This window comes from Rhodanobacter panaciterrae, from assembly GCF_014651895.1.
In the GTDB taxonomy this organism is placed as follows: Bacteria; Pseudomonadota; Gammaproteobacteria; order Xanthomonadales; family Rhodanobacteraceae; genus Rhodanobacter; species Rhodanobacter panaciterrae.
Genome location: NZ_BMXT01000002.1, coordinates 519,045 through 634,387 on the forward strand (window position 1 = coordinate 519,045; position 115,343 = coordinate 634,387).

Below are 115,343 nucleotides of genomic sequence, written 5' to 3' on the forward strand. Positions count from 1 at the left end.
CGCCGAAGCATCCGGCGCAAGTGCGCATCGTCTACACCACCTCGCCCGACGCGTCCGGCCTGCAGTGGCTGACGCCGGCGCAGACGGCTGACAAGAAACTGCCGTTCATGTTCTCGCAGTCCGAGTCGATCCATGCGCGTTCGTGGGTGCCACTGCAGGATTCGCCGGCGATCCGTTTCACCTACGACGCGCACGTCAGCGCGCCGAAGGACGTGCGCGTGGTGATGAGTGCGATCAACGATGCGAAGCATCCGTTGAATGGCGACTTCACCTTCGATCAGCCACATCCGATTCCGTCCTACCTGCTGGCGATCGGCGCGGGCGACATCGCGGTGAAGGAAACCGGACCGCGTTCGGCCGTCTATGCGGAGCCGTCGATCGTCGACAAGGCCGCGCATGAATTCGAGGACACCGAGAAGCTGATCGCCACCACCGAACAGCTGTACGGCCCGTACGCGTGGGGCCGCTACGACATCCTGGTGCTGCCACCGTCGTTCCCGTACGGCGGCATGGAAAATCCGAACATGACGTTCGCCACGCCGACCGTGCTGGTGGGCGACAAGAGCCTGGTCTCGCTGGTCTCGCATGAACTGGCGCATTCGTGGTCGGGCAACCTAGTGACCAGCGCCGCATGGCGCGACATCTGGCTCAACGAGGGCTTCACCACCTACGTGCAGGGCCGCATCACCGAGGCGGTGTACGGCAAGTCGCTGGCCGACGAGGAAGCGTTGCTGTCGGCCCGCGCGCTGCAGAAGAGCATCGGCGCAATGCCGGTCAACTCGCAGAAGCTGGCGCCCGATCCGCGCGGCGTCGGTGCCGACGATTCGCTGTCCGACGTCGCCTACGACAAGGGTTCGTGGTTCCTGCGCACGCTGGAGCTGCGCTTCGGCCGCGAGGACTTCGACGCTTATCTGAAGGGCTACTTCGCCCACTTCGCCTGGCACAGCATCAGCACCGAGCAGATGCTCGACTACATGAAGCCGAACCTGATCGAAAAGTATCCCGGCAAGATGAGCTGGGATGAAGTGAAGGTTTGGGTCTACGGTGAAGGTATTCCGAAGGATGCGCCGCTGCCTGATTCGCCGCGCTTCAACACGATCGACCAGGAACGCACGGATTTCCTCGCCGGCAAACTCGACGCCGACAAGCTCGACGCGAAGGGCTGGAACACGCAGGAATGGATGTACTTCCTCGACCGCCTGCCCGACGTTGCGCCGCTGGACAAACTGCAGCAGCTCGACGCCGCCTGGCATCTGACCGGCACCCCGAACGCGGAGATCGGCATGCGCTGGTACAGCCATGCGATCGCTGGCGGCGACAAGGCCGTGTGGACGGCTGCCGCCGAGCACATGACGCGAATCGGCCGCTTGTATCTGACCGTGCCGCTGTACAAGGCCTTCGTGAAAACGCCGGACGGCCTGGCCTATGCCGAACAGGTTTACGCCAAGGCCAAGGCCGGCTATCACCCGCTGACCCAGCAAGTGGTGGAAGAACTCATCGACAAGGCGAAAAAAGCGAAGTAACCACCGCTCCTCCTCCTGCTCGCAGGGGGGAGGCTGGGAGGGGGTGACGCTCTTGATCTGCAAGCCTGGATCAAAAGCGAACCCCTCCCCAACCCTCCCCTGCGTTGCAGGGGAGGGAGCGATATCCGTCACGACTCCTCCAAGAAACCACCATGCCGTCATCAACAAAACCCACCACCACGCCACTGTGGAAACGCATGCTGTTCCGCCGGCTGAAATTCCTGGCGTGGCTGGTCGCCCTGCTGGTCATCGTGCTGGGCGGCAGTTACCTGTTCGCGCCGCAGTGGCTGCTGCAGGCGAACTTCAAGCGCGAGGCGATGGCGGCGCACTTGGACACGCATTCGGTACAGGCCGGCGATACGCGCTGGAGCTACTACGAGGGCGGTGACGGCCCGACCATCGTGATGCTGCACGGCTTTGCCGCGAACAAGGAAGTCTGGCTGGAAACGGCCAAGCTGCTCACGCCGCACTTCCACCTGATCATTCCCGATCTGCCCGGCTGGGGCGAATCCTCGCGCGTGGCGGACGCCAGCTACAACATCGACGCCCAGGCCGCGCGCCTCGATGGATTCGTGCAGACCTTGCGCCTGCAGCGCTTCGTGCTGGTCGGCCATTCGATGGGCGGTGCGATCGCCGGTGTCTATGCAGCCGAGCATCCCGAGCATGTGGCCGAACTGGCGCTGGTCGATGCGTTTGGCCTGCAGGCCACACCGAATGCGCTGGCGCGCGAGGTACTGGCTGGCAAGGATCCGTTCGTGTTCGACGACCGTGCCGGCTTCGCCCGCGCCACCGCGCTGGCCTTCGAAAAGCCGCCGGTCGTACCCGGCCGACTCATCGATGTCCTGGTCAAGCGCAACCAGCAGGACCACGCCTTCATCGAGCACACGCTCAACGAGCTGAAGCAGCCGTCGCAATATCTCGCCGTGCAGAACCGGCTCGGCCAGTTGAGCATGCCGGTGCTCGGTCTGTGGTGCCATGACGACAAGATCATCGACATCTCCGCGCTGGACAGCCTGCGCAACGGCCTGACCGCCGCCAGCGCGATCAGCGCCAGCACCATCAACGGCTGCAACCATATGCCGATGCTGGAAAGGCCTGAACAGACCGCGCAGATCCTCACTGGCTTCGCGCTGTCGCACTGAATCGGGCCCGCTGGATCGGCCTATCCGCGCCGATCCGGTCATCTGCGAGTCAGCCGCCCCAAGCACATCATTGTGAATTGATGGTGACAACATGGGAGAATGGCAGCTATCTCCCGCGCTTTGGTGTGCTTCCTTGCATGAAAACGGAACGATGCAGCAACCGATGAAGCAAAGCCTTATACGCTCAGGCGTGGATGCGATCGTGCGGATGTCGAGCACCCGCACCAACTACTGGGCCGAACTCGGCGTGGACACCGCGCTGGGCCTGCTGCTGCTCGTCGCCGGCTGGCGACTGCACGCCGGCAGCGCGCTGACCGCCTTGCTGGCCATCGGGCTGGGCTTGTTCGCCTTCAGCTTCATCGAGTACTTCTTCCACCGCTGGATGTTCCATACGCGAATCCCGCTGTTCAAGCAGGGTCACGATATGCACCACGAACGTCCGCTGGGCTACGACTCGCTGCCGTTCTTCCTGCCCGCGGTGGTGCTGCTGGCGCTGGCCGGCCTCTTCGCGCTGATCATGCCCACCGGTTTCGCGCTGCTGATGGCTGGTGCCATCACGTTCGGCTACATCGCCTACGGGCTGAGCCATTTCACCATCCATCACGTGCGCTTCAAGCGCCCGCTGCTGCGCCGCTGGGCCGGCGCCCATCACGTCCATCACTACCATCCGGGCAGCAACTTCGGCGTCACCACGCCGCTGTGGGATGTGTTGCTGGGCACGCGCTACGTGCGGCAGGCCCGCAAGCTCTGAATACGCCTCAGCCGATCCACGGGATCATCCGCGGTATGTGATCCATCCTGTCGGCGACGTCGCGATGATCAATCGGCGACGTCGTCGATCAGCCGATCGAGTTCCGATTTGAGGATCGCGCCGTGCTGGCGCAGCCAGTCACGCTGCTCGCGCCAGTCCGGAAACAGGTGTTCGACCTGCGTCCAGAACCGCGGCGAATGATTGCGGACCTTGAGGTGACACAGCTCGTGCACCAGCACGTAGCGCAGCGCCGCCGGTGGTGCCAGCGCCAGTGCCAGATCGAGGTTGATGCGGTCACGGGTGTCGAGGCTGCCCCACAGGCTTTTCATCGGACGAATCCGCAGCGACGTCGGCGCCAGCCCGAGCTGCGGCACGTAGCTGGCCAGCCAGCGCGAAACATCACGGCGGATCAGCGCTTCCAGATGTGAGGCGAGCAGGCCACGGGCGATCGGCAGCGCGCGCGTATGTGGCCGCGGGATCACCAGGGTCAGCCCGGTCTCATGCGGTTCGATCTTCGGATAGGCGCCTTCAGCCCAGTCCAGCTCGGCCAGCTCGCCGCGCAACGGGAACGTGCATGGATAGCCCACGCGCAACGGCGGCAGCGGCCTCACGATCAGGTTCAGCTCGTCGAGCTTCTGCTCCAGCCAGTCGGCATGGCTGCGCAGGAACGCGCTGACCTGGGCCGGGTGGGTGCCGTTCGGATAGGTCACCCGCGCGCCCTTGGCGGTGATCGTCAGACGCAGGCGGCGCGCGCGCGGATGGGCAGACTTCAGCACGCGGATGATGCTGCCGCCCACCGTCGCCAATTCCAGCCAGTCGCCTTCCAGATGCTGCGCCATGAGCCTGCCGTCGTACCTCGGCCAAGTGTTTTCTGCAATGGAATCCGCTGCGCCGGAAAGCGAGCGGATGACCAGTATGCCGTGCCCGGATGACTTGTGGTGTGGATTTTTTGTTCAGCTTTCCGCAGGCCGTGGCAGGCCAAACCACTCCTCCAGCTTGCCCAGCAACCGCTCCAATTCCAGCGTCAACAGGGCGAAACTGGCGTCCAGCTCGGCCTGGGCATCCTGCTGGCTGTCGCCCAGCTCGTCCATCACCACATCCAGGAATTTCAGCTTGCGGATGATCAGATCCTCGCCCAGCACGAAGCTGATGCGGTCGTCGAAGGTCAACCCGAGCAAAAACACCTGCTTGCCGTTACGCAGGTGCTCCTTGACCTCCTCGGCATCCAGATCCTGCCGGCGGCAGCGGGCGATCGCGCCAGTGGCGGTGGCTGGGTCGCGCAGTTCGCACTCGTCGCCCAGGGTCAGCCCGGCTGGCAGGTTGCCGTTGGCCAGCCAGTCGGTCATCAGCACGCGCGGGCCCTCCTCGGGTGCTAGCGGTACCGCCGGAAAGCTGCCCAGCGCCTCGCGGATCTGGGTCAGCGCGTTCTCGGCCGATTTGCGGCTGGAGGTATCCAATACCAGCCAGCCGTTTTTCTTGTCGACATAGGCGGACATGCGCGACTGCCGCACGAACGCGCGCGGCAGCAGCTCGGTCAGCAGGTCTTCCTTGATCCGCTTGCGCTCGCGACCGCCGACCTTGCGGCCTTCCTCCTCGGCAATCTTCTGCACCTTGCGATGCAGTTCGTCGTTGATCACCGCGGCCGGCAGCAGCTTGTCTTCGCCACCGACGGTCATCAGCGTGCACTGCTTCACCGTATGCGTGAGCGGCTCGCCTTCGCCGCGGCCAACCGGCGGCACGAAACCCTTGGTGAACATTTCCAGCGGCCCGCACGGACGCAGCCGGTGCTCGGCCAGCACTTCGTCGAGGCGGTTCAGATCGGTGGCAACAGCGGGGGAAAAACGGAACAGCGTGAGATTGCGAAAAAACATTCAAGATCCGGATGAGGTGCGGCCCGAGGGCGAGGTTTGCTTTACCGTCGTTCCGGCGCAGGCCGGAATGACGGTGCGATGTTTGGCAAAAAGAGGATCAGCCGCTGACTGCCGCCACGGCGGCAGCGACGGTGTCGAGATTGCTGCGGTTGAGTGCGGCCACGCAGATGCGGCCACTGTCGAGCGCGTAGATCGCGTACTCGTCGCGCAGCCGATGCACCTGCGCCTTGCTCAAGCCCGAATAGGAAAACATGCCGGCCTGCTTGTTGATGAAGCTGAAATCCGGCGCGCCGAGCACGGCCAGCTTGTCGACAAAACCTGCGCGCATCGCATGGATGCGTGAACGCATCTCGCCCAGCTCCTGTTCCCAGCGCGCGCGCAACTCGGTACTGCCGAGTACGCCGGCAACCAGGCTGGCACCGTGCGTGGACGGGCTGGAATAGTTCGCGCGAATGGTCTGCTTGATCTTCGACAGCAACCGCGCCGCCTCGTCGCGATCGGCACCGACCATCGACAGCGCACCGACCCGCTCGCCATACAGCGAGAACGACTTGGAGTACGAGTTGGCGACCACGAACGCCTCGATCCCGGACGCCTCCAGCAGGCGCACCGCGGTGGCGTCCTGCTCGGTACCCTTGTCGAAGCCCTGATAGGCCATGTCGATGAATGGCAACAGCTTGCGTTCCTGCAGCAGCGCGATCACCTGCTGCCATTGCGCCGCATCCAGGTCCACGCCGGTCGGGTTGTGGCAGCACGCGTGCAGCAGCACCACGGTACCCGGCTCCAGCTTGCCCAGATCCTCCAGCATGCCGGCGAAATCCAGGCCATGGCTGGCCGCATCGTAGTAGCGGTAGTCGAGCAGTTCGAAGCCGGCGGTGCGGAACACCACGTGATGATTGCCCCAGCTCGGATTGCTGATCGCAATCTTCGCGCCGGCGCCGGCCACCTGCTTGAGCAGATCAGCCGCCACGCGCAACGCCGCGCTGCCGCCGATGGTCTGTGCGGTCGCGACCCGCCCGGCTGCCAGCAGCGACGATTCGGTACCGAACAGCAATTGCTGGGTAACCCGGTTGTAGGCCGCCAGACCGTCGATCGGCAGGTAGCCGCGCGGCTTGCCAGCCGCGACCAGCGCCTGCTCCACTTCGTGCACCGTCGGCAACAGCGGGATGCGGCCCTGCTCGTCGATGTAGATGCCCACGCCCAGATTGATCTTGCCCGGACGCGGATCGGCCAGATAGGTCTCGGTCAGACCCAGGATCGGATCGCCCGGAGCCATTTCAACGGATGCAAAGAAAGACACGGTGATTACTCGGCAGGTGATGTGGAAAGGGAGGTATTCAAGCTTGCGCGGCCACGGTCTCATCCGCTGCGTCGGCCATCCATGTCGACGTTTCCGCCGGCGACGCGCCCAGGCTGAAATCGAACAAGCTGCGATCGGCCAGCTGCGAGGGTGACACATGGGCCAGCGCACGGAAGATATTCTCGCTGCGACCGGGCTGCACTTGCTCCCATTCGGCCAGCATGCGTTGCACCGCCTTGCGCTGCAGGTTGTCCTGCGAGCCGCACAGGTTGCACGGGATGATCGGGAACTGCTGCTGCGCCGCGTATTCGGCGATATCGCTTTCGCGGCAATACGCCAGCGGCCGGATCACCACGTGCCGGCCGTCGTCCGAGCGCAGCTTCGGCGGCATCGCCTTCAGCTGCGCCTGATAGAACATATTGAGGAAGAACGTGGCGAGGATGTCGTCGCGATGATGGCCCAAGGCAATCTTCGTGATGCCATTCGCAGCGGCCCACGAGTACAGCGCGCCACGGCGCAACCGCGAGCACAGGCTGCACATCGTCTTGCCGGCCGGGATCACCCGCGTCACCGTGCTGTAGGTGTCCTGCTCGATGATGTGGAACGGCACGCCGCGCGCGCTCAGATATTCCGGCAACACATGTTCGGGAAAGTCCGGCTGCTTCTGGTCCAGGTTCACCGCGATCAGCTCGAAGCGCACCGGCGCCTTCGCCTGCAACTGCAGCAGCAGGTCCAGCAAGGTGTAGGAATCCTTGCCGCCGGACAGGCACACCATCACCTTGTCGCCGGCCTCGATCATGCCGAAATCGCCGATCGCCTGACCCACCTGGCGACGCAGGCGCCGGGCCAGTCTGTCGGCCTCGGCGGCTGGCGTGCGGGTGAACTCGGGCGGGGCGGGCATCGGAACCAAAGCAAGCGGCCCATCGGACGGAAAGGACCCCCATTGTAGCGGTCTCGTCGCCCGGCTTCCGAACGGGCAAACGGCGTTAGACTAGGGGAACCGCCCCCCCAAGCCGCCGCGATTGCCATGCAGGTTCAGGATCACGCTGAAATCGTCCATCTGCTCGCCGAGCTGAAGATGGAACATCGCGACCTCGATGCCGCGATCGATCAGCTGGCCACTGCGATCGGTCGCGACGAATTGCAGCTGACCCGCCTGAAGAAACGCAAGCTGCTGCTGAAAGACAACATCGCCCGGCTCGAGAGCAAGCTGATCCCCGACCTCGACGCCTGAGCCCCGCCGCTGGAATCCCGATGAATCGTCTCGCCCCGACCCGCCTGCACGACGAGCACGTCGTGCTGGAACCGTTGAGCCTCGATCACGTGCCGGCGCTGGAAGCCGCCGCCGCCGACGGCGAGCTGTGGAACCTGTGGTTCACCAGCGCACCCGCACCGGGCCAGGCTCGTGGCTATGTCGAAAAAGCGCTGCAAGGCCAGGCCGATGGCCTGATGTTGCCGTTCGCCGTGCGCGAAACATCCAGCGGCGAGATCGTGGGAACCACCCGCTATTACGACTACGTGGCCGACTTGCCGCGCCTGGCGATCGGCTACACCTGGTACGCGAAACGCTGGCAGAAAAGCCATCTCAACACCGCTTGCAAGCGCCTGCTGTTGCAGCATGCGTTCGAGACGCTGGACTGCGTGGCAGTGGAGTTCCACACCGACCATCGCAACCTCGATTCGCAACGCGCGATCGAGCGTCTGGGCGCACAGCGCGAAGGCGTGCTGCGCGCGCACAAGCGACGCCCCGACGGCAGCCTGCGCGACACGGTCTGCTATTCCATCCTCGCTGGCGAATGGCCGGATGTGCAGCGCTGGCTGGGCTTGCGACTGCAGCGCCTGAGCCAGGCACCAGCGATCACAGCAGCCGATTGACCAGCCGGTCGAGCCGCGTTCGGTTCAGGCGCTTCAATTGCTTGCGCACCTCCGCCGGGTAATGCCGCGGGCTTTCCAGCGCGAGATGATCGGACAGCCGAGTGGCATGCCGCTTCAACGCCACCCATTCGGCCTGATGCCTGGCATGCAGCAATCGCGCGGGATCGCGCAGCAACAGACCATTTTCCAGATCCAGCGCCCAGGCGCGCGGGTTGAGGTTGTTGCCGGTGAGCACCGCCATGTCGTCATCGACGAACAGGCCTTTCAGGTGATAGCTGTTGTCGCCGTCACGCCAAAGATGGATGTTCAACTGGCCGCTGTCGATCTGCCGGCGATGCGCCCGCGCGAAGCGCCGCAGATTGTTCTCGTACAGGTACGGCAGCAGGCCGATCGTCTTGAACGGCTGCCCCGGCGGAATGTAGAAATCGTTGGAGGTCTTGTCGCCGACCATGATGTCGATCGTGCAGCCGCGCCGCAGTAGCTGGCCCAGCACGATGCGCACTGGCCTGGGCAGGTTGAAATACGGCGTCAGCAGGATCACCCGCTCGCGCGTACTGCGCAGCAAGGCGAGCAAGGTGTCGTTGAGTTGGTTGTCGCTGCGGCCGAAGCCGAGCAGTGGCGTTACCGTCACGTCGGCCGGCCCTGCAACATCACTCGCCACGTCATAACGGGCCTGCTGCAGGGCCTGTCGGAATTCGCGGATCGGTGCCTGCAGTGTCCGTGTGGCGGGAACGTCCGGCACATTCAACCGGCGCACGGCATCGCTCTCGACGAAGCTGCGCTGCACGAAGTCCGCCATCGCGTCGGCCAGCCCGCGATGCTGCAGCAGGTGGTAACGATCGAGCCGATAACGTCCGTGCCGTTCGAGATAGACATCATTGAGGCTGGCGCCGCTGTACAGCACGGCATCGTCGATGACGAAGCCTTTCAGGTGCAGCACACCAAACAACTCGCGGTTTTGCACCGGCACACCGTAGATCGCCACGCCCGGCCCGAGCCGCCTGGCGTACTCGCGATACATGCCGGCATTGCCTTCGCTCTTCTGCTTGCCGATCAAGCCGCGCTGGGCGCGATGCCAGTCCACGAAGACGGAAATCTGCAATGCCGGATGACGCGCCTTCGCGGCGTACAGCGCGTCCAGCACCTCGCGGCCACCCTCATCATCCTGCAGGTACAGCGTCACGATCACGATGCGGCGTGTGGCCTGCGCAATCTGCTGCAGCAGTGCCCGCCGGAACGCCGATGGATCGGGTAACACCTCGATGGCGGCAGCCGGCACCGCGAACGCCGGCAGCGCCTCCAGCCATGCGTCAGCCTTGGGCTTGCGCAGCGGTGAAAGGAGGCGCTGCGCCAGGCGGCGCGGGGAGGTCATCAGCTTGTTCATGGGTGATATGGCATCCGAAACAGCGCTCATCATCGCAAACTGCTGCGAATGCGCCTATCCGCTGCCATCCGAAGATCAAGTTAGTGCGGCTTCACCTCGATCGTGGCGGTCATGCCTGCGGCGAGTATCAGGTCGGCCGGCAGATGATCGCTGTCGATCGCGATGCGCACCGGCACGCGCTGGGCCAGCCGCACCCAGTTGAAGGTGGGATTGACGTTGGAGAGCAGATCCGTGCCGGTGGGATTGTCGCGATCGCCAATGCCGCGCGCGATGCCGGTGATCGTGCCCTTGAGGTGTACGCCACCGGCCATCAGGCGAATGTCCACCGGATCGCCAATACGCAGCTGCGGCAGCTTGGTTTCCTCGAAGTAGCCGTAGATGTAGTAGCTGTGGCTGTCGATCAAGGCCAGCCGCGGGCTGCCGACGACGGCGTAGTCGCCCACCCGGACCTCGAGGTTGGTGACGTAACCGTCCGCCGGTGCGCGCACTTCGGTACGGGCAAGGTTGAGCTTGGCGGTGTCCAGCGCGACCTGCGCCTGCTCCACGGCGGCCAGCGCCTGCTCGCGCGCGGCGCTGGCCTGGCTGCCGCTGGCCTGTGCCTGCTGCCAGCCGGCGCGGGCAGCCATGGCGGCAGAGGCCGCGTCGGTGCGCGTTTCCTTGGCGATCACGTCGCTGAGTTGCTGGCGTCGCGCGGCCTGTTCCTGGCGCATCTCGAACTCGGTCTTGCGCGCGGCGGCAGCGGCCTGCGCGGCATTGATGTTCGCTCCAGCGGCGCGCGAACTGGCTTCGGCGGCGGCAAGGTTCGCCGTGGCCTGCGCCACCGCGTACTTGTAGCGGTCCGGATCGATCGTGAACAACAAGTCGCCCTTGCGCACGGTCTGGTTGTCGACCACGGCCACCTGCGTCACCAGCCCGGATACATCCGGTGCGATGCGCACCACCTCGGCGCGCACGCGACCGTCGCGGGTCCACGGCGCATACAGATAGTGCCTCCACAGCGCGTGCCCGAGCAGCAGCGCGACGACGACGACGACGGCAGTGATCAGGAAGCGCAGCAATGACTGGGTTTTCATGGGATGACTCAGTGGATCAGCAACAGTCCGGCAACGCCGAACAGACAGACAAACAGGGCAAGCCGGAACAGCGAGGGATGCCACACCTGGCGATACAGGCCAAGGCGGCCGACCAGCATGTCGAGCAGCACCATCAGCAGCAGGCAAAGGATGAACACCGGCAGCAAGCTCGGCACCAGCACGCCATAGATGGCGATCTCATGCGGCATGAACGGACTCCGGCGAAGGTGGCGGGATATACGTGGCGAACGGCGATTCATCATCGCGCAATGCGCTGCGCAGCTGGTACAGAGGCAGGCGCAACGGCTGCTCGGCGGCAGTGGCGATCGCCGCATGCACCGCCGCGTCCGCTTTGCGCCAGCGCGCAGCATCCGGCGCCTGATACAGCCGCGCGATCGCATGCATCGCGGCAGTCGCTGTGTCACGCACGGCCGGCGCGATCTTGCTGTCGGCGGCCAACTGCTGACGCAACTCGATCATCGTGCGGCCGCTCTCCAGCACGGCGAGTGCCCACGCCAACATGCTGCGCGATTCGTCGCTGCCCGGCCGTGTATAGGTCACCACCTGCTGGAACAGATCGCGAACGAGGCTTTCGAAACGCCACGCCAGACCCTCCAGCGGCGCGGTCGCCGCCAACACGGCCTGCTCGCGCAAGCGGCGGAACTGGCGTGTGCGTTGCCAGCTGCTACCGATCACGCTCGGCAGCAGGATGAAGGCAGTGCCGGCCAGCGCGAGGCCGGCGACCTGCGCGACCCCGTCGTTGAGGAAATGCGCCGGGTCGTACACCATCGGATTCTTCAGCGCGAGGATGTTGACGAAACCCAACGTGTAACCGGGGCCGACGCCCGGCAAGGTATCGCGCGTGCTCAGGTATGGGCCGATCAGCATGAATCCCGCACTCGCGCCGATCAACCACGCAAAATCATTGCTGCCCGGCAGCAGCACATACACCACCAGGAATGCCCCCAGCATGCCGGCGACATAGCCAAGCAAGGTGTGCGTGGTGGCACTGAGCGGATTCGGCGAAGCGGCCAGCAGGCCGCTGAAGACCGTCGCCAGCAACATCGCGCCGGCGCCGAAAGGCCAGCCACTGGCCAGCCAGAAGGCGCTGAGCGCCCCCATCGTGAGGAAGGTGCGCAGCACGCTGACCAGCGCGCCAGGGATGTCGTTGCTGCGCTTGAAATGCACCTTCTCCACGCTGCCGCGCACCTGTGCCTCGCGCAGCGAACCTTCCAGCGTGGCGAAGTCACGCAACTCCATCACAAAACGCTGCAGCAGCGCGGCGCCGGTGTCGAATTCCAGCTGCGCCAGTGGCTCGGACAGCGGCGCACGCAGGGCCGCGACCTGCGCCGGCAGCTGCACCACGCATTCGTCCAGACGCGCTGCGAGTACGACAGACTGGTGCTGCTGCGCCAGCGCGGGCGAGAGTGCGTCGCCAAGCGGCCGGTACAGCGCGATCAAGGCGTCCGCGACACTCGGGCTGCCACCGCGCTGCAAGCGGTTGATCAGGTGATGCAACGACTGGAAGCTGGTCGCCGCGGCCATGTAGCGCTGGTTGAGCAAGCGCATGCGGGTGCTGCGCGCGTGCACTTCCGGATCCTCGAAGATCACCGAGGCACGCATGTCCTCCAATCGCACCGCGGCGCGCGCCAGTGCGAGATTCGCATGCTCCATCTGTTCGCGCGGCATGTTGCCGGCCGTGCTCTCACGCACGAAGTCGATGAACACGTTGAATTGCGCCTGCGCGTTCTGCCGCAACAGCAGGCGCAGACGTTCGGGCCAGACCAGATCGCTGACTACCGCGGCCACCAGGATGCCGAGCAAGACCTCGCTGACGCGCATCACCGCCGAATCGAACACGTCGAGCGGATTGTTGATCGCCGGCAAGGTGACGATCGCGGCGGTGTAGCCGGCCAGCACGAAACCATAGGACATGAAGTTGCGATACAGCGTCGCACCACCGGCGCACAAACCCACCCACAATGACAAGCTCAGCAGGAACAGTTCACGCTGCTGCGGAAACAGCGACATCAGCGCCAGTCCGAACAGACTGCCGGCCAGCGTGCCGATCGCACGATAAAAACTCTTTGCCAGCACCATGCCGCTGTGCGGATGCATCACGATCGACACCGTGATCATGGTGGTCGATGGCTGCTCCAGCTGCAGCCACATCGCCAGCCACGCCGCGAGGTAGATCGCCAGCAGCGACTTGCCCACGAAGATCCAGGCGCGCCACTCGCCGGCAAGAAACTCGGCCAGCCACGGCCAGCGCGATGAGGCCGGCACGGATTCGATGGCGGGAACAACAGACATCGCTCAACCCTGCTCCAGCTGCGCCGCCTCGCCAAGGAGGACAGAGGCAATCAGAGCGCCACATTACCAGCGCTGTCGATGTCCGTGGCGTGGACGCGTACGAAAAAGGCGCCGCGAGGCGCCTTTCGTTTCCAGATGGCCGCCGGATTCAGCCGCCGTGTACCGGGAAGGTCTGCGCGTTGCCGGATGCGCCATTCGGGTTGGTCGGGGCGCTCGGCGAGTGCGTCGATGGAGTCTGGTGCGCGCCGCACTGGTAGGCACCCCACGGCTGCGAGCCGTTGGACGGTTCGGCCAGCGGCTTGATCGTGTCGGCGTGCATCTGTGCCGCCTGGTTGCGCGCCAGTACTTCCAGTTCGTCGCGCACGGTGATCGTGTTGCGGTCGACCGGGCCGACATGATCCATCACCGACACGGTGACCTTGCCCAGTTCCTTGCACGAGGAGACATCGCCGCTCCACGCGGTACGCACGTTTTTCGCGGCGTCGTCCATGGTGATGCCCCAGCTGCAGGCGCTCAGCAACAAAACGGGGACGAGCAACAACAGGGTCTTGCGCATGGCTAGCTCCGCAACGGTGACAAGGTATGAAAACAGACAGACCGGGCCGTCGCCGACCCGGCCCCATCCTAACGCGAGGATGTCAGCACGTCCCCCAATGAATCCGGAACACCCGCACAGGTCGACTTACTTCACCGGCTTGCCGTCGGCATCGAGCACCTGCACCTCGCCCAGCTTCAGCGCGCGGATCGGCGCCTCGATCTTCTTCAGATCGCCGACGATCACCCAGGTCAGCTGGTCGGGATGGATCAGCTGTTTTGCTGCCGCTTCCACCGAAGCGTCGCTCTGTGCCTCGATGCGCGACTTCAAGGTCTGCACGTAATCATCCGGCCGGTTGTACTGCGCGATGCCCTGCAACGCGCCCATCACCGCCGAAGTGGTCTGGTAACCGCCCGGCATGCTGCGCACGTCGCCGACCTTGATCTTGCTGATCTCCTGCGCGGTCAGCGGCTTGTCGCCGATCACACCTCTCGCTTCCTTCAACATCTCGGCCACCGACGGCGCGGTCTTGTCGGTCTGCACCGGCGCGTACAGCAGGTACGGACGCTGACCCTTGGCATTGCTGAGGAAGCTGAAGGCACCGTAGGCCCAGTGCTTGTCCTCGCGCAGGTTCATGTTGAGACGCGAGGTGAAAGTGCCGCCGAAGGCACCGTTCATGGTCTGGATCTCCAGATTGTTCGGCGCTTCGGTGGACGGCGCCAGACTGCCGGCAAGAATCAGACTCTGCTGCGCACCCGGGCGATCGACCAGATACACGCGCACCTGTTTCGGCGCGGCGACCTCGCCGATGTTCTTCACCGGCAACTTGCTGGCCGGTGCCTTCCACTGGCCGAACGCCGCGTTCAACTGCGGGATGATCTTGTCCAGCGTGGTGTCGCCGGCGACCAGGATCTTCATGTTGTCCGGACGGATGAAGTCGGTCATGAACGTGCGCATGTCGTCAGCGGTCAGCGACTTGATCGACGCCTCCGTACCGGTGCCGGTGAACGGGATCGCATACGCGTGACCTTTGCCGTACAGCAGCGGCGGCAACGTGCGCAGCGCGATGCCGGTCGGCTGGCTTTTTTCCTGGGCGATGCCGGCCAGCCACTGACCGCGGATACGACTGATGTCGGTTTCACGGAAGGCCGGGTTGCGCACGATATCGGTGAACAGTTCGAGCGACGGCTTCAACTGGTCGTTCAGCGCGTTCAACGAGGCGTTGCAATAGTCCAGCCCGCAACCGGAACCAATGATCGCGCCGAGGCGCTGCTTGCGCTTGGCAATCTCGACCGAATCCAGCTCCTTGCTGCCCTCGTCGAGCATCGACATGGTGAAGCTGGAGGTGCCCAGCTTGCGACCCTGGTCGGCCGCGTAACCGGCATCGAACAGCAGCTGCAGTTGTACCGCCGGTACCGTGTGGCGTTCGGCCAGGATCACCTCGACACCGTTGTCGAGCTTGCCACGCTGCAGCGTGGGGAAGCTGAGATCAGGGAACGTGTTGACCTCGGGCACACCCTTGCTGCGGTCGACGTCACTCTTGACGACGCGATAATCACCCTTGGCCGACAGCACAGGCGCCGGTGCGCCGGGGGCCGCGGCACGGCCGCTGGCCGTCGCCATATCGGTGGCTTCGACCTTGCCCGGCACCACGGTCAAGGTGTAATCGCCCTTGGCGATCCACTGGTTCGCCACCGCGCTGACGCTGGCCGGCGTGGCCGCCATGAACTCATTGAAGTCCTTCAGGTATGCGCCCGGATCGCCCTGATAAAGCTGGCCCTCGGCCAGGATCGACGCCTGCGTGTTGACATTCTCCAGCCCGCGCACGAACGAGGCGCGAGTTTCGGTCTTGACTCGCGCCAGTTCATCCGCGCTGGGACCGTCTTTCAGGAATTTCTGCCACTCGTCAGCAATCGCAGCATCGACCTGCTTCGGGTCGACACCCTTTTTCACGTCGACCTGCAACTGGAACAGGCTGGCCAGTACGTGCTGCTGCACGTCAACGGAAACGTCATCGGCCAGCTTGTCCTGATAGACCAGCCGCTGATACAGCCGCGAGGTCTTGCTGCCGCCCAGCACGGCGGCGGCGATCTCCAGCAGATTCTCGTCGCTGGTGCCGCGGCCCGGCGCATTCCACTCGCGATAGATCCGCGTCTGCGCCACGTTGTCGGTCATCGTGCCGTGGGTCGACGTGTCGCGCGGCGCCACCCACGGCTGCGGCCGCGGCACCTGCGGACCGGCGGCAATGTCGCCGAAGTACTTCAGCATCTTTTCCTTCGCCACCGCCGGCGTGATGTCGCCGGACAGCACGACGACCGTATTGGCGGCGCCGTAGTAGTCGCGGAACCACTGCTTGACGTCGCCCAGCGAGGCCGCGTTCAAGTCGTCCATCGAGCCGATGGTGTCGTGGTGATATGGATGATTGGCCGGAAACGCCTCGGCCTGGATCATCTCGCCGGCGCGGCCGTACGGCTGGTTCTCATCCTGGCGCTTCTCGTTCTGCACCACGCCGCGCTGTTCGTCGAGCTGCGCCTGGCCGATCGCACCGAGCAGATGGCCCATGCGGTCGGACTCCATCCACAGCGCCATGTCCAGCGCGGTGGTCGGCACGGTCTCGAAATAGTTGGTGCGGTCCAGCCAAGTGGTGCCGTTCTGGTCGGTGGCACCGGCCAGCTCGAACGGCTTGAAGAATTCGTCCTTGTGGTTCTCCGAGCCCTGGAACATCAGGTGCTCGAACAGGTGCGCGAAACCGGTCTTGTGCGCCGGCTCGTACGAGGAGCCGACGTGATACCAGATGCTCACCGCCACCACCGGCGCCTTGTGATCCTCATGCACCACCACGGTCAGGCCGTTCGGCAGCACGAAGCGGTCGTAGGCCAGCTCGGGGATCTGTTGCGTGGTCGCGGTCGCTGCAATCGTCGCCGTCTCGGGAGAAGCCAGCGCCAGCGGCGCGCCAACGGTCAGGGTCAACAGGCCGGCGATGAGCAGGGCGAGCGGTTTCTTTGCCACGGTGAACCTCCTGTTTCACGAATGAGTCCACGCAGGCTAACGGCGCTATCGACCCGTCGCAAATGACTTGCGGCATGGGTGACCGCGCCACTCCGGTGAAGTGTCCGGCTGTCCGCTGCCGTGCGCCCTGCTGTCCGCGGACAGCTCACTCGCTTTCGCCATCATCGATTGTCTCAATGAAAATCAATCACTTGCGGCTAAGCCAAGGCTTGGCACAGAGCTTGCTCCATCTGGGCTACAGGGCTTCCACCTTTCATCGGAGACATGATCATGAAATTCGAGACATTGATGTTGCGCGGCCTGTTCATCGCCTGCCTCGCCGTGTGCGGTCTGATCTTTGGTGCGATGTTGACCACGACACCACCCGCCACCCAGTTCGCCGCCAGCAACCGCCTCGGCACCATCCTGCTGGCTGCGCCGAGCAGCTGCGCCTTGCCGCCGGATGGCGTGGTCTGCCCGCTGCCGCGCGGTTGAGTTTCGGCGAAACCTCGCCCGGACACGCGATAATGGCCGGATGCTGCATGTCATCCTGTTCCGACCCGAGATCCCGCCGAACACCGGCAACGTGATTCGCCTGTGCGCGAACACCGGCGCCGCGCTGCACCTGATCCGACCGCTCGGCTTCGAGCTTGACGATGCACGGTTGCGCCGCGCCGGACTGGACTACCACGAGTACGCCCGCGTCGCGGTGCATGACGACCTGGCCGGCTGCCTCGATGCGATCGGCGCACCACGCGTATTCGCCTTCACCACCCGCGGTCGAGTCGCCCACGTCGATGCAGGCTTTGCCGATGGCGACGCGCTACTGTTTGGTTGCGAGACCGCCGGCTTGCCGGTGGATGTGCTGGAAACGATCCCCGCCGAGCAGCGACTGCGCCTGCCGATGCGTCCGGACAGCCGCAGCCTGAATCTGTCGAACACGGTTGCCGTAGCGGTGTACGAAGCCTGGCGCCAGCTCGGCTTTGCCGGTGCCGCAGACGTCTAGCCGCAGCCGCCGGGCTACAATCGCCGGATGAATGCCGCCACTCCCAACTCCTGGTTGCCACAGCCGCTGCGCAAGCTTGCCGGCCGCGCGCTGGAAACCGCGCTGAATCACACCTTGTCGCTGGACCCGGACACGCAGCAGCGACTTGCTGCGCTGAACGGCCGCAGCGTGCAACTGCATCTGCGCGGACCGGAAATCGCCCTGGCGGTGACCGTCGAAGACGCACGTCTGAAAGTCGGACCCCCGCTAGACGACAGCCAGCTGCGCGTCGCCGCCACGCCGGGCAGTCTGCTGGCGATGATGTTCCGCCGTGACGACGACGGCATTGCGCCAGGCAAGGTGGAAATCGCCGGTGACGCCGAGCTGGCACGCCGGCTGGAGAAACTCGCCAGCAAGTTCGCCCCGGATTTCGAGGAAGCGTTCGCGCGCACCTTCGGTGACGTGCTCGGTGTGCCGCTGGCCAAGGCCGTGCGCAAAGGTTTGGCTCACGCCCGCGAAACCGCCACGCATCTCACCGAAGACAGCGCCGACTGGCTGCGCGACGAGGCACGTGTTGCCTTGGCGCCCGGTGAAGTCGAGGGTTTCCTCGATGGCGTGGACCACCTGCGCGAGCGCAGCGAGCGGCTGGAGTCGCGCGTGCAGCGATTGATGCAACGCCTGCAAGGCAACGCCGCGTGACGCCGCTGAAGGTGGTGCCGCGGCTGCTGCGGGTCGCTTCGGTCCTGCTGGCATACCGCCTCGACGAACTGGTCGATGCCGCGCATCTGTACCGTCCGCTGAAGCTGTTGCGCCCGCTGGTGGCACGGCCACGTATCGATATCCGCAACCTGTCGCGCGGCGAGCGCCTGCGCCACGCGCTGACCGATCTGGGACCGATCTTCGTCAAAGCCGGCCAGGTACTGTCGACCCGCCGCGATCTGGTACCGCTCGACATCGCCGACGAACTGGCCCTGCTGCAGGATCAGGTCGCGCCGTTCCCTGGCAGCGAGGCACGCGCGATCGTCGAGCGCGAACTGAAGTCGCCGATTGGACGTCTATACGCCCAGTTCGACGAAACCCCGCTGGCCTCGGCCTCGATCGCCCAGGTGCACGCGGCCACGCTGCACGACGGTCGCGAGGTCGTGGTGAAGGTGCTGCGCCCCGGCATCGATGCGCAGATCGCGCGCGATGTGAAACTGCTGCGCTCGCTTGGCGAGCTGGCCCAGCGCTGGCATCCGAACGCCGACAAGATCCGTCCGCTCGACGTGGTCGCCGAAGTCGAGAAGATGTTGGAGAACGAGCTGGACCTGCAGCGCGAAGGCGCCAGCGCCAGCCTGCTCAAGCGCAACTTCGACAGCGGTGTGGATCTGTACGTGCCGGCCGTGCACTGGGAACTGACCGCGCAGCGCGTGCTGACGCTGGAGCGCGTGCACGGCATCAGCAGCGACGACATCGCTGCGATCGACGCCGCCGGCCTCGACCGCAAGGCACTCGCCGCGAAAGGCGTGCGCGTGTTCTACGAGCAGGTGTTCCGCGACAACTTCTTCCACGCCGACGCCCACCCCGGCAATATCTGGGTCGATCCGACGCGCACCGGCGAGCCGCGCTTCATCGCGCTGGATTTCGGCATCATGGGTTCGCTGCCGGAGGCCGACCAGTACTGGCTGGCGCAAAACTTCATCGCCCTGTTCGAACGCGACTACGCGCGCATCGCGCAGTTGCATGTCGCCGCCGGCTGGATGCCGGCCGACGTGCGGCTGGATGAACTGGAAGCCGCGGTGCGCACGGTGTGCGAGCCGTACTTCACCCGCCCGCTGTCGCAGATCTCGCTAGCTGAACTGGTCGTCAAACTTTTTCAGACTGCGCGCCGCTTCGAGCTGACGTTGCAGCCGCAGCTGATCCTGCTGCAGAAGACCCTGCTCAATATCGAAGGCGTCGGCCGCATGCTCGATCCGGAGATCGACATCTGGGCGGTGGCACATCCGGTGCTCAAACGCATCCTGCGCGAGCGCTACAGCCCGCTACGCACCTTACGCGACGTGCGCAAGCGCCTGCCCGAGTGGCTGCACAGCGCGCCGCAGTTCCCCGAGCTGGTACGCGACGCGCTACGTCAGATCGGGCGCGGTGAACAACGCAGCGTGAGCGATCCGCAGGCACTCCAGTTGCTGCGCGAGAACGCCAAGCGCCTGCACCAGCTGCTTGCCTGCGGGTTGCTCGGTGCGGCGCTATTGATCGCGTCGACGCTGTTGTGGACGTTGACATCGCAGCAAGGCATCTGGCTGCCGCTGTGTGTGGGTATTGCCGGTGTGCTGGCCTTCGTGGTCGGCTGGCCGCGCCGCTGATCATGGCCATGTAGGAGCCCGCTGGCGGGCGATGCTCTTGCGTGATTCATCGCCCGCCAGCGGGCTCCTACACGAACAACCCACATGCTCGAGATTCTCTACCAGGACGACGCGCTGATCGCGGTGAACAAGCCGGCGAACCTCGCCGTGCATCGTTCGAAGATGGTCGGCAATGCCGAGGAATTCCTGATCGACCAGCTGCGCGAGCAGATCGGCGACAGCGTGTATCTGGCGCACCGGCTCGATCGTGCGACCAGCGGCGTACTGCTGGTCGCACGCAGCAAGGAAGTCGCTGCCGCGCTCGGCGAACAGTTCATGGGCCGCTCGGTGCGCAAGCAGTATCTGGTGGTGGTGCGCGGCTGGCCCGATCCGCTGGAAGACGTGATCGACTATCCGCTGCCCGGCTCACGCGAGACTGGCCCGCGCCGCGAGGCGCGCACGCAGTACCAGCGACTGGCCACGATCGAGGTACCGATCGAGCTTGGCCGCTATCCGCAGCAGCGTTACGCGCTGGTGCTGGCCGAGCCCGAGAGCGGTCGCTTCCGGCAGATCCGCAAGCATCTGGCGCACATCCATCATCCGGTGATCGGCGACTGCCAGCACGGCCGCGGCGATCACAACCGCCTGTACAAGCAGTACTTCGGTTGTCACCGGATGCTGCTGCACGCGTGGCGTCTGCGCTTTGCGCATTCGCTCAGCGGCAACCCGATGTTGATCGAGGCGCCACTCGATCAGGAGTACACCAGCCTGCTCGAGCGTTTCGACTGGCCGCGGCCACCGTTCGACGAAAGCACGCTCGCCTCCACCAGCCGCCCAGACGCCGGCTAAACTGCCGACATGTTGATCGTCAGCCCCAGCATCACCCTGCCCGAATCCGAACTGGTCGAACGCTTTCTGCGCGCCGACGGCCCCGGCGGGCAACATGTGAACCGCACCGAGAGTGCGGTGGAGCTGCGCTTCGATGTGATCAACTCGCCGTCGCTGCCGGAAGAAATCCGCGCGCGACTGCTGGCACGACGCGACCGCCGCATGACCAGCGAAAGCGTTCTGGTGATCCAGGGCCGTCGCTTCCGCGACCAGGCACGTAACCGCGACGACGTGCGCGAACGCCTGATCGAGATCATCCGCGGCGTCCTGGTTCCGCCGAAGAAACGCGTCGCCACCAAACCGACCCGTGCCTCGAAGGAACGCCGCCTGGTCGGCAAGCAGCAGCGCGGCAAGATCAAGCAGGCCCGTTCGCGTAAACCGGATCTCGAATGAAGGGATATCTTCTAGCACCGACGCAATTGCCACCGCGCATGCCGCATCTGCGCGACGGTTGGCGGCGCAAGACCTGCCGCGCCGTATTGCGGCTGTGCGGCTGGAGCCTGGTCGGCAAATTCCCCGATGTCCCCAGGGCGGTGCTGATCGCCGCACCGCATTCGTCATGGTGGGACGGCGTCTGGGGTCTGCTCATGAAGGTGGGCATCGGTGCCGATGTGCATTTCATGGGCAAGCAGGAGTTGTTTCGCGGGCCACTTGGCAGCCTGCTGCGCCGGCTGGGCGGGATGCCCATCGATCGTGGCGCCGCGAAAGGCGTGGTCGAACAGATGATCGACCAGTTCCGCCAGCGCGATGCGTTGTGGCTGGGCATCGCTCCAGAGGGCACACGCAAACCGGTGAAACGCTGGAAAAGCGGCTTCTGGCATATCGCCCACGACGCCGGCGTGCCGATCGTGATGGCCTGGTTCAACTATCCCGACAAGACCATCGGCATCGGCCCCTTGTTCGAGACCAGCGACGACATGGAGGCGGATCTCGCCCGCCTGCGCGCGTTCTATGCGCCGTTCAAGGGCAAGCATCGCAACGTTTGAGCCTGGAGTGCGGTGGGATAATTCGCGCCACGCCGACCGTTTCAGCTCATGGGACGGGTAACTCCGATAAAGAGCAGGCCTCGTCTGCCCGCGCCTGCCATAGGCCATAGGCATGTGCGACGGTATTTTCAGTCACTTCCTGACCCATTGCGGCGGTTGTCCAGCCCGTGCGGGCATGCGCCCAGGATCAACCACACCAGTTTTCCAGTCCTAGCATATTATTTTACGCTTTGGCATAGTGCATGCTTGTCTCACGAGCAAGCAAATGTGATTCGGTTCACATTTTTGATCGAAATTTTGATCACAGCTCGGAGCACACAGGGGAACTTCGACATGCACGTATTGATCACTGGTGGAGCCGGCTTCATCGGCTCCCATCTCGCAGCGCTGCATCTTGCCCGGGGCGACAAAGTCCATGTAGTGGATGATCTGTCGACCGGCTCGCGCGCCAATCTGGCCCCCTTCGAGTCGAAGCCGTCTTTCCGCTTCGACGAAGCAGATGTGCTGACCTGGCCGCTGCTGCAACAGGCTGCCGCCTGGGCGGACCGTATTTACCATCTGGCCGCCGTCGTCGGCGTGTATCGCGTGATCGCCGAGCCTACGCGGGTGCTGGCCACCAATATCGCGGCCTGTGAGCGACTGTTCCGCACTGTCGCTGCCGGCGGCTGGTTGCCGCAAGTGGTCGTCGCTTCCAGTTCCGAGGTCTACGGCCACCAGCACGAAGGTCTGCTGCACGAGAATATGGATCTGAGCGTATCCACCCGCGTCGGCACGCGCTGGAACTACTCGGTCAGCAAGATCGCGGACGAAGCACTGGCGCTGTCCTATTCGCAGAAATTCGGCATACCGGTGCTGGTCGCGCGCTTCTTCAACACCATCGGGCCGCGCCAGGTTGGCCGCTATGGCATGGTCGTGCCGCGCTTCGTGGATCAGGCTGTGCGCGGCGAACCGATCACGGTCTACGGTGACGGCGAACAAACCCGCTCGTTTTGCGATGTGCGCGACAACGTGGCCGCCATGGATTTGCTTGCCTCACGGGAAAGCCACGATGCGCTGGTCGCGAATATCGGCAACGACCGCGAAATCAGCATGAACGACCTGGCCAGGCTTATCTGTGAGCGCGCCGGCAGTGACTCGAAAATCTGCCATGTGCCTTACCTGAAGGCCTATGGTGAGGATTTCGAGGATATCCAGCGGCGGCGGCCTGCGCTGGATCGCCTGCGCACACTCACCGGCTTCGAGCATCGCTACACGCTGGAAGACACCCTCGACGAACTCATCCTTGAACGCCGAGCCGCCTTGGCAGGGACTGAACATGGCCACCGCCCCCTGGTTTGTCATCAGTCCTAACGCGCTGCTAAGCATTATCGGCTTGCTGCGCGGTCCGGACCGGACCGTACCCACACCTACCCACGACTGGCGCACGGCCGTGGTGGACGTGGTCATTCCGGCCTATCGCGAGGCGGAGAACATCACTCACTGCCTCGTCTCGGTGGCGCGGCAGACGCTCAAGCCACGCAACATCATCGTGGTCGACGACGGCAGCACGGACGCCACAGCCAGTTGCGCCGAACAGGCAGCGCAGCGACTGGGCCTCAACGTCCAGGTGATCCGGCGCCAGTCGTCGATCGGCAAGACGCCCACGATCAAACGGCAGGCGCGCGAGTTCGACTCGGACGTGGAGTTCATCCTCGACGGCGACACCTTCCTGGAATCGCCCGACTACATCGCCCGCTGTGTCGAGGAACTCTACAAGGGTGCCGGCATCGCCTCGGTCTGCGGCCGCGTGCTGCCGATGCGCCTGGTAGATCGCCGCAACCTGGCCGCAACGCCGGAATACGCTGCGGTGCTCGCCGGTGCGCCCTTCATCGACCCCAAGGCCGCGCGCAGCCGACTGCAGCTGATGTGGTGGGGGTTGACCAACATCTACCGCGATTGCCTGTACCGCTTCCTGCAGGGCTTCGTGTTTCACGGCCAGGCGGTCTTCTTCGGCGGCATCACCAACCCGGTGGGTTGCGCCGTGGCTTACCGCCGCGAATACGTCAAGGATCTGTTCGACCGCTATGAGCCGCAGTTCGGCGACAACCTGACCAATTCCGAAGACATTTTCATCGGCTTCGCCCTGATCAATCAGGGCTACCGCAACTCCCAGCTGCTGGACGTGACAGCACGCTCGGAGGAGCCGCTGGCCACCCAGCTGCCGCGCCAGATCTCGTTGTGGTCTTCTTCCTTCCTGCAGAGTTGCTACTACTTCGATCCGCTGGTCCGCAGCCCGTTCAAGGTGTTCGCACGCCTGCGCCGGCGCTGGGACGAGAAGCACGGCGAACACGGGCAACACATCCAGGAAATGCGCAAGATCCAGGAACCGTACCGGCAGGCGTTCGGCGAGCAAGTCACCAAGCGTTACGGTCGCCCGCTCGGCTGGATCATCTTCATGTCCGCGATCGAGAAGATCGGTTTTCCCACCGCGCTGATCGTGCTGGTCCTGCTGCGCTGGTGGGAACCGCTGCTGATCACCTTGCTGGCGGAATCGGTGCTGTCGCTGATGGTGCTGACCGTGATCTCTCGTGGTGAGCGCCTGAAGATGCTGGGCAAGGGACTGCTGGTGACGCCGTTGCGTTACGCCCTGGTACTGACCGAGATCCGCACGCTCGGCCAGTTCGCCATCGACCTGTGGATTACGGGGAACCGCAAATGGCGCAAATGACCTCCCGCCGTCGGACATCGACCCGCATTTCGGCGCTGGGCCGAGCCAGCCTGCTCGCCTGCGCGCTCGCTTGTACCTTGTCCCTGAAACCGGCTTTCGCGCAGAACGCAGTCGCCTACCAGCCGGCGCTGGACGCTGCCTGGGCCGCACACACCAGCGAAGCGCTGCACCTGATTGACGCCTATCTCGCCAAGCACCCGGACGACCATGCCGCGCGGCTCGATCGGGCGCGTTTCCTCGCCTGGCTCGGCGACTACGCGAAGGCGGACGACGCGCTGGCAGGGTTCGGCGCTGATGACCAAGAAGCCGCCGCGCTGCGTGCACGGGTGCTGGCCTGGGCCGAACGCCGCGATGCCGCGCTGGCGCTCAACACGCCGTTGTACGCGGCCGACCCGAGCGACTATGACAACGCCTGGACTCAGGCGCTGATCCTGCGACAGGGAGAATGGCCGTACCAGGCCTTGCCGGCGCTGGCCGCCGTGCAGGCGGTCAAGCCGGACGACAAGGACACCAACGACCTCGCCAAGGCGGTGCGCCTGCCGCTGTTCTCCTCGATCGGCCTGACGCCCTCGCTGTATAGCGATTCAGATCACATCGAAATCCGCAGCATCGGCGCCGATACCAACCTGTGGCTGTCGGATCGCTGGCGGCTGCTGGCCAGCGCCACGCGACGCGAGCACTCGGCCGCCTTCGGCGGGCCGTTCGCGCCGCTGCTCGGCGACAACCAGGTCGACGAGGATCGCATTGGCACAGGGCTGCGCTTCGCACCATCGCCCGACACCGCACTGGAGCTGTGGATGGGCAATTCGCGGATCGACAGCGGTGTCGGCAGCGACAACAAAACGATCGGCCACCTGCTGCTCTCGCAACGCGCCAGCGACGCCTTCCTCTATGCACTCACCTTCGACCGCGACCGCGTCGATCAATCGCCGCGCGCGCTGGCGGTGATGCGCCATGGCCTCACTGCCGACCTGCGCTGGACGCCGACGCTGCGTGACCGCTTCGATGCGCGCATCGCCAGCGACGATTTCGACGACGACAACCACCGCACTTCGGTGCTGGCCAACTATGCCCATGCCATGTACCGCGGCGGGCGAGTGACGTTCGACCTCGGTCTGCAGGCGGAGGGTCAGCACAACACCCGCAACACCGGCAATGGCTACTACAGCCCCGATCGCTACCGACGCTATGCTGCCGTGGCTTCCAGCTACATCTCGCTGGGCCAGGAAGCCGGGTTGTACCTGTCGGCCGCGCTCGGCCAGCAGAGGGACGAGACTTTCGACAACTGGAAACGCGCCACCGACGTCAACGCCGAGCTGACCGTCGGCATCTTCAGCCATTGGCAGTTGGTCGGCCATGTCGGGTACAGCCAGCGCCTAAACCAGTTCGGCCACTACGAGGGCACCACCGTCGGGCTGAACCTGCGTTACCGCTTCTGCGAGTTCCGCGCCAGCCGCTGCCCATCAGTGCGTTGAACGGCGTGATGGATCCCGTCCTGTTCGATTCGACCAAGGCGCTCACCGGTGTGTGACAGGTGCGTCCTTCCAGAAATCCTCTATCGCGATATCGCGGCGCTGCCGCTATTGGTCGCGGCACTAGTTCGTGCGCAGCTCCATTGCCGCGCATGGACTGGCTCAAGCACGCATCTGGCACCGTATCGGGGGAGAACATGAAGGGACCGCTGCACTTTGCCTGCATCGCGCTAATGTGCCTGTTGCCGGCTGCGCCCATGGCGGCGCAGACAGCAACCGCAACTGCATCCCTTGACCGGCGCATCGCGATCACCTTCGACGACCTGCCTTGGGCCAGCCTCGATCCGAACACGCCGCTGCCCGCTCAGGGCACGGTGCCGCCGCGCATCGCGGCCGAGTCTGCGCGCCTGGTGCAGGCAATCGAGGCCGCGGGGACGCCTGCCATCGGTTTCGTCAACTCCGCGCGCCTACTGGTCCGCGGCCAGCCGCAACCGGATCGCACGGCGATACTCGACGCCTGGCTCGATGCCGGACTGGAACTGGGCAACCACACCGCCACTCATGCTGACCTGCACGCCGTCGGCGTACAGGCCTACGAGGACGACATACTTGCCTGCGACCGTGTGCTGCGCCCACTGCTGGCCAAGCGCGACCATGAGCCGCAATGGTTCCGCCATCCTTACCTGCGCACCGGGCGCACGCTGGAAGACAAGGCGGCAATGGATGTCTTCCTCGCTGCGCACGGTTACCGCATCGCGCCGGTCACGATTACCGACTCCGACTGGATCTGGGCCGCTGCCTACGCCAAGGCTCTGGACGGCGGCGATGCCGCCACCCAGGCGAAGCTGCGCGCGCAATACGTGCCCTACCTGCTGCGCATGGTGAACTACTTCGAGCACCGCTCGATCAAGCTGCTTGGCTATGCGTTACCGCAGGTGATGCTGTTGCACGCCAATGCGCTCAATGCCGATACCTACCCCGATTTCGTCGCCGGGTTGCGTGCACGCGGCTACCGATTCGTCGGCATCGACGAGGCCATGCGCGATCCCGCCTATCGACGCGCGGACGAATTCACCAGCGCGCTCAGCACCAGTTGGATCCATCGCTGGGCGATAGCCGCAGGCAAGTCGTGGAAGTTCTACGGCGGCGAGCCGACTTCGCCGAAATGGGTGGTCGATCTGGCCGGCGTTCCCATTGGCCCGGAATAGCACCGGCTTGCAGGCGGTGGCGTGGTGCTGCAGTCGGCCGCGATGCGATGGCCCTGCGATGCTGCTCAGCGCTGCGAGTGCCCTGACTCGTCGTAGTCGCGATGGGTCAGCAGACCGGGACGAATCAGGTCGATGAAGGCACGCGCCTCGGCGCTGAGGAACTTGCCCTTGCGCATCACCACGCCGTAGCTGCGCTGCGGGAAGTACTGCTTCATGTTGCGCACGGCCAGACGTCCACGATCAGCCTCGGTGATGCAGATGCCGGTGACGATCGAGATGCCCATGCCCATCGCCACGTATTCCTTGATCACGTCCCAGCCACCGACTTCGATCGCGACGTGGTACGGCACTTGGCGCTGCTGGAACACCAGGTCGACCAGCCGGTAGGTGGACAGGCGCTGCGGCGGCAGGATCAAGCCGTACGGCGACAGATCCTCCAGCGTGATCTTCTCCTTCGCCGCCAGCGGATGATCCGGCGGCATGATCAGCATCGGATCGTAGTGATGCACTGGCGCCCAGGCGATGTCGTTCGGCACGTCGAGCATCGAGCCCACCGCGAAATCGGCATCGTCCGCGCGCAGCAGCGCCATGCCGTCCTTGCCGGTGACATTGGCCAGCTGCAGTTGCACGGCGGGAAAGCGTTCGCGAAAACGGCGCACCAGTTCGGGTAACAGGTATTGGATCGTCGAGGTGCCGGCCGCAATCGTCAGCCGGCCGCCCTGCAATCCCTGCACCCGGCTCTGAAAGTCGCGATCCAGCGTCTCCCAACCCTCGACCAGCGGTCGCGCCAGCTCGTACAGCACCTCGCCGGCATCGGTGAGGTTGATGCGGCGGCGCCGACGTTCGACCAGGCTCACGCCAAGTTCCCGCTCCAGCGCCTGCAACAGCAGGCTGACCGTGGGTTGCGACAGATACAGCGCCTCCGCGGCGCGGGTCAGCGTGCCCAGTTTCACCACGCTGACGAAGGCACGCAGCTGCTTGTGGCGGTTGCCCTTGTAGTAGTAACGGCCGCCGCTTTCCGCCGCCGGCTCAGCGTCGACACGCTTTTTTGTTGCGCTGCGGCGTATTTTTTTCGGCTTGTTCAGCGCGCCAACGGGCGTTTTCATGCTCTTCTTTCAATGTGTTGAAGCATGTATTGCTTATGCTCATATTAATGATTGAAACATTCACTTTGTCAAATATATGATTCCACCCTAGCTTCGAGTCATTCACGACACGGAGCGAACCCATGGCAGTACCGCAGGAACGACTCGATATCGGCGCCGTCGAGATCCATGCCGACCACACCGGTTACGAAAGCATCCTGACTCCCGCGGCGCTGGGTTTTCTGGCCCAGTTGCACCGCCGCTTTGACGCCACCCGGCAGCACTTGTTGCAGGCCCGGCGCGAACGTCAGGCGGGGTACGACGCTGGCGGTTTGCCGGATTTCCGCGCCGACACGCGGGCGATCCGCGAGTCCGACTGGACTGTGGCACCCATCCCGGCTGCACTGCAGGACAGACGCGTCGAGATCACCGGCCCGGTCGAACGCAAGATGATCATCAACGCGCTGAACTCCGGCGCGAAGGTGTTCATGGCCGACTTCGAGGATTCCTCGGCGCCCACCTTCGCCAACCAGCTCGACGGCCAGATCAACCTGCGCGATGCGGTGAACGGCACGATCGAGTTCAGCACGCCCGAGGGCAAGCACTACCGCGTCAATGAGAATCCGGCCGTGCTGGTGGTGCGTCCGCGTGGCTGGCACCTGCACGACAAGTTCTTCAGCGTGGACGGCGAGCCGATGGCCGGCGCGCTGGTCGACTTCGGCCTGTTCGTGTTCCACAACGCCCGTGCGCTGCACCGCCGCCAGCGCGGCCCGTATTTCTACCTGCCCAAGCTGGAGGCGATGGAAGAAGCCGCGCTATGGGACGAGGTGATGGCCGCCGCCGAAGACGAGCTGCAGCTGCCGGTCGGCACGATGAAGGCCACCGTGCTGATCGAGACGCTGCCGGCGGCATTCCAGATGCACGAGATCCTGCACGCGCTGCGACGCCGTGCGGTCGGTCTCAACTGCGGTCGCTGGGATTACATCTTCTCGTATCTGAAAACCCTGCGCGGTCATCGCGACCGCCTGCTACCGGAGCGTGGCCAGGTGCAGATGACCGCACCGTTCCTGAAGGCCTATTCCGAACTGTTGATCCAGACTTGCCATCGTCGCGGCGCGTTCGCGATGGGCGGCATGGCGGCACAGATTCCGATCAAGGGCGATGACGCCGCCAATGAGCTCGCGCTGGCCAAGGTACGCACCGACAAGCTGCGTGAAGTGCAGGCCGGCCACGATGGCACCTGGGTCGCACATCCCGCACTGGTGCCTGTCGCGCAGGAAATTTTCGACCGCTACATGCCGACACCGAACCAGCTCCGCGTGCTGCGCAAGGACGTTCAAGTAACCCGCGAGCAATTGCTCGCCGCGCCGAACGGCACGATCAGCCGCGCCGGTTTCGACAACAACGTCGAGGTCTGCCTGCGTTACACCGCCGCGTGGCTGGATGGTCTCGGCTGCGTGCCGATCCATCACCTGATGGAGGACGCCGCCACCGCCGAGATCGCCCGCGCGCAGCTGTGGCAATGGTTGCACCATGCCGACATTCCGGCCGGCGAAACGCCGACCGGGGGCGCGCTGGAATTCCCCGACCACGCGCCGATCGACTTCGCCCTGTTCGACCACGCCATGGCCGCGCACACCCATCGCCTGCGCGACAGCCAGCATCCCGGCGCCACCCGTGCCGATGCGGCCGCCGCCCTGCTTTCCGCCATGACCCACGCCGACCAGCTCGGCAACTTCCTGACTCTGCCCGCCTACGACCAGCTCGGCTGACGCCAGCTCGCCGAGCCTCACACCACCTTCGATTCCACGGAGCCACGCCATGAAAAACACCACGCTGCCCACCGCCGAACAGATCACCCTGGACTGGAACAACAACACCCGTTGGGCCGGCATCCAGCGCAACTACTCCGCTGAGGATGTGGTGCGTCTGCGCGGCACCGTCGCGGTCGAACACTCGCTGGCGCGACGTGGCGCCGAACGGCTGTGGAAGTCGCTGCACAAGGAGGACTTCGTCAACGCTCTCGGTGCGCTGACCGGCAACCAGGCGATGCAGCAGGTCAAGGCAGGTTTGCAGGCAATTTATTTGTCAGGCTGGCAGGTCGCCGCCGACGCCAACGTGGCCGGCGAAATGTATCCGGACCAGTCGCTGTATCCGGCCAACTCGGTGCCGCTGGTGGTCAAGCGCATCAACAACACCTTGCTGCGCGCCGACCAGCTGCACCATGCCGAAGGCAAGGACGATACCGACTGGCTGGTACCGATCGTGGCCGATGCCGAGGCTGGTTTCGGTGGCGTGCTGAACGCGTTCGAGCTGATGAAGGCGATGATCGAGGCCGGCGCCGCCGGCGTGCATTTCGAGGACCAGCTGGCCTCGGTGAAGAAGTGCGGCCACATGGGCGGCAAGGTGCTGGTGCCGACGCGCGAGGCGGTGGACAAGTTGAACGCCGCGCGCCTCGCCGCCGACGTCGCCGGCGTGCCGACCTTGCTGGTCGCGCGCACCGACGCCGATGCCGCCGACCTGCTCACTTCCGATATCGACGAGAACGACAAGGCCTTCGTCACCGGCGAGCGCACCGTGGAAGGTTTCTATCGCGTGCGTCCGGGCCTGGACCAGGCGATCAGCCGCGGCCTCGCCTACGCGCCGTACGCCGACCTGATCTGGTGCGAAACCAGCAAGCCGAACCTTGAAGATGCACGCAAGTTCGCCGAGGCGATCCACGCAAAATTCCCGTGCAAGATGCTGGCCTACAACTGCTCGCCCAGCTTCAACTGGAAGAAGAATCTGGACGACGCCACCATCGCGAAGTTCCAGAAGGAACTGGGCGCGATGGGCTACAAGTTCCAGTTCATCACCCTGGCCGGCTTCCACAGCCTCAACTACGGCATGTTCGATCTGGCGCATGGTTATGCGCGTCGCCAGATGAGCGCGTTCGTCGAACTGCAGGAAAAGGAATTCGCTGCCGCCGAGCGCGGCTTCACCGCGGTGAAGCATCAGCGTGAGGTCGGTACCGGCTACTTCGATGCGGTGACCCAGGCAATCCAGCAGGGTCAGTCCTCGACCACCGCGTTGACCGGTTCGACCGAGGAAGCGCAGTTCAAGCAGGCCTCAGCGGCGTAAAGACGCCATATTTGTAGGAGCGCACTTAAGGTGCGCTCCTACGATGCTGTCGGTGGCACCAGCGCAATCACCGTCCAGCCAGGCTTCGGCTCCAGCTCGCGTTTGGTCGAGGCCACCCGCAACGCGCCTTTCTCCTCCACGCCGAACATCAAGACGCTGTTCGAGCCGTACTGCTCGATGAAATGTGGCCAGTCGAAGGTAGTGCTCAGCTTGGTCGACTTGATCCGCCAGCCATGCTCGAGCATTTCGGCAAAGCGGCCGTGGGTCATCTCCTCGTCGAACAGCGGTGGCGCCAGCAGACTGCCGGACAGCGCCGCGCGATCGGTGTTTTCCTGCGGCGTCAGGTTGCGCAGCCGATAGACCTTGTCGCGACCGAACTCCTGCCGGTAATGCACGCAGGCCAGCGAATTGCGTTCGCGATGGGTGGACACTGCCAGCAGACGACCAATGCCGGTGAGATCGAGATAGCGCTCCGCATGCGGCGACGCCGGATTGCCAAAGAACGTGGCGAGCCCGTCCATGCGCGCGTGACGGATGCCGTCCCAATCGTCATCGGCGAGCATCACGTGGAAGCCAGCCTCGCTCAACACCTTGCCGATCGCCCGCGCCACTTCATCGGAGCCGAAGATCAGCAGTCCGCGTGGCTCCGGTTCGGCCACCTTCAGCCACAACGCCAAAGGCCGCGCCGTGGCACTCTGCAGTACCACCGTGCCGATAATCAGGATGAACACCAGCGGCACCAGCGCCCCGGCACCGGCCACGCCCAGCGCATCCAGCCGCAGTGCAAACAGCGCCGACACCGAAGCGGCCACGATGCCACGCGGCGCCACCCAGCCGATCAATGCCCGTTCGCGCCAGCTCAGTCCGCTGCCCAGACTCGACAGCAGCACGGTCAACGGTCGCACGACCAGTTGCGCAATCGCGAACAGCGCGATGCCCGCGCCGAGCATGCCATCCGGCAACGGCCAGTGCAGACGCGCCGCCAGCAGGATGAACAGCAGCGACACCAGCACCGTGGTGAGGCTTTCCTTGAAGTCGAGGATGTCGTCAATATGCACGCCGCGCATATTGCCCAGCGCGATGCCCATGATGGTCACCGCCAGCAATCCCGATTCATGCGTGATCACGTTCGAGACGCTGAAGGCGAACAGTACCGCCGCCAGCACCGCATAGTTCTGCAGGTATTCGGGGATCAGCTGCCGACGCAGCAGGAAGCCGGTCAGCCATGCACTCAGCGCGCCGGTTATCGCACCACAGCCGATCGTGGCGATGAAGATGCCGATGGTGTGACCCTCCTGCCGCGACACGATCGCCTCGAAGATCAGCACCGCGAACAGCGCACCGAGCGGATCGATCACGATGCCTTCCCAGCGCAAGGTGTTGGCGATGCGGGCATTCGGTCGCAGCGTGCGCAACATCGGCGCGATCACCGTCGGCCCGGTGACGCAGGCCAGCGCGCCGAACAGCAAGGCGATCGACCAGCTCAGCCCGGCCACCAGATGGGCCGCCAGCGCCAGCAGCAGCAACGCGGTCACTGCGCCGTAACTGACCAGGCCGCGCACCACATGGCCGATGCCCGGCAATTCGTGGAAGCGCAGGGTGAGGCTGCCCTCGAACAGGATCAGCGCCACCGCCAGCGATACGATTGGAAACAACAGACCGCCCAGCAGTTTGTCGGGATCGAGCACGCCGCTGACCGGCCCCAGCAGAATGCCGGCCAGCAGCAGGAACAGGATTGCCGGCAGCTTCACCCGCCACGCCAGCCACTGCGCCAGGAAGCCGATCATCAGCATGCCGGCGAGCATCAGGCCGAGCTCGATAGTCATCGCATTCCTTGGGCGAACCTCAAGCCACTATCGGAGCATGCGACGGCGGACACGTCCAGCCGAGAGGCCGGCGGGCGCGGTTCAGAAGCGTCTGTATTGCAGCGCTTCGGCCAGATGCTCTCGTTCCAGCAAAGCTGCACCACCATCGAGGTCGGCAATCGTGCGCGCGACCCGCAACACGCGGTGATAGGCACGCGCGGATAAGCCCAGTCGTTCCAGCGCCGTCTCGAACCAGCGCCGTTCAGCCGGGCCCAACGCGCAATCACGCTCCAGCTCGCGCGTGCTGATTTCCGCGTTCGGCCGGCCTGCCCGCATCAGCGATTGCCGACGCGCCTTGAGTACGCGCGCGCGCACGGTGGCGGAATCCTCGTCGCGCTCGCTGCGTGGCGCACCGAGATCGGCGAGGGGTACCGGCGGCACTTCCACGCAAAGATCGATGCGGTCGAGCAGCGGTCCGGAAATGCGCGAACGATAACGCTGGATCTGATCCGGCGTGCATTGGCAGCGTTGGCGCGGGTCGCCCACATAGCCGCATGGACACGGATTCATCGCCGCCACCAGTTGGAACTGCGCGGGGAACGTCGATTGCCGCGCGGCCCGCGAGATCACGATATGGCCGGACTCCATCGGCTCGCGCAGCACTTCCAGCACGTGCCGGCTGAACTCCGGCAACTCGTCCAGGAACAGCACACCGTTGTGCGCCAGCGAGATCTCGCCCGGCCGCGGATACGAGCCGCCGCCGACCAGCGCCACCGCCGACGCGGTGTGATGCGGCGCCCGGAACGGCCGGCGACGCCATTGCGCAAGATCGGTATCCTGCCCGGCCACCGACAGCACCGAGCAGGTTTCCAGCGCCTCCGACTCGGACAACGGCGGCAGGATGCCGGGCAGCCGCTCGGCCAGCATGGTCTTGCCGGTACCTGGCGGTCCCACCAACAGCAGGTGATGGCCACCAACCGCGGTGATCTCCAGCGCGCGCCGCGCCTGCAACTGGCCGCGCACATCGCGCAGATCCGGGCCACCGTTCGCGCCGCCATCGCTGGGAATGCCGATCGGCGCGGACAGCTCCTGCGCCCCGCGCAACCAGCCACATACCTCGGCCAGCGTGTCGGCCACCCGCACATCCACATCCGGCACCAATGCCGCCTCGGCGGCATTCTCGCGTGGCACTACCACGCGACGGCCGCGCGCGCGCGCGCGCAACAGCGCTGGCAGCACACCGGAAACGCTGCGCAGCGAACCGGTCAATGCCAGCTCGCCAAGAAATTCGCAATCGTCCAATTTCTCGCGCGGCACCTGGCCACTGGCCGCGAGTATGCCCAATGCAATCGACAGGTCGAAACGACCGCCATCCTTGGGCAGCTCGGCCGGCGCCAGATTCACGGTGACACGGCGGTTGGGATATTCGAAGGCGGTGTTCTGGATCGCCACGCGCACGCGATCACGCGCTTCGCGCACTGCCGCCTCGGGCAAGCCAACAATATTGGTGGCGGGCAGACCGCCGGACAGGTGTACTTCCACCATCACCTGCGGCGCGGCGATCCCTTCCTGGGCGCGGCTGAGGGTGACGGCAAGACTCATGCGGACGCTGGCTGCTCACGCACGGAGAAGTCGCTGATATGCAAGGACATCGCGCGACTCCATCGACAGTGCTGGATAAATAACCGCCCCCGATCGTTCTCGGGGTGAGGGTGACGGATCGGGGGCGGCTCCCGGGAGGTTGGTTGTTGCTAGCCCCCGCGGGCAGCTACGGTGGCCTCAAGTTCGGCCACGCGTCGCTCCAATTCGTCGACCTTGGCGCGGGTACGCGCCAGCACCTGTGTCTGGACTTCGAATTCTTCGCGGGTGACCAGGTCGAGGCGGCGCAGTCCCTGCGCCAAAACGTCCTGGAAGTTGGCTCGCAAATCCTGTTGCGCCTGTGCCAATCCTGGCGGTACCAACGACACAAGTCGCAGGGCAATCTGATCGATATCCTGCCTGTTCATCGTGAACAGCGCCTCAAGCTCGTCGAGATAAATAGTAGATGAATGGAAATCGAGGCTGCCATCGGTACGCTCCGTCAAAAACTGTAGGGATTGTCCTACACGGGCAGCGCTCAGGCGACAAGCCTGCGCCGGGCAGGCAGAATGCCGCTTTATCGTGTCGATCTGTGTCGACATCAAGGAAAAGCCCATGAAGCTAGTCGTGGCGATCATCAAGCCATTCAAGCTGGACGATGTGCGCGAAGCGCTGGCCGAGGTCGGCGTGCAGGGCGTGACGGTGACCGAGGTGAAAGGCTTCGGCCGCCAGAAGGGCCACACCGAGCTGTACCGCGGCGCCGAATACGTGGTCGATTTCCTGCCCAAGATCAAGCTGGAGGTGGCGATCGCCGACGACCAGCTCGATCGCGTGCTGGAAGCGATCCAGCACTCCGCCCGCACCGGCAAGATCGGCGATGGCAAGATTTTCGTCAGCACGCTGGAACAGGTGATCCGCATCCGCACCGGCGAGCTGGATCACGACGCGCTCTGAAATAAAGCGCATCCCCGCAGAACCCGCGCCGCTGCTTGCCGCGCCCGGCTTATCCCCCGACTTGTGCACAACTTGTTGGGTTGACCCTACCCGACGCACCCGATATGTTGTGTCCGTCGGTGCCCGTCCAGACGCGATCGTCGGTCGGGCTTAAAAGGGAATCCGGTGTAATTCCGGAACTGCCCCGCAGCGGTAAAGCGGAAACGAACGCACCCACATGCACTGGCCTTCGACGGCTGGGAAGCGGGAGCAAGTAGGCGGATCGCAAGATCCATGTCCGCAAGTCCGAAGACCTGCCGGCACATCGGGACGAACGTGTCCCGATGCGTAGTGACGGCTTCCGCGGGGAAGCACGTCGCAGTGCAGTAGGCCAAACGGCAGCTGCATTGTGAGCCATCCCCGGAATCCATCGCTTCAGGCCCTGTGCGCGGGAGCAGGCGTTTGATGTCCATGCCGGGAGCCACCAGCCATGCAACCCCTCGATACCGCCACCCGCGAGCGCACCGTCGCGCGCGTCGATTCACCCACTACTGAAACCACCGTACCGCTCTCGCCTGAAACTGCCTTCAGCCTGACCCCGCCACACAACCCCGCGCAGATGCGCGTGACCAAGCGCAATGGCGGCCAGGAAACCGTCGACGTCAACAAGATTGTGCGTGCGGTGACCCGCAGCAGCGAAGGCCTGCATGGCGTCGATCCGTTGCGCGTGGCGCTGAAGACCATCGGCGGCCTGTACGACGGCGCCACCACCCAGGAGCTGGACCAGCTTTCCATCCGCACCGCCGCGGCACTGACCGCTGAAGAACCGGAGTACGGCCAGCTCGCCGCGCGCCTGCTTGGCGCCTACATCGACAAGGAAGTGAGCGGCCAGGAAATCCAGAGTTTCTCGCAGTCAATCGCGCGCGGCGCGGAACTGGGCATCCTCAACGCGCGCCTGCGCGACTTCGTCGCCATCAACGCACGCAAGTTGAACGACGCGATCGATCCGCTCGCCACCCGCCGCTTCGAATACTTCGGCCTGCGCACGGTGTACGACCGTTACCTGCTGCGCCATCCGCAGCTGCGTTTCGTGATCGAGACGCCGCAGCATTTCTTCATGCGCATCGCCTGCGCGCTCGGTGGCAACGAGATCGGCGAAACGCTGGAACTCTATCGGCTGCTATCCTCGCTGGAATACATCGCCAGCTCGCCCACGCTGTTCAATGCCGGCACTGCACACGAGCAGTTGAGCTCGTGCTACCTGCTCGACTCGCCGCTCGACTCGCTGGAGTCGATCTACGACAAGTACGCCGACGTCGCCAAGCTCAGCAAGTTCGCCGGCGGCATCGGCCTGGCGTATTCGCGGGTGCGTTCGCGCGGTTCGCTGATCAAGGGTACCAACGGCCATTCCAATGGCCTGCTGCCATGGCTGAAGACACTGGATGCCTCGGTCGCCGCGGTGAACCAGGGCGGCAAGCGCAAGGGCGCGGCCTGCGTGTACCTGGAATCGTGGCATGCCGACATCGAGGATTTCCTCGCGCTGCGCGACAACACCGGCGATGACGCACGCCGCGCGCACAACCTCAACATCGCGAACTGGATTCCCGACGAATTCATGCGCCGCGTTGAAAGCGATGGCGACTGGTCGCTGTTCGATCCGAAGGTGATGCCGCACCTGGTCGACAGCTGGGGCGAAACCTTCGATCGCGCCTATCGCGAAGCCGAAACGAACGGCCTCGCCGTGAAGACGGTGAAGGCGCGCGAGTTGTATGCCCGCATGATGCGCACGCTGGCGCAGACCGGCAACGGCTGGATGACGTTCAAGGATCGCTGCAACGCCACCAGCAATCAGACGGCCAATCCCGACAACGTGATCCACCTGTCCAACCTGTGCACCGAGATCCTCGAAGTGAGCTCGGCCAGCGAGACGGCCGTGTGCAATCTGGGCTCGGTGAACCTGGCGCGGCACGTCGTTGACGGCGCCTTCGACTTCGAACAGCTCGCCTCGACCGTGCGCACCGCCGTGCGCCAGCTCAACCGGGTGATCGATCTCAACTTCTATCCGATCGACACCGCGCGCGCCGCCAACATGAAGTGGCGCCCGGTCGGTCTCGGCGTGATGGGCCTGCAGGACGTGTTCTTCAAGCTGCGGCTGCCGTTCGATTCAACCGAAGCGCTGGCACTGTCCACCCGCATCGCCGAGGAGATCTATTTCCACGCGCTGTCGATGTCGACCGAACTCGCTGCGGTCGAAGGCGCACACCCGGGCTTTGCCGAAAGCCGCGCCGCGAACGGTGAACTGCAGTTCGACTACTGGCCGAATGCCGCGCCGCAAGACAGCGCGCGCTGGGATGCCCTGCGTGAACGCATCAAGCAGCACGGCCTGCGCAACTCGCTGCTGATCGCAATCGCACCGACCGCCACGATCGCCTCGATCGCCGGCTGCTACGAGTGCATCGAGCCGCAGGTCAGCAACCTGTTCAAACGCGAGACGCTGTCGGGTGATTTCCTGCAGGTCAATCGTTACCTCGCCGACGAACTCAAGACCCTCGGTCTGTGGACATCGGAGATCCGCGACGCGATCAAGCTGGCGGAAGGATCGATCCAGGGTATCGGCGCGATTCCGGAACGCCTGCGTACGATCTATCGCACGGTGTGGGAGCTGCCGCAGAAGGCACTGATCGAACTCGGTGCCGCGCGTGGCGCCTATATCGACCAGAGCCAGTCGCTGAACCTGTTCATGGAAAACCCGAACATTGGGCAGCTGAGCTCGATGTACATGTACGCGTGGAAGGCTGGCATCAAGACGACGTACTACCTGCGCTCGCGCCCCGCTACGAAGATCGCCAAGACCACGGTGACGGCGGACCGGACCGTGCTGGTAGTGGATCAGGCGCAAGCGAATGCCGCGGTGTTCTGCTCGCTGGAAAATCCCGAGTACTGCGAAGCCTGCCAGTAAGTCCATAAGCTCCTCCCCCTGCATGCAGGGGGAGGTCGGGAGGGGGTTGCCCGAGCTTGCGAGAAGATCAAGAGCGACCCCACCCCTACCCTCCCCTGCAAGCAGGGGAGGGAGCTAATTTCCGCATCGAAGGAACATTATGTCCGCCCAACCCCTCCGCAACGCGCACATCCTCGACCCCGGCTTCGAGCTCACCCTGCGCCCGATGCGTTATCCCGGTTTCTACGAGATGTACCGCAACGCGATCAAGAACACCTGGACCGTCGAGGAAGTGGATTTCTCGATGGACACGGCCGATCTCTCGTCGAAAATGTCCGCCGCCGATCGCCACCTGATTCATCGCCTGGTGGCGTTCTTCGCCACCGGCGACGCCATCGTGTCGAACAACCTGGTGTTGAACCTGTATCAGCACATCAATTCGCCCGAAGCGCGCATGTATCTGTCGCGCCAGCTGTACGAGGAAGCGCTGCATGTGCAGTTCTATCTCACCCTGCTCGACACCTATATTCCTGATCCGGCCGAGCGCAACAAGGCGTTCGCGGCGATCGAGAACATTCCCTCGATCCGCGCCAAGGGCGAGTTCTGTTTCAAGTGGATCGACTCGATCCAGAACCTGCAACGGCTGGAAACCCGCGAACAGCGGCGTCAGTTCCTGCTCAACCTGATCTGCTTCGCCGCCTGCATCGAAGGCCTGTTCTTCTATGCCGCGTTCGCCTACGTCTACTACCTGCGCTCGCGCGGACTGCTGCATGGTCTCGCCGCCGGCACCAACTGGGTGTTCCGCGACGAGAGCGGCCACATGGCATTCGCATTCGATGTCGTGCGCACCGTGCGCGAACAGGAGCCCGAGCTGTTCGACGATGCCATGCGCGCGCAGGTCGAGCAGATGATGGAAGACGCGATCGCCTGCGAAGCCCTGTTCGCCGAGGATGTGCTTTCTGGCGGCGTGGTCGGCCTGTCGGTGAAGGACATGCGCCAGTACCTCGAATACTGCGCCGACCAGCGCCTCGCCCAGCTCGACATGCCGAAGAAATACGGCGCGAAGAACCCGTTCGACTTCATGGATCTGCAGGACGTACAGGAAGTGACCAATTTCTTCGAACGCCGGGTGTCGGCGTATCAGGTCGGCGTGCAGGGCGAAGTGGCGTTCGATATGGCGTTCTGACGCGCCGGGTTCACCGGTCGGCCCTGTTGTGCCACGCAGCGAGCGTCGGGAGTACCGTCCGACCTATTGACTACACGTGTAGGCATGGCGTAGCGTGACTACATCTGTAGTCACACGGACCTCCGGCCATGCGCAAGTCCACCATCGGCGACCAGGAACTGGCGCTACTGCATCACATCGACGAATGCGGCCACGCCTCGGTGGGCGAGGTGGCCGCCGGCTACGGCGAGCCGCGCGGATTGGCGCGCTCCACCGTGCTGACCATGATGGAACGCCTGCGCAGCAAGGGTTATCTCAAGCGCCGGCAGGTCAAGGGCATGTTCCGCTACAGCACCGCCACCGGACCCGGCGAGGCGATGCGCAGCGCGGTCGGCAGCTTTGTCGAGAAGACGCTGAGTGGCTCGGTCTCGCCGTTCGTGGCGTGGATGTCCGAGCGCGCCGAGGTCTCCGACACGGAACTGGCCGAACTCGAAGCGCTGGTGACTCAACTGCAGTCCAAGCGCAAGGAGTCGTGAGATGGCCTCGCTGACTGTCCTGCTCGATACCCTGCTGATCCGGCTGGCCTGGACTTCGGCCCAGGCCGTGCTGCTGATCGGTGCCGTCTGGTTGATCGGCCGCTTGCTGCCGCAACTACCGTCCGCGTTGCGCTGCACGCTGTGGTGGCTGGTGGGCCTGCAGCTGATCCTCGGGCTGTGCTGGAGCTCGCCACTGCAACTGCGCGTGCTGGCGCCGGCACCGCAGATCGCGACTGTTGCGCAAGACCACGCTGCATTGCCGAGTGCTCTCATTGCAAATGCCGTATCCACGATCCACGTGCTGCCCGCTTCGGTCCAACCGACACCGGCTGCGTGGTATTCGCACTGGCGGCTGATCCTGATTTCGCTGTGGCTGGCCGCGGTGCTCGTGCAGTTGCTCATCACAGGCAAACAGTGGCGCGAGTCGCGCCACGTGCTGCGCGACTCGCAGCCGTTGACCGATGATTCGTTGCGCGCCGTATGCGCGGATCAGGCGCACAAACTGGGACTGCGCCGTCAGCCGGAGCTGCGTGTTTCCGCCGCGATCAGTTCGCCGCAAGTCACCGGCCTGTGGCGCACGACCGTGCTGCTGCCGGCGGATCAGCGATTGACCCTGACCGAGTCGTCGATGGCGCTGGCTCACGAGCTGGCGCATCTGCGCCGTGGCGATCTATGGCTGGGCTGGATCCCGGCCGTCGCGCAGCGGCTGTTCTTCTTTCATCCCCTGGTGACGTGGGCGGTGCGTGAGTACGCGCTGAGCCGCGAAGCCGCCTGCGATGCGCAGGTGCTGCAGCAGACCGGCACGATGCCGCAGGCCTACGGCCATCTGCTGCTGCGTCTGGGTGTTGCCCACCCGATGCACTCCGGCCTGGCCGGAGCTTCGCCATCGTTCCATAACCTGAAGAGGCGACTGACCATGTTGCAGCAGTCCGATAACCTGTCCCGGCAGCGCATGCGCGGATGGCCGTTGATCATCCTGATCGTGCTGGCCGGCGTGTTGCCTTATCGCGTCACGGCGAGCGCTCCATCGGCGAGCTCGCCGCAAACAGCGTCATCGACACAGGCGACGCCCAGCGCCCTTGCACCGCTGGCGCCGTTGCCACCCTTGCCGCCCTTGCCGCCTTCACCACCGCCACCGCTTCCGCCAGCTCCGCCACCACTGCCGCCGCTTCCTCCACCCCCACCGCCACCGCCGCCGAATCCCGGAAGCAGCTTTTCGGCACGGCATGTCGATATCGACACCTATGCGAATGCCCGCAACGGCTTCGCCCTGATCGACAGCGATGCAGTCACCATCAGCGGCTCGGAGAACGACCTCAAGACCGTGGAGCAACTGCGCAAGACCAACACGCCGATGCTGTGGTTCCGCCGTGGCGACAAGGCCTATCTGATCCGGGATACAAGCTACATCCAGCGCGCCAAGGCGCTCTATGCCCCGGTGACCGCGCTGAGCAAGCAACAGGGCAGCCTGGGTGGCGAACAGGGTCGGCTCGGCGGCTTGCAGGGCGGGCTTGGTGCACGCCAGGGCGCGCTGGGATCGCAGCAGGGACAGCTCGCCAACCAGCAGGCAAAGCTGGCCAGTGAACAGGCCGCGCTGAGCGGACAAGCCAACAACGACAAACGTCAGGCTGAGCTCGATGCCAGGCAGGTAACGCTGCGGTCACGTGAAGACGAACTCGGCCGCCAACAGGATGATCTTGGGCGGCAGCAGGAAGCACTGGGCAAGCAGCAGGAAGCGCTTGGTGCCAAACAGGAAGCCCTCGGCAAACGCCAGGAAGAGGCCACCGCGCAGGCCAATCAGCAGGTCGGCAAACTGCTCGACGAAGCGCTGGCCAAGGGCGCCGCGCAAATCATCAGTCCCCGCTGACAAATGAAATGGCCCGGTCAACGAGTAACGCCTGACCGGGCCATTCCTTTATCGCGTACTCAGCATGATCGCAGTACCGGACGAACCCGATTCCTGCATGGTGCTTTGGATTTGCAGCACTCCGCTCTTCCGTGAAAGAGCGGATGAAGCTCAGTCCTTCGGCACCTTCATCTCGTACTCGCGCGGCGGCGTGTCGCCGGCGAGGTTGTGCACGAAGTAATCCCAGCGCCGACGGGTCACGTACGGCGTGGCCTTGCCGTAGCCGTGGTGGGCGTTGGGAATCAGCAGCAGGTCGAAATCCTTGTTCGCCTTGATCAACGCATCGACCACCAGCAGCGTGCTCGATGTGGGCACGTTGTCGTCCATGGTGCCGTGGGTCAGCATCAGGTGGCCCTTGAGGTTCTTCGCGTAGCTCTGATTGGCCTGGGCGTCGTAGTTGGTGCTGCCGTCCTTGTTGGTCACCAGCAGGCCCTGCCACTTCTCGGCCCAGTCGTCCTCGTAATTGCGGTTCTCGTGATTGCCGCTTTCGGCCCAGCCGACCTTGAAGAAATCCGGGTAGTGGAACATCGCGCCCGCGGTGGCATTGCCGCCGCCGGAATGACCCCAGATGCCGACGCGATCCAGATCGACCCACGAATACTTCGCACCGAGCTGGCGGATCGCGGTGACCTGGTCCGGCAGGGTGTTGTCCTCGACGTGCTCGAAGTAGGCATCATGGAACGCCTTCGAGCGCCACGGCGTACCCATGCCGTCGATCGCCACGACGATGAAGCCGAGTTCCGCCAGCTCCTGATGATCGCCACGCGACGGCATGAAGCTGCGGCTGCCGACCGAGCCGGTCTGCGGACCGGGATAGACGTAGTCGACGATCGGATACTTCTTCGACGCATCGAAGTTCGTCGGCTTGAACATCAGCCCGTACAGGTCGGTCTTGCCATCGCGCCCCTTCACCGTGAACGGAACCGGCGGCACCCAGCCGGCGGCTTTCAGGCGCGAGATGTCGGCCGTGGCCACGGTCGACATGGCGCGGCCATCATCGGTGTTGCGCAGCACGGTCACCGGCGGCTCCGTCGGGGTGGAATACGCATCGACGAACAGACGTCCATCCGGCGACAACGCCACCGTGTGGTCGGCCGGCTCCGGCGTCAGCAGGGTCGGCTTGCCGCCGTCGAGACTGACCTTGTAGAACTGCTGGTAGTACGGGTTCACGCCCTGCTCGCGACCGACGCCGCGGAACCACAGCGTGCGCGTCTTCGGATCGAGCTTCAGCACCTGGGTGACGTTGCCGTCGCCGGTGGTAATCGCGCGCTTGAGCTTGCCGGTGTCGAGGTCGTACAGGTACAGCTGGCCCCAGTTGGTGCGCTCGGAGAACCAGACCGCCTCGTGGCTTTCGGGCAGGTAGAACCAGTTGACCTGCTCGTTGCCGGATTCGTAATAGGTCTTGACGCTTTCCTCGAACACCGTGCGCACCGCGCCGCTCTTCGCATCGGCGATGCGGAACCATTCGTGCTTGTGGTCACGCGAGGTGGACACGAAGGCCAGCGTCTTGCCGTCCGGCGCCCACTTCACGTCGTCCCAGCCACCGTCGGGGCCGCAGCTGACGTCATCGCACAGAGTCGAGCGATGCTGGTCCGCCGGCATGTTCAGACGCACTACCTTGTGGCTCGGCACGTCGATGATGACGCGCTCGATCATGGTCACGTCCTTGTCGCCGACCAGCGGATACTTCCACGCCTCCAGCTTCGGGTGACCGACGTTGGTGCTGATCATGTACATGTCGCCGGTCTTGCGCTGGTCCTGCTGGAACGTGGCGATCTGGGTCGAATCCGGCGACCACACCAGGATCGCGTTGTCAGTGTGCTTCCAGCCGGCGTTGTCGGTGGCGTAGCCGAAGTTCTCCACGCCATCGGTGGTGAGCTGCGTTTCCTTGCCGCTGGCGACGTCGCGCAGCCACAGGTTCCAGTTGCGGATGAAGGCTTCGGTCTTCTTGTCCGGCGACAGCACGCCGGGCTCGTTGCCCTGAGCCGCCTTGCCATCGGTCTTCGCGCCGCTGCCGGCGGTGCAGGTTCCGGCGGCTTGCAGGTCGCACAGGTAATGCGCATCCCTGACCGCGATATCGACACGGCCATCTGGCATCACGCTGTAGCCGGTAATCGGCAGTTTCTTCGCGTCGACCGGCTTGCCGGTCACCTTGCCCAGTGCGTCTGCGAGCTTGGCCTGATCGAACAGCGGCGTGACCTTGCCGCTGGCCGCGTCCATCTGCACGAAATGGTCGCCGTTGCTGTCGTGATCGCGATACCAGAAATGGCCGTCGTCCAGCCAGTTCACCTTCTGCACCGCGTGGTCGACCAGCGGCATGGTGTTGTAGATGGCGAAGCGCTCCGCGCGTGCGTAGTCCTCCGTCCCCAGGGTGCGCCCCTGCGCGGCCACAGCCGTCGACAGCAGACCCAAGATCACTGCGCCGAACAGACGCGACTTGCCGATCACCACATACATACTTTGACCTCCACGAAACCCCTGGATGGCGCAACCGCTGGCGGCCGCGTCGACGCATAACCGCCCGATGCTAACGCGATATCGCGTCGCGCTCCCTGTGCCAAAGGTCCATGTCACCCTGCCGCCGGCCGGTGGGCGGAAAAACGGTGCACGGGCGCCGGATTTCGCCAGCGGATGGCGCAGTGACGCCACTCTGCCCTCTTTGCCCGGTACCCATCACCACGGCGCACTGCTCGGCGGCCAAAACCGGCCTGATGCGACCGACTCAGCAACCGCGCCGGCCATTGCTTGACGCGCATATGGCAGCCATCGCACGCTGCGGCCTCCGTCTGCCGGAGTCGCCGTCATGCCGCAGCGCCTCAGAGTCATCGGCAATTACATATCGCCGTACGTACGCAAGGTGCTGGTCTGTCTGGAGCTGAAAGGGCTCGACTACGAGATCGACCCGATCGCACCGTTCGTCGGCGATGATGAATTCTCCAGGATCAGTCCGCTGCGGCGGGTCCCAGTACTGATCGACGACGGCTTCGTGCTGAATGACTCCTCGGTGATCTGCCAGTACCTGGAAGATCGGCATCCGACGCCGGCGGTCTATCCGCGCGACATCGCCGACCGGGCACAGGCGCGCTGGCTGGAGGAGTACGCCGACACGCGCCTGGCCGACGGCCTGATCTGGCGGCTGTTCTACCAACTGGCGATCAAACGGCACATCTTCGGCGAAGCCACCGACGAGGCCGTGGTGCAGCATGCGCGCGAAGTGGCGATTCCCGCCGCGCTCGACTATCTGGAAAGCCAGCTGCCGGACGACGGCTTCGTGTTTGGTGCGCTGTCGATCGCCGACATCAGCATCGCCAGCTTTTTCCGCACCGCCGCGTTCGTGCGCTACGCGATCGACGCCGCACGCTGGCCGTGCAGCGCCGCACTCGTCGCGCAAGTGCAGGCACTGCCGGTATTCCAGAATCTCGCCCGCTTCGAGGACTGCATGCTGCGCCTGCCGCTGGCCGAGCAGCGCGCGGCACTGGTCAGCACCGGCGCTCCGTTGACCACTGACACGCTGGGCACCAGTACGCCACGGCACGGTGCACCTCGCGAATGAGCCGCACCCGGAGGGCACGCGAGGCGAGGCGCAGGACGGGCTAAAATGCCCGGCATGAGCACTCCCGAACACTCCCCGCTCGGCAAGAACACCATCTACGCCGACCGCTACGACCCAACCCTGCTGTTTGCCATTCCGCGCGCCGACAAGCGCGCGGAAATCGGCGTGGCCGAACCGCTGCCATTCCACGGCGTCGACATCTGGAACGCCTACGAGCTGTCGTGGCTCGATCTGCGCGGCAAGCCGGTGGTGGCGCTGGCCGAGTTCCGCGTGCCGGCGGCTTCACCGAATATCATCGAATCGAAGTCGTTCAAGCTGTACTTGAATGGCTTCGCGCAGGAGCGCATCGCCGACGCGGCCACGCTGACCGGCACATTGATGCATGACCTGTCCGCGGCGGCCGGTGCGGTCGTCAGCGTGCAGCTCAGCGAAGCGAATGCTGCGGCTCTGCCGGTCACCGATCTGGACGGCCATCTGCTCGACGCGCAGGACATCGCCATCGATCACTACGGCCCACCGCAAGCCGATTTCCTGCAAGCGGATGTCGGCGCCACACCGGTGGCGGAAACCGTGGTCTCGCACCTGCTGCGCTCGAACTGCCCGGTCACCGGCCAGCCGGACTGGGGCAGCGTGCAGATCGTTTATCGTGGCGCACCGATCGACCATGCCGGGCTGCTGCGCTATCTGGTGTCGTTCCGCGATCACAACGAATTCCACGAGCAGTGCGTGGAGCGCATCTTCGTCGATCTGATGCAACACTGCGCGCCGCAGCAGTTGAGCGTGTACGCGCGCTATACCCGTCGCGGCGGACTGGACATCAACCCGTTCCGCAGCAGCACACCGGCCACGCCGGGCAATCCGCGCACGGTTCGCCAGTAGGCGTCTGCTTGCTGGCAGTCGCCCGGCAGGCGATTCTGCCTCCAATGTCATGGCCGCGTGAAAGTTCAGTCGATGCCGTGCTCCTCGGTAATCCACGCTTCAGATCGACGGCGCTAGCCTTTGCGTCCTGACCAAGGCGCCCGGATGGCGCTGCGGCAACGGCCACGGAGTGGTATTCGCCACGTCATCGACCCTGGAGCTCACATGACACGTTCCATCCGCATCACCGCCCTATACAGCGCCAGTCTCGCCGGCCTGCTCCTGCTCAGCGCCTGCGGCAAGAACGAACCGGCCACGCCGGCCAGCACACCGGCGGCGACCAGCACCGCGGCTCCCACGCCCACGCCTGCACCCGCCGCCAGCGGCACGGCAGCGGCGGCACCTGTCAGCAGCACCGCGGCCAGCGCGGCGCCCGCCGCCAGCGTAGCCGCGCCGGTGGCTGCAGCGCCTGCGGAAGCGCCGCTGACGGTGGCCAAACTGACTCTCGGCAACGACGTGAATGCACAGCATCAGGTGACTCGCGCCAGCAGCAGTTTCGCCCCCGACAACAAGATGATTTACGCCAGTGTTGCCACCGAAGGCCGCAGCGGCGGTGCCACGCTCAACGCAAAATGGAGCTACCTGGAAGGCCAGGGCCAGCTGGTCAGCAACATCAGCCAGTCGATCGCCACCGACGGTCCCGCCGTCACCACGTTCAAGGTACAGAACCCGGATCTGTGGCCCGAAGGCAAGTATCGCGTCGAGATTTCGCTCGATGGAAAATCAGTGGCCAAGCAGGATTTCGAAATAAAGAAGGGTTGATCAACCCGGTTCACTGCAAACAAAAGGCGCCTGCGGGGCGCCTTTTGTTTGTCCCGATTCAGCACTCGTCCAGCGCCTTGCGGCCTAGTGCCGGAGCGTCGGTGAAGAACCCGTCGATGCCGGCATCGAGATAGGCGCGGATCTCGGCGATCGAACCGGCCTCGTTGAACGTGTGCGGATCGCTGCCCTGCCACAAATGCTTCGGCAGGAAATGATTTTCCGGTCGGAACGTGTACGGATGCAGCTCCAGCCCCGCCGCATGCGCATCGCGCACGAGTGCCGTAGGCTCAGCAAACGTGCCGTCGGGCCGGAGCGGAATGATCGCGCGAACGTTTGGACCGATCGCATCCGCATACACGGCGACCTCGCGCAGACCAGCCGGCGTCATCATCTGCGCATAGCTGAGTTTGCCGCCCACCGCGGCCACATCGTGCGGCGGCTGCTCATCGTCGCCGAGCAACTGCAGCAGGCGGATGTTGGAACGATCGCCGGCAGCGAGCTTGCCGCGCAGATATTTCAGGTTGCCGATCTCGAACGACTGGATCTCCAGCGGCGCACTGAGCGTGTACTCATTCGCGGCCAGCGTGGCGAGCAACGCGTCTTCCATCGGCAGGCCGAGCTTGCGGAAATAGGTGCCGTGCTTGATCTCCGGAATGATGCCGATGACGCGTCCATGCACGGCGGATTCGGCCGCGACGAAGTCGATGATCTCGTCCAGCGTGGCTATCGGGAACTGTCCGTCGTACTGCGTGCTGCGCAGTTGCGGCAGCCGCTCGCGTGCGCGCAGCGTCTTCAGTTCGGCCAGGGTGAAGTCCTCGCTGAACCAGCCGCTGACTTCCTCGCCGTCGATGCTCTTGCGGGTCCTGCGCGCGGCAAATTCCGGGTGCGCGGCGACATCGGTGGTGCTGCCGATCTCGTTTTCGTGGCGTGCCACCATCACGCCATCCTTCGTCATCACCAGATCCGGCTCGATGAAGTCGGCGCCGTCGGCGATCGCCCGGGTGTACGAAGCGAGCGTGTGCTCCGGCCGCAACGCGCTGGCCCCGCGATGACCGATCACCAGCACCTTCGCGGCGATCGGTTTTTCAGTGATAACGGGCATGACGATTCCCGGATGCCTGGCGATGCGCAAGCATAGGCGCTCGGGCCATACGCACAGCAACGCCGGACGGCGTCTCGATGATTACGCGGGAGTGTCACAGGAAATGGTGCGCCCGGCGGGATTCGAACCCACGACCCCTGCCTTCGGAGGGCAGTACTCTATCCAGCTGAGCTACGGGCGCATGTATGGCAGCGCGCGATGCTGTGGCCGCAAGGCCGGCACCGCGGGGCGCAGTATAGCCGAGTTGCCGCAGGGCGTGGCTGAGCAGCGTAAACGCATCGGCCCTCCCGAACGGGGTTCGGGAGGGCCGATGCGGGCTTGCCTCAGAGCGCCTTGAGCAGCGCGGTCAGCGTGTCAGGCTTGCTGGTGTCGCGCACCAGGTGCGGGTATTTCAGACCGTCGTGATAGTCGATGCGGATGGTCTGGTACTGGTCGAAGTTCTTCACCAGCAGCTCGATCGGCTGGCTCTTGTCCTTCGCCGAGGCGGTGACCGCCTCCTTGAGCGCATCGGGGTCATAGTCGCGACCATTGACGGCGATCACCGTCATGCTCGGCGCCAGGCCGGCCTTGAACGCCGGGCCGTCCCACAACACGTCGCTGATGCTGCCGCCCTTGCCGATGGAAACGCCCAGCGAATAGGTGAGATCGGCACTATGCCGGCGCGCCTCGATCGCCTTCACCGCATCGGACGGCTTGTCGGTGTAGACCAATTTCCAGCCGTGCGACTCGATGCCGCCGATCAACGGGCCATGACCATCGAGGCGCGTGCGCAGGTACTTCGCCCAGTCGTACGGCGCGATATCGTTGAGCGTCTTGACCACGTCCTCGAAGGTGTAGGGATTGACGTCCCACTTGCCGCTGTCCATGCCGAAGAACGCCTTGCCGAAGTCGTCGATGGTCTTCTTGCCACCGCTCAGCTCGCGCAGCTGGCCGTCGACGTCGAGCCAGATCATCTGACCGGCCGAGTAATAGTCCTCGCTGGCCTGGTAGTTGCGGTACGGCAACGGGCGACGCTGGGCGATGATCGGGTCGTTGGTGGTGTCCTGCACGTTGCGGAAGCTGGCCAGGCCGGGGCGGCCCTTGTCGTAGGTGGCGGCGGTGAAGGCCCACATGTCATGCGCCTGATCGGCGTCCCACAGACCCGAACGCGCGGCCATCACCTGACCCCAGAACTGGGTCTGGCCTTCGTAGACCCACAGCAGGGTGTCGCTCATCGGCACGTTGAAGTTCGGCGTGGCCAGATCCGCACCACGGCGATACTTGCCATCCCAGGAATGGTTGAACTCGTGCGAGAACAGATCGCGGCCCAGCGCGTTCTTCTTCCATTCGGTGAAGAAGTCAGCCGAGGTGCCGTCCTCGCTGGAACGGTGATGCTCGAGGCCGTTGCCGCTCATCTTGTCGCTGAGCGAGACGAGGAAATCGTAATGGTCGTAGTGATGCGCGCCGTACATCTTGTACATCTGCTGGACCAGGTTCTGGAACGGCTTGATCTGCTCCGGCTTGATCTCCAGGTACTTCGCGTCATCGGCCACGATGCTCATGTGCACCGGCGCCTTCGCGCCCGGATCCAGATCGATGCGCTTGAAGTACTTGCCGGCGTAGATCGGCGAATCGACCAGGTCGTCGTAATTGATCGGCTTGAAGTTCAACGTGTCGCCGTCCTTCGAGGCCACTTCCAGCGCGGTGCCAGCCTGCCAGCCGGTGGGCAGCTTGACGCTGGCTTCGGTGTTGATCTGGCGCGCGAAATAGCCGGCCGGATACATCGTCACCGAATTCCACTGCAGGTTGAGCATCTCCGGCGTCATCACCACGCGGCCCTGGCGCTGGTCCTGCGAGGAGAGGAACTGGAACTCGACCTCCACGCCGCTGGCACCCTGCGGGACGTCGACGTGGAACGCGTAGACGTTGAGCGGATCGCGCGTCCACGGCAGCACCTGGCCGTTCGCCTTCACCACCAGCCCGGCCATCTTGTCGATCGCACCGGACGGCGAATGGTTGCCCGGCAGCCACTGCGGATACAGCAGGGTCAGCGGACCGGCCTGCGCCGGGATCGTCTCGCGCACGCGGAAGATGCGGTGGGCCAGATCGGTCGCGTCCACATTGATCTTCAATGTGCCCTGATACGGCACATCCTGCGGCGCCGGGACATCGGCAAGTGCGCTGAAACTGGCCAGCCCGAAGGCGGCGGCGGCAAGGGCGGAAGCAAGGCGGGTGACTTTCAATGTGTTCTCCGGGTGGGTGGTGGGAGCCTGCGGACATGGCCGGACGAGCCGAAAAACCCACGGCACGGATCGGGTAAAGCCAGACGGACTCCGGGAATCCATGCCGCTGAAGATTGTCGCGACATGCATCCAGGGGGTCGATGCTAGAACGGGACCACCGCGCTTAACCCATGCCGAAGGTCACGAGCGCACTTCCCTGCCGTTCCGATCTGCCTGGGAAGCGCGTCATGGCACCCATCTTGCTGGCTTCATGCCGATGACCGAACATCTGCCACCTGCCGAAACCCACGCGCCCGACTCGTTCGAGAGCTGGCTGCGCGCCAGCCATGCGGATCAGCCGCAGGACTACGCCCACTATCTGGCGCGACAGATGGCGCCGATGATCCGTGCGCTGATGCTGATGGCCACGGCAGCTTTCGGGATTGCCGTCCTCGCCAGTCATTTCATCCGCCCGTCGTCCGTGCCCTTGCTGCTGCAACTGCTGCCGGTGCCGTTGTTGTTGCTGGCGGCCACGGTCGCCCGACGTGTGCAGCGACCACGTTCGCTCAGCCTGCTGACGCTCACCTGCGTGCTGCTGCTGGAAATCGGCATCAATCTCAGCAGCATCGGTCGCCTGCAGGGTCAACCGCTGGTGCTCCCGGGCCTGCTGCTGCCGGTTGCTTCGGCGGTGATCTGGTTCACTCGCCGGGATTTCATCGTGGCGATGACACTGTGTGTCGTGGGGCCGCTGCCGATGCTGCTGCTCGGCAACACTCATGGCATACAGATTTTCCAGTACTTCGTGTACATGGCGATCGCCATTTCGCTGTCGGCCGTGTTGCGCGCGTTCATGGCGCGCACCTTGTTCGAGCAGTTCCGGCTGGAGCGCCGGCTGCGCGAGCAGGCCAATACCGACGGCCTGACCGGCCTGCTGCTGCGCAACCGCTTTCTCGAACTGGCCCAGCTCGCGCTGGATATTCACAGTCAGCAGAAGCCGGTATGCATGCTGTTTCTGGACGCCGATCACTTCAAGCAGCTCAATGACGACTACGGCCACGCGGCTGGCGACAATGCACTCATCGCATTGGCCGCAGCCCTGCGCACCCAGTTGCGCCAGACCGACCTGATCGGCCGGATTGGTGGCGAGGAATTCGCGATGCTGCTGCCTGGCCTCGCCCTGCCGCAGGCCCGCGAGCGGGCCGAACAGCTGCGGCTGGCCATCCGCGCGATCAAGCGCCCGGATGGCCGGTTGACCGTCAGCATCGGCGCCGCCGAATACCGTCACGGTGAGACGGTCGACGCCTTGCTGGCGCGCGCCGATCAGGCCATGCGACAGGCCAAGCGCGGCGGACGTGACCGGATCGTCAGCGCCGTCGGCAACTGATCCCGGCGAATTTCATCCGCCGCTCGACTGTGCCAGCTTGCTGTGCCGGATGCCGTAGACGAAATAGATCACGCAGCCGATCGCCATCCAGATGATGAAGCGCTCGTAGGTGATCCACGGCAGGCCGTAGATCAGCACGGCGGAGAACAGGATGCCCAACGGCGCGGTGAACCACACCGCCGGCGTGCGGAAGTTGCGTTGAAGTTCCGGCCGGCGCACGCGCAGCAACATGATCGAGCCACAGATGATGATGAAGGCGCTGAGCGTGCCGATGTTGACCAGCTCGGCCACTTCGCCGATCGGCAGCAGGCCGGCGATCAGTGCGGTGAACAGACCAAGGATGATAGTCGGCCGCGCCGGTGTGCCGAAGCGCGGGCTGACTTTCGCAAACCAGCCCGGCAACAGGCCATCGCGCGCCAGCGCAAACCAGATCCGCGCTGCACCCAGCATGAAGGCGAACAGCACGCTGGTGACGCCGATCACCGCGGCCGCCGCGATGATGATGCTGAGCCAGTGCAGCCCGATCGATTCGAACGCATCGGATACCGAGGCATCGCCACCGAGGTGGCTGTACGGCGTGATGCCGGTGAGCACCAGCGACACCGCGATGTACAGCACCATCGCGATCGCCAGCGACAGCAACACCGCGCGCGGCAGATCGCGCTGCGGGTGCTTCGCCTCTTCCGCCGCCGTGGTCAGCGTGTCGTAGCCGAACACCGCGAAGAACACCACGCTGGCGCCGGTCAGCACGCCCTGCCAGCCGAAGTGGCCGAGCCCGGTGGCGGCATCGACGATGCGCGCGGGAATGAACGGATGCCAGTTCGCGGTATTGATGTAGAACACACCGACCAGCACCACCAGCAGCACGCCAATCACCTTGATCGTCACCACCGCGGTGTTGAAGCGCGCGCCCCATTCGGTGCGCACGGTCAGCAATACCGCCACCGCAACGGAGACGCCGGCGGCAATCACGTTGAAACGGTGGCCGTCGCTGGGCGCGGCGATCGCCGTGGCACCGTGCGTGCCGAAGACCTGTTGCAGGTAGTACTGCATGGTCTGCGCGCTCATGCTCTGCTGCGCCCACTCCGGCAGATGCACGTCGGCGGAGTTCAGCAGTACCTGCACATAGCCGGACCAGCCGATCGCCACCACCGCGACCACCAGCGCGTACTCCAGCAGCAGATCCCAGCCGATGATCCAGGCGACAAACTCGCCGAGCACCGCGTAACCGTAGGTATAGGCGCTGCCGGTGACCGGGATCAACCCGGCGAACTCGGCGTAGCACAGCGCTGCGCAGGCACTGCCGAGACCCGCAATGATGAAGCTGAGTGCGACCGCCGGACCGGCATTGGTGGCCGCTTGCTGGCCGGCCAGCACGAAGATGCCGACGCCGATGATGCCGCCGATGCCGATCGCGGTGAGCTGCCACAAACCCAGCACGCGGCGAAAGTCGCCCCGCGAGCCCACCTCTGCCTGCAACTGCTCGACCGACTTGTGCCGCACCAGCTTGCTGAAGAAACTCATCGCCTGACCCCTGGAAGCAAGCGGCGATCATAGCGAATGCGCCACGACACACACAGCGCAGTGCAACACGGGCAGCCAGAACTGTGGGAGCGGCTTCAGCCGCGATGCCCTTCAATTCGCAGCTGAAGCCATACCTTCCATAGAAGACGGTCGACCCAGCCACGGCAACGCCAGCGCGCTGAACCCGAACACCGCCGCGATGGCGAGTGCGATATGGCCGTCCAGATGCTCAATGCCGAACCAGCGGCCGAGCAACAGCGGCAGCAGCGCGGTCAGCAGCACGCGCAGGCCTTCCACCCACAGCGCCCAGCGCCGCCGTTCCATCAGCGCACCGAGCACGCTCAGGCTGGCCACCAGATAGAGCGCGTAAGCCAGCAATGCCGCCAGGCTGGCGCTGCCGGCCATGCCGAGGAACTGCGTGGTCATCCCCAGCAGCAGGGCGAACTGCAGCAGGACATAGATCATCAGCGCCTTCGGCACCGGCGGATCGAAACGCTCACTGGGCATCACGAAGTCCGGTTTCGGATAACGCGCCGCCACGTCGGCCGGTCGCCAGCCCGGTGGCTTCAGCCACAGCAGCAGCTTGTCGCGCCAGCGTTGCGCATGCCACGCATCCACTGCCGTATGCCAGTACACCTCGGCATTCGCCCACAGCGGGTTCCAGCTGCGCAGCGGCGAGCGCGTGCCGTACACCGGCGGTTCGTTGTCGTCTTCCTCGACGAAACTGCCGAACAGCCGGTCCCACACGATCAGGATGCCGCCGTAGTTGCGGTCGAGGTAGCGGTCGTTCACCGCGTGATGGGCGCGATGGTTGGACGGCGAGCAGAACACCCGGTCGAACCAGCCGAGCCGGCCGATCTGCTCGGTGTGCACCCAGAACTGGTACAGCAGGTCGATCAGCGCCACGATCACGAAAACCTTGAGCGGCACCCCGAGCACGGCCAGCGGCAGGTAGAACAGCCAGCTCAGCAAGACGCCGCTGCCGGTCTGGCGCAACGCGGTGGACAGGTTGTAGTGCTCGCTCTGGTGATGCACCACATGTGCGGCCCACAGGAGGTTCACCTCGTGCCCGCAGCGATGCAGCCAGTAGTAGCAGAAGTCGTACAGCAGCAAGGCGCCGGCCCATACCCACAGGCTGTCCGCCGGCAGCGTGAACAGCGCCATATGCTGCGCGCACCATGCATAGATGCCGAACGTCAGCAGCTTGCTGAACACGCCGACGACCTGCGAGATCACCCCCAGCCCGATGCTGTTCATCGCGTCATTGCTGGCGTAGGCGCGCCGACCACGCAGCTTCGCCACCAGCAGCTCGATTCCGATCAGCAGGAAGAACACCGGGGTGGCCCAGGTGATGATGAGTTCCGGCGTATTCACTGCGCTGCACCTGCCTCGATCAAGGCGTCGTCGCGCTGCACCGAGCGCGCGATCCACCACAAGGCCAGATAATACGTCGACAGCACCCACAGGCTCGATAACGGGATCGCAGCATGGAAGCGGTTCCATGCCAGCAAGGTATCGCTGAGCATGAACAGCATGGCACCGACGGCAGCCCGCCACGCGCTGCTGGCCGCTGCATCATCACGACGCGCAAACGCCCACGCCCGCCCCAGTGCCTGCCCGCCCATGCTGGCCAGCACCGCCACATAGACGATCACCGGCACCCGCAACGCGGCACCGATCGAACCCCACAGCAAGTACAGGTTGACCGCGCCATAAGCGAGGCTGGCAAGCAACAGCCACGGTCGCACGCCAAAACGACTGTCGCCAAGGAAGGCGGCAATGAAACATGCGTGGCCGAACAGGAAGGCCACCAGTCCCGGCACGAACAAATCCTGCGGCAGCATCAGCAACACGTCACCCAGCAGCGAGCAGGCGATGCCGATCAGGATCCAGCGCCGGTAACGCACCGACAGCGCGGGTTGTGCGTGCCATGCGAGCAGGAAGATCAGCGCCGTGGCCAATGGCTTGCACACCCAGTGCAACAATCGCCAACCATCGGCAACGGCAGGACCGGCCAGGATCGCACCGACGATTGCCGCCGCGGCCGCCACGGTCACGCCCATGACGAAATACGGGCGGTGCAACGTCGAGCTGACCGATGGATGAAGGCTGGGCATGCATGATCTCTGCGGGGAAACGAACCCGCCGATCATAGTCACGACATGGCCGCAATTCACAGCTGCCACGTCGACCAGCCCCGGAAACAGATACGGCGCGACCGTTCCGGGCCACGCCGTATCTGTACTAATGGTTCGCTCAGAGCTTCGCGTTGATATTGAAGAACCACTGCCGCGGCGCACCCGCCATCAGGGTCTGGTTCTGGCCGGTCGGATCTGAGGCCACATAGCCATTCGTGCCGGTAGTGGCGAAGTAGTGCTTGTTGGTCAGGTTGGTGATGTTGAGACCCAGGCTGACGTCCTTCAGCACCGAGAGTGCACCGAGGTCGTAGTTCACGCCGGCATTGAGCAACCAGTACGACGACACCGCCGAGTCGTTGATATAGGTGATGTAACGGCGCCCGGTGTACTTGCCGTCGAGATTGGCGCTCCACGCGCCGGCGGTATAGCTCACCTCACTGGTGAGCATCCAGGTCGGAATGCCCACCACATACTTGCCGGCGGTGGCCACCACGCCATTGTTGAGGTAGTCGTCCTGGTACTTCGAGTTGTCGTACGACAGCGAATTGAGCCAGCGCACATGCTCGATCGGTTTCCAGATCAAGGCCAGATCAAGACCGGTGCTCTTCACCGAACCGACGTTGTTGAGGATCGCCGAGCAGGTGACTACGGCGGGGCACGGCGAAACCGACAACAGGCGGTTGCTGAAACGGGTGAAGTAGGCGTCCGCGGAAGCTTCGAAGGTGTCGCCATGCACGCGGTAACCGAGCTCGAAGGTCTGCGACTCCTCCGGCTTCAACGTGCTCTTGCCCGCATTGAACGAAGCCTGCGACTGGCTGAATGGAAGGATGCCGTAGGCCGCCAGATTCTTGCTGTAGGACGCGTAGATGTCCTGGTTGCTGTCGAGTTTGTAGTCGACGCCGGCCTGTGGCAGGAATCCATCACTGGCCTTCACCCGACCGGCAGCGAGTGCACTGGGAACCAGCGACTCGGCCGTGGTGGTCGTGTTCAACGACTTGGCGCCGAAATTCACGGTGAGACGATCATCCAGCAGATGGATGGTGTCTTCCGCGTAGGCCATGCGCGTGGTGGTGTCGTAGTTCTGGAAGAAGCCGCGCGCGAACGGCGCCTCGCTCGCGTAGAAATTGCTGAGGTAGTTGTACTGGCCGGTCAGCTTGAAATAGTTGCGTTCCTGGTTGTCGTTGGCGTTTTCGCCCCATACGCCCAGTTCGATGTCGTTGCCGCCGAGCGTGAACTGCAGCGAGCCGGTGGCGCCGGTACGGTCGAGGCCGTAGTCGGTCGTGCGCATCGCGATCGGCACGGTGGCCGACGATGCCACATACGGCGTCGCCCACTGCCCTTCGCCGCGATCGCCGTGATAGTAGCCGCCAAGATTCAGCGTGGCGCCGCCACCCAGATTGAACGAACCGCTCAGACCGGTCAGGTTGTCGCGGCGGATACCGCCGCCGGCGTAATAGGTCGCGTCGACCAGGTCGTAACCCGCCGGCAACTTGGACAGCTCGGCCGGATACGCACCATGGCCGTTGTAGGCATTGGCGATCTGCACCGCCTCGGCCCAGTTCGGCTGCAGGTAATCCCAGTTCCAGCCCAGCGCCTTCTGGCTGACTAGGGACAGATCCATGTAGTCGTATTCCTTGCGCCGGGAGCTGTCGACGAACAGGCTGATGCGGTTGCCGTCGCCCCACTGGTACACGCCCTTCACATTGATCTGGTCGGACTTCTGGTCGCCGTAGCCTTTCCACTTGTTGGTGTCGGCATGGTCGTAGGACGCATACATCGAGAAGCCGTGGTAATCGCCCGTGTCCGCCCGCACGAAGGTGCGATGCGTGCCATCGGAGCCGATCGACTGATTGATCCGCGCACCGGCCACATTGTCCGGATCGGCCGAGAAGAACTGGATGGTGCCGCCGAGGTTGGTGCTGGCTGCGGTACCCAGTGCACCGGCGCCCTGCGCCAGCTCCACGATACTGATGTTGTCACTGGTGATCGCACGGGTGATCTGCAGCCCGTTCGTGACGCCGTAGCTCATGTTGCCGAGTGGAATGCCGTCGAGGGTGAAGCCGAGCCGGCTCTGGTCGAAACCGTGCAACGTGATCTGGGTGGACCATTCGTACGCACCCCACGCATCGGCCGCCTGGAAGTTCACGCCCGGCAGCTTGTCGATCGCCTTCAGCGGGCTGCTTCCGGGCGGCAGCGCCTTGATGTCTTCGCTGGTGACTTTCTGGATCTGACGCGTTTCACCGGTAGCCACTACCGACACGGCCTCCATGGTCTTGGCGTTGCTCGCGCTGGCATCCGACGTTGCATTCGCCGTTGCGGTAACCACGGGTACAGCCGCGCCGTCGGTCGTGGCGGCAAGCAGCACCGTGCCATGCAGCACACCGAACGTGGCCAGTGCGAGTGCGGTCCGGCGAATCGAAACCTTGTGCAGAGACATGCAGAATCCTTCGCGCAGGCACTCATCAGGAATGCCTGCGTCACATGTGATTAGGGAGTCACCGGAACCCCTCCGGTGGGTGTCCGGGTAGCATGATTTGCGAATGTGATGCGGCCGTTACATCCGCATGTACGAATGCGTATGGACGTCTATTTCGTACTGACGTTCATGCGTGCATGGACGGGCGGGTTCCGGCTTTGCGTGCTTGCAACGGCGGCCGATGGCACTTCCAGCAAGGCCTTGCCCTGCGCCTGCGGCAGCTGCACGCCGAGCAACGCCGCGAGGGTTGGTGCGATATCACGCATGTCGATCGAACCGAGATCCCTGGCCGCCGGCACACCCTTGCCGGCGATCAGGAAGGTCGAGCGCATCTCGGGCAGCGCCGCGTCGTAACCATGCATGCCGCGGTAATGCCCGGGCGACAGCACTGGCGCATCGGGCTTGATGCCCATTTCATCGCCGGGCTTGAATTGCACGAACCAGCTGGCCTGCGCCGTGCCGCCGTGGGCCACGGCCTCGTCGTGATCCAGCACGTGGGCGATGCCGTACTGCGGGTCGTCCTGCAGTTGCTTGAGCAAGGCGGCGACTTTCGCCTTGACCGCAGTGTTCGATGGATCGTGCAATACGATCGCCGCGCTGCCGCCGTCGTTCCACGGCATCGCCTGCCAGTCAGTCACCTCGCCGTCCTTCAGCGTGACCAGACCCGCCTTGATGAATGGCAGATAGAGATTGACGTCATGCTGCACCGGCGCGAAACCGTGATCGGAGACGATCGCCACCACGCCATCCGGATGCACGCGCTGCGCGGTAGCCACCAGTTCGCCGATCAGCTGGTCGATGCCTTCCAGTGTCTTGCGCGATGCCGGCGTATCCGGACCGCTCGCATGCTGCTGTGTATCCAGTGCGGTGAGGTAGGCCGTCATGAAATACGGCTTGCGCGTTTCCAGCAGCTTGATCGCGAAACGCGTGCGGTTCTGATCGCCGGGCAGATCCTCGACGATGCCGTCGGCATACGGGCCGAGATCCTGTTCCAGCGACGGCAGCAGGCCGGGCGTGGCCAGTGCCGCGAGCAGCTTGCGATCATCGGCCGTGCCGGTGCGCCAGATCTGCGGCAGGTTCCAGTCCACCTGTGCGCCGACGCTCACCGGCCAGTGCACGTTGGCCGTGCTCAGGCCGGCCGCATGCGCCGCATCCCACAACGTCGGCACACGGATATCGCTGGCGTACCACTCCCAACCCTGCTGGTTCTTGTTGGTGGGATCGAAGCTGAGGTTGCCGCCGATGCCATGCAGATTCGGCGAGACGCCGGTGATCAGCGTGGTATGGCTGGGATAGGTCAGCGTAGGCAGTACGCCACGCACGTCGCTGGCATACGCACCACGCTGCAGGAACGCTTCGAGATTCGGCAGCTTCAAGCCGCGCTGCCGCGCCTGCAGCACGTCTGCCGGACGCAGGCCGTCGATCGAAATCAACAGGACAGGCGTGGCAATCGCCGAGGTGGACGACAACACCGCAAGTACACCGAAGGACAACACAAGCAGCAGACGACGCATGCGGATTCCACAGAGCTGGCGAAGATGCCGCGCATGCTCGGTCCACATCGCTGCAGTCGCGTGACAGGTATGCGTCGACTCTGTTCCGCGTATGTTGAGCGCCTGCGCACGCGGCTGGCACTGCGCACGTGATTCAGCACCACAGGTGCGACCGACCGCAAACTGCAACATGCGGCGGGCAGCATGGCGGGTTCACCACCGTCCGGGTTGCCCCATGACCATCGCGTTCCGCCGCCTGCCGCTGTCGCCCTTCCTGCTTGCCTTCGCTTTGCTGGCCACGCTGCCCAGCGTGCAGGCGGCCTCCAGCGCCGCAGGATCGAAACCGCATCGGGTGATCCTGTTCGTATGGGACGGCATGCGCCCGGATGCGATCAGCGCCGAGGACACGCCGAACCTGCTGGCGCTGGCGCAGCGTGGCAGCCGCTTCGAGGACAACCACTCGACCTACCCCACCTTCACCATGGCGAACGCATCCAGTTTCGCCACCGGCGCGTTCCCCGGCCCACTCGGCTTCTACGGCAACCGTTTCTGGGCGCCGGGCGCCAGCGGCCTCAATGCCAAAGGCGTGGCCGCGGATTTCCACAACCCGATCTATACCGAAGACTATGCCGTGCTGCGCGACCTCGACACGCACTTCGACCACGAACTGCTGGAACTGCCCACGCTGTTCGCCGCGGCGCAGAAGGCCGGCCTGACCACCGCCGCGGTCGGCAAGTCCGGTCCCGCGTTCCTGCAGGATTACAAGCAAGGCGGCGTGATCCTCGACGAGAACACCGCGCTGCCGCTGGCGTTCGCCAAGGAGCTGCAGCAAGCCGGCTACGCGCTGCCTGCCCATACTGTGAACGCTTATTCATCCTCTCAGCTCAGCCTGCGCGAGGACAACGACTCGCCGACCGAGCAGGGCAAGCTGGTCACGCTGAAAGATGGTGTCACCTCCGATGCGACCGCCGCCGCTGAGACCACACCGGCACCGGCCAACGCCTGGATGATGAAGGTGTACCTGGACGTGATCCTGCCGCAGCACCGGCCCGACCTCAGCGTGGTATGGCTGCGCAACCCGGACACCACCCAGCACCTCTATGGCGTCGGCTCGCCGGAATTCCATCTCGCGCTGAAGGCGCAGGATGAACTGCTAGGCCAGCTCGAAGCGCGACTGCAGCAGCTCGGCATGGCACAGGACACCGACATCATCGTGGTGTCCGACCACGGCCACAGCAATATCGCCGGCCCGCGCGACCTGTTCCCGCTGCGCCAGATCAACGACGGCCGCGTGACCGGCGTCGACAACGACTGGGGCTACTCGGTCTCCGGCGGCATCCGCCTGGCCGACCAGCTCACCCGGGCCGGCTTCACCGCGTTCGACGGCTTCGGTTGCATGCACGTGCCGGTGCTGAGCGGCCTGCGCGCCGACGGCAGCCCACTGCAACCGACCCGCTACGACGATGACGGCCACCTGTGCGGCAAGCCCGGCCCGTACACCACGCCCAGCTACGTCGTTCCCGAACAACTGCCGAAGGGTGCGCTGGTGCTCGCGCCGAATGGCGGCACCGAATACTTCTATCAGCCCGAACACGATGCGGCGCTGGTCAGGCGCACGGTGCGCTTCCTGCAGTCGCGCGAGTACATCGGCGCGATCTTCGTGGCGAAGCGCTACGGCAATATCCCCGGCACCCTGCCGGCGGAAAGCGTGCATCTGGAAAACGCCTCACGCGGACCGGACATCATCATCAGCTATGCGTGGGACGCCGACGCGGTGATCCAGGGTTTCCGCGGCACCGAATACGCCAGCCAGGCGAACGAGCGCGGCGAACACGGCAGCTTCAGCCCGATCGACGTGCACAACACCCTGCTCGCCGCCGGCCCCGGCTTCCAGCAAGGCTTCAGCGATCCGCTGCCGAGCGGCAACGTCGACGTCGCTCCCACCATCGCCGCGTTGTTGGGATTGCCGCTGCCGAAGGCGCAAGGCCGCGTGCTGCACGAAGCACTGGCCGGCACGCTGATGCGCCCGCTCACCGACTACCACGTGATGCCGACCACGCTGCAACCGAAGCAACCGGCGACCCAGCTCGACATGCAGCGCGTCGATGGCAGCCCGCTGTCCACTACCCGTTTCGACTTCACAGTGCAGCTCAAACAGCTCAGCGCCGACGGCAAGAGCTGGATCTACTTCGATCAGGCCGGAGCCAAGCGTCATTGAATGCAAGCACCGCGCTCACGATCGCCACGTTACAGATCCGCTTTCAGCCTGCAAGCGGACCTGTTGCTGGGCCCACGGGCCGAGCCGGTTATTTTTTCTCGGTGGCCTTTGCCACGAACCATCGCAGCTATGGCATCACGCGAATTTTTGTACGTTCCCGGGCCGTACTGGCCTTGCCCGTCCGATGCGAGCTGAAGCGATCGAGATTGAAGGATTCGCGCTTTTCTAGCGTGCGGCACGCTTTGCGCAACCCGCTCCATACAGGTCGCGATAGACCTGGCTCACCTGCTCTTCCAGTTCGCCGCCTTGACGACATTTGCTGAAGGCGTCGTTGAGCTGTTTCTCTGCGAGGTGGACGTGGCGCAGGAATCGCCTGGTGTCGCTCGAGAGACCGAGTTCGGTCATCTGCTGTTCCAGGGTTGTCTCGTCGTTCGCAGCCGGCGTCTGCTGATTTCCTGAGGCGGTTTCGATGAGCATGGGCATGTCGGGAGTGATGTCGTTCATGACAGACACCACGCAAGACGCTTGCCAGCGCTGCCTTGACTGCGGCGTGACTCCAGTTCGCCAGTGCACCGCTCCCGCACGCCGCTCAGGCGCTCATCTCAGCCTGATGACAGCACCAGACGATGCCGTGTTCGTGGGATCTTGCGAGGCTGCATCTGCCAGATGACGACAAAAACTGCCCTTGATTGACGTGCATGGTCAGGAAGAACAATCCATGCACACCCGTTTCTCCAAGCCCTCAGACGCACCTATCACTGATACACATGCAGCCGCCCGATCGTCCACGCGTGATAGGACTCCAGCAGGCCCGGCACGGCACAATCGTCGTACAGGCCGTTGCAGCGCGTGCGCAACTCGGTCGCCGCGGAGAAGTACGGATCCGTCGGCACCCCGGCAGCCTGCAGTACCATGCTGGGCAGGAACGCGATATCGAGCATCGGATAGTTCGGTACCGGCGCGCCGGTGAAGTTGCTCTTCAGCATGTAGTAGGTGAGGTAGTCGCGGTACGGCTGCAAGGCGGGTGACAGGTTGCGCGACAGGTTGCGGATCTGCCCACCGAAGGACGGCTGATGGTCGCCGAAATGCACCAGCACGGTCGGCTGCGGGCGATCGAGAAAGTCGTGTTCCAGCCCGCGCATCGCCACATCCGAATCGTGCAGGCGCGACAGATAGGTGTCGAAATTCAGCGCCGCGTTGGTCGACAGCCCGCGCAGCAGATTGCGGTAAGTCGGCGGCAGCTTGGTCATCGGATCATCGTCGTGCGGCCCGTGCTGATTCAGCGTCAGGATCATGATGAACACCGGCTGCCCCGGCTTCCTGACCTTGTCGTAGAGACGCTTGGCCGCGGCGAACATCTGCGCGTCGCTCTCCTCCCATTCCGTCAGGCCCAGCTCGCTGGCGCCGTACAGATGGTCGAAGCCATACGCCTGGTATGCGTTGCTGCCGTTGATGAAGCTCGCCTCGGTCGGATAGACGCCGATGGTGAGATAACCGAGCCGGCGCAACTGCAACGCCAGCGCATCATGGATTTTCGGCGCCAGCACGTACGGCGCATACATGCCGCCGGGGCCGAAGATGTCCTGCGGCATGCCGGTCAGCGCGGCGAACTCGCTGACCCAGGTGCCGCCACCGAAGGTGTGCACGCGCAACACGCCATGCGCACGCGTGCGCGCATCCGGCTTGAACATGCCCACGCGGCACTGCGGCACGTTGCAGACATCGTAGATCGACGGGTCGAAGGTGCTCTCCTCCAGCACCTGCACGATGTCCGGATACGGCGGTTGCGTGCTGCCCGGCTCACCCTGCGCGGTGTCGCCCCAGGTCTGCTCGGCAACGGCATCGCTGGCCATCGCCGGCAGCTTGACCGCCGAGTCGCGAAAGTTGACGAAGAAATTGGTCAGCTGCGCATCGTCGGACAGCTTCTCCCACACATTGCGCGAATGCACCTGCGCAAACGGCCCGGTCGGCAACATGCACAGCCAGAACGCCAGAACGCCCAGCACGATGCCGCCGAGGCGCACGCCGGCCGAGACACGCGACCGCAATCCTGCCAGCACGCGCCAGTCCCAGCGCCACACCAGATACAGCAGCGGCGGCACGAACAGGCACAGTCCGATGCCCAGTGCGTACAGGTGCGGATAATGGCGCAGCGTGTCGAGCAGGCTGGTACCGGCGTAATAGATGAAATCCGACGGCATCAGCTGCGAATCGAGGTAGCGCAGCTTCATCGATGCAATGAACTTCAGCGCCAGAAACAAACCGCCGCTGACCAGCAGCGCCGTGGCAAGCCGCGCGAACACGAACAGCAACACGCCGAACGTGCACAGCATCAGTCCGGCGATGAAAAACCGCTGCAACGGCTCCGGTTCCTGCCACGCGCTGAGCGCGACGCAGACGCCGAAAAAGATCAGCGCGCCCAGCGATACCGCACCGGTGCGCGCACGATGTAACGAGATTCGAGGCATGAATGGACAGTCCCCCTGTAAGGACCTTGTGTCACTGGAATGCCATCTTACGGTCTTGTGTCGGTAGCAGACAGGAGCAACCACCACGGCGTTCCACTGGCGTTGGGCATCGCCACCCGGCCAGAGCGGCAAACGGCCGCTCCGATCTGTTAATTTTCATGGTCTGAACCTGCACGTCTCACGGAACTGCCATGTCGCTACGCCTGCCCTCCCGCGCCACCTCACTGCTCGCCCTGACCTTCGCACTGCTCGCCGGCTGTGCCAGCCAATCCTGGAAGTCCACCAAGACGCCCGACGGCGCGCGCGCCAACGTGGCGATCCTGGAAACCACCGACGTGCACTCCAACGTGCTGAGCTACGACTACTACAAACTCAAACAGGATGACTCGCTCGGCTACGAACGCACCGCCACGCTGATCCGCCGCGCCCGCGCGGAATTTCCCAACACCTTCCTGTTCGACAGCGGCGACACCATCCAGGGCAGCGTGCTGGCCGATTACCAGGCGCTGGTGAAGCCGCTGGCCTGCGACCAGGAACTGGCGATCTATCGCGCGATGGATGCCATGGGCTACGACGGCGGCACCGCCGGCAACCACGAATTCAACTACGGCCTCGGCTTCCTGTCGCAGGTCACCGGCACGCCGATGAACGTGGATGGCGGCCATACGAACCGCTGCGCCGGCCCGCACTTCCCGCTGGTGCTGGCCAATGTCTACAGCGCGCGCGACGGCGCACCGATCTTCAAGCCGTGGACGATCGTCACGAAAACCATTGAGGCCTATACCGCGGACGGCAGCAAGATCCACGTGCCGCTGCGGATCGGCATCATCGGCTTCACGCCGCCGCCGATCATGGACTGGGACAAGCAGAACCTGGCCGGCAAGGTCAGCGTCAGCGGTGTGGTCGAGGCGGCACAGAAGTATCTTCCGCAACTCAAGGCGCAGCATCCCGACCTGATCGTGGCGATCCTGCACGGCGGCCTCGACACCTCGCCGTATACCCCGCAGATGGAAAACGCCGGCTGGTACCTCACCGGCGTGCCCGGCATCGACGTGCTGCTGCTCGGCCACTCGCACACCGAATTCCCCGGCCCGCACTACGCCGGCATGAAAGACGTCGATGCCCATCTCGGTTTCGTGCGCAACGTGCCCGCGGTGATGGGCGGTTTCTTCGGCAAGGATCTGGGCGTGATCCAGCTGGTGCTGAATCGCCAGCAGGATCGCTGGGTGGTCGACCTCGACAATACGCACAGTGAAGTGCGCCCGATCTGCAAGGAAAAGAACCAGTGCGTGCCGGCCGATCCCGCCATCGCGCCGCTGGTGCAGCAGGCGCATGAAGCCGCGATCGCCTACGTCAACACCCCGATCGGCAACAGCTCGATGCGCATGAGCAGCTACTTCGCCGATGAGGGCAACATGACCGCGCTGGCGCCGATCAACGCCGCGCAGGCCGACTACGTGCGCACCGAACTGCCGCGGCTGCATCCGGAACTGGCCAATGTGCCCGTACTCGCCGCCGCCGCCGCGTTCCGCACCGGCTTCGGCGGCCCCGACGACTACACCGATGTCGCCGCCGGCCCGCTGACCCTGCGCAGCGCCGCCGACCTGTACTTCTACCCGAACACGCTGGCCGCGGTGAAAACCGATGGTGCCGGGCTCAAGGCGTGGCTGGAAAAATCCGCCGAACGCTTCAACCGCATCGACCCGGCTAAGACCGGCGAACAGGCGCTGATCAACACTCACTTCACCGGCTACAACTTCGACCAGATCCAGGGCGGCATCCACTACGTCATCGATGTGTCGAAGCCGATCGGCCAGCGCATCATCACGCTGACGTATCAAGGCAAGCCGGTCACGCCGACGCAGCCCTTCATCATCGTCACCAACAACTACCGCGCCAGCGGCGGCGGCCACTTCCCCGGCCTCGACGGCAGCAACATCGTGCTGGCCGCACCCGACGGCACCCGCGAAATCCTGGCGAAATGGCTGGAACGCCAGAAACAGATCAGTGCCAAGGATCTCGAACCGACCTCATGGAAGTTCGCGCCACTGAAGACGCACGGCCCGGTGGTGTTCACCGCCGCCAGCAACAAGCAGGACTTGGCGCACGCGGCCGGACTCGACAACATCCGCCAAGAGAAGGATCACGGTGACGGCACGGCCACTTACGCGATCGATTTGTCGCACTGAGGGTGGCATAAGCGGAAGTGGTAACGCCCGCTTTCGACGGCGGGTTCAACTGATCGACGCAACAAGCGCCCGTATGGAGGATTCATGATCAGCCAGCGTTTTCTTGTCGTTTACAGCGGAGTACTAACGGCTGTTTTCGCGTTCACAGTGCTTGCAGGCTTCACAAAAAACCCAGTTACCAAACTGGATGAAATCGATGTACAACGAATCAATGTACGCGAGCCCGACGGCACCCTGAGATTGGTGATATCCAGCAGCGCGCGATTGCCCGGCGTTATCGTCAAGGGAAAGGAGCAGCCCAAGGTTGATCGACCACAGGCAGGCATGATCTTTTTCAACGATGAAGGATCAGAAAACGGCGGTCTGATTTTTGGCGGCAAGCGTGATGCACACGGCGATGTGGTCGACTCCGGCGGCAGCCTTTCCTTCGATCGCTACAACGCCAATCAAGTCGTGCAACTGCTGGGAGTCGACGATAAGGACAACAGCATGGCCGGCCTGGCCGTTTCCGATAGCCGAGAGAATCTAGGTGGTCACCGCCGTGCCTGGGTGGGCCGAACAGCTGATGGCTCTGCAACACTCGCTCTCATGGACGCCCTTGGCAACAAGCGGATCTTGCTGAAAGTACCTGCGAACGGAGAAGCGGAAATGGACTTTCTCGACAAGGACGGGAAAGTAGTAAAGGTTTTTCGAGGCGAAGACGGTGGGCACTCGAAAAATTGAAGAGGCAACGCCCGCTTTTGACCGACATCTTCCCTTGCAAGGTTATTGACGGGCCGGCATGTTGCCACCGGCAGAAGCCGGCCCGAAGTGGACGTTGCGGGTTCTCACATTTCGCGACGATCGGGCCAAGCCGCTGATGCCTTTCGGCCTCAGCTAGCTCGGTTCGGCGAGCATGGACGGCGGCCCTTCTTCAAAGACTGCGCTCGGCGTCGAACCATGCCGACCATCGAGGAGCTCAATCAAAATCTGCGATGAGCTCCTCGGGCCGGAGTCATTCTGCGCGCGAAGCCATCCTCACTTGGCCAGCGACGCATTGTCGATGACGAAGCGATACTTCACGTCACCCTTCACCATGCGATCGTAGGCCTCGTCGATCTTCTGCGCCGGGATCATCTCGATGTCGGAGACGATGCCCTTGTCGGCGCAGAAATCCAGCATCTCCTGCGTTTCGGCGATACCGCCGATCAGTGAGCCGGCGATGTTCCGTCGCTTGAAGATCAGGTTGGCGACGCTCGGTGACGGATGCGGATGCTCCGGCACGCCGACCAGCACCATGGTGCCGTCGCGCTTGAGCAGGCTGGTGAAGGCATCCAGCGAATGGCTGGCGGCCACGGTGTTGAGGATGAAGTCGAAGCTGTTGGCGTGCGCTTTCATCTCGTCAGCGTTGCGCGAAACCACCACCTCGTCCGCGCCCAGATCCAGCGCCGCCCGGCGCTTGTTGTCCGAGGTGGTGAACGCGACCACGTGCGCGCCCATGGCATGCGCGAGCTTCACGCCCATATGGCCCAGTCCGCCGATGCCGACCACGCCGACCTTGCTGCCGGGGCCGACTTTCCAGTGCCGTAGCGGCGAGTAGGTGGTGATGCCGGCGCACAGCAGCGGTGCGACCGCGGCGAGCTGCGATTCGGAATGGCGGATCTTCAGCACGAACTTCTTATCGACCACGATGCACTGCGAATAACCGCCCAAGGTGTGCCCGGGCGCGTCCGCGGTCGGGCCGTTGTAAGTGCCGACGAAGCCATTCTCGCAGTACTGCTCCAGACCCTCGTCGCAGGCCGCGCAATGCTGGCAGCTGCCGACCAGGCAGCCCACGCCGACGGTGTCGCCGACCTTGAAGCCGCTCACCTCGCTGCCCACGGCACTGACATGGCCGACGATCTCGTGGCCGGGCACGCAGGGATAAAGCGTGCCGCCCCATTCGGAGCGCGCGGTATGCAGGTCGGAATGGCAGACGCCGCAATAGGCGATGTCGATCTGCACATCCTGCGGGCCGGGCGCGCGGCGCTCGATGTCGATGGATTGCAGCGGCTTGTCGGCGGCATGTGCGCCGTAGGCTTTGGTGGTCATGGGGTTTTCCTTGCTGGGGGAAGGGTTGAACGGAATCAGGGCGTCGGCCCCACAAGATATTCCTCATCGGTGACCTTCTCCATCCACTCGACCACCTTGCCGTCTTTCGCTTCCTGGACGGCAATGTGGGTCATCGCGGTGGTCGGTGTGGCGCCGTGCCAGTGCCGGTGGTTCGACGGGCAGCAGATGATGTCGCCGGCGTTGATCTCCACGATCGGGCCGCCTTCGCACTGGGTCCAGCCCTTGCCGGCGGTGACGATCAGGATCTGTCCCAGCGGATGGGTGTGCCAGGCGCTGCGTGCGCCCGGCTCGAAGGTGACGATGCCGCCGGACACGTTCGCGCCACCGATGCCCTTGAACGGCGAATCGATGCGTACCTTGCCGGTGAAGTACTCGGTCGGCCCGGTGACGGAGGGCTGCGAGCCGTTGCGGATGATTTCCATGGTCAACGTTCCTGTAATTGATCGAAAGGCCGGTCGATGCCTGTCACCTGCCCGCCTGCGCTGCCAGATGCGCCGGGTAGCGGTCACCCTGCACCCGGATCTGCGCCAATGATTCGGCGATCTGCCGAAGATCATCAGCACTTAGCGCGATATCCGCGGCGCCGATGTTCTCCTTCAACCGATGCAGCTTCGTGGTTCCCGGAATCGGTACGATCCACGGTTGCTGCGCCAGCAGCCACGCCAACGCGATCTGCGCTGGTGTCGCCTGCTTGCCGGTAGCGATGCGCCCCAGCAGGTCGACCAGTGTCTGATTGGTCTGGCGCGCCTCGGGTGAGAAGCGTGGCACGTTGTTGCGGAAATCGTCCTTGGCGAACGAGGTGCTTGCGTCGATCTTTCCTGCGAGGAAACCCCTGCCCAGCGGACTGAACGGCACGAAGCCGATGCCCAGTTCCGCGCAGGTCGGCAACACGTCCTGCTCGGGCTCGCGCCACCACAGCGAATACTCGCTTTGCAGCACGGCGACCGGCTGCACTGCATGTGCACGGCGGATCGATTGCACGCCGGCTTCCGACAGGCCGAAATGCTTGACCTTGCCTTCCGCGATCAGCTCCCTGACCGTGCCAGCGACATCTTCCATCGGTACGTTCGGATCGACGCGATGCTGGTAGAACAAGTCGATGTGATCGGTCCTGAGACGTTTGAGTGAGGCATCGGCGACGGCCCGGATGCGCTCCGGCCGGCTGTCCATACCGGTCTTCGAATCGCCATCCTTGAAGCCGAACTTGGTGGCGATCACCACTTGATCGCGGATCGGTGCCAGCGCCTCGCCGACCAATTCTTCGTTGGTGAACGGGCCATAGGCCTCGGCGGTATCGAAGAAAGTCACGCCGACTTCGACAGCCTGCCGAAGCAAGGCGATCGCGTCCTGTTTTTCCATCGCAGCACCATAGGCGTGGTTCAGCCCCATGCAACCAAAACCGAGCGCGGAGACTTCGAGCTGGCTGTTTCCCAATGTGCGACTTTTCATTTCATTGACTCCGATAGATTCAGGGATTGCATCCAGAAATTACAGTCCGGTCATTTTCAGCACGCTCTCGGGCAGACGAGCTCCCTGCAGCGTGATTTTCGAGGCTGTCTCATCGATCTCGCGAAGATCGCCGGCGGTGAGGTCGACGGTGAGCGCGCCCAGGTTTTCCTCAAGTCGATGCAGTTTCGTGGTGCCCGGAATCGGCACGATCCACGGCTTCTGCGCCAGCAGCCAGGCGATGGCGATCTGGGCCGGCGTCGCGCCCTTGCGTGCGGCCACGCTACGCACGAGATCGACCAGCGCCATGTTTGCCTTCAGCGCTTCCGGCGCGAAGCGGGGAACCGCCGTGCGGAAATCCGTGCTCTCGAACTTCGTGGTTTCATCGATCTTGCCGGTGAGAAAGCCCGCACCCAACGGGCTGAAGCAGACGAAGCCGATGCCCAGTTCTTCGAGCGTCGGCAGGATCTCGGTTTCCGGTCCGCGCCACCACAGCGAGTACTCGCTCTGTACGGCAGTCACCTGCTGCACCGCGTGCGCGCGACGAATGGTGCCCGCGCTGGCCTCCGAAAGACCGAAGTGCTTGACCTTGCCTTCCTGGATGAGGTCCTTGATCGCGCCGGCAACGTCTTCGATGGGCACGTTCGGATCGACACGGTGCTGGTAGAACAGGTCGATGCGATCGGTCCTGAGCCGCTTCAACGCGGCCTCGGCGACGGCTTTGACATGCTCCGGACGGCTGTTGACGCCCCCGCTTCGCTCACCCGTTTGAAGATTGATGTCGAAACCGAATTTGGTCGCGATCACGACCCGATCGCGGACCGACGCCAGCGCCTCGCCCACCAGTGCTTCGTTGGCAAACGGACCGTAAGCCTCGGCCGTGTCGAAGAAGGTCACGCCGCGGTCCACCGCCGCGCGCATGAGCGCGATCATTTGCTGCTTGTCAGCCGTGGGTCCATAGGCGGAAGTCATGCCCATGCAGCCGAGACCGATGGCGGAGACTTCCAGGTTGCTCTTGCCAAGTTTGCGCGTTTGCATGGTGTTTCTCCTGCTTAGTCGGCGCGACTGACGCCGAGGCTGCCACGCACGTGCAAGCCGGGCGTAAGCGCCAAGGTGGTGATCAGGTCCGAGAGACTGTCCAGCGACACGTCGTGACCGAGGAAAGGCTCGCCCTTTTGCGTGAGGCGGTAGCCCACCGCCTTGTCTGTGGTGAACCAGCCGGGACGGAGAATGGTGAAATCAAGATCCGAAGCTTCGATCACCGCCGCGGAATCGCGGTAGGCATCGAGCACACTGCGATAGCGCTCGCCCGGCACTTCGCCGTAGATGCCCATCGAACTGATGAAGATCAGGCGTCGGCAGCCGGTGGCGTGCATGGCGTTCACGATGGATCGCGCCTGTTCGGTCATGGCTCCGACCAGGCTGGCAAAGATCACGTCCTGTCCCTGCGTCGCTGCCCGAAGTGCGTCCTGGTCCAACACGTCGCCTTCGACGATCTCCACGCGTTGCGTATCGGGATTCTTCAAGCGACTTGCTCGGCGCAGATAGAGCCGCAGCCGTGCATCGGTGTGCTCCAGCAAATACCGGGTGGTGTTGCGCGCGAGCTGACCGTTCGCGCCAAGGATCAGAATGTTCGTCACGGTGAGTGCTCTGCGGCCTTCGGGGCCAGCTCGCCGTACCAGTAGGACGCCGTGACGCCTCCGTCCATGAGGAAGTCGCTGCCGGTGATGAAGCTGCCATCCGGACCCATCAGCAACGCGCCCACGGCGCCGACCTCATCGGGCGTGCCGGCACGTCCCACCGGGCATCGCTCGATCATGTTGCGGTAACCCTCGCCACGCGGCCCAGTCAATTCATCCCTGGCCAGTGGGGTGATGACGATGCCGGGGCTGATCGTGTTGACCCGTGCGCCGCGCTTGCCCCAGCGCACCGCCTCAGCCTTCACGCGCAGCGAGTTACCGCGCTTGGAGATCTGGTAGGCGTGGAGCGGATCGATCACCTGGTCTGGCTGGAGCATCGGCAACGCCAGCAATGCTTCGGTGGGCATGGTCGCCAGCGACTTGTCCTGCTCGGGCGTCAGCGCCGGCAGGCGATGCCCCGATTGCGAGGCGATGACGATGCCCGAGCCGCCGCGCGCAATGACGTTGCCGAATTCTTCGAGTACGAGCGCCGTGCCATACAGATCGACCTTCAGGATCGTGGCGGGCGATGCCTGCGAAGGCGAGACACCGGCGGCATGAATGAGGCCGCTGATGCTGCCGATGGCCGTGGCTGTCTCGACGAGCGCGTGAACTGACTCGCGCGACGAGACATCGACGATGGCCGTGCTCACCTCGAACCCGGCGTCGCTGAGAACTTTTGCGGCCGCATCGACGTTGTCCTGGCGCAGATCAGCCAGCAGGACGTTCTTGCCAACGCTGACGCGCCGCGCAATCGCCTGGCCGATCGAGCCTGCACCGATGACGACGACAACCTGGGTCATGACGCTCTCCTTTCTCGAATGGAACCGCAGCGCCTGACACCTGGCTCTACGCGAAGGAACCTGTGGCAGGCCTGACGCCTGACGGAGCCCGGAATTGGGGTGCACGTAGTTTGTGCCGCCGGCTCTTAATTGATTAGACGGGATAATTCGAATGCTCTTATGATCTAAATTCATCAAAAGGCGAATGGCCATGCCTCGCGAGAACTACAACGACTTGCTGGCCTTCCTGATGGTGGCGCGCGAACGCAGCTTTACTCGCGCTGCTGCGCAACTGGGCGTGTCACAGTCGGCGCTCAGCCACACCATCCGCGGGTTGGAGGCCCGGCTCGGCCTACGCCTGCTCACGAGGACCACGCGTAATGTCGCCCCCACCGAGGCAGGCGAGCGACTGTTCCGGGAGCTGACACCCAACTTCGGCGATATCGATGCGGCCGTGGCGAACCTGAGCGAGCTGCGCGACAAACCCAGCGGCACGCTGCGCATCACCGCCGGCGAGCACGCCGCCACCACGATCCTCTGGCCGGCGCTGCGCAAGCTGCTGCCGGAATACCCGGACATCCGCGTCGAGGTGATCACCGACTCCACCTTGACCGACATCGTCGCCGAGCGCTTCGATGCCGGCATCCGTCTCGGCGAGCAGGTGGCCAAGGACATGATCGCCACGCCGATCGGGCCGCCGATGCGCATGGCCGTCGTCGGTGCGCCCGACTACCTCGCCTCACGTCCGCCCGTGCATACCCCGCGCGATCTCACCGGGCACGACTGCATCAATATCCGCTTTCTTACCCACGGCGGACTCTACGCGTGGGAGTTCGAGCAGGACGGTCACGCGCTGAATGTCCGCGTGGAGGGTCGGCTGGCCTTCAACAATAGCCGGCAGATCCGCACGGCGGCGCTCGACGGCTTCGGCCTTGCCTGTCTGCCGGAAGACATCGTGCTCGCGGATATCACGGCAGGCCGCCTGACGCGTCTGCTGGGTGACTGGTGCCCGCCGTTTCCCGGCTATCACCTCTACTACCCAAGCAGGCGCCAGCACTCGCCGGCGTTTTCGCTGCTGGTGGAAGCATTGCGCTATCGGTGAGGCCGCGATTGATCTGTCACATTGAGAGTGGCGTAAGCAGGAGCGGTGATGTCTGCTTTCGACCCATTTGAGCCGGTTGCGAACGGCCGCTTTGGGGGAGTCCATTTTTCAGGAAGCAGCGGAAAAATAACTGCCGTGCGAGCAGATCCGGTGCGATCACTGCGTTCCTCGGGCCTGCAAATGATCGCTGGGTACACGCAGCGAATGTACCGCGGACTGCTGGTCAGTCTGTCGGCCGTGCGACTTGCTCAAGCTGACATCTATGCGAATTTGATATTAGTGCTATCGCACTACTGATCTTTATCTATCAATAGACGGCCGGTACTTTGCACTCAGCTATTTCAGGCCGAGGGCAAACCATGAACCAGCGCGTCGTCAGATGCTTTTCCTCCGTGATGAAGGCAAGCGTCCTCTGTTTTGCTCTGTGTGCCGGCACAGCCGTGAATGCAGCCGACCACAGCCCACTGGTCATCAAGGACCAAGGGAGCTTCGCGGCCGGCGGCACGGTGACAACCGCACCGGGAACCTTCGATCCGCGCAAGCCGCTGGACCCGGCCGGCCAGAGCTACCACGGCGACCACGCCTACGCCTTCTACGAGATCCCCGTGAACGCCCGGAAGTATCCGATCGTCATGTTGCACGGTGCCGGTCAGTTCTCCAAGAGTTGGGAAACCACGGCCGATGGCCGCGAAGGGTTCCAGACCCTTTTCCTGCGCCGCAGGTTTGGCGTGTATCTGGTCGATCAGCCGCGTCGCGGCGATGCCGGTCGTAGCATGGTTGAGACGACCATCAAGCCTACGCCCGACGAGCAGCTCTGGTTCAATCAATTCCGCATTGGTCTATGGCCGAAATGCTTCCCGCATGTGCAGTTTTCGTGCGATCCGCAGACGTTGAATCAGTTCTTTCGGGCGATGACCCCGAACACCGGACCGTTCGACGAGAACGTCATCTCGGACGGTGTTGCGGCCCTCTTCAAGAAGATCGGTCCCGGCATTCTGTTCACGCATTCCCAGGGCGGCGGCCCCGGTTGGCTCATCGCCATCAAGAACGCGAACGTCAAAGCCATCGTAGCTTTTGAGCCAGGCAGCAGCTTCGTCTTCCCTGAGGGCGAAGTGCCGACGGCGATACCGAGTGCGTTCGATACCGTCAAGGGCGAGGCCGTTCCCATGAGCCAGTTCGTGGCGCTGACCAGGATTCCGATCCTCGTCATCTACGGCGACAACATTCCCGATCATCCGATCGACTTGCCTGCCCAGGACAGTTGGCGTGCACGGCTACAGATGGCGCGGTCGTGGCGTGACACCGTGAACAAGCATGGCGGCGACGTGACCTTGATACATCTGCCGGACATCGGCATCCGGGGCAACACACATTTCGCCTTCTCCGATTTGAACAACGTCCAGATCGCGGACCTGGTGTCGAAGTTCCTTGCGGGGAAGCATCTGGATTGACGCGCTTCGCACGACCCCTCGCGAAGTCCTGCGAACCCGTCATTCGCAAAGAACAAGGTAGGAGTTCAAGTTCAAATGAGCGATGAAGTCATCAACAGAAATCGGCGCGAGTTCCTTGGAACCGCCGCCTTCGTTCTCTCATCAGTTGCACTAGTAGGAGTTCCAGCAATGACCACTACCGCTGCCGCAGGCACCACCTTCGACTACAAGAAGAATCCGTTCACGCTGGTGTATGCCGACGCCATCACGAAGAACGAGCCGGGCAAGGTCAACATCCACCCGGTCAACTACGATCTCAACGGCCTGAACGTCGTCGCCAACGTCTATACCCCGGCCAACTACGATCCGAAGAAGAAGTACGCCGCGATCGTAGTCGCCCACCCCAATGGAGGGGTGAAGGAACAGACCGCCGGCCTGCATGCCCAGCGTCTGGCCGAACAGGGCTACATCACGATCGCCATGGATGCTGCGTATCAGGGCGGCAGCGGAGGCGAGCCGCGCAGCGTGGACAAGCCCCAGTTCCGCACCGAGGACATCCACAGCGCGGCGGACTTCATTACCCGCTATCCGGGCGTCGATCCCGAACGCCTGGGGTTACTTGGCATCTGCGGCGGCGGCGGGTATTCCTTGAATGCCGCCAAATCCGACAAGCGCTTCAAGGCGGTGGCGACGCTGAGCATGTTCAACTCCGGTCGCGTTCGCCGCAACGGTTTCGCGGATTCGCAGTTGAACACGATCCAGCAACGCCTCAAGCAGGCCACGGACGCGCGCGCGCAGGAAAAGGCCGGCGGAAAGATCCTCTATGCCGGCGACGCGGACATGACCGACGCGCAGATCGCCGCACTGCCGTTCGAGATGTACCGGCAGGGCTACCAGTACTACTGGCGCACTAACGCGCATCCCGGCTCGACCTTCAGGTACACCATGAGCAGCCTGGTCGATCTGATGCGCTGGGATGCCACCGACCAGACCGAACTGATCGAGCAACCCCTGCTGATGATTGCCGGCAGCAAGGCCGACAGCCTGTATATGACCGAGGAAGCCTTCGCCAAGGCCACGGGCGCCAAGGACAAGGAACTGTTCAAGATCGACGGCGCCACGCACATCGAAACCTACTGGGTTCCCAAGTACGTAGACGCCACCATCGGCAAGCTGACTCCGTTCTACGCGAGGACCTTGTGATCCCGCGTACTGCGCACGAAATGCGAAGGAACATCATGAAATTGCTTGCATGGGCTCTGGTGTTATCGGGTGCGGTTCTGACTCAAGGCGTGAGCACTTCACTTCATGCTCAAGAGAGTGTGTCTGCAATGTCCGAAAAATCCGCACCCACCACCAGTCAGCCCCGCACCCGAGCTCAGCAGTTGATGGGCGACATCGACCCCAAGCTTGCGGAACTCACCGACAAGGTGCTCTTCGGCGACGTCTGGGAACGTAAGCAACTCTCCAAGCGCGACCGCAGCCTTGTCACCGTCGCCGCGCTCATGGCGCTCAATCGCCCCGATCAGCTTCGTTCGCATATGGCGCTGGCCCTGCAGAACGGCGTGACCCAAGACGAACTGGTCGAGACGATCACGCAGCTCGCCTTTTATACGGGCTGGCCCAATGCTGTTTCGGCCGTGCCGATCGCGCGAGAGGTGTTCAAGACAGCGGACGCTTCGGCAAGCCGACCCGATCAGGGAGCGCAGACCCAGGAAGATCGAACGATCACCGTCATACACACGGGTTCTCAGCCTTCCACTCGCGGTTCTGCCGACCATTTCACCGGCTCGGTACAGGTGGCCTCGCGATTCCAGGCGGAGGCGCCGGCGCGCAGCGGTGGTGCGATCGTGACGTTCGAGCCGGGCGCCCGAACAGCCTGGCACACGCATCCATTGGGACAGACATTGATTGTCACGTCCGGCATGGGACTGGTTCAGCAGTGGGGCGGCCCGGTCCAGGTCATCAAGCCTGGCGATGTCGTCTGGATTCCGCCGGGGGTCAAGCACTGGCATGGTGCCACGCGTACGACAAGCATGACGCACATTGCGATCGCGGAAGCACTCAACGGGAAGTCGGTCGATTGGATGGATCTGGTGACCGAGGCGCAGTATCTGGCGAGTCAGCCTGAGTAACGCAAGGCGTCACGGAACAGCGTGAAGGCGGGTGAGCTTTGGCGTCGGCTCGGATAGTAGAGGTGGTATCCCGGGAACGAGGGGCACCAGTCCGAGAGCGCGCGAATCAATCGACCCTCTTTGACGTGTATCTTCACCAGGTCCTCGGGCATGTAGGCCAATCCGAGCCCCTTGAGCGCAGCGTCCAGACGCATGGCGATATTGTTGAACACCAGCTGGCCCTCGATGCGCACCTTCAGCTCTTCTCCTTTCTTTTCGAACTCCCAGGGGAAGAGGCCACCGTAGGTCGGCAGGCGGATGGCGATGCAGTTATGCCGGACGAGGTCGCGTGGGGTCTTGGGTCGCGGATGCCGGGCGAAGTAATCCGGGGAACCGACTACAGCCATGCGCACGTCGGGACCGATGCGTACCGCGATCATGTCCTTGGCGACCTGTTCGCCCAGTCGGACACCGGCGTCGTAGCCTTCGGCCACGATGTCGGTCAGGCCATAGTCCACGATGATTTCGATATGAAGGTCGGGATGGTCCGGAAGCAGTTTTGCGAGTACCGGCTGCAGGACCGCGATTGCCGCATGTTCGCCCGCCGTGATGCGCAATCGGCCTGCCGGCTTGTCCCGGAATTCGCTGAGCAAGGCCAGCTCGGTGTCGATTTCTTCGAGCCGGGGAGTGATCACTTTCAGCAGGTGTTCGCCCGCCTCCGTAGGGGAAACGCTGCGGGTCGTGCGCGCCAGGAGCCGGACGCCCAGCCGTTCTTCCAACTGCCGCATGGTTCGGCTTAACGCGGGCTGCGATATGCCGAGCTTGGCCGCCGCACGGGTAAAGCTGCGCTCCCGTGCCACGACCGAAAAAATCGCGAGTTGATCGTAGCTCTCGGTCGACATTTATCCGCTCCGGTTATCAACCCTTTCCGATTATGCCATCTAGTGCTGCCAATCGTTCGGGCCTAAATTGTGCTCATGGAGGACACCATCATGAAGACGCGCAAACTCGGTAACAGCCAACTCGAAGTCTCCGCCATCGGCTTGGGCTGCATGGGACTGAGCCATGGCTATGGGCCTGCCATGGACAGACAGGCGGCGATCACGCTGATCCGCGCCGCCGTCGATCGGGGCGTGACGCTGTTCGATACGGCCGAGGTCTATGGCCCCAACCTCAACGAGGAGGTCGTTGGTGAAGCGCTCGCCCCGGTGCGGGAGCGAGTCGTGATCGCCACCAAGTTCGGCTTCACCTTCGGCGACGACGGCAAGCAGCAGATCCTCAACAGCCGACCTGATCATATCCGCTGGGCCGTCGAAGGCTCACTCAAACGCCTGCGCACCGACGTGATCGACCTGCTGTACCAGCACCGGGTCGATCCCGAGGTGCCGATCGAAGACGTGGCCGGTACGGTCAAGGAGCTGATCGCCGAAGGCAAGGTCAAGCACTTCGGCCTGTCCGAAGCTGGCGCGCAAACCATTCGTCGCGCGCATGCCGTGCAGCCGGTGACCGCCCTGCAAAGCGAATACTCATTGTGGTGGCGCCAGCCCGAGCAGGACATCCTGCCAACGCTGGAGGAACTTGGCATCGGCTTCGTGCCTTTCAGCCCTCTCGGCAGGGGTTTCCTGACCGGCGCGATCGGTGCCGGCACCACCTTCGGCAGCGATGACTACCGCAGTCAGGTACCGCGCTTTTCGCCCGAGGCACTCCAGGCAAACCAGGCCTTGGTGGATTTGCTCGGCCAGATCGCCAAGGAGAAGGGCGTGACGCCGGCACAGATCGCACTGGCCTGGCTGCTGGCGCAGAAGCCGTGGATCGTGCCGATCCCGGGCACGACCAAGCTCCACCGGCTGGAAGAGAACCTCGGCGCTGCTGCCGTCGTCCTGACCGATGAGGACAAGCGCAAGCTCGCCAAACTGCTGGAAGAGGTCAAGGTCGTGGGCGACCGCTATTCCCCCGCGCACCAGGCGCGCGTCGGGCGCTGATTCGTGGGAGACAACATGACATCGCCGCATGATCCCGCGCGCCGAGCGGTGGTGACCGCGCTCGCGGGCCTTCCCTTGATCAGCCTCGCGGCTCAAACGAACGACAGCGGCGACCTACAGAGAACAGGTTCGCGCACGCTCGTGGCTTATTTCTCGCGTTCGGGAAACACACGCGTCGTCGCCGGGTTGATTCACCGAACGTTCGGCACCGATTTGTTCGAGATCCGGCCCGCTCAACCCTATCCGGAGGAATATCTGGAAACGGTCGAACAGGCACGACTGGAACGCGATCGCGGCTATGAACCCGCGTTGGAAGCCAAGGTTTCCAACATGGCCACCTACGACACCATCTATCTGGGCTTTCCCATCTGGGGAGAGACCACCCCACCGGTCATTCGCGCCTTCCTGTCCGCGCACGATCTGTCCGGGAAGACCCTGATCCCCTTCGTCACCCATGGTGGTTACGGGTTGGGGAACAGCCCATCCATCCTCGCCAGCCATGCCCCGAAAGCGCAGCTTCGCCCCGGTTTCTCGATGCAGGCCGATCAGGAGAGGCAAACGATGGAGCAAGTGACCGGCTGGCTGAAACAACGAAAGCAACGAACGGAGTAGACCCATGAAGAACCGCAAACTCGGCAACAGCAATCTGGAAGTCTCCGCCCTTGGGCTCGGCTGCATGGGCATGAGTTCCGCCTATGGCCCGGCCGCGGATAGGCAGGACATGATCGCCCTGATGCGCTCCGCGCATGAACGCGGCATCACCTTCTTCGATACGGCCGAAGCCTACGGCCCCTTCGTCAACGAGGAACTGGTCGGGGAAGCGCTGGCGCCGATCCGCGACCAGGTGATCATTGCGACCAAGTTCGGCTTCGACATCAACCCGCAGACCGGTGAACGCGGCAGCGGCGTCAACAGTCGGCCTGAGCACATCAAGGTCGCCGTCGAGGGCAGCCTCAGGCGTCTGCGCACCGACCGGATTGATCTGCTGTTCCAGCATCGCGTCGATCCGAACGTACCGATCGAAGACGTGGCCGGCGTGGTCAAGGAGTTGATCGCCGAGGGCAAGGTGAAACACTTCGGTCTGTCGGAGGCGGGTATCCAGACGATCCGTCGCGCGCATGCCGTGCAACCGGTGACGGCGGTCCAGAGCGAATACTCGCTGTTCTGGCGCGGCCCCGAAGCCGAATTGCTGCCGCTGCTTGAAGAGCTCGGCATCGGCTTCGTGCCGTTCAGTCCGCTCGGTGCCGGGTTCCTGACCGGCAAGATCGACGAGAACACGAAGTTCGACCCGACCGATTTCCGCAATGTTGTGCCTCGCTTCTCCCCCGAAGCACGCAAGGCGAATATGGCCCTGGTGGATCTGGTCAAGGCGGTTGCCGAGCGCAAGCACGCGACGCCGGCGCAGGTGGCTTTGGCGTGGCTGCTCGCGCAGAAGCCGTGGATTGTGCCGATCCCAGGGACAACCAAATTGCATCGCCTTGAAGAGAATCTCGGTGCAGTCGATCTGGAGCTAACGAGTGGTGACCTCCACGAGATTGGCGTTGCTGCCTCGAAAATCGAGATCGAGGGCGAACGTCTTCCGGAAGCCGCGTTGAAAATGACCGGCCGTTGACCTGAAAAGCCAAAGCTTTTCACCGGTCACTTGAACAAGTCGGAGTTGCACGGTGCAGGCGTGCGCAGATTGCGCACGTCTCTAAGCCACCGCCCTAACCAGTTCAAGGCGGCCGCCTCCGGCGCCGGTTAAATCCAACGCTAAATCTCTCGGGAGTGGCCGCTTTTCAGCATGCATTTGTAGCTGGCGACCGGCCGTTGTTGGCCGATTGCAGTCAGTGGCACGACGGGAAAACGGCGTACACGACGCTTACTTAGTAAGCTGCGCGACCCGCCTCAAGAATCATGTCCGCCGCCTTCTCTCCGATCATCGCGCACGGCGCTTGCGTATTGCCGCTGATCACGCGCGGCATGATCGAGGCATCGACCACGCGCAAACCTTCAACGCCGCGCACGCGCAATTCAGGATCGACCACGGATTCCGCATCGTCGCCCATGCGGCAGGTGCCGACCGGGTGGTAGATCGTGTCGGCGTGGGCGCGGATCAGCTGGCGCAGGGTTTCGTCGTCATCGCGGCCGGTGCCGTAGAGCGTGCGGCCGTTCCAGCTGGCCAATGCGGGCGCGGCCATGATGCGCTGGCTGATCTTGGTGCCGGCGACCAGGGTGTCGAGATCGCGCGGATCGCTGAAGAAATTCGGATCGATCAGCGGTGCGTTGCCCATATCGGCACTGGCCAGGCGAACCTGGCCGCGGCTGTGCGGGCGCAATACGCAGACGTGGATCGAATAGCCCGAGCCCAGGTGCAGCTTGCGGTTGTGGTCATCGACGATGCCGATGCAGAAGTGCAGTTGCAGGTCGGGCCGGTCGAGCGAAGGATCGCTCTTGAGGAAGCCGCCGGCCTCGGCCACGTTCGTGGTCAGCATGCCGCGGCCGTCGCGACTCCATGCGCGCATGCTCATCATTCCCTGATACAGCACCGGCAAGGTGATGCCGAACAGGCCCGGCGCCTTGGCGCGCACGTTCAAGGTGTAGTCGACATGGTCCTGCAGGTTCTGCCCGACCTGTGCGCGATCCGCCACGACATCGATGCCGTGCTCGCGCAGGTGTTCGGCCGGGCCCACGCCCGAGGCCATCAATAGCTGCGGCGAGCCGAACGCGCCGGCCGAGAGAATGACCTCGCAGCGCGCGCTCAGCGAATGCTCGGCCCCGCCCTTGCGATAGACCACACCGGTGGCGCGCTTGCCGTCGAAGCGGATGCGCCGGACCTGGGCATTGGCGATCACCTGCAGATTGGCAGGCCGCGCGCCGGCCACTCCAAGATAAGCTTCAGCGGCATTGAAACGGCGGCCGGCTTTCTGGAAGACCTGATACGCACCGACGCCTTCCTGCACGGCACCGTTGAAATCGTCATTGCGCGGAAAGCCGGCCTGCACGGCCGCCTCGATCAAGGCCTGGGTCGCCGGATTGCGCTCGCGCAGATCCTCGACCCGCAATGGACCGCCAGCACCATGCAGTGCCGAGGCGCCGCGCACGTTGTCCTCGCTGCGCTTGAAATACGGCAGTACATCGTTCCAGCCCCAGCCGCGGCAACCCAATGCTTCCCAGCCGTCGTAGTCCTGCGGCTGGCCGCGCATGTAGATCATCGCGTTGATCAGGCTGGAACCGCCGACGCCGCGTCCACGCGGCTGGAAACCCTGCCGCCCTTGCAACCCCGCCTGCGGTGTCGTGGTGTAGGCGTAGTTGGCCGAATTTTTCAGGCCCACCAGGCCCGCAATGCCCAGCGGCACTTTCGAGAGCAGCGGTGTGCGCTCTGGCCCGGTCTCGAGGATGGCGACGGTCAGGTCGGGCCGGGCTGCGGCCAGTCGCGCGGCCACTGCACAACCGGCAGGGCCGGCACCCACAACCACATAATCCACCGAGTTGGCCATCGTGCGTGTCCTGAAGGAGTCTTTGGGGTATCGCCGCACCATACGTGATCACAATGCGGCGAAGTAAGTAGGCGATGCGTTCGGGAATCTAGCCTTCGTCAGCCAGCTGTTCGAACTCCACCGCCAGGTAGTCGATCAGCTGACGCACCGCCGGCAGCAAGCCGCGGCGCGACGGGAAGATGGCGTGCACGATGCCGCTCTGCGGTGCCCAGTCCGGCAAGACGCGCTGCAGGGTTCCCGCGCGGAATTCGTTGCGGATGGTCATGGTGGGCAATTGCACGATGCCCACGCCGGCGAGCGCCGCCAATCGCAGCGCCATCATGTCGTCGGTGACCAGGCGCGGCGTGTGCGTCGCCACCACGCTGCGGCCGTCCGGGCCGTTGAGCTGCCACACATGTTCGCTGCGCGTGCGCGCCAGATCGAGGCCGAGACCGATGCTGGGTACGCCATGCAGGTCGGCCGGCACCCGCAACGGCGGGTGCTGTTCCAGCAGCGCGGGGCTGGCGACAAGACATTGCGGACTGTCGCCCAGCACCTTCATCACTAGGTCGCTGTCCTCCAGTGGCGGAAAGCGCACGCGCAGGGCGAGGTCGTAGCCTTCCTGGATCACGTCCACGCGCCGGTTGGTCGCCTCCAGCTGCACTTGCACGCGTGGATGACTGGCCATGAAACGGGCCAGCATCGCGCCGATCTGGAAGTGCAGCAGCGCCACCGGGCAGGCCACGCGCACGATGCCTTGCGGTTCGGCGCGGGTGAGGTCGATCAGCTCCTGCGCCGCCTCGGCCTCGACCAGCATCGCCTTGCAGTGGCGGTAATAGTTCTGGCCCAGCTCGGTGACCGAAAAACGCCGGGTGGAACGTTGCACCAGGCGCACGCCCAGGCGCTCCTCCAGCATGGCCACGCGCCGGCTGAGCTTGGATTTGGGAATCCCCAGCGCGCGCCCGGCCGCGGCAAAGCCGTGGTGTTCCACCACCTGGACGAAATAGAACAGGTCGTTGAGATCCTGCATCGCGGCGTCCAGCGTTCCATGGATAGGACACTGAGGATAAGCCACGCCGGCTACCGGCGGCAGTGGCCCAGGTCCACCATGGCGCCCATGCCTGCAGCCACTCCGGTTCGCAGCGAAGGAGATCCCATGAAAAAGATTCTTGGCGTGTACAGCGCCCCGCAACAGCATTGGGTGGGCGACGGCTTTCCGGTGCGCTCGATGTTCTCGTACAACAGCCACGGCCAGCATCTGAGCCCGTTCCTGCTGCTGGACTATGCCGGCCCGATGGCGTTCAAACCCGCGACGCAACCGCGCGGCGTTGGCCAGCATCCGCACCGCGGTTTCGAAACCGTCACCATCGTCTACGAAGGCGAGGTCGAGCATCGCGACTCCACCGGTGCCGGCGGCAAGATCGGCCCCGGCGACGTGCAGTGGATGACGGCGGCGTCCGGCATCCTGCACGAGGAGTTCCACTCGCACGAATTCACCCGTAGCGGCGGCACGCTGGAGATGGTGCAGCTGTGGGTGAACCTGCCGGCCAGCGACAAGATGGCCGCGCCGGGTTACCAGACTCTGCTCGATGCCGACATCCCGGCGGTCGATCTGCCCGACGGCGCCGGCAAGCTGCGGGTGATCGCCGGCGAGTACAACGGCCATCGCGGTCCGGCGCGCACGTTCACCCCGATCGATGTGTGGGACGTGCGGCTGAAGCAGGATCACGCGGTGGATTTCGTGGTGCCGGCAGGTCGCACGGTCGCCTTGATCGTGCTGCGCGGCACGGTGCAGGTGAACGGCAGCCAGGTCGCCCGCGACGCGCAGATGGTGACGTTTGATCGCGCCGGTGACGAGATCTCGCTGGAGGCGAACAGCGACGCCACCGTGCTGCTGCTCAGCGGCGAACCGATCGACGAGCCGGTGGTCGGCTATGGCCCGTTCGTGATGAACAGCCAGGAAGAAATCCAGCAGGCGTTCACCGACTTCAGCAGCGGCAAGTTCGGTCGGATGGCGCAGTGAATCGAAGCGGCTCCTACCTTCGGGTGGGAGCCGTCGGACGCACCGCCAGCATCACGCGTGCTGCGTATCAGCACATTCCCTTCCTCCCTGGAGAAACACCATGGCAAGCGAACCCATCCGTGATCCGCTCAAGGATCATCTGCTGACCCCGCAAAACTCGGCCCTGATCGTCATCGACTACCAGCCGGTGCAGGTCAACTCGATCGACTCGATGAACCGGCAACTGCTGATCAACAACATCGTCGGCACCGCCAAGGCGGCCGTGGCCTATGGCCTGCCGATCGTGCACTCGACGGTGAACGTGAAGAGCGGTGCGAACAAGCCGCCGATCGCACCCTTGCGCAAGGCGCTCGCCGGCATTCCCACCTACGACCGCAGCACGATCAACTCATGGGAGGACGTCGAGTTCCGCAAGGCAGTGGAAGCGACCGGCCGCAAGAAGCTGATCATGACCGCGCTGTGGACCGAGGCCTGCCTGACCTTCCCCGCACTCGATGCATTGAAGGAAGGCTACGAAGTCTATGTGGTGGCCGATGCGGTCGGCGGCACCTCGCTGGCCGCGCACGAAATGGCGCTGCGCCGCATCGAGCAGGCCGGCGGCAAGATGATCAGCGTGGGCCAACTGTTCTGCGAACTGCAGCGCGACTGGGCGCGCACGGACACGGTGCCGGCCTTCCTGAACCTGTTCATCGAAACCGGCGGCACCATGGGCATCCAGCTTTCCTACGATCGGGATTGAGCCGTACCGATGTCCCGAGGATCGGTATGGCCGGCCCTCGGGCATGGGCGGGATGCCTGGTCGTGACTCGCTGCGCTTTCCGGCACGCTGCATCGAAACCCATGTTGCATACACTTCTGAAGGAGTACCGACTTGGATCGCAACGTCACACAGATTATTCCTGCACAAGACCTCATCGACGACGGCGACATGCACCTGCGCCGCGCACTGCCGCAGGAACAGCGCATCGCGCTCGGACCATTCGTCTTCATCGATCATTACCGCCACCACAGTCCGCGCGGCATCGGTGATCGGCCGCATCCGCATGCCGGCATCGAAGTAGTCAGCTACCTGCTCGAAGGCGGCGTCGAACATCGCGACAGCATGGGTTTTCGCGATCGGCTGGGGCCGGGCGATGCGCAGTTCATCCGCACCGGACGCGGCATGCTGCACGCCGAACAACCGACGGGTGGCCGCCACGGCCTGCAGTTGTGGATCAGCCTGCCTCCGGAACTCAAACAGGTGGAGCCCAGCTATACCTCGCTGCGCGCCGCCGAAATGCCTGACCTTGTCGGCCCCGGCTCGCGTCTGCATGTCGTCGCCGGTCGCGTGAACGGCGTGCAGGGCCCGATGGCGCTCAGTGGTGGCGCCGTGTTCGCGCGTCTGCGGCTCGATCCGCAGGCCAGCATCACGCTGGACGTCGAGCTCACGCCCGAACTGGGGATTTACGTACTGCAGGGCCAGGTTGATATCGGCGGCACCCGTCTGGCTACCGGTGCGCTGGGCATATTGGGCAGTGGTAGTCAGGTGCACCTTGCGGCACACGGTGACGAGACGGTCGAACTCGCCTTGCTCGGCGGCCAGCCGGTGCAGGGCGACGTGCTGTTCTCCGGGCCGTTCGTGATGGACACACCCGAGCGGCTGGAGCAGGCAAAGCGTGACTTTCTCAGCGGCAAAATGGGACGGCTCGAAGGCGTACCGTTTTGAAGTTCAATATGATCTGACTTGATGCAGTCGTAACTCAAAGAGAAAGCGCAGCAGTTCACCCAGGCGCCCACACCGCGACGCCTGTCCTTCACTACCTTGCACCTGGAGAGTTCCATGAAAAGGCACGATCTGTTCCGCACGAAAGTCGCTGCAATGCTCCTGGTTGGCGCGCTGGGGATGCTCCCTGCGCTCCATGCGAAAGAAGCCACCACTCCGTTCCCCGTGTCCAGCGATCCTGCCGTCAGCGCCGAGCAGCACGCGGTGTATGACGTGGTCCATCAATACGAGTCTGCGCTGAATGCGGGTGACACCAACGCCATCGTCGATCTGTTCGCCAAGGACAGCGTGGCTGAGTGGAACGAGAAACACACCTACGCCACGCGGCAGCAGAAGATCGATGGCTATGGCGCGCTGTTCAAGATCGCGAAATTTTCCACCGTGTTCGAGTACGACGCCGTCAACGTCTATGGTGACGCTGCCGTGGTTCGTACACACCACCACGTCGGTGCCGCGGTCATCGAGAACGGCAAGAAGGTGATCGATTACAACCGCGAGGTCTTCGTGCTGAACAAGGTCGACGGTGTGTGGAAGATCGTGCTGTACACGTTCAATACCGACCCGGTGCAAGGCGAGGGTTGACCTCGGGCTTTTTTCAGCATGATCGACATGACCACTGCAGGCATGGCCGGTTCCAACCTGCAGCGGTCATGCAGCGCCCTGTGATTTCCAGAACCAGGGCGCGCTCACCCCTGACCTATGGCGACCTTGCGACAAATACGGGTAGCCATTACGGCAGCTGACCGGCAGGTGCGCTGCAGGTAGTTAATCGACGCGCAAACAGCAATGATGTGCTGAACTACCTGCACCTTTCCGCCAGCACGCCCGCGGCGTCTACCTGCAAGGACTTTTCATGATGCGTCATGCACTGCGGCCCGTTCTCGCGGCCGTCATTCTTTTCATCGCCGCGCAGACGGTGTTCGCGCAGACGCCAAGAACCGTGCTGCTGCAGGGCCTGACCTGGACGGAGCTGCGTGATCAGATCCAGGCGGGCAAGACCACCATCATCATCCCGATCGGCGGAACCGAGCAGAGTGGTCCAGGTATTGCGGTAGGCAAACACAACGTGCGCGCGCAATGGCTGTCACAGAAGATTGCGGAAGAACTCGGCAATGCTCTCGTCGCGCCGGTGATTGCGTATGTACCCGAAGGCAGCTACGCGCCGCCGACATCGCATATGCGCTTTCCCGGCACCATCACCATCCCGGACGACGTGTTCGAGAAAACGCTGGAATCCGCGGCGAACAGTTTTGCGGTGCATGGTTTCCGGAACATCGTGTTCCTGGGCGACCACGGCGGCTATCAGAAGAACATCCAACGGGTAGTCGCCCACCTCAACAAGAGCTGGGCCGGCACGGCGGCCCGTGCCTTCGTGCCGCCGGAATACTACGCGACCAGCTCGGACGGTTACGCGCAGATCCTGCGCCAGCATGGCTTTCGCGATGACGAGATCGGCACCCATGCGGGACTCGCCGATACTTCCCTGCAGCTTGCCGTCGCACCGCAGATGGTCCGGCTGGATCGGTTGCATAGCGGCGCGAAACTTGGCCCGGCGGACGGCGTCTACGGCGGCGACCCGCGTCGTTCCAGCGCAGAACTCGGTCGGCTAGGTATCGACGCGATCGTGTCGCGAACCGTCGATGCGCTCAGGAAGGACACGGCTGGGCGATAATGTTCCGGCTGGCATCTTCTCCCATCCCCTGATGATGAAATCACCATGACTCCACGCTCCCCTCGTTTTTTCCGGATCGCCGCGTGTATTGGCGTCGCCCTGGCAGCTGCCTGCGCCGCCTCCATCGCCGCAGCCGCGCAACCGGTCACTACCGTCGCCGGCATGCCGCGGGTCGTGGACGCCAGCAACATGTACAGCGAGGCTGGCGTCAATCACTTCAGTCCGGCGGTGGATGGCGCGTTGCCGCGGATCTATGTGCCGAACCTGCGCTCGAAGACGGTGTCCGTGATCGATCCGGCCACGTTCAAGGTGGTCGACACATTCGCTGTTGGCCAGAGTCCGCAGCACGTGGTTCCTTCATGGGATCTGCAGACGCTGTGGGTGACCAACAATGCCGAAGGTAAAAACGACGGCAGCCTCACCCCGATCAATACGAAGACGGGCAAGCCGGGCACGGCGATCCCGGTCGACGATCCCTACAACATGTACTTCACCCCGGACGGCAAGGAAGCGATCGTGGTGGCGGAAGCACACGCGCGGCTGGATTTCCGCGATGCGCACACGATGGCGCTGCACAACAGCCTGCAGGTGCCGGAGTGCAAGGGCATCAACCACGCCGATTTCTCGATCGACGGCCGCTACGCGATCTTCACCTGCGAATTTGGCGGCAAGCTGGCCAAGATCGACATGGTCAAGCGCAAGGTGGTCGGCTATCTGCTGCTCGACAAGAAGGGCATGCCGCAGGACATCCGCGTTTCGCCGGATGGCAAGGTGTTCTTCGTCGCCGACATGATGGCGAATGGTGTGTACCTGATCGATGGCGACAGCTTCACCCGGATCGGTTTCATTCCGACAGGTGTCGGCACGCACGGGATGTATCCAAGCCGGGACGGCACGAAACTGTATGTCGCCAATCGCGGCACCAACCGTATCCACGGCAAGCGTCATGGCAAGGGCAGCGTGTCGGTGATCGATTTCGCCACGCGCAAGGTCGTCGCGAACTGGCCGATTCCACACGGTGGCAGCCCGGACATGGGCAATGTCAGCGCCGATGGCAAGCTGCTGTGGCTATCGGGTCGCTTCGACGACGTCGTCTATGCCTTCGACACCACCACCGGCGCGGTCAGGTCCATCAAGGTTGGCGCGGAGCCGCACGGGCTGGCGGTCTGGCCGCAGCCCGGGCGTTATTCGCTGGGCCATACCGGAATCATGCGTTGACGACCGGCCCGCACGCCGCATAACACGCATTCGCTGCACGAGGTCGCATGGGCATCGATCCACTCAGCGATGCGAAGATCCTCGATGCGTGGCAGCGAAATGCCGCGCCGTGGACCGCCGCCGTGCGCGGACAGCAGATCGAGAGTCGGCGGCTGGTCACCGATCGGGCGATCATCGAGGCCACGCTGAGTCGTTCGCCACGTTCGGTACTCGACCTCGGCTGCGGCGAAGGCTGGTTCGCCCGCGCGCTGACCGTCCGCGGCATCGAGGTGATCGGGATCGATGCGATTCCCGCGCTGATCGAACAGGCGCGGCAGTCTGGCGGCGACTTTCGTGTGATGTCGTACGAAGACATCGCTTCCGGCAAGCTCAACGCGTCCGTCGATGCCGTCGTGTGCAATTTCGCGCTACTCGGCAATGAGTCTGTTGCAGGCCTGTTCGGTGCTGTTCGCTCCCTGCTCAACCCGCACGGAAGCTTGCTGGTGCAGACGCTGCATCCACTCGTCGCGTGTGGCGATAAGCCTTACCTGGACGGCTGGCGCGAAGGCTCGTGGGCGGGATTCAACGCCGACTTCCGTGATCCAGCCCCATGGTATTTCCGGACGCTGGAAAGCTGGACCAGGCTCTTTGCAGAACACGGATTTCAGCTGCTGGAGTTGCGCGAGCCGTTGCATCCGCAGACTCGCCAGCCCGCGTCGGTGATCTTCATCGCACAGGCGATGGATTGACCGGCGCCGCCACAGATATAACCAAAAGTTGCAAATGAATCTGTTGACCGCAGTGCAACATTGCGCCTAAGGTCAACCCCATGTCGCCACTTTCCACACCAGCACGCAAGCACTTCGCCTCGGCTTTCGCCGAGCGTGCGCCAGTGCCGGCAGGCGTCAACGTCCGTTCCATCGCCACCACGATTACGACTACCACCACGACTCGGTCGGGGTGGGTGTCCGTGCGCGGCTAGGTTCTTCACTACGCAACGGCCCCGCCCTCGATGAGGCGGGCCGGCGTACTCCCAGACACAAGCCGATCCGCCAGCGAGCACGGGCCTCACCAGGAGGTCATCGTGAACGTCTGTGCATCCGAACTTGCCGAACACCCGCAGCAATTCCTGCATCCATTGCCGGTGTCGGTAAAGACGACTCGCCGGCGCGTACTGGCAGTCGGCGTGATCGGCCCCGGCCGGGTCGGCAGCGCCCTGCTGGAACAGTTGCGGGCCGCACAACCGCGGTTGGTTCGCGACAACGGACTGGAACTGCGGCTGTGCGGCGTCGTGGCCAGCAAGCGCATGTGGCTGGACTGCGACGACGCCGAACTCAACGATCGCCACGACGGCGCGCAGATCTGGCGGCCGAATGATCTGGACGCATTTGCCGAACACGTGCGCGGCAATGACGGTCGGCACGCCTTGCTGATCGACTGCAGCGCGAACGACGATGTGGCCGCGCACTATCCGCGCTGGCTGGCAGCCGGCATCCATGTGGTGACGCCGAACAAACTGGCCGGCAGCGGACCGTTGCCGCGCTGGCAGGCGATCCGCGCGGCCTGCGCCAGCGGCGCGCGCTTCCGTTACGAGGCCACCGTGTGCGCCGGCCTGCCAGTGGTGCAGACACTGCGCGACCTGCTCGATACCGGCGACGAGCTGCTCGCGGTGGAAGGCATGTTCTCCGGCACGTTGGCCTGGCTGTGCAATCGCCATGACGGCCAGCAGCCGTTCTCGGCGCTGGTGCTCGAGGCACACGCGCTGGGCTATACCGAGCCCGATCCGCGCGACGATCTGTCCGGCCTCGACGTGGCGCGCAAGCTGGTGATCCTGGCGCGCGAGGCGGGCTGGCCACTGTCGCTGGAAGACGTCGTGGTGGAGAGTCTGGTGCCATCCTCGCTGGCAGCCTTGCCACTCGAAGCCTGCATGCAGCGATTGCACGAGTTAGATGCGCTGATGTCCGCTCGACTGGCCGAGGCGCAGGCGCTCGGTGGCGTGCTGCGTTACGTCGCCAGTCTGGACCGCCACGGTCGCGCCCGCGTCAAACTGGTCGTGCTGCCGGCGAAGCATCCATTCGCGCACACCCAACTAACCGACAACATCGTGCAGTTCACAACCCGCCGCTACTGCGATAATCCGTTGTCGGTGCAAGGCCCCGGCGCCGGTCCCGAAGTGACCGCCGCCGGTGTGTTCACCGATCTGCTGCGTATCGCCGAGTCGCTGGAGGCACGCGCATGAACTCTTCCTTGCTGCTGGAACCTGCCATGGCTTCGCCGCGTCGCCCCCAACTTCCGCAGGTCGCCTGCGCCTTCGCACCCGCCAGTGTCGGCAATGTGGGCGTGGGTTTCGACCTGCTCGGCCACAGCGTGGCCGGTGCCGGCGATCGCGCCGAAGTGCGCCGCATCGACGAGCCGGTGGTGCGCATTGCTGCAATCCGCGGCTGCGTCACCGAACTGCCCATTGATCCACGTCAGAACACTGCCGGCATGGCGCTGCTGTCGCTGCGCAAGGCGCTCGGCCTGCAGCACGGATTCGAACTGGCGCTGCACAAAGGCATTGCGCTGGGTTCGGGCATGGGTGGCTCGGCGGCATCGTGCGTGGCGGCGCTGGTCGCCGCGAATGCGTTGCTGGCGCAGCCGTTGCCGCGTGAATCGCTGTACGGCTTTGCACTGGATGGCGAGGCGGTGGCCAGCGGCAGCCGGCATGGCGACAATCTCGGCTCGATGCTACTCGGCGGCTTGGTGCTGGCCACCCACGAGCATCTGTTGCGCATCGAGGTGCCGGCCACGTGGCACTGCGCGCTGGTGCATCCGCATGTGGTGCTGGAGACGCGCAAGGCACGTGCCGCGCTGGCCGGCCATTACGAACTCGGCGAGTTCGTCGCGCAAAGCACCAACCTTGCGCTGGTGCTGGCCGGCTGCTACCGCGGTGATGCAGCGCTGGTTCGCGAAGGACTGAAGGACGTGCTGGTGGAACCGCGCCGCGCGCCGTTGATCCCGAACTTCGCGCGGGTGAAGCAGGCTGCGCTGGATCATCACGCACTGGGTTCCAGCATCTCCGGCGCAGGCCCCAGCGTGTTCGGCTGGTACGACAATCGCGCCGATGCCGAAGCCGCGTCCGTCGCGATGCAGGCCGCCTTTGCCGAGGCCGGACTGGACAGCGATGCGTGGGTGTCACCGATCGATGGGCCAGCCGCCGTATTGATTCCCTCGCTTGAGGCCGAGGCATGAGTGTCGTCGAGCCATTGCGCTACCACAGTACGCGCAGCGCCGAACCGACTGTGCCGATCAGCCAGGCCATTGCCGCCGGACTCGCGCCGGACGGCGGGCTGTATGTGCCCGAGGCATTGCCATCGATCGATCCGGCCGCATTCGGTCCGCATGGCTCGCTCGCCGACACCGCCACCACCTTGCTGGCACCGTTCTTCGCGGGCGATCCGCTGGCCGACGAACTGCCCGCGATCTGCGCCGAGGCGTTCACGTTCGACGCGCCGCTGCGCGCACTTCCGGCACATCCAGGCACACTGATGCTGGAGCTCTTCCACGGCCCCACCTCGGCGTTCAAGGATTTCGGCGCACGTTTCCTCGCCGCCTGCCTGCGCCGCCTGCCGCGCGCCGATGCACGGTCGTTGACGATCCTGGTTGCCACCTCGGGCGACACGGGCGCAGCAGTCGCCGCGGCGTTCCATCGCCAGCCGAACGTGCGCGTAGTGATCCTGTATCCCGATGGACTGGTGTCGCCGCGTCAGGCGCATCAACTCGGCTGCTTCGGCGACAACGTCAGCGCGCTTCGCGTAGCCGGCCGCTTCGACGATTGCCAGCGCATGGTCAAGGCAGCACTCAACGATGCGTCGCTGCAGGCGCAGTTGCCGCTCTCTTCGGCCAACAGCATCAGCCTCGGCCGCTTGCTGCCGCAGATGAGCTACTACGCGCATGCCGCATTGGGCTGGTGGCGCGAGCACGGCACGCCGCTGAACTTCATCGTGCCCACCGGCAATCTGGGCAACGCACTGGCCTGCCTGTGGGTGCGCGAGCTGGGCCTGCCGATCGGCAGTGTGCGACTGGCGTGCAACGCCAACACCACCCTTCCCGACTATTTCGCCGGCGCCGATTACGCGCCGCGTGAAGCAGTCGCCACGCTGGCGAATGCGATGGACGTGGGCGCACCGAGCAACTTCGAACGTCTGCGCTGGACCTACCCCGACGAGAGTCGATTGCGCGGCTTGCTAATGGCGGCCAGCGTCGACGATGCCGCGATCTGCCAGACCATTGCTCATCATGCGCGTGAACATGGTGAGGTGTTCTGCCCGCACACCGCCACCGCGATGCACTTGCTCGACCGGCTACGCGCGGATGGCGACGACGCGCCATGGGCGGTGGTCGCCACCGCGCATCCGGCCAAGTTCGAGAGCGTCGTCGAGCCGCTGATCGGCCAACCGCTTGCGGTGCCCGCGGCTCTCGCTGCGATGCTGACGCGTCCGGCCTCGACCGAGCAGCTGGCCGCCGATGACGGCGCGCTACGGCAATGGCTGCTGCAAACACGGTTCTGATCGATCCGAAACACGCTGCAACCGGCTCTGCAGCTGTATTTTTTCCGGTTGCCCGACTATCGCAGACCGCAGCATATGCGCGCGCGTATGGAAGGCAAAGCATGACCTCCGTTTGCATATGGACGGATAGCCGTCCATATGCGAATCGTGGCCATAGAACTTCTTTTCATAAAGAAAACGGTTGACAGCCTGCAAAGGCATGGTTTACGTTCGATCACATGTCGCAGCGCAACAGCCACCGCCGCATCGCCGAAAACAATCGTCTCGTGACGATTGCCGGCCTGCTGCAGGTTCGCGGCACGCTCCTTCTTGCCCTCGTACTCGTACTCCTTATTACCAACGGAGGTGCGGGCTGAGGGCATGTGTCCAGGTAACTAAGCAATAACCTGAAGACTCCCAAAGAACCCCGCACCGGCAACGGCGCGGGGTTTTTTGTTGCCCTCGGCTCGCATCAGCGGAGCCAGCGATGAACCCCGATTCAGCAGTGACAGCGACAATTTCCGGCAGCGCCCCCGCTGCCGACGATCGCGTACGCATCTTCGACACGACCTTGCGCGATGGTGAACAGGCGCCCGGCTTTTCAATGGATCGGCGTACAAAATTGCGCATTGCACAAGCGCTGGAAGCGCTCGGTGTCGACGTGCTGGAAGCGGGTTTTCCGCAGGCTTCGCCGGATGATTTCGCCGCAGTCGCCGAAATCGCGCGCACGCTGAAGACGACCACGGTGTGTGCGCTGGCGCGCTGCCAGAGCGGCGACATCGACAGCGCGGCGCGCGCGCTGGAACAGGCGCGGCATGCACGCATCCATGTGTTCCTGTCGACCAGCCCGCTGCACCGCGAGCACAAGCTGGGCATGAGCAAGGCGCAGGTGGTCGATGCCGCGGTCGCGGCTGTCGAACGTGCACGTGGCTTGTGCCATGAGGTGGAGTTCTCCGCCGAGGACGCACTGCGTACCGAACCCGACTTCCTCGCCGAAGTGTTCAGCGCCGCGGTCGCCGCTGGCGCCACCACGCTGAATGCGCCGGACACCGTGGGCTACACCACACCGGCCGAGATCGTCGAGCTGTTCACCTACCTGCGCCGGCATGTGCGCGATGCGGACAAGGTGATCTTCTCCAGCCATTGCCACGACGACCTGGGCATGGCGGTGGCGAACAGCCTGGCCGCGGTGAGCGCCGGTGCGCGCCAGGTGGAATGCACGATCAACGGCATCGGCGAGCGCGCCGGCAATGCCGCGCTGGAGGAGATCGTGATGGCGCTGAAGGTGCGCGCACCGCACTTCGGCGTCGGTACGCGCATCGACACGCGTCGGCTGTATCCCACCTCGCGCCTGCTGACCCAGCTGACCGGGCAGGCGGTGCCGCGCAACAAGGCGATCGTGGGCGACAACGCGTTCGCGCACGAATCGGGTATCCACCAGCACGGCATGCTCAAGCATCGCGGCACCTACGAAATCATGCGCCCGCAGGACGTCGGCATCGCCGAGACGAAGCTGGTCATGGGCAAGCATTCCGGGCGCGCTGCCTTGCGCCAGCGCTTGGAAACGCTGGGCCACACGCCGGACGATGCGGCGCTGGACGTGATCTTCGCGCGCTTCAAGACACTGGCCGACAAGAAGCGCGAAGTGCACGACGAGGACCTGGAAGCGATCGCGCTGGGCCTGGATCCGGGCGCCGTCGGCCCATGGCGATTGGTGCAACTGAACACCAGCACGCATCTGGGTGGCAGCGCCTCGGCTTCGGTGAAGCTGCGCCACGACGATGGCCGTGAAGTCGGCGAAGCGGCGATCGGCGATGGCCCGGTCGATGCCGTGCTGCGTGCGATCGATCGCGCCACCGGCAACGCGCTGCAGCTGAGCGACTTCAAGGTACGCGCCGTCAGCGAAGGCGGCGATGCCCAGGGCCACGCCCAGCTCACCGCTCGCCATGCCGCGCGCGAATGGCGTGGTCATGGCGTCAGCACCGACATCGTCGAAGCGACCGCACAGGCTGCGCTGGCCATCGTCAACCGTATCGAACGACAGACACCGGCCGCAGCGCCGGTCGCCGTCGCCAATCTGTAATCGCGAGGAGCCTTCATGAGCAACACGCCCTTCCTCTGGCACAACGGTCGCATCAAGCCCTGGGCCGATGCCTCCGTCCATGTCAGCACGCACGCCCTGCACTACGGCTCCTCGGTGTTCGAAGGCGAGCGCGTCTACGCCACGCCGCAAGGCCCCGCCTATTTTCGGCTGGCCGAGCACACGCGCCGGCTGTTCGAATCGGCGGCGATCTACGAGATCGAGATCGGCTACAGCGAGGACGAGATCAACGCCGCCTGCATCGAGCTGATCCGCGCCAACGCGATGCGCTCGGCCTATGTGCGGCCGATCGTGTTCCGTGGTGCCGGTGGCCTTGGCGTGCTGCCGAAGGATGGCGCGCCAGTCGAAGTGGCGATCATGGCGCTGGACTGGGGCGCGTATCTGGGCGATGCAGTGGAAAAAGGCGCGGACGTCTGCGTGTCCTCGTGGCATCGCCCCGCACCGAACACCTTGCCGAGCTGGGCCAAGGCCGGCGGCAACTACCTCAACAGCCAGCTGATCGGACTGGAAGCACGCCGCGGCGGTTACGACGAAGGCATCGCGCTGGGCCACAACGGCCTGCTCAGCGAAGGCGCCGGTGAAAATCTTTTCCTGGTCAAGCGCGGCAAGCTGCTCACCCCGCCGTCGAGCGCCGGCATCCTCGCCGGCATCACCCGCGACAGCGTGCTCACCCTGGCTGCCGATCTCGGCATCACGGTGGAAGAGCGCGACCTGCCGCGCGAGGCGCTGTACACCGCCGACGAGGTGTTCATGACCGGCACCGCCGCCGAGATCACGCCGGTGCGTTCGGTCGATCACAAGGTTGTCGGTGCCGGTGTGCCCGGCCCGATCACCAGGCAACTGCAGCAGGCGTTCTTCGGCCTGTTCGATGGCCGTACCGAAGATCGCTGGAACTGGTTAACGCCAGTCCACGCCAACGTCACTGCACAGGAGGCTGCATGAGCGGCAAGACTTTATTTGAGAAAGTTTGGGACACGCATGTCGTCGTACCCGAGACCACCGACACGCCGGCGGTGCTCTACGTCGACCTGCATCTGGTGCATGAGGTGACTTCACCGCAGGCATTCAGCGAACTGCGCGAACGCGGCCTGCCGCTGCGTCGCCCCGATCGCATGCTGGCCACGCTGGATCACTCCACCCCAACCTTGCCAACCAACGCGGACGGCGGCCGCCCGTATGCGAATGCCGAGGCGCAGGCGCAGGTAACCCAGCTGGAAACCAACTGTCGCGAGTTCGGCGTCGAACTGCACGGCTGGGACAGTGCCGACCGCGGCATCGTGCACGTGATCGGCCCGGAGCTGGGTGCCACCCAGCCGGGCATGACGATCGTCTGCGGCGACAGCCACACCTCCACGCATGGCGCGTTCGGTGCGCTAGCGTTCGGCATCGGCACCACCGAGGTCGGCCACGTGATGGCGACGCAGTGCCTGCTGCAGCGCAAGCCGAAGACGATGGCGATTCATGTGGATGGCCAGTTGCCCGCCGGTATCAGTGCGAAGGACCTGATCCTGCACATCATTGGCACCATCGGCGTCGATGGTGGCACCGGCTACGTGCTCGAGTACCGCGGCGCGGCGATCGAGGCGCTGTCGATGGACGAGCGCATGACCGTCTGCAACATGTCGATCGAGGCGGGCGCACGCGCGGGCCTGATCGCGCCGGACGAGACCACGTTCGCCTGGCTGAAAGGTCGTCCGCGCACACCGCAGGGTGCCGCGTGGGATGTCGCCGTGGCGACGTGGCGCGCGCTGCGCAGCGACGACGGTGCCACCTACGACCGCGAAGTGCGCATCGACGCCAGCGCGGTGAAGCCCACCGTCACCTACGGCACCCATCCGGGCATGGCGATCGCGATGGACGCACCGGTGCCGGCCGCGACCAATGCACAGGAACATCGCGCGCTCAACTACATGCAGAGCAAGCCCGGCCAGCCGATGCAGGGCACACCGGTCGACGTGGTCTTCGTCGGCAGCTGCACCAACTCGCGCCTGTCCGATCTGCGTGAGGCTGCCAACGTGATGCGCGGTCGTCGCGTCGCTAACGGCGTGCGCATGCTGGTGGTGCCGGGTTCCGAAGCGGTGCGCCGTGATGCCGAACGCGAAGGCCTGCATCAGGTGTTCACCGCCGCCGGCGCCGAGTGGCGCGTGCCGGGCTGCTCGATGTGCATCGCGATGAACGGCGACCTGGCCCAGCCGGGCCAGCTGGTAGTGAGCACCTCCAACCGCAACTTCGAAGGCCGCCAGGGCAAGGGGGCACGCACCGTGCTGGCAAGCCCAGCCACCGCCGCGGCCTCTGCGCTGGCCGGCTGTATTGCAGATCCGCGCGAGTACCTGGTGGAGGTAGCGGCATGAGCGCGATGCCTTCCGCTGTACTCCCTCCCCTGCTTGCAGGGGAGGGTTGGGGTGGGGTGCTCTTCGCCTCGGACTCCAGAGCTTTACCCCCTCCCAACCTCCCCCTGCAAGCAGGGGGAGGAGCCAAGGCTGCCAGTTCGAGGAGACCCGCATGAAGCCGATCACCCGCATCCACTCGCGCACCGCCGTGCTGTCCGACGAGAACATCGACACCGACCGCATCATCCCCGCGCGCTTCCTCACCACCACCACCCGCGAAGGGCTGGGGAAGCTGTGCTTCCACGACTGGCGCTATCAGACCGATGGCAGCGACAACCCGGCCTTTCCGTTGAACCAGCCGCAGGCGCAGGGCTGTTCGATTGTCATCGCCGGACGCAACTTCGGCTGCGGCTCCTCACGTGAGCACGCGCCGTGGGCACTCCTCGACTACGGCGTGCAGGCGGTGCTGTGCAGCGAGATCGCAGACATCTTCCGCGGCAACGCGTTGAAGAACGGCCTGCTGGCAATCGTCATCGACGAACTGGAACACCGCTGGCTGCTCAAGCACCCCGGCATCGAGCTGGTGATCGACGTGCGCGAGCAGTTCATCGCGCTGCCCGACGGCGGCCGTATTCCGTTCCGGCTGGAACCGTTCGCGCGGCATTGCCTGCTCAACGGCGTCGACCAGCTCGGCTACCTGCTGCAGCACAGCGATGCGATCACCCATTACGAACAACAGGAGAAAGCGGCATGAAGGCGCACATCGTCACCCTGCCCGGCGACGGCGTCGGCCCCGAAGTCACCGCCGCCGCGGTCGCCGTTTTGAAAACTGTGGCCGCCCGTTATGAGCACGAGTTCACCTTCGACGAGCAGCTGATCGGCGGCGCCGCGATCGACGCCACCGGCGCGCCGCTGCCGGCCGAGTCGCTGGCGGCATGCCAATCCGCCGATGCCGTGCTGCTCGGCGCCGTCGGCGGACCGAAGTGGTCCGATCCGAACTCGCCGGTGCGTCCCGAGCAGGGCCTGTTGGCATTGCGCGCTGCTTTGGGTGTGTACGCCAACCTGCGTCCGCTGCAGGTGCATCCGGCGCTGGCCGACCTGTCGCCGCTGAAGAACGAGAAACTGGAGAACGTCGACGTGCTGTTCGTGCGCGAACTCACCGGCGGTGCGTACTTCGGTGCAAAAACCCGCACGGCCGATACCGCGACCGACGAGTGCAAGTACACCGTGGCCGAAGTCGAGCGCGTGGTGCGCCGCGCGTTCGAGCTGGCGCGCGGCCGCCGTCATCACGTGACTTCGGTGGACAAGGCCAACGTGCTGGAAACCTCGCGCCTGTGGCGCAGTACCGTGCAGCGCGTCGCCACCGACTATCCCGACGTGAAGGTCGAGCACCAGCTGGTCGACTCGATGGCAATGCTGCTGCTGACCCAGCCGAACCGCTACGACGTGGTGGTCACCGAGAACCTGTTCGGTGACATCCTCACCGACGAGGCCGCCGCGCTGGCCGGTTCGCTCGGCTTGCTGCCGTCGGCGTCGCTGGGCGAGGGCAAAGCCGGCCTGTACGAACCGATCCACGGCTCGGCACCGGATATCGCCGGCCACGGCGTGGCCAATCCAGTCGGCGCGATCCTTTCTGCCGCCATGCTGCTGCGTCATTCGCTGGGACTGGAAGCCGAAGCAGTGGCCGTCGAGACGGCGGTCGATCAAGTGCTGCGCCATGGCCCGCATACCCGCGACATCGGCGGCAGCGCCGGCACCGCTGCGGTGTGCGACGCCGTGCTGGCTGCGATCGATGAGCATGCCGACAGCGCCGCCGTGTTTTTGTGCGGAGCACGCGCATGCGGCTGACCCCACATCGCCACGACTTGCTTCTCCCCTTGCATGCAGGGGGAGGTTGGGTGGGGGTTGCCCGAGCTGGCGAAAGATCAAAAGCACCCCTCCCTCCCAAGAGGGATTCCCTTCGGTCACAACCCTCCCCTGCGACCGAAGGAAGTCCCTTTTCGGGACAAGCAGGGGAGGGAGTCGAAACATTCAGCCATCCAAATCAACGGAACACCCATGCGCAGTGACCTGATCAAGAGCGGCCCCGACCGCGCCCCCGCCCGCGCGATGCTGCGCGCCACCGGACTGGATGACGCGGCGATTGCCCGGCCGCTGGTCGCGGTAGTGCACACCTGGTCGAACGTGAGCCCATGCAACCTCAACCTGCGCGAGCTGGCGGTCGAAGCCGCTGCCGGCATCCGCGCCGCCGGTGGCACGCCGATCGAATTCAACACGATCGCCGTTACCGACGGCATCGCGATGGGTACGCCGGGCATGCGTGCATCGCTGATCAGCCGCGAGGTGATCACCGACTCGATCGAGCTGGCGGTGGATGGCCACTGCCTCGATGCGATGGTGGTGCTGTGCGGCTGCGACAAGACCATTCCGGCCGCGGCGATGGCGTTGGCACGCCTGAACATCCCCGGCGTCGCGCTGTACGGCGGCAGCATCGCGCACGGCACGCACGACAATCATCCAATCACCATCCAGCAGGTGTTCGAGGCCGTCGGCGCGCATGGCGCCGGCAAGATCGACGATGCTGAACTCGCCTCGGTCGAGCGCGATGCCTGCCCCGGCGCCGGCGCCTGCGGCGGCCAGTTCACCGCCAACACGATGGCGATGGTGCTGACCACGCTGGGCCTGTCACCGATGGGCTACAACGACATCCCCGCCACGCATCCGGCCAAGGGCGCCGCCGCTTATCGTTGCGGCGAGCTGGTGATGGAATGCCTGAAGACCGAGCGCACGCCACGCGACATGCTGACGCGCACCTCGTTCCGCAACGCCGCCCGCATGGTCGCCGCCACCGCCGGTTCCACCAACGCGGTGCTGCACCTGCTGGCGATCGCGCGCGAAGCCGGCATCGAGTGGGCGCTGGAAGATTTCGAGCCCGCCTCGGTGCACACACCGGTGATCGCCGACCTGTTGCCTGGCGGTCGCTATACCGCGGTCGAACTGTTTGGCGCCGGCGGGAGCGCGCGGGTAGCGCAGGAACTGATCGCCGCCAGCATGCTGGACGACGCACCCACCGTCACCGGCCGCAGCCTGTTCGCCGAAGCCGCCGCCGCACCGCGCGCCGAGACGCAGGACGTGGTGCATCCGGTCAACCGGCCGCTGAAACCGCGTGGCGGCTATTCGATTCTGTACGGCAACCTCGCGCCGGAAGGCTGCATCCTCAAGCTTGCCGGCAAGAGTGGCAACTTCGAGGGCAGCGCCCGCGTGTTCGAGAGCGAAGAGGAAGCGTTCGCCGCGGTGCAGGGCGATCGCATCCACGCCGGCGACGTCATCGTGATCCGCAACGAAGGTCCCGCCGGCGGTCCCGGCATGCGAGAGATGCTCGGCGTCACCGCGGCGCTGGTCGGTCGCGGCCTCGGCAACGACGTGGCGCTGATCACCGACGGCCGTTTCTCCGGCGCCACCCACGGTTTCATGGTCGGCCACATCGCACCGGAAGCGGTGCGTGGCGGCCCGATCGCGCTGCTGCGCGAGGGCGATCGCGTGGTGATCGATGCCGAACACCGCGAGCTGCGTACCACGGCCGATCTCGCCAGTCGCCGCGCCAGCTGGCAGCCGCCGCAGCCGAAAGTCACTCAGGGCGCACTGGCCAAGTACGCGCGTCTTGTCGGCTCCGCCTCCGACGGCGCCACCACCCAACTGCCTACCGCTACCGCCCCATCCAAACACACCCACACCGAAACCGCTGAAGGAGTTGCCGCATGAGTACCGCCCCCACCAACCCACTCGCCAAATCCCGCATTGCCGTACTCGGCTACGGCAGCCAGGGCCGCGCGCACGCGCTCAACCTGCGCGACTCCGGCCTCGACGTCGTCGTCGGCCTGCGCCCCGGTGGCCCGACCTGGCAGCGCGCCGAGGCCGATGGCTTCGCCGTGGTCGAACCGGCCAACGCCGTGCGTGGCGCCGACCTGGTCGCCGTGTTGACCCCGGACATGGTGCAGCCGACGCTGTACAGGGAAGTGATCGAGCCGAACATCAAGCCGGGCGCCGCGCTGTTGTTCGCGCACGGCTTCAACGTGCACTTCAAGCAGATCACCCCGCGCACCGACATCGACGTGATCCTGGTCGCCCCGAAGGGTCCCGGCGCGCTGGTGCGCAGCGAGTACGAGCGTGGCCGTGGTGTGCCGTGCATCTGGGCAGTGCACCAGGACGTCAGCGGCCACGCCGAGGCAAAGACCAAGGGCTACGCCGACGGCATCGGTGGCGGCCGCGCGATGATCATCAAGACCGACTTCAAGGAAGAGACCGAGACCGACCTGTTCGGCGAGCAGGCCGTGTTGTGCGGCGGCGCCAGCGAGCTGGTGATCAAGGGTTTCGAGACCCTGGTCGAAGCCGGCTATCAACCAGAGATTGCCTATTACGAAGTGATGCACGAGCTGAAGCTGATCGTCGACCTGTTCTACGAAGGCGGCCTCAAGCGGATGCTGGAATTCGTCTCAGAGACCGCGCAATACGGCGACTACGTCAGCGGTCCGCGCGTGGTCGACGCCGGCACCAAGGCACGCATGAAGGAAGTCCTCACCGACATCCAGGACGGCACCTTCGCGCGCAACTGGACGGCCGAATACGCCGCCGGCCTGCCCAACTACAAGCGCCTGAAGCAGGCCGATCTCGATCATCCGATCGAAGTGGTCGGCGCCAAGCTGCGTGCGCAGATGCCGTGGCTGCAGCCGTCCGCGGTCAGGGCCGAAGCCGCACCTCTGAAGAAGGTGGGCTGAGAACCGCCTTGCTCCTCCCCCTGCAAAGCAGGGGGAGGTCGGGAGGGGGTCGGGCTTTTGATTTCAAGATCAAGAGCACCCCTCCCTCCCAAAAGGGGATTCCCTTCGGTCACAACCCTCCCCTGCTGTGCAGAGGAGGGAGCACAGCAGTCACTACCCATAGCACTGAACAACGAGAGAGGTTCGTCATGAAACGTTTTCATATCGCCCTGGCCGTCGCCAACCTGGAAGCCTCGATGGCCGACTACAGCGCCCGACTCGGCCAACCACCGCAGGCCCTGGTTTACGGCGTCTACGCGATGTGGCGCACCGACAACCTCAATTTCTCGATCCGTCAGCAACCCGAAAAGGCCGGCCAGATCTGCCAGCTCGGCTTCGAGGACGACATCGCGCAGGGCTTCACCAGCAGCACCGACGTGAACGGCATCGCGTGGGAACGTTTTTCCACACTGGAGCAGGACCTGCAGATCATCGCCACCTTCGGCGTGCCGGTGCATCCGGCGGTCGAGCGCGACCTGATCCGCAATTGACGGGCGAAGCCCGTCATTCCGGCGCAGGCCGGGATGACGACATGGAACGAGCGGACATCGCCCGCACACCATCCACCCACAGGAACCAGACGTGACGACATCAGCGCAGACGACGCAGCCTAGCCAGGCCATCGCCATCGATCAGCACCCGCTCACCGGCCATGCGATGAGTGGTGCCGACGTGATCGTGCAGGTCTTCGCCGACCAAGGCGTCGAGGTGATGTTCGGTTATTCGGGCGGCGCGATCCTGCCGGTGTACGACGCCGTGTTCCGCTACAACGCGACACATATGAAGGACAACGGCGACGAGCCGATGCCGCTGATCGTGCCCGCCAACGAGCAGGGCGCGGGCTTCATGGCTGCGGGGTATGCGCGCGCCTCCGGCAAGGTCGGCGTGGCGGTGGTCACCTCCGGCCCCGGCGCGACGAACATGGTCACGCCGGTGCGCGACTCGATGGCCGACTCGATCCCGCTGGTGGTGATCTGCGGCCAGGTGAGCACGGTGGCGATCGGTAGTGATGCATTCCAGGAGGCACCGATCAGCAACATCATGGGTGCCTGCGCCAAGCATGTGTTCCTGGTCACCGATCCAGCGCAGCTGGAAGCGACCCTGCGTACCGCGTTCACCCTCGCCCGCAGCGGTCGCCCCGGACCTGTGGTAGTGGATGTACCGAAGGATGTGCAGAACACTGCACTGAAGTTTCATGGCACCGGCGAGCTGGCGCTGACCGGTTACCGCGCGCGTCTGCGCGCGGTGGAACAGTCGGCGCTGAGCGATGCAGACTGCGCCGCCTTCTTCACGGCATTGATGCAGGCAAAACGTCCACTGATCTACGCCGGTGGTGGCGTGATCGCAGCCAGCGCAGCAGCGGCATTGCGTGCATTCGTCGACACGTTCGGATTGCCGGTGACCACCACCTTGATGGGCCTGGGCGGGTTCGACACCACCGATCCCTTGGCCCTGCACATGCTCGGCATGCACGGTACCGCGTATGCGAATTACGCGGTGGAGGATTGCGACTTCGTTCTGGCGCTGGGTGCGCGCTTCGACGATCGCGTGGCCGGCGTGCCGGGCAAGTTCGCACCGCACGCGAAGTTCATCGCACAGGTCGACATCGACCCGGCCGAGATCGGCAAGGTGAAATCGGTGCACTGGCATCACGTCGGCCCGCTGGTGCGGGCTCTAGAGCGCCTGACCAGTTATGGTCGCGCGCGCCGATTGCAACCCTCGCTCGATGCCTGGCATGCGCACGTGGCCGAACTGAAGCGCGTACATGCGCTGAACTACGACCGCAGCAGCGCGCTGATCCAGCCCTACGCCGTGCTGGAAGCGATCAACCGGCATACCGCTGGCCGCGCGATCATCAGTACCGGCGTCGGCCAGCATCAAATGTGGGCGGCGCAATACTTCGATTTCCGCGCACCGCGGCATTGGCTCACTTCCGGCTCGATGGGCACGATGGGTTTCGGACTTCCGGCGGCGGTCGGCGCGCAGTTCGCGCATCCCGACAAGCTGGTCATCGACATCGATGGCGATGCCAGCATCCGCATGAACATCGGCGAGCTGGAAACCGTCACCACCTATAACCTGCCGATCAAGGTGGTGGTGCTCAACAACGTCGGCGACGGCATGGTGCGGCAGTGGCAGAAGCTGTACTTCAAGGGCCGCTTTGCCGCCTCCGACAAGAGCCTGCACAAGAAGGACTTCGTGCTTGCCGCGCAGGCCGACGGCTTCGCCTGGGCGCAACGGCTGGAGCGCACGGAGGAACTGGAAGCGACGATCGCCGCGTTTCTCACGTTCGATGGCCCGGCGTTCCTGGAAGTGATGATCGACCCGGATGCCGGCGTGTATCCGATGGTCGGCCCCGGAGCCAGCTACGCACAGATGATCACCGGCGAGTTCATTGCTTCGCGCAGTGCGCCGGTCGTGCGCGAAAGCGCAACTTCCGACATGTTTTAAAGCCGCCCCGGCACCGTCCGGAGCATCCGCACAGAGAGAGAACCGCCATGAACCATACGCTGTCCATCCTGTTGCAGAACGAAGCCGGCGCGCTGGTGCGCGTCGCCGGGCTATTCGCCGCGCGCGGCTACAACATCGACACGCTGACCGTGGCCGCCACGCATGATCCCGCCGTCTCGCGGCTCACGCTGAGCCTGCAGTGCGACGACGCCGGACTCACCCAGATCCTGCAACAGACGCGCAAGCTGGTCGACGTGCTGCAGGTGGCGCATCCGGCAACGACACTGGCCGCATGAATGCAGTCGTCGCGCCTGTTGCCAATCACGATGCGGTAGCAGCCGGCGATCTGCTGGCGCAGATCCGCAACGCGCGCGTTTACGACGTGGCGCACGAGTCGGCACTGGAACCGGCGCCGCTACTCAGCGCGCGTCTCGACCAGCCGGTGCTGCTCAAGCGCGAGGACCAGCAGCCGGTGTTCTCGTTCAAGCTGCGCGGCGCGTACAACCGCATGGTGCAACTGGACCCGGCGCAACGCGCGCGAGGAGTGATCGCCGCTTCCGCCGGCAACCACGCGCAAGGCGTGGCGCTGGCCGCGGCGAAACTGGGCATCCACGCCACCATCGTGATGCCGGTGACCGCGCCGCAGGTGAAGGTGGATGCAGTACGCCGGTTAGGTGGTGCGATGGTGGAGATCGTGCTGGCTGGCGATTCCTACAGCGACGCGCAAGCCGCGGCCACACGCCTGCAGGCCGAGCGCGGCGCCACCTTCGTGCACCCGTTCGACGATCTGGCCGTAATAGCTGGCCAGGGCACGGTGGCGCTGGAAATCCTGCGCCAGCATCCGGGTCCACTGCACGCGGTGTTTGTGCCGGTCGGTGGCGGCGGACTGCTGGCCGGCGTGGCCGCGTGCATCAAGGCATTGCGGCCAGAAGTGAAAGTCATCGGTGTGCAGGCGATCGATGCCGACGCGATGGCGCGTTCGCTGGAAAGCGGCTCGCGCGTGGCGCTGGACGAAGTCGGCCTGCTCGCCGACGGTACCGCGGTGAAGCAAGTCGGCGCACTCACCTTCGCACTGTGCCAGCAGCATGTGGACGCGATGCTGCGGGTAGACACCGACGCGATCTGCGCGGCGATCCGTGACATCTACCAGGAAACCCGCAGCGTGCCGGAGCCGTCTGGCGCGCTGGCGCTGGCCGGGCTGAAGCAATATGTCGCTACTCACGGCGACAGCGGCGGCGCACTGATCGCGATCGTCTCCGGCGCCAACATGAATTTCGACCGCCTGCGCTTCGTCGCCGAACGCGCCGAGGTCGGCGAGCAGCGCGAGGCGGTGTTCGCGGTGACGATCCCGGAGGAACGCGGCAGCTTCCGCCGCTTCTGCGCCACCCTGGGCCGGCACAGCATCACCGAATTCAATTACCGCATCGGCGATGCCAGCTCCGCGCACATCTTCGTCGGCGTGCAGATCGCCAGCCGCGACGAACGCGAGGCGCTGGCGGCCGCGTTCGTCGCGCAGACCTTCGACGTACTCGACCTCACCGACGACGAGCTGGCCAAACTGCACCTGCGCCACATGATCGGTGGCCGCTCACCGCTGGCGCAGCATGAACGGCTGTACCGCTTCGAATTCCCCGAACGCCCCGGCGCGCTCACCCACTTCCTCGGCCAGCTGCACCCGGACTGGAACATCAGCCTGTTCCACTACCGCAACCACGGTGCCGATTACGGCCGCATCCTGGTCGGTATCCAGGTGCCACCGGATGAGCGCGCGTTGCTGCCGTCGTTTCTGGCCGCACTCGGTTACCCGCATTGGGACGAGAGCGACCACCCCGCCTACCGGCTGCTGCTGCGGCAGTGAGCGGGACGGCACGATGTCGACCTGAGCAACCACGCTGCACGTACTGAAGTGATCCAGCGCGCGAACAGAGCCTGGTGAGCACGCTAAACTCGGCGGATGGCCCCTCCTCCCCGCAAACGCCAGCGACGCAATAATTCACCTTCGGTCACGGCCAGGCCGCGGCCTGGCGCAACGAAGCCTGTCGCCAAACCCGCACGACCGGCGGACAGCTCCACCCGCGCCACGCGGGTATTGAACTGGTTGCTGCAAAAACTACCGACACGTTATCGCGAGAAGGCGCTGGACTATCTGGTGCTGACCCGGATGGATCGCCCGGTCGGCGCGCTGCTGCTGTTGTGGCCGACCTGGTGGGCTCTGTGGCTGGCCGCCGGCGATTTCCCGCCGTGGAAGCCGCTGATCATCTTCACCCTCGGCGTATTCGCGATGCGCGCGGCCGGCTGCGCGATCAACGACTACGCCGACCGCAAGCTGGATCCGCAGGTCGAGCGCACCGCTGGGCGGCCAATTGCATCGGGCCGGGTGACGCCGCGCGAGGCCCTGGTCGTGTTCGCCGTCTTGCTGGTGTTCGCCTTCGTGCTGGTGCTGTTCACCAACAAGCTGACGATCGAGCTGTCATTCGCCGGCGCCGCGCTGGCGGCGATCTACCCGTTCACCAAGCGCTACACCTATATGCCGCAGGTGGTCCTCGGCGCCGCGTTCGGCTGGTCGATCCCGATGGCATTTGCCGCGGTGATGAACACCGTGCCGCCCGTGGGCTGGCTGCTGTTCATCGGCAACATCATCTGGTCGGTGGTCTACGACACCGAGTACGCGATGGTCGATCGCGAGGACGACCTCAAGGCCGGCGCGAAATCCACCGCGATCCTGTTCGGCGACGCCGATCTGCCGATCCTCGGCGTGCTGATGGGCACCTTCCTGCTGACCATGCTGTTCGTCGGCCAGCGCGCCGCGCTGGGCTGGCCGTACTGGCTCGGCCTGCTGGTGGCGGCCGGACTGTTCGGCTATCAACACTGGCTGATCCGCGACCGCATCCGCACGGCCTGCCTCGCCGCGTTCCGCCACAACAACTGGTTGGGACTCATCGTGTGGATCGGCATCGTGCTGGCACTGGCGGTGCGCTGAAGCGTGCTAACCGCGCGGTGAAGGTGCCCGCGCCAGTGCCCACACATCCACTCGCCGCACGCCGGCCCGCTTGAGCACGCGGGCACATTCGGCGACGGTGGCTCCGGTGGTCATCACGTCGTCGAGGATTGCCACATGCGCCGGCAGCTCAGCACCTGCATGCAATGCGAAAGCGCCGCGCACGTTGCGACGACGGCCAAGCGCGTCGAGTTCGGTCTGCGCCTTGGTCGGGCGAACACGTTGCAGTACATCGTGGCGTAGCGGTACATCGAGGCTGCGTGCCAGCGGACGAGCCAGCTCCAGCGCCTGGTTGTAACCACGCTGGCGCAGCCGACTGCGATGCAGCGGCACGGTCAGCAGCAGTTGCGGCAGATCGATCGGACAAGGTTCGCGTCGCCACAGCGTCGACAACACGCGACCGGCGGCGAGATCGGCACCAAACTTGTAGCGCGATTCCAGTCGGTCCAGCGGCCAGCCGTAGCGGAACGGCGCCCATGCCGCATTCCATGGTGGCACGCGGCGCAGGCATTCACCGCATTGTTGCGCCGGCGTGGCCAGCGGCAACGCGCAACGCATGCAACAACTGCGATTGCGTGGCAGCTCGGCCGCGCAATCGGCGCACAGATCGATGCCACCGGCGCCGGCTGCGCCGCACAGCAGGCAGCGCAGCGGCAACACGAAATGCCGCAGTCGTCGCCATGGTTTGGTCAGCGCGTCCATGCGCATCTCCGTTCAACGGCCCGGCTTGTACAGCGCGGCGTCGAGAATCGACCACAAGTGAATCAACCATCCCAGCAGCACGATCCACAACAGACCGGCCAGCACGAACATGATGATCGCCATCAGCAAGCGGCCCTGCACCAGTTGGCCGAGGCCCGGAATAAAGAAACTGCAGATGGCTGCGAGCACGTTGCCGCTGCTGCCTTGTCCTTCGCTCATGCTGCTCCGCTCCACATTTCGTTGCCTTCAGGTAGCACGATGGTAGCGGCTGAGCCGTGGCCACGCCCGTGTCAACCAATCATTCAACACATTTGGTTGACACTCCCCGGGGCGACTCCCACACTTTCGCGATTCATGTATGGGAGTTGCTGTTCCATGGTCGACACCGCCATCCGCCACGACTGGACCCGCGCCGAAGTGGGTGCCCTGTTCGCGCTGCCGTTCAACGAGCTGCTGCATCGCGCGCATTCAGTGCATCGCGAACACCACGATCCGAACGCGGTGCAGGTATCCACCCTGCTGTCGATCAAGACCGGCGGCTGCCCTGAAGACTGCGCGTATTGCCCGCAGGCAGCGCGCTACGACACCGGTGTACAGGCGCAAAAGCTGATGAGCGTCGAAGCCGTGCTGGAACGCGCGCAGGCGGCCAAGGATGCCGGCGCCAGTCGCTTCTGCATGGGCGCGGCCTGGCGCGGCCCGAAGGACCGCGACGTGGTGAAGGTAGCCGAGATCGTGCGCGCGGTAAAAGGCCTGGGCCTGGAAACCTGCGCCACACTGGGCATGCTGAGCGGGCCGCAGGCCGACACGCTGAAGGCCGCCGGGCTCGACTACTACAACCACAACCTCGACACAGCGCCGGAGTTCTACGGCGAGGTAATTCACACCCGCCAGTACCAGGACCGGCTCGACACGCTGGAGCATGTGCGCCATGCCGGCATGAAGACCTGCTGCGGCGGCATCGTCGGCATGGGCGAGTCGCGCGACCAGCGCGCCGGCCTGCTGCAGACGCTGGCCAACCTGCCCGAGCATCCGCAGTCGGTGCCGATCAACCAGCTGGTGCAGGTCGAAGGCACGCCGCTGGCCGGCACCGCGGCGCTGGATCCGTTCGAATTCGTGCGCACCATCGCGGTGGCGCGGCTGCTGATGCCGGCCTCGATGGTGCGCCTGTCGGCCGGTCGCCAGCAGATGGACGACGCGGTGCAGGCACTGTGCTTCTTCGCGGGCGCCAACTCGATCTTCTACGGCGAGAAACTGCTGACCACCGGCAACCCGGACGTGGAACACGACCGGGCGCTGTTCCGCCGGCTCGACCTGCATCCGCTGCAGGTGATCGAGGAAGCCGGCACCGTGCACGCGGATATCCTGGAAAGCGATCACCCCGACTTGAGTCAGGCTGGCTGCGGACAAGGCTGTGGCTGCAGCGTTGCGGCCTGACCTGATCGAACGTCTGGCCGTCCAGACGGCCGAACGCGAGAACGCGAAACTGCTGCGTAGACTGCGTACGATTGACCATGTCGACGGCCCCTGGCTGGAAACCGGCAATCAGCGTCTGCTGTCCTTCTGCAGCAACGACTATCTAGGCCTGGCGCAGCATCCGCAGCTGATCGCTGCGCTCACACGCGCAGCCAGGTCGGAAGGTGTTGGCAGCACGTCGGCACACTTGATCTGCGGGCACCGCACCGAACATGCGGAGCTGGAAGAGGCGCTGGCCGTATGGACCGGGCGCGAACGCGCGTTGCTCTTTTCTACCGGCTATATGGCGAACCTCGGCGTGCTACAGGCGCTGCTGACACGCGGCGATATCTGCGTGCAAGACAAACTCAACCACGCCTGCCTGCTCGATGGCGCGAAGCTCAGCGGTGCCGAACTGAAGCGCTATCCGCATGCCGATGTCGCCGCTGCCGCGCGGCAACTGGCCGCCAGTCCGGATACCGCCGCACTGCTGGCGACCGATGGCGTGTTCAGCATGGACGGCGATGTCGCGCCGCTGCACGAACTGGCGGCTTTGTGTAACCGTGAACGCGCCACTTTCATGGTCGACGACGCGCACGGTCTTGGCGTGCTTGGCACTAATGGCGCCGGCAGCATCAGCGCCGCCAACCTGGGCCAGCATGAAGTCCCGCTGCTGATGGCCACGCTGGGCAAGGCGCTCGGTTGCATGGGCGCTTTCGTCGCCGGTCCGGCTGCCTTGATCGAAGGCCTGATCCAGTTCGCGCGCCCGTACATCTACACCACCGCGATGCCGCCGGCGCTGGCCGCCGCCGCACTCGAGGCGGTGCAACTGGCGCAGGCCGAAGCATGGCGACGCGAAAAACTCACCGCGCTGATCGCTCGCTTCCGCAGCGGCGCGATGGAACTCGACCTGCCGCTGCTGACGTCAGCCAGCGCGATCCAACCGCTGCTGCTGGGCAGCGCCGATGCCGCACTAGCCGCGGCACAAGCGCTGGAAGGACAAGGCTTGCTGGTCAGTGCGATCCGCCCGCCGACCGTGCCCGCCGGTCAGGCCCGCCTGCGCATCACACTGTCGGCGGCCCACGAGGAAGCGCATGTCGACCACCTGCTGGCCGCGCTGGAAACCTTGCGTCTGCCACCCTCATCCACCTGAAGCCAGGCGTCCAGCCGCCGCCGCGTATAATTGCCCGCTTGCTCTGCCGATAGCCCCGCATGTCGATCGTCAACATCTCCGCCTATAAATTCGTCAGTCTGGACGACTTGCCCACGCTGCGCGAGCAGTTGCTTGCATGCTGCGAAGCGCTGGCGCTGAAGGGCACGATCCTGCTGGCGCCGGAAGGCATCAACCTGTTTCTGGCCGGCAGCCGCGCCGCGATTAACGACTTCATCGCCAGCCTGCACGAAGATCTGCGCTTCGCCGATATCGAGCCGAAGGAGTCGTTGTCGGACGAAGTGCCGTTCGGCCGCATGCGCGTGCGACTGAAGCAGGAAATCATCACGATGCGGCTGCCGACGATCCGCCCCGAAGGTGGCCGCGCGCCGGCAGTGGACGCGCTCACGCTGCAGCGCTGGCTGGATCAGGGCCACGATGATGACGGTCGCGAAGTCGTCTTGCTGGATACACGCAACGACTACGAAACCGACGTGGGCAAATTCCCGCAGGCGGTGGACTACCGCATCGCCAGCTTTACCGAGTTTCCCGCCGCCATTGCTGCCGACCGCGCGCGCTACGAGGGCAAGACCATTGTCTCGTATTGCACCGGTGGCATCCGTTGCGAGAAAGCTGCGCTGCACATGCGCGATCTCGGTATGTCGGACGTCTACCAGCTCGAAGGCGGCATCCTGAAATACCTGGAACAGACCGACGGCAGCCACTGGCGCGGCGACTGTTTCGTGTTCGATGGACGCGTTGCGGTGGACAGCCAGCTTCTGCCTGCACCCCCGCTCCCCTCCGAGCGACCCCTAGGGATTCCCCTTGCGGGTGAGCGGGCTGGAGTGAGGGGACACTCTGACGACGAAGCTGATGCAGAGCACGCTTCGACGGACTCTTCCGCGAGCACCCGCCCCTCACCTCAATCCTCTCCCCAAGGGGGAGAGGAGGCGAAGACGGAAAGCGCGGTGCTTCATAAGGGCGGGGCATGAGCCTGTACATGGAGACGCATGGCCACGGCCCCGTGCCGATGGTGCTGCTGCATGGCTGGGCGATGCATGGTGGCGTGCTGGCGCCACTGATCGAGGCGCTGGAAGCACATTGCACGATGTACGTGGTCGACCTGCCCGGCCACGGCTATTCACGCGATTGCGGACTGCTGCTGGAGCCGAGCGCCTGCGCCGCCGCGATTGCCGCCATCACCCCGCCGGCGATCTGGCTGGGCTGGTCGCTGGGTGGGCTGATCGCGTTGACCGCCGCACTGGACCTGCCGCAGCAGGTACGCGGCCTCGCGATGCTGTGCGCCACGCCGCGTTTCGTGCGCGACGCCAGCTGGCCGTATGGCAACGATGCCGCGATGGTGCAGCAGCTGGCCACCGATCTGGAAACCGATTACCACGGCACGATCGAGCGCTTCCTCGCACTGGAGGCGATGGGCAGTGCCGATCCACGCGCCGAACTGCGCCAGCTGCGCACGCTGGTGTTCGCCCGCGGCGAACCCGATCTGCGCGTGTTGCAGGAAGGCATCCGCATCCTGGACACCGGCGATCGCCGCGCCGGCTTGCCCGACCTCCGTGCGCCGAGTGCATGGATCGCCGGCCGCCGCGACCGGTTGGTGCATCCACAGGCGATGCAATGGTCGGCCAGCCAATGCGGCGGCAGCTACGACGAAATCGAACACGCCGGCCATGCGCCGTTCTTCGGCCATGCCGACGCGGTGGCGCAGGCACTCCAGCCCTTGCTGGCACACTTTCACCCTGAGCACGTCCGATGAGCGACTTCCACCTCGACCGCCAGCTGGTGCGCCGTCACTTCGGCCGCGCCGCCAAAAGCTACGAACAACACGACGTGCTGCAGCGTGAAGTGCAGGCCGCCTTGCTGGAGCGTCTGGACTTCTATACGGAAACTCCGCAACGCGTGATCGACGTCGGCGCCGGCACCGGCCGCGGCAGTGCCCTGCTGAAGCAGCGCTATGCCAAGGCCGAGGTGATCGCGGTCGACCTCGCCCTGCCGATGCTGCGCGCGGCGAAGCAGCACAGCAGCTGGCTGAAGCCGTTCATCCGCGTGTGCGCCGAAGCGACATCGCTGCCGCTGGCCGACCACAGCGTTGACGTGCTGCATTCCAACCTGTGCTTCCAGTGGATCGACGACCTGCCCGCGCTGTTCGGCGAATGCGTGCGCGTGCTGAAACCCGGCGGCCTGCTGGCGTTCTCCACCTTTGGCCCGGATACGCTGAAGGAATTGCGCGCGGCATGGGCCGAGGCCGACCAGCAGCCGCACGTCAGCCGCTTCCTCGACATGCACGACATCGGCGACGCCATGCTCAACGCCGGGCTGCGCGATCCGGTGCTGGACGTGTTCCGCTACACCCTGACTTACAGCGAACCACGTAAGCTGCTCGAAGAACTGCAAGGCCTCGGCGCCACCAATGCCGACAGCACGCGCGAACGCGGCCTCACCGGCAAGTCACGCTACCAGCGCATGCTCGCCGCCTACGAGGCGATGCGCGTGGACGGCCGCATTCCGGCAACATGGGAAGTGGTCACCGCGCATGCGTGGGGACCGCCCGTCGGACAACCGCGACGTGGTTCCGACGGTGGCGAGATCGCCAGCTTCTCGATCGACAACCTGCGCGGATCGCGACGCAAGTAACGCGCTTCACTCCGTCGCGACGAATGCCGTCGGCACGTTGGCATCGATCCAGTTAGTAATGAACACTTCCAGCCCCACCCGTGGCGGCACCGTGATGCCCGCGTCGCGAGCAAACGCCGCAGCGGCCCGGATGAACGTCTGCCGCGCCTGACTGCTCGCCTGCCGAGCCGCCGCCTGCTGCTGGCGCAGCCGCACAATCTGCGGCGATGGCTGGCCCGGCTTGGCGAACTTCTGGTATCGGCGCAGCTCATCAGCCACCACGCCGGTATCGAACGACGCCTGCCACACGGCTTGTCGCGCCTGCAGCAGCTGGATCAATGACGCCGTCGCCGCTTGGCCGTTTTCATCCACGGCCATAAGCACACGTGTCAGCGGCGCCGACAGCGGTGTGCCCGCGTCGATGCAGGCAGACGCACCATGCAACTCCAGCTGGCTGAGGAAACCCGCGTGGGGGAAGGACTTTGGCGTGCTCATGGCTTGCCTGCAGCGGGTGAGCGCCGACGATACGTGCTTCGCCGTCGGCATGCCATGACGCTGCGCATGCGCGCTGACAACGAGACTGCCCGCACCACCCGATTCACCCTAGAATCCCTGCACATCGCGGATGCCCTC

The 115,343-nt window shown here is 64.5% G+C and carries 101 protein-coding genes, 1 tRNA gene, 1 pseudogene and 1 riboswitch (1 of these 104 only partly in view); of the genes and pseudogenes, 66 read left to right on the plus strand and 37 right to left on the minus strand.

All coding sequences use genetic code 11. From position 1 onward, the window contains the following. The 3 genes from IE071_RS11755 to IE071_RS11765 form a co-directional block, all read left to right on the plus strand. Nucleotides 1-1,523 carry the 3' portion of a M1 family metallopeptidase gene (locus tag IE071_RS11755; protein ID WP_189441382.1) on the plus strand. It extends 331 nt beyond the left edge of the window, so only the last 1,523 of its 1,854 coding nucleotides appear in the window; the start codon falls outside the window, past its left edge; it ends in the stop codon at nucleotides 1,521-1,523. 152 nt (nucleotides 1,524-1,675) lie between these two features. Further along, nucleotides 1,676-2,665: an alpha/beta fold hydrolase gene (locus IE071_RS11760; RefSeq protein WP_425503450.1), complete on the plus strand. Its 990-nt coding sequence runs from the start codon at nucleotides 1,676-1,678 to the stop codon at nucleotides 2,663-2,665. A gap of 163 nt (nucleotides 2,666-2,828) precedes the next feature. After that, entirely contained in the window at nucleotides 2,829-3,416 is a 588-nt protein-coding gene (locus IE071_RS11765; RefSeq protein ID WP_189441383.1) for a sterol desaturase family protein, read from the plus strand. Nucleotides 3,417-3,484: 68 nt separating this feature from the next. Here the strand turns inward: IE071_RS11765 and IE071_RS11770 are convergent, their stop codons facing one another. From IE071_RS11770 to ttcA, 4 genes are all read right to left on the minus strand, one after another. Next, nucleotides 3,485-4,255, minus strand: coding sequence for a M48 family metallopeptidase (locus IE071_RS11770; RefSeq protein WP_189441384.1), 771 nt, complete (start codon nucleotides 4,253-4,255; stop codon nucleotides 3,485-3,487). Nucleotides 4,256-4,369: 114 nt separating this feature from the next. Then, a complete protein-coding gene (locus tag IE071_RS11775; protein WP_189441385.1) occupies nucleotides 4,370-5,287 on the minus strand; it encodes a recombination-associated protein RdgC in 918 nt (305 codons plus the stop codon). 97 nt (nucleotides 5,288-5,384) lie between these two features. Next, nucleotides 5,385-6,587: an amino acid aminotransferase gene (locus IE071_RS11780; RefSeq protein ID WP_189441386.1), complete on the minus strand. Its 1,203-nt coding sequence runs from the start codon at nucleotides 6,585-6,587 to the stop codon at nucleotides 5,385-5,387. Between the two features lie 37 nt (nucleotides 6,588-6,624). After that, on the minus strand, nucleotides 6,625-7,488 hold the full coding sequence (ttcA, locus tag IE071_RS11785) for a tRNA 2-thiocytidine(32) synthetase TtcA (protein ID WP_189441387.1): 864 nt from the start codon (nucleotides 7,486-7,488) through the stop codon (nucleotides 6,625-6,627). A 126-nt stretch (nucleotides 7,489-7,614) separates the two neighbouring features. Here ttcA and IE071_RS11790 point away from each other — a divergent pair, with 126 nt between their 5' ends. Together IE071_RS11790 and IE071_RS11795 are read left to right on the plus strand one after the other, a co-directional pair. Further along, nucleotides 7,615-7,821 (plus strand): YdcH family protein, encoded by a 207-nt coding sequence (locus IE071_RS11790; protein WP_189441388.1) that lies wholly within the window; start codon nucleotides 7,615-7,617, stop codon nucleotides 7,819-7,821. 20 nt (nucleotides 7,822-7,841) lie between these two features. Next, nucleotides 7,842-8,462, plus strand: coding sequence for a GNAT family N-acetyltransferase (locus IE071_RS11795; protein ID WP_189441389.1), 621 nt, complete (start codon nucleotides 7,842-7,844; stop codon nucleotides 8,460-8,462). On the opposite strand, the gene pssA is transcribed toward IE071_RS11795, so the two are convergent. From pssA to IE071_RS11825, 6 genes are all read right to left on the minus strand, one after another. Then, entirely contained in the window at nucleotides 8,446-9,846 is a 1,401-nt protein-coding gene (pssA, locus tag IE071_RS11800; RefSeq protein WP_189441390.1) for a CDP-diacylglycerol--serine O-phosphatidyltransferase, read from the minus strand. The two genes, IE071_RS11795 and pssA, sit on opposite strands and share 17 nt — an antisense overlap. Before the next feature lie 80 nt (nucleotides 9,847-9,926). After that, on the minus strand, nucleotides 9,927-10,919 hold the full coding sequence (locus tag IE071_RS11805) for an HlyD family secretion protein (protein WP_189441391.1): 993 nt from the start codon (nucleotides 10,917-10,919) through the stop codon (nucleotides 9,927-9,929). Between the two features lie 8 nt (nucleotides 10,920-10,927). Next, the gene (locus IE071_RS11810) at nucleotides 10,928-11,128 is read right to left on the minus strand and encodes a DUF1656 domain-containing protein (RefSeq protein WP_189441392.1); all 201 of its coding nucleotides are present in this window, start codon (nucleotides 11,126-11,128) and stop codon (nucleotides 10,928-10,930) included. Continuing rightward, on the minus strand, nucleotides 11,118-13,232 hold the full coding sequence (locus IE071_RS11815) for an FUSC family protein (RefSeq protein ID WP_189441393.1): 2,115 nt from the start codon (nucleotides 13,230-13,232) through the stop codon (nucleotides 11,118-11,120). Before IE071_RS11815 ends, IE071_RS11810 begins: the two co-directional genes overlap by 11 nt. Before the next feature lie 148 nt (nucleotides 13,233-13,380). Further along, complete coding sequence (locus IE071_RS11820; RefSeq protein ID WP_189441394.1) at nucleotides 13,381-13,788, minus strand: DUF4156 domain-containing protein; 408 nt, start codon at nucleotides 13,786-13,788, stop codon at nucleotides 13,381-13,383. A 126-nt stretch (nucleotides 13,789-13,914) separates the two neighbouring features. Beyond that, the gene (locus IE071_RS11825) at nucleotides 13,915-16,776 is read right to left on the minus strand and encodes a M16 family metallopeptidase (protein WP_189441395.1); all 2,862 of its coding nucleotides are present in this window, start codon (nucleotides 16,774-16,776) and stop codon (nucleotides 13,915-13,917) included. A gap of 270 nt (nucleotides 16,777-17,046) precedes the next feature. Here IE071_RS11825 and IE071_RS11830 point away from each other — a divergent pair, with 270 nt between their 5' ends. The 11 genes from IE071_RS11830 (at nucleotide 17,047) to IE071_RS11880 (ending at nucleotide 27,322) form a co-directional block, all read left to right on the plus strand. Continuing rightward, a complete protein-coding gene (locus tag IE071_RS11830; RefSeq protein WP_189441396.1) occupies nucleotides 17,047-17,250 on the plus strand; it encodes a hypothetical protein in 204 nt (67 codons plus the stop codon). Between the two features lie 40 nt (nucleotides 17,251-17,290). Beyond that, nucleotides 17,291-17,761, plus strand: coding sequence for a tRNA (uridine(34)/cytosine(34)/5-carboxymethylaminomethyluridine(34)-2'-O)-methyltransferase TrmL (gene trmL, locus IE071_RS11835; RefSeq protein WP_189441397.1), 471 nt, complete (start codon nucleotides 17,291-17,293; stop codon nucleotides 17,759-17,761). A gap of 27 nt (nucleotides 17,762-17,788) precedes the next feature. Then, nucleotides 17,789-18,439: a ubiquinone biosynthesis accessory factor UbiJ gene (locus IE071_RS11840; protein WP_189441398.1), complete on the plus strand. Its 651-nt coding sequence runs from the start codon at nucleotides 17,789-17,791 to the stop codon at nucleotides 18,437-18,439. After that, a complete protein-coding gene (ubiB, locus tag IE071_RS11845) occupies nucleotides 18,436-20,082 on the plus strand; it encodes a ubiquinone biosynthesis regulatory protein kinase UbiB (RefSeq protein WP_189441399.1) in 1,647 nt (548 codons plus the stop codon). The genes IE071_RS11840 and ubiB overlap by 4 nt, the downstream gene beginning before the upstream one ends. 84 nt (nucleotides 20,083-20,166) lie before the next feature. Then, nucleotides 20,167-20,910, plus strand: a complete 744-nt coding sequence (locus tag IE071_RS11850) for a pseudouridine synthase (RefSeq protein ID WP_189441400.1) — start codon at nucleotides 20,167-20,169, stop codon at nucleotides 20,908-20,910. A gap of 9 nt (nucleotides 20,911-20,919) precedes the next feature. After that, nucleotides 20,920-21,342 carry an alternative ribosome rescue aminoacyl-tRNA hydrolase ArfB gene (gene arfB, locus IE071_RS11855; protein ID WP_189441401.1) on the plus strand — a complete coding sequence of 141 codons (423 nt, stop codon included), beginning with the start codon at nucleotides 20,920-20,922 and terminating at the stop codon, nucleotides 21,340-21,342. Beyond that, nucleotides 21,339-21,935 (plus strand): lysophospholipid acyltransferase family protein, encoded by a 597-nt coding sequence (locus tag IE071_RS11860; RefSeq protein ID WP_189441402.1) that lies wholly within the window; start codon nucleotides 21,339-21,341, stop codon nucleotides 21,933-21,935. Before arfB ends, IE071_RS11860 begins: the two co-directional genes overlap by 4 nt. A 333-nt stretch (nucleotides 21,936-22,268) precedes the next feature. Continuing rightward, nucleotides 22,269-23,285, plus strand: a complete 1,017-nt coding sequence (locus IE071_RS11865; RefSeq protein ID WP_189441403.1) for an NAD-dependent epimerase/dehydratase family protein — start codon at nucleotides 22,269-22,271, stop codon at nucleotides 23,283-23,285. Continuing rightward, nucleotides 23,251-24,642 carry a glycosyltransferase family 2 protein gene (locus tag IE071_RS11870; RefSeq protein WP_189441404.1) on the plus strand — a complete coding sequence of 464 codons (1,392 nt, stop codon included), beginning with the start codon at nucleotides 23,251-23,253 and terminating at the stop codon, nucleotides 24,640-24,642. Before IE071_RS11865 ends, IE071_RS11870 begins: the two co-directional genes overlap by 35 nt. Then, on the plus strand, nucleotides 24,639-26,117 hold the full coding sequence (locus IE071_RS11875) for a PgaA family protein (protein ID WP_229792873.1): 1,479 nt from the start codon (nucleotides 24,639-24,641) through the stop codon (nucleotides 26,115-26,117). Before IE071_RS11870 ends, IE071_RS11875 begins: the two co-directional genes overlap by 4 nt. Nucleotides 26,118-26,311: 194 nt before the next feature. Beyond that, on the plus strand, nucleotides 26,312-27,322 hold the full coding sequence (locus IE071_RS11880) for a polysaccharide deacetylase family protein (protein ID WP_189441405.1): 1,011 nt from the start codon (nucleotides 26,312-26,314) through the stop codon (nucleotides 27,320-27,322). A gap of 65 nt (nucleotides 27,323-27,387) precedes the next feature. Here the strand turns inward: IE071_RS11880 and IE071_RS11885 are convergent, their stop codons facing one another. After that, nucleotides 27,388-28,428, minus strand: a complete 1,041-nt coding sequence (locus IE071_RS11885) for a LysR family transcriptional regulator (RefSeq protein WP_189441406.1) — start codon at nucleotides 28,426-28,428, stop codon at nucleotides 27,388-27,390. 122 nt (nucleotides 28,429-28,550) lie between these two features. Here IE071_RS11885 and aceB point away from each other — a divergent pair, with 122 nt between their 5' ends. Next, on the plus strand, nucleotides 28,551-30,179 hold the full coding sequence (gene aceB / locus IE071_RS11890) for a malate synthase A (RefSeq protein ID WP_189441407.1): 1,629 nt from the start codon (nucleotides 28,551-28,553) through the stop codon (nucleotides 30,177-30,179). A 49-nt stretch (nucleotides 30,180-30,228) separates the two neighbouring features. Next, complete coding sequence (aceA, locus tag IE071_RS11895) at nucleotides 30,229-31,527, plus strand: isocitrate lyase (RefSeq protein WP_189441408.1); 1,299 nt, start codon at nucleotides 30,229-30,231, stop codon at nucleotides 31,525-31,527. A 38-nt stretch (nucleotides 31,528-31,565) separates the two neighbouring features. Here aceA and IE071_RS11900 read toward each other — a convergent pair whose 3' ends face one another. From IE071_RS11900 to IE071_RS11910, 3 genes are all read right to left on the minus strand, one after another. Next, nucleotides 31,566-33,353, minus strand: coding sequence for a cation:proton antiporter (locus IE071_RS11900; RefSeq protein WP_189441409.1), 1,788 nt, complete (start codon nucleotides 33,351-33,353; stop codon nucleotides 31,566-31,568). Between the two features lie 81 nt (nucleotides 33,354-33,434). Beyond that, the gene (locus tag IE071_RS11905) at nucleotides 33,435-34,934 is read right to left on the minus strand and encodes a YifB family Mg chelatase-like AAA ATPase (RefSeq protein ID WP_189441410.1); all 1,500 of its coding nucleotides are present in this window, start codon (nucleotides 34,932-34,934) and stop codon (nucleotides 33,435-33,437) included. Nucleotides 34,935-35,083: 149 nt separating this feature from the next. Continuing rightward, nucleotides 35,084-35,338, minus strand: a complete 255-nt coding sequence (locus IE071_RS11910) for an accessory factor UbiK family protein (protein ID WP_189441809.1) — start codon at nucleotides 35,336-35,338, stop codon at nucleotides 35,084-35,086. Nucleotides 35,339-35,525: 187 nt separating this feature from the next. Here IE071_RS11910 and glnK point away from each other — a divergent pair, with 187 nt between their 5' ends. From glnK to IE071_RS11935, 5 genes are all read left to right on the plus strand, one after another. Then, entirely contained in the window at nucleotides 35,526-35,864 is a 339-nt protein-coding gene (glnK, locus tag IE071_RS11915) for a P-II family nitrogen regulator (RefSeq protein ID WP_077440644.1), read from the plus strand. Between the two features lie 100 nt (nucleotides 35,865-35,964). Beyond that, a riboswitch (cobalamin riboswitch) is annotated at nucleotides 35,965-36,179 on the plus strand. 154 nt (nucleotides 36,180-36,333) lie between these two features. Further along, a complete protein-coding gene (locus tag IE071_RS11920) occupies nucleotides 36,334-38,802 on the plus strand; it encodes a ribonucleoside-diphosphate reductase subunit alpha (RefSeq protein ID WP_189441411.1) in 2,469 nt (822 codons plus the stop codon). Between the two features lie 139 nt (nucleotides 38,803-38,941). Next, entirely contained in the window at nucleotides 38,942-39,967 is a 1,026-nt protein-coding gene (locus IE071_RS11925) for a ribonucleotide-diphosphate reductase subunit beta (RefSeq protein ID WP_189441412.1), read from the plus strand. 128 nt (nucleotides 39,968-40,095) lie between these two features. Beyond that, on the plus strand, nucleotides 40,096-40,482 hold the full coding sequence (locus tag IE071_RS11930; protein WP_189441413.1) for a BlaI/MecI/CopY family transcriptional regulator: 387 nt from the start codon (nucleotides 40,096-40,098) through the stop codon (nucleotides 40,480-40,482). Nucleotide 40,483: 1 nt separating this feature from the next. Then, nucleotides 40,484-42,349 carry a M56 family metallopeptidase gene (locus IE071_RS11935; RefSeq protein WP_189441414.1) on the plus strand — a complete coding sequence of 622 codons (1,866 nt, stop codon included), beginning with the start codon at nucleotides 40,484-40,486 and terminating at the stop codon, nucleotides 42,347-42,349. A 150-nt stretch (nucleotides 42,350-42,499) separates the two neighbouring features. Here the strand turns inward: IE071_RS11935 and IE071_RS11940 are convergent, their stop codons facing one another. Next, a complete protein-coding gene (locus IE071_RS11940; RefSeq protein ID WP_189441415.1) occupies nucleotides 42,500-44,845 on the minus strand; it encodes a S9 family peptidase in 2,346 nt (781 codons plus the stop codon). 346 nt (nucleotides 44,846-45,191) lie between these two features. On the opposite strand from IE071_RS11940, the gene IE071_RS11945 reads away from it, so the two are divergent. The 3 genes from IE071_RS11945 (at nucleotide 45,192) to IE071_RS11955 (ending at nucleotide 47,621) form a co-directional block, all read left to right on the plus strand. Next, a complete protein-coding gene (locus IE071_RS11945) occupies nucleotides 45,192-45,941 on the plus strand; it encodes a glutathione S-transferase family protein (protein WP_189441416.1) in 750 nt (249 codons plus the stop codon). 54 nt (nucleotides 45,942-45,995) lie between these two features. Next, nucleotides 45,996-46,820, plus strand: coding sequence for an NADPH-dependent 7-cyano-7-deazaguanine reductase QueF (gene queF / locus IE071_RS11950; protein WP_189441417.1), 825 nt, complete (start codon nucleotides 45,996-45,998; stop codon nucleotides 46,818-46,820). 204 nt (nucleotides 46,821-47,024) lie between these two features. Further along, on the plus strand, nucleotides 47,025-47,621 hold the full coding sequence (locus IE071_RS11955; protein WP_189441418.1) for a hypothetical protein: 597 nt from the start codon (nucleotides 47,025-47,027) through the stop codon (nucleotides 47,619-47,621). A gap of 58 nt (nucleotides 47,622-47,679) precedes the next feature. On the opposite strand, the gene IE071_RS11960 is transcribed toward IE071_RS11955, so the two are convergent. From IE071_RS11960 to IE071_RS11970, 3 genes are all read right to left on the minus strand, one after another. Continuing rightward, entirely contained in the window at nucleotides 47,680-48,723 is a 1,044-nt protein-coding gene (locus IE071_RS11960; protein ID WP_189441419.1) for a glycerophosphodiester phosphodiesterase, read from the minus strand. A gap of 104 nt (nucleotides 48,724-48,827) precedes the next feature. Continuing rightward, nucleotides 48,828-48,904 (minus strand) — tRNA-Arg (locus tag IE071_RS11965). Nucleotides 48,905-49,046: 142 nt separating this feature from the next. Then, entirely contained in the window at nucleotides 49,047-50,945 is a 1,899-nt protein-coding gene (locus tag IE071_RS11970; protein ID WP_189441420.1) for a M61 family metallopeptidase, read from the minus strand. A gap of 256 nt (nucleotides 50,946-51,201) precedes the next feature. Here IE071_RS11970 and IE071_RS11975 point away from each other — a divergent pair, with 256 nt between their 5' ends. Further along, nucleotides 51,202-52,308, plus strand: coding sequence for a GGDEF domain-containing protein (locus tag IE071_RS11975; protein WP_189441421.1), 1,107 nt, complete (start codon nucleotides 51,202-51,204; stop codon nucleotides 52,306-52,308). Between the two features lie 12 nt (nucleotides 52,309-52,320). On the opposite strand, the gene IE071_RS11980 is transcribed toward IE071_RS11975, so the two are convergent. The 5 genes from IE071_RS11980 to IE071_RS12000 all read right to left on the minus strand — a co-directional run bounded on the left by IE071_RS11980 (nucleotide 52,321) and on the right by IE071_RS12000 (nucleotide 59,960). Continuing rightward, entirely contained in the window at nucleotides 52,321-53,832 is a 1,512-nt protein-coding gene (locus tag IE071_RS11980) for an amino acid permease (RefSeq protein ID WP_189441422.1), read from the minus strand. 111 nt (nucleotides 53,833-53,943) lie between these two features. Next, on the minus strand, nucleotides 53,944-55,206 hold the full coding sequence (locus tag IE071_RS11985; protein ID WP_189441423.1) for a sterol desaturase family protein: 1,263 nt from the start codon (nucleotides 55,204-55,206) through the stop codon (nucleotides 53,944-53,946). Further along, entirely contained in the window at nucleotides 55,203-55,949 is a 747-nt protein-coding gene (locus IE071_RS11990; RefSeq protein ID WP_229792874.1) for a lysoplasmalogenase, read from the minus strand. The genes IE071_RS11985 and IE071_RS11990 overlap by 4 nt, the downstream gene beginning before the upstream one ends. Before the next feature lie 139 nt (nucleotides 55,950-56,088). Then, nucleotides 56,089-58,407, minus strand: a complete 2,319-nt coding sequence (locus IE071_RS11995; protein WP_189441424.1) for a TonB-dependent receptor — start codon at nucleotides 58,405-58,407, stop codon at nucleotides 56,089-56,091. A gap of 149 nt (nucleotides 58,408-58,556) precedes the next feature. Further along, nucleotides 58,557-59,960: an alkaline phosphatase family protein gene (locus tag IE071_RS12000; protein ID WP_189441425.1), complete on the minus strand. Its 1,404-nt coding sequence runs from the start codon at nucleotides 59,958-59,960 to the stop codon at nucleotides 58,557-58,559. 214 nt (nucleotides 59,961-60,174) lie between these two features. On the opposite strand from IE071_RS12000, the gene IE071_RS12005 reads away from it, so the two are divergent. After that, on the plus strand, nucleotides 60,175-62,157 hold the full coding sequence (locus IE071_RS12005; RefSeq protein WP_189441426.1) for an alkaline phosphatase family protein: 1,983 nt from the start codon (nucleotides 60,175-60,177) through the stop codon (nucleotides 62,155-62,157). A gap of 225 nt (nucleotides 62,158-62,382) precedes the next feature. Here IE071_RS12005 and IE071_RS15860 read toward each other — a convergent pair whose 3' ends face one another. Beyond that, nucleotides 62,383-62,661, minus strand: a complete 279-nt coding sequence (locus IE071_RS15860) for a hypothetical protein (protein WP_229792875.1) — start codon at nucleotides 62,659-62,661, stop codon at nucleotides 62,383-62,385. Nucleotides 62,662-62,912: 251 nt separating this feature from the next. After that, nucleotides 62,913-64,625, minus strand: coding sequence for a sulfatase-like hydrolase/transferase (locus IE071_RS12015; RefSeq protein ID WP_189441427.1), 1,713 nt, complete (start codon nucleotides 64,623-64,625; stop codon nucleotides 62,913-62,915). A 191-nt stretch (nucleotides 64,626-64,816) separates the two neighbouring features. Between IE071_RS12015 and IE071_RS12020 the strand changes: the two genes are divergently transcribed. Beyond that, complete coding sequence (locus IE071_RS12020; RefSeq protein ID WP_189441428.1) at nucleotides 64,817-66,814, plus strand: bifunctional 2',3'-cyclic-nucleotide 2'-phosphodiesterase/3'-nucleotidase; 1,998 nt, start codon at nucleotides 64,817-64,819, stop codon at nucleotides 66,812-66,814. Between the two features lie 84 nt (nucleotides 66,815-66,898). Further along, nucleotides 66,899-67,537: a hypothetical protein gene (locus IE071_RS12025; RefSeq protein ID WP_189441429.1), complete on the plus strand. Its 639-nt coding sequence runs from the start codon at nucleotides 66,899-66,901 to the stop codon at nucleotides 67,535-67,537. Nucleotides 67,538-67,831: 294 nt separating this feature from the next. On the opposite strand, the gene IE071_RS12030 is transcribed toward IE071_RS12025, so the two are convergent. From IE071_RS12030 to IE071_RS12055, 6 genes are read right to left on the minus strand one after another with little or no spacing between them, the layout of a single operon-like run. Beyond that, nucleotides 67,832-68,884 (minus strand): NAD(P)-dependent alcohol dehydrogenase, encoded by a 1,053-nt coding sequence (locus IE071_RS12030; RefSeq protein ID WP_189441430.1) that lies wholly within the window; start codon nucleotides 68,882-68,884, stop codon nucleotides 67,832-67,834. A 35-nt stretch (nucleotides 68,885-68,919) separates the two neighbouring features. Further along, nucleotides 68,920-69,327, minus strand: coding sequence for a (R)-mandelonitrile lyase (locus IE071_RS12035; protein WP_189441431.1), 408 nt, complete (start codon nucleotides 69,325-69,327; stop codon nucleotides 68,920-68,922). A 43-nt stretch (nucleotides 69,328-69,370) separates the two neighbouring features. Beyond that, nucleotides 69,371-70,354: an aldo/keto reductase gene (locus IE071_RS12040; RefSeq protein ID WP_189441432.1), complete on the minus strand. Its 984-nt coding sequence runs from the start codon at nucleotides 70,352-70,354 to the stop codon at nucleotides 69,371-69,373. Between the two features lie 39 nt (nucleotides 70,355-70,393). Continuing rightward, nucleotides 70,394-71,389, minus strand: coding sequence for an aldo/keto reductase (locus IE071_RS12045; RefSeq protein WP_189441433.1), 996 nt, complete (start codon nucleotides 71,387-71,389; stop codon nucleotides 70,394-70,396). Between the two features lie 14 nt (nucleotides 71,390-71,403). Continuing rightward, a complete protein-coding gene (locus tag IE071_RS12050) occupies nucleotides 71,404-71,991 on the minus strand; it encodes an NAD(P)H-binding protein (RefSeq protein ID WP_189441434.1) in 588 nt (195 codons plus the stop codon). After that, the gene (locus tag IE071_RS12055; protein ID WP_189441435.1) at nucleotides 71,988-72,833 is read right to left on the minus strand and encodes an SDR family oxidoreductase; all 846 of its coding nucleotides are present in this window, start codon (nucleotides 72,831-72,833) and stop codon (nucleotides 71,988-71,990) included. Before IE071_RS12055 ends, IE071_RS12050 begins: the two co-directional genes overlap by 4 nt. Before the next feature lie 190 nt (nucleotides 72,834-73,023). On the opposite strand from IE071_RS12055, the gene IE071_RS12060 reads away from it, so the two are divergent. The 5 genes and pseudogenes from IE071_RS12060 (at nucleotide 73,024) to IE071_RS15870 (ending at nucleotide 77,479) form a co-directional block, all read left to right on the plus strand. Continuing rightward, nucleotides 73,024-73,914, plus strand: coding sequence for a LysR family transcriptional regulator (locus IE071_RS12060; RefSeq protein ID WP_189441436.1), 891 nt, complete (start codon nucleotides 73,024-73,026; stop codon nucleotides 73,912-73,914). Between the two features lie 359 nt (nucleotides 73,915-74,273). Beyond that, nucleotides 74,274-75,365, plus strand: coding sequence for an alpha/beta hydrolase (locus IE071_RS12065; RefSeq protein WP_229792876.1), 1,092 nt, complete (start codon nucleotides 74,274-74,276; stop codon nucleotides 75,363-75,365). Nucleotides 75,366-75,533: 168 nt separating this feature from the next. Beyond that, on the plus strand, nucleotides 75,534-76,547 hold the full coding sequence (locus tag IE071_RS12070) for an alpha/beta hydrolase (RefSeq protein ID WP_229792877.1): 1,014 nt from the start codon (nucleotides 75,534-75,536) through the stop codon (nucleotides 76,545-76,547). A gap of 185 nt (nucleotides 76,548-76,732) precedes the next feature. Beyond that, a pseudogene (locus IE071_RS15865) lies at nucleotides 76,733-76,990 on the plus strand (carboxymuconolactone decarboxylase family protein); the annotation flags it as partial. Next, nucleotides 76,985-77,479, plus strand: a complete 495-nt coding sequence (locus IE071_RS15870; protein ID WP_425503458.1) for a (R)-mandelonitrile lyase — start codon at nucleotides 76,985-76,987, stop codon at nucleotides 77,477-77,479. The pseudogene IE071_RS15865 and the gene IE071_RS15870, both read left to right, overlap by 6 nt. Here IE071_RS15870 and IE071_RS12080 read toward each other — a convergent pair. Continuing rightward, nucleotides 77,467-78,360, minus strand: coding sequence for a LysR family transcriptional regulator (locus IE071_RS12080; RefSeq protein ID WP_189441438.1), 894 nt, complete (start codon nucleotides 78,358-78,360; stop codon nucleotides 77,467-77,469). The two genes, IE071_RS15870 and IE071_RS12080, sit on opposite strands and share 13 nt — an antisense overlap. Nucleotides 78,361-78,450: 90 nt before the next feature. On the opposite strand from IE071_RS12080, the gene IE071_RS12085 reads away from it, so the two are divergent. From IE071_RS12085 to IE071_RS12095, 3 genes are read left to right on the plus strand one after another with little or no spacing between them, the layout of a single operon-like run. After that, nucleotides 78,451-79,440: an aldo/keto reductase gene (locus IE071_RS12085; protein WP_189441439.1), complete on the plus strand. Its 990-nt coding sequence runs from the start codon at nucleotides 78,451-78,453 to the stop codon at nucleotides 79,438-79,440. Nucleotides 79,441-79,455: 15 nt separating this feature from the next. Continuing rightward, complete coding sequence (locus IE071_RS12090) at nucleotides 79,456-80,052, plus strand: flavodoxin (protein ID WP_189441440.1); 597 nt, start codon at nucleotides 79,456-79,458, stop codon at nucleotides 80,050-80,052. A gap of 4 nt (nucleotides 80,053-80,056) precedes the next feature. Then, the gene (locus IE071_RS12095; protein WP_189441441.1) at nucleotides 80,057-81,052 is read left to right on the plus strand and encodes an aldo/keto reductase; all 996 of its coding nucleotides are present in this window, start codon (nucleotides 80,057-80,059) and stop codon (nucleotides 81,050-81,052) included. A 253-nt stretch (nucleotides 81,053-81,305) separates the two neighbouring features. Here the strand turns inward: IE071_RS12095 and IE071_RS12100 are convergent, their stop codons facing one another. Then, entirely contained in the window at nucleotides 81,306-82,919 is a 1,614-nt protein-coding gene (locus IE071_RS12100) for a GMC family oxidoreductase (RefSeq protein WP_189441442.1), read from the minus strand. Between the two features lie 88 nt (nucleotides 82,920-83,007). Beyond that, nucleotides 83,008-83,928 (minus strand): LysR family transcriptional regulator, encoded by a 921-nt coding sequence (locus IE071_RS12105; protein ID WP_189441443.1) that lies wholly within the window; start codon nucleotides 83,926-83,928, stop codon nucleotides 83,008-83,010. Nucleotides 83,929-84,054: 126 nt separating this feature from the next. Between IE071_RS12105 and IE071_RS12110 the strand changes: the two genes are divergently transcribed. The 23 genes from IE071_RS12110 to ubiA all read left to right on the plus strand — a co-directional run bounded on the left by IE071_RS12110 (nucleotide 84,055) and on the right by ubiA (nucleotide 108,757). Next, the gene (locus tag IE071_RS12110) at nucleotides 84,055-84,921 is read left to right on the plus strand and encodes a pirin family protein (RefSeq protein ID WP_189441444.1); all 867 of its coding nucleotides are present in this window, start codon (nucleotides 84,055-84,057) and stop codon (nucleotides 84,919-84,921) included. Between the two features lie 100 nt (nucleotides 84,922-85,021). After that, nucleotides 85,022-85,660, plus strand: a complete 639-nt coding sequence (locus tag IE071_RS12115) for a hydrolase (RefSeq protein ID WP_189441445.1) — start codon at nucleotides 85,022-85,024, stop codon at nucleotides 85,658-85,660. Nucleotides 85,661-85,792: 132 nt separating this feature from the next. Beyond that, nucleotides 85,793-86,626 carry a pirin family protein gene (locus tag IE071_RS12120; protein WP_189441446.1) on the plus strand — a complete coding sequence of 278 codons (834 nt, stop codon included), beginning with the start codon at nucleotides 85,793-85,795 and terminating at the stop codon, nucleotides 86,624-86,626. Nucleotides 86,627-86,740: 114 nt separating this feature from the next. Further along, complete coding sequence (locus IE071_RS12125) at nucleotides 86,741-87,265, plus strand: YybH family protein (protein WP_189441447.1); 525 nt, start codon at nucleotides 86,741-86,743, stop codon at nucleotides 87,263-87,265. A gap of 271 nt (nucleotides 87,266-87,536) precedes the next feature. Further along, nucleotides 87,537-88,355, plus strand: a complete 819-nt coding sequence (locus IE071_RS12130; protein ID WP_229792878.1) for a creatininase family protein — start codon at nucleotides 87,537-87,539, stop codon at nucleotides 88,353-88,355. A 45-nt stretch (nucleotides 88,356-88,400) separates the two neighbouring features. Then, nucleotides 88,401-89,573: a YncE family protein gene (locus IE071_RS12135; protein WP_189441448.1), complete on the plus strand. Its 1,173-nt coding sequence runs from the start codon at nucleotides 88,401-88,403 to the stop codon at nucleotides 89,571-89,573. A 47-nt stretch (nucleotides 89,574-89,620) separates the two neighbouring features. Continuing rightward, complete coding sequence (locus IE071_RS12140; protein WP_229792879.1) at nucleotides 89,621-90,301, plus strand: class I SAM-dependent methyltransferase; 681 nt, start codon at nucleotides 89,621-89,623, stop codon at nucleotides 90,299-90,301. 335 nt (nucleotides 90,302-90,636) lie between these two features. Beyond that, the gene (locus tag IE071_RS12145; protein WP_425503451.1) at nucleotides 90,637-91,791 is read left to right on the plus strand and encodes a homoserine dehydrogenase family protein; all 1,155 of its coding nucleotides are present in this window, start codon (nucleotides 90,637-90,639) and stop codon (nucleotides 91,789-91,791) included. Next, nucleotides 91,788-92,783 (plus strand): homoserine kinase, encoded by a 996-nt coding sequence (locus IE071_RS12150; protein ID WP_425503452.1) that lies wholly within the window; start codon nucleotides 91,788-91,790, stop codon nucleotides 92,781-92,783. The genes IE071_RS12145 and IE071_RS12150 overlap by 4 nt, the downstream gene beginning before the upstream one ends. Further along, nucleotides 92,780-94,102 (plus strand): threonine synthase, encoded by a 1,323-nt coding sequence (gene thrC, locus IE071_RS12155; RefSeq protein ID WP_189441450.1) that lies wholly within the window; start codon nucleotides 92,780-92,782, stop codon nucleotides 94,100-94,102. Before IE071_RS12150 ends, thrC begins: the two co-directional genes overlap by 4 nt. Before the next feature lie 218 nt (nucleotides 94,103-94,320). Then, complete coding sequence (locus IE071_RS12160; protein WP_189441451.1) at nucleotides 94,321-94,458, plus strand: hypothetical protein; 138 nt, start codon at nucleotides 94,321-94,323, stop codon at nucleotides 94,456-94,458. A gap of 110 nt (nucleotides 94,459-94,568) precedes the next feature. Then, nucleotides 94,569-96,164 (plus strand): 2-isopropylmalate synthase, encoded by a 1,596-nt coding sequence (locus IE071_RS12165; RefSeq protein ID WP_189441452.1) that lies wholly within the window; start codon nucleotides 94,569-94,571, stop codon nucleotides 96,162-96,164. A 15-nt stretch (nucleotides 96,165-96,179) separates the two neighbouring features. Continuing rightward, nucleotides 96,180-97,124 (plus strand): branched-chain amino acid transaminase, encoded by a 945-nt coding sequence (locus IE071_RS12170; RefSeq protein WP_189441453.1) that lies wholly within the window; start codon nucleotides 96,180-96,182, stop codon nucleotides 97,122-97,124. After that, complete coding sequence (gene leuC / locus IE071_RS12175; RefSeq protein WP_189441454.1) at nucleotides 97,121-98,533, plus strand: 3-isopropylmalate dehydratase large subunit; 1,413 nt, start codon at nucleotides 97,121-97,123, stop codon at nucleotides 98,531-98,533. Before IE071_RS12170 ends, leuC begins: the two co-directional genes overlap by 4 nt. Nucleotides 98,534-98,684: 151 nt before the next feature. Beyond that, entirely contained in the window at nucleotides 98,685-99,266 is a 582-nt protein-coding gene (leuD, locus tag IE071_RS12180) for a 3-isopropylmalate dehydratase small subunit (protein WP_189441455.1), read from the plus strand. Beyond that, the gene (gene leuB, locus IE071_RS12185) at nucleotides 99,263-100,360 is read left to right on the plus strand and encodes a 3-isopropylmalate dehydrogenase (RefSeq protein WP_189441456.1); all 1,098 of its coding nucleotides are present in this window, start codon (nucleotides 99,263-99,265) and stop codon (nucleotides 100,358-100,360) included. The genes leuD and leuB overlap by 4 nt, the downstream gene beginning before the upstream one ends. Nucleotides 100,361-100,570: 210 nt before the next feature. Further along, nucleotides 100,571-102,274: a dihydroxy-acid dehydratase gene (gene ilvD / locus IE071_RS12190; RefSeq protein ID WP_189441457.1), complete on the plus strand. Its 1,704-nt coding sequence runs from the start codon at nucleotides 100,571-100,573 to the stop codon at nucleotides 102,272-102,274. Beyond that, on the plus strand, nucleotides 102,271-103,287 hold the full coding sequence (gene ilvC, locus IE071_RS12195) for a ketol-acid reductoisomerase (protein ID WP_189441458.1): 1,017 nt from the start codon (nucleotides 102,271-102,273) through the stop codon (nucleotides 103,285-103,287). The genes ilvD and ilvC overlap by 4 nt, the downstream gene beginning before the upstream one ends. Before the next feature lie 188 nt (nucleotides 103,288-103,475). Next, on the plus strand, nucleotides 103,476-103,817 hold the full coding sequence (locus IE071_RS12200) for a VOC family protein (RefSeq protein ID WP_189441459.1): 342 nt from the start codon (nucleotides 103,476-103,478) through the stop codon (nucleotides 103,815-103,817). 166 nt (nucleotides 103,818-103,983) lie between these two features. Next, complete coding sequence (ilvB, locus tag IE071_RS12205; protein ID WP_189441823.1) at nucleotides 103,984-105,777, plus strand: biosynthetic-type acetolactate synthase large subunit; 1,794 nt, start codon at nucleotides 103,984-103,986, stop codon at nucleotides 105,775-105,777. A 47-nt stretch (nucleotides 105,778-105,824) separates the two neighbouring features. Beyond that, the gene (gene ilvN, locus IE071_RS12210; RefSeq protein ID WP_189441460.1) at nucleotides 105,825-106,073 is read left to right on the plus strand and encodes an acetolactate synthase small subunit; all 249 of its coding nucleotides are present in this window, start codon (nucleotides 105,825-105,827) and stop codon (nucleotides 106,071-106,073) included. Beyond that, a complete protein-coding gene (ilvA, locus tag IE071_RS12215) occupies nucleotides 106,070-107,635 on the plus strand; it encodes a threonine ammonia-lyase, biosynthetic (protein WP_189441461.1) in 1,566 nt (521 codons plus the stop codon). Before ilvN ends, ilvA begins: the two co-directional genes overlap by 4 nt. Before the next feature lie 96 nt (nucleotides 107,636-107,731). Beyond that, nucleotides 107,732-108,757 carry a 4-hydroxybenzoate octaprenyltransferase gene (gene ubiA / locus IE071_RS12220; protein ID WP_229792880.1) on the plus strand — a complete coding sequence of 342 codons (1,026 nt, stop codon included), beginning with the start codon at nucleotides 107,732-107,734 and terminating at the stop codon, nucleotides 108,755-108,757. Between the two features lie 6 nt (nucleotides 108,758-108,763). On the opposite strand, the gene IE071_RS12225 is transcribed toward ubiA, so the two are convergent. Both IE071_RS12225 and IE071_RS12230 read right to left on the minus strand, forming a co-directional pair. Beyond that, nucleotides 108,764-109,477, minus strand: coding sequence for a ComF family protein (locus IE071_RS12225; protein WP_229792881.1), 714 nt, complete (start codon nucleotides 109,475-109,477; stop codon nucleotides 108,764-108,766). Nucleotides 109,478-109,489: 12 nt separating this feature from the next. Beyond that, nucleotides 109,490-109,696, minus strand: coding sequence for a hypothetical protein (locus IE071_RS12230; RefSeq protein WP_189441463.1), 207 nt, complete (start codon nucleotides 109,694-109,696; stop codon nucleotides 109,490-109,492). 156 nt (nucleotides 109,697-109,852) lie between these two features. Between IE071_RS12230 and bioB the strand changes: the two genes are divergently transcribed. From bioB to bioC, 5 genes are read left to right on the plus strand one after another with little or no spacing between them, the layout of a single operon-like run. Then, nucleotides 109,853-110,911, plus strand: coding sequence for a biotin synthase BioB (gene bioB / locus IE071_RS12235; protein WP_189441464.1), 1,059 nt, complete (start codon nucleotides 109,853-109,855; stop codon nucleotides 110,909-110,911). Next, nucleotides 110,889-112,082 (plus strand): 8-amino-7-oxononanoate synthase, encoded by a 1,194-nt coding sequence (gene bioF / locus IE071_RS12240; RefSeq protein WP_229792882.1) that lies wholly within the window; start codon nucleotides 110,889-110,891, stop codon nucleotides 112,080-112,082. The genes bioB and bioF overlap by 23 nt, the downstream gene beginning before the upstream one ends. Nucleotides 112,083-112,141: 59 nt before the next feature. After that, on the plus strand, nucleotides 112,142-113,071 hold the full coding sequence (locus tag IE071_RS12245) for a sulfurtransferase (protein ID WP_189441465.1): 930 nt from the start codon (nucleotides 112,142-112,144) through the stop codon (nucleotides 113,069-113,071). Further along, nucleotides 113,068-113,853: a pimeloyl-ACP methyl ester esterase BioH gene (gene bioH, locus IE071_RS12250; RefSeq protein WP_189441466.1), complete on the plus strand. Its 786-nt coding sequence runs from the start codon at nucleotides 113,068-113,070 to the stop codon at nucleotides 113,851-113,853. The genes IE071_RS12245 and bioH overlap by 4 nt, the downstream gene beginning before the upstream one ends. Next, nucleotides 113,850-114,731, plus strand: coding sequence for a malonyl-ACP O-methyltransferase BioC (bioC, locus tag IE071_RS12255; RefSeq protein WP_189441467.1), 882 nt, complete (start codon nucleotides 113,850-113,852; stop codon nucleotides 114,729-114,731). Before bioH ends, bioC begins: the two co-directional genes overlap by 4 nt. 6 nt (nucleotides 114,732-114,737) lie before the next feature. Here bioC and IE071_RS12260 read toward each other — a convergent pair whose 3' ends face one another. Continuing rightward, nucleotides 114,738-115,256, minus strand: a complete 519-nt coding sequence (locus IE071_RS12260; protein ID WP_229792883.1) for a hypothetical protein — start codon at nucleotides 115,254-115,256, stop codon at nucleotides 114,738-114,740. Nucleotides 115,257-115,343: the final 87 nt, after the last annotated feature.

Bases quoted from the DNA above. Each gene is read 5' to 3' on its own strand.
- pssA (WP_189441390.1), bottom strand. From the start codon at position 9,846: ATGAACAAGCTGATGACCTCCCCGCGCCGCCTGGCGCAGCGCCTCCTT.
- IE071_RS12095 (WP_189441441.1), top strand. From the start codon at position 80,057: ATGAAGAACCGCAAACTCGGCAACAGCAATCTGGAAGTCTCCGCCCTT.
- IE071_RS11810 (WP_189441392.1), bottom strand. From the start codon at position 11,128: ATGCCGCATGAGATCGCCATCTATGGCGTGCTGGTGCCGAGCTTGCTG.
- IE071_RS12230 (WP_189441463.1), bottom strand. From the start codon at position 109,696: ATGAGCGAAGGACAAGGCAGCAGCGGCAACGTGCTCGCAGCCATCTGC.
- IE071_RS11995 (WP_189441424.1), bottom strand. From the start codon at position 58,407: ATGTCTCTGCACAAGGTTTCGATTCGCCGGACCGCACTCGCACTGGCC.
- IE071_RS11885 (WP_189441406.1), bottom strand. From the start codon at position 28,428: ATGAAAACGCCCGTTGGCGCGCTGAACAAGCCGAAAAAAATACGCCGC.
- IE071_RS11945 (WP_189441416.1), top strand. From the start codon at position 45,192: ATGCCGCAGCGCCTCAGAGTCATCGGCAATTACATATCGCCGTACGTA.
- IE071_RS12090 (WP_189441440.1), top strand. From the start codon at position 79,456: ATGACATCGCCGCATGATCCCGCGCGCCGAGCGGTGGTGACCGCGCTC.
- ubiA (WP_229792880.1), top strand. From the start codon at position 107,732: ATGGCCCCTCCTCCCCGCAAACGCCAGCGACGCAATAATTCACCTTCG.
- ilvC (WP_189441458.1), top strand. From the start codon at position 102,271: ATGAGTACCGCCCCCACCAACCCACTCGCCAAATCCCGCATTGCCGTA.
- IE071_RS12080 (WP_189441438.1), bottom strand. From the start codon at position 78,360: ATGTCGACCGAGAGCTACGATCAACTCGCGATTTTTTCGGTCGTGGCA.
- bioC (WP_189441467.1), top strand. From the start codon at position 113,850: ATGAGCGACTTCCACCTCGACCGCCAGCTGGTGCGCCGTCACTTCGGC.
- IE071_RS12200 (WP_189441459.1), top strand. From the start codon at position 103,476: ATGAAACGTTTTCATATCGCCCTGGCCGTCGCCAACCTGGAAGCCTCG.
- IE071_RS11830 (WP_189441396.1), top strand. From the start codon at position 17,047: ATGAAATTCGAGACATTGATGTTGCGCGGCCTGTTCATCGCCTGCCTC.
- IE071_RS11990 (WP_229792874.1), bottom strand. From the start codon at position 55,949: ATGCCCAGCCTTCATCCATCGGTCAGCTCGACGTTGCACCGCCCGTAT.
- IE071_RS11930 (WP_189441413.1), top strand. From the start codon at position 40,096: ATGCGCAAGTCCACCATCGGCGACCAGGAACTGGCGCTACTGCATCAC.
- IE071_RS12005 (WP_189441426.1), top strand. From the start codon at position 60,175: ATGACCATCGCGTTCCGCCGCCTGCCGCTGTCGCCCTTCCTGCTTGCC.
- IE071_RS12140 (WP_229792879.1), top strand. From the start codon at position 89,621: ATGGGCATCGATCCACTCAGCGATGCGAAGATCCTCGATGCGTGGCAG.
- IE071_RS12110 (WP_189441444.1), top strand. From the start codon at position 84,055: ATGAAAAAGATTCTTGGCGTGTACAGCGCCCCGCAACAGCATTGGGTG.
- IE071_RS11905 (WP_189441410.1), bottom strand. From the start codon at position 34,934: ATGAGTCTTGCCGTCACCCTCAGCCGCGCCCAGGAAGGGATCGCCGCG.
- arfB (WP_189441401.1), top strand. From the start codon at position 20,920: ATGTTGATCGTCAGCCCCAGCATCACCCTGCCCGAATCCGAACTGGTC.
- IE071_RS11765 (WP_189441383.1), top strand. From the start codon at position 2,829: ATGAAGCAAAGCCTTATACGCTCAGGCGTGGATGCGATCGTGCGGATG.
- IE071_RS12015 (WP_189441427.1), bottom strand. From the start codon at position 64,625: ATGCCTCGAATCTCGTTACATCGTGCGCGCACCGGTGCGGTATCGCTG.
- IE071_RS11795 (WP_189441389.1), top strand. From the start codon at position 7,842: ATGAATCGTCTCGCCCCGACCCGCCTGCACGACGAGCACGTCGTGCTG.
- IE071_RS15860 (WP_229792875.1), bottom strand. From the start codon at position 62,661: ATGAACGACATCACTCCCGACATGCCCATGCTCATCGAAACCGCCTCA.
- IE071_RS11865 (WP_189441403.1), top strand. From the start codon at position 22,269: ATGCACGTATTGATCACTGGTGGAGCCGGCTTCATCGGCTCCCATCTC.
- IE071_RS11925 (WP_189441412.1), top strand. From the start codon at position 38,942: ATGTCCGCCCAACCCCTCCGCAACGCGCACATCCTCGACCCCGGCTTC.
- IE071_RS12020 (WP_189441428.1), top strand. From the start codon at position 64,817: ATGTCGCTACGCCTGCCCTCCCGCGCCACCTCACTGCTCGCCCTGACC.
- IE071_RS12065 (WP_229792876.1), top strand. From the start codon at position 74,274: ATGAACCAGCGCGTCGTCAGATGCTTTTCCTCCGTGATGAAGGCAAGC.
- IE071_RS11840 (WP_189441398.1), top strand. From the start codon at position 17,789: ATGAATGCCGCCACTCCCAACTCCTGGTTGCCACAGCCGCTGCGCAAG.
- IE071_RS11775 (WP_189441385.1), bottom strand. From the start codon at position 5,287: ATGTTTTTTCGCAATCTCACGCTGTTCCGTTTTTCCCCCGCTGTTGCC.
- IE071_RS11790 (WP_189441388.1), top strand. From the start codon at position 7,615: ATGCAGGTTCAGGATCACGCTGAAATCGTCCATCTGCTCGCCGAGCTG.
- IE071_RS12165 (WP_189441452.1), top strand. From the start codon at position 94,569: ATGAACCCCGATTCAGCAGTGACAGCGACAATTTCCGGCAGCGCCCCC.
- IE071_RS11770 (WP_189441384.1), bottom strand. From the start codon at position 4,255: ATGGCGCAGCATCTGGAAGGCGACTGGCTGGAATTGGCGACGGTGGGC.
- ilvD (WP_189441457.1), top strand. From the start codon at position 100,571: ATGCGCAGTGACCTGATCAAGAGCGGCCCCGACCGCGCCCCCGCCCGC.
- IE071_RS12260 (WP_229792883.1), bottom strand. From the start codon at position 115,256: ATGCCGACGGCGAAGCACGTATCGTCGGCGCTCACCCGCTGCAGGCAA.
- IE071_RS12100 (WP_189441442.1), bottom strand. From the start codon at position 82,919: ATGGCCAACTCGGTGGATTATGTGGTTGTGGGTGCCGGCCCTGCCGGT.
- IE071_RS11875 (WP_229792873.1), top strand. From the start codon at position 24,639: ATGACCTCCCGCCGTCGGACATCGACCCGCATTTCGGCGCTGGGCCGA.
- thrC (WP_189441450.1), top strand. From the start codon at position 92,780: ATGAGTGTCGTCGAGCCATTGCGCTACCACAGTACGCGCAGCGCCGAA.
- IE071_RS12000 (WP_189441425.1), bottom strand. From the start codon at position 59,960: ATGCGTCGTCTGCTGCTTGTGTTGTCCTTCGGTGTACTTGCGGTGTTG.
- aceB (WP_189441407.1), top strand. From the start codon at position 28,551: ATGGCAGTACCGCAGGAACGACTCGATATCGGCGCCGTCGAGATCCAT.
- queF (WP_189441417.1), top strand. From the start codon at position 45,996: ATGAGCACTCCCGAACACTCCCCGCTCGGCAAGAACACCATCTACGCC.
- IE071_RS12085 (WP_189441439.1), top strand. From the start codon at position 78,451: ATGAAGACGCGCAAACTCGGTAACAGCCAACTCGAAGTCTCCGCCATC.
- trmL (WP_189441397.1), top strand. From the start codon at position 17,291: ATGCTGCATGTCATCCTGTTCCGACCCGAGATCCCGCCGAACACCGGC.
- bioB (WP_189441464.1), top strand. From the start codon at position 109,853: ATGGTCGACACCGCCATCCGCCACGACTGGACCCGCGCCGAAGTGGGT.
- IE071_RS11760 (WP_425503450.1), top strand. From the start codon at position 1,676: ATGCCGTCATCAACAAAACCCACCACCACGCCACTGTGGAAACGCATG.
- IE071_RS11900 (WP_189441409.1), bottom strand. From the start codon at position 33,353: ATGACTATCGAGCTCGGCCTGATGCTCGCCGGCATGCTGATGATCGGC.
- IE071_RS12025 (WP_189441429.1), top strand. From the start codon at position 66,899: ATGATCAGCCAGCGTTTTCTTGTCGTTTACAGCGGAGTACTAACGGCT.
- IE071_RS12045 (WP_189441433.1), bottom strand. From the start codon at position 71,389: ATGCAAACGCGCAAACTTGGCAAGAGCAACCTGGAAGTCTCCGCCATC.
- IE071_RS11815 (WP_189441393.1), bottom strand. From the start codon at position 13,232: ATGTCTGTTGTTCCCGCCATCGAATCCGTGCCGGCCTCATCGCGCTGG.
- IE071_RS12170 (WP_189441453.1), top strand. From the start codon at position 96,180: ATGAGCAACACGCCCTTCCTCTGGCACAACGGTCGCATCAAGCCCTGG.
- IE071_RS12035 (WP_189441431.1), bottom strand. From the start codon at position 69,327: ATGGAAATCATCCGCAACGGCTCGCAGCCCTCCGTCACCGGGCCGACC.
- leuD (WP_189441455.1), top strand. From the start codon at position 98,685: ATGAAGCCGATCACCCGCATCCACTCGCGCACCGCCGTGCTGTCCGAC.
- IE071_RS12160 (WP_189441451.1), top strand. From the start codon at position 94,321: ATGTCGCAGCGCAACAGCCACCGCCGCATCGCCGAAAACAATCGTCTC.
- IE071_RS11980 (WP_189441422.1), bottom strand. From the start codon at position 53,832: ATGAGTTTCTTCAGCAAGCTGGTGCGGCACAAGTCGGTCGAGCAGTTG.
- ilvA (WP_189441461.1), top strand. From the start codon at position 106,070: ATGAATGCAGTCGTCGCGCCTGTTGCCAATCACGATGCGGTAGCAGCC.
- bioH (WP_189441466.1), top strand. From the start codon at position 113,068: ATGAGCCTGTACATGGAGACGCATGGCCACGGCCCCGTGCCGATGGTG.
- ttcA (WP_189441387.1), bottom strand. From the start codon at position 7,488: ATGCCCGCCCCGCCCGAGTTCACCCGCACGCCAGCCGCCGAGGCCGAC.
- IE071_RS11805 (WP_189441391.1), bottom strand. From the start codon at position 10,919: ATGAAAACCCAGTCATTGCTGCGCTTCCTGATCACTGCCGTCGTCGTC.
- IE071_RS11940 (WP_189441415.1), bottom strand. From the start codon at position 44,845: ATGTATGTGGTGATCGGCAAGTCGCGTCTGTTCGGCGCAGTGATCTTG.
- IE071_RS11975 (WP_189441421.1), top strand. From the start codon at position 51,202: ATGACCGAACATCTGCCACCTGCCGAAACCCACGCGCCCGACTCGTTC.
- IE071_RS11860 (WP_189441402.1), top strand. From the start codon at position 21,339: ATGAAGGGATATCTTCTAGCACCGACGCAATTGCCACCGCGCATGCCG.
- IE071_RS12225 (WP_229792881.1), bottom strand. From the start codon at position 109,477: ATGGACGCGCTGACCAAACCATGGCGACGACTGCGGCATTTCGTGTTG.
- IE071_RS11910 (WP_189441809.1), bottom strand. From the start codon at position 35,338: ATGAACAGGCAGGATATCGATCAGATTGCCCTGCGACTTGTGTCGTTG.
- IE071_RS11880 (WP_189441405.1), top strand. From the start codon at position 26,312: ATGAAGGGACCGCTGCACTTTGCCTGCATCGCGCTAATGTGCCTGTTG.
- ilvB (WP_189441823.1), top strand. From the start codon at position 103,984: ATGAGTGGTGCCGACGTGATCGTGCAGGTCTTCGCCGACCAAGGCGTC.
- IE071_RS12245 (WP_189441465.1), top strand. From the start codon at position 112,142: ATGTCGATCGTCAACATCTCCGCCTATAAATTCGTCAGTCTGGACGAC.
- IE071_RS11870 (WP_189441404.1), top strand. From the start codon at position 23,251: ATGGCCACCGCCCCCTGGTTTGTCATCAGTCCTAACGCGCTGCTAAGC.
- IE071_RS11820 (WP_189441394.1), bottom strand. From the start codon at position 13,788: ATGCGCAAGACCCTGTTGTTGCTCGTCCCCGTTTTGTTGCTGAGCGCC.
- IE071_RS12130 (WP_229792878.1), top strand. From the start codon at position 87,537: ATGATGCGTCATGCACTGCGGCCCGTTCTCGCGGCCGTCATTCTTTTC.
- IE071_RS11850 (WP_189441400.1), top strand. From the start codon at position 20,167: ATGCTCGAGATTCTCTACCAGGACGACGCGCTGATCGCGGTGAACAAG.
- IE071_RS12055 (WP_189441435.1), bottom strand. From the start codon at position 72,833: ATGACCCAGGTTGTCGTCGTCATCGGTGCAGGCTCGATCGGCCAGGCG.
- aceA (WP_189441408.1), top strand. From the start codon at position 30,229: ATGAAAAACACCACGCTGCCCACCGCCGAACAGATCACCCTGGACTGG.
- IE071_RS12030 (WP_189441430.1), bottom strand. From the start codon at position 68,884: ATGACCACCAAAGCCTACGGCGCACATGCCGCCGACAAGCCGCTGCAA.
- IE071_RS11960 (WP_189441419.1), bottom strand. From the start codon at position 48,723: ATGCCCGTTATCACTGAAAAACCGATCGCCGCGAAGGTGCTGGTGATC.
- leuC (WP_189441454.1), top strand. From the start codon at position 97,121: ATGAGCGGCAAGACTTTATTTGAGAAAGTTTGGGACACGCATGTCGTC.
- IE071_RS12150 (WP_425503452.1), top strand. From the start codon at position 91,788: ATGAACTCTTCCTTGCTGCTGGAACCTGCCATGGCTTCGCCGCGTCGC.
- IE071_RS12040 (WP_189441432.1), bottom strand. From the start codon at position 70,354: ATGAAAAGTCGCACATTGGGAAACAGCCAGCTCGAAGTCTCCGCGCTC.
- IE071_RS11955 (WP_189441418.1), top strand. From the start codon at position 47,025: ATGACACGTTCCATCCGCATCACCGCCCTATACAGCGCCAGTCTCGCC.
- IE071_RS12125 (WP_189441447.1), top strand. From the start codon at position 86,741: ATGAAAAGGCACGATCTGTTCCGCACGAAAGTCGCTGCAATGCTCCTG.
- glnK (WP_077440644.1), top strand. From the start codon at position 35,526: ATGAAGCTAGTCGTGGCGATCATCAAGCCATTCAAGCTGGACGATGTG.
- IE071_RS12070 (WP_229792877.1), top strand. From the start codon at position 75,534: ATGACCACTACCGCTGCCGCAGGCACCACCTTCGACTACAAGAAGAAT.
- IE071_RS12105 (WP_189441443.1), bottom strand. From the start codon at position 83,928: ATGCAGGATCTCAACGACCTGTTCTATTTCGTCCAGGTGGTGGAACAC.
- IE071_RS11935 (WP_189441414.1), top strand. From the start codon at position 40,484: ATGGCCTCGCTGACTGTCCTGCTCGATACCCTGCTGATCCGGCTGGCC.
- IE071_RS12060 (WP_189441436.1), top strand. From the start codon at position 73,024: ATGCCTCGCGAGAACTACAACGACTTGCTGGCCTTCCTGATGGTGGCG.
- IE071_RS12135 (WP_189441448.1), top strand. From the start codon at position 88,401: ATGACTCCACGCTCCCCTCGTTTTTTCCGGATCGCCGCGTGTATTGGC.
- leuB (WP_189441456.1), top strand. From the start codon at position 99,263: ATGAAGGCGCACATCGTCACCCTGCCCGGCGACGGCGTCGGCCCCGAA.
- IE071_RS12115 (WP_189441445.1), top strand. From the start codon at position 85,022: ATGGCAAGCGAACCCATCCGTGATCCGCTCAAGGATCATCTGCTGACC.
- ilvN (WP_189441460.1), top strand. From the start codon at position 105,825: ATGAACCATACGCTGTCCATCCTGTTGCAGAACGAAGCCGGCGCGCTG.
- IE071_RS11920 (WP_189441411.1), top strand. From the start codon at position 36,334: ATGCAACCCCTCGATACCGCCACCCGCGAGCGCACCGTCGCGCGCGTC.